The sequence below is a fragment of the Klebsiella sp. HMSC09D12 genome (assembly GCF_001808475.1).
GTDB classification, from domain to species: Bacteria; Pseudomonadota; Gammaproteobacteria; order Enterobacterales; family Enterobacteriaceae; genus Klebsiella; species Klebsiella oxytoca.
The window spans coordinates 117,374-215,689 of the sequence record NZ_KV793506.1; the positions used below are offsets into that span (position 1 = coordinate 117,374).

Annotated in this window: 77 protein-coding genes, 2 pseudogenes and 1 riboswitch (1 of these 80 running past the window's edge); of the genes and pseudogenes, 33 read left to right on the forward strand and 46 right to left on the reverse strand. The window is 57.6% G+C overall.

The window, feature by feature from the left end; genetic code table 11:
* From baeR to yegS, 6 genes and pseudogenes are all read left to right on the forward strand, one after another.
* Window positions 1–189, forward strand: the end of a protein-coding gene (baeR, locus tag HMPREF3178_RS25145) for an envelope stress response regulator BaeR (RefSeq protein WP_004103744.1). It extends 534 nt beyond the left edge of the window; only the last 189 of its 723 coding nucleotides appear in the window; the start codon falls outside the window, past its left edge; the stop codon is at window positions 187–189.
* 198 nt (window positions 190–387) lie between these two features.
* Window positions 388–1,587 (forward strand): PcfJ domain-containing protein, encoded by a 1,200-nt coding sequence (locus tag HMPREF3178_RS25150; RefSeq protein ID WP_024274471.1) that lies wholly within the window; start codon window positions 388–390, stop codon window positions 1,585–1,587.
* Window positions 1,587–2,303 (forward strand): DUF1266 domain-containing protein, encoded by a 717-nt coding sequence (locus tag HMPREF3178_RS25155; protein WP_004103748.1) that lies wholly within the window; start codon window positions 1,587–1,589, stop codon window positions 2,301–2,303. Before HMPREF3178_RS25150 ends, HMPREF3178_RS25155 begins: the two co-directional genes overlap by 1 nt.
* An 11-nt stretch (window positions 2,304–2,314) precedes the next feature.
* Window positions 2,315–4,423, forward strand: a pseudogene (locus HMPREF3178_RS25160) (DUF4034 domain-containing protein).
* A 115-nt stretch (window positions 4,424–4,538) separates the two neighbouring features.
* A complete protein-coding gene (gene yegQ, locus HMPREF3178_RS25165; RefSeq protein WP_004114016.1) occupies window positions 4,539–5,900 on the forward strand; it encodes a prephenate-dependent tRNA uridine(34) hydroxylase TrhP in 1,362 nt (453 codons plus the stop codon).
* A 243-nt stretch (window positions 5,901–6,143) separates the two neighbouring features.
* Window positions 6,144–7,037 (forward strand): lipid kinase YegS, encoded by an 894-nt coding sequence (yegS, locus tag HMPREF3178_RS25170; RefSeq protein ID WP_004103756.1) that lies wholly within the window; start codon window positions 6,144–6,146, stop codon window positions 7,035–7,037.
* Here yegS and HMPREF3178_RS25175 read toward each other — a convergent pair whose 3' ends face one another.
* The 12 genes from HMPREF3178_RS25175 to dalD all read right to left on the reverse strand — a co-directional run bounded on the left by HMPREF3178_RS25175 (window position 7,038) and on the right by dalD (window position 20,369).
* Window positions 7,038–7,508 carry a hypothetical protein gene (locus HMPREF3178_RS25175; RefSeq protein WP_004103758.1) on the reverse strand — a complete coding sequence of 157 codons (471 nt, stop codon included), beginning with the start codon at window positions 7,506–7,508 and terminating at the stop codon, window positions 7,038–7,040.
* Window positions 7,495–8,304, reverse strand: a complete 810-nt coding sequence (locus tag HMPREF3178_RS25180; RefSeq protein ID WP_004103760.1) for a winged helix-turn-helix domain-containing protein — start codon at window positions 8,302–8,304, stop codon at window positions 7,495–7,497. The genes HMPREF3178_RS25175 and HMPREF3178_RS25180 overlap by 14 nt, the downstream gene beginning before the upstream one ends.
* Window positions 8,305–8,721: 417 nt before the next feature.
* Window positions 8,722–9,495, reverse strand: a complete 774-nt coding sequence (locus HMPREF3178_RS25185) for an ABC transporter ATP-binding protein (RefSeq protein ID WP_004103762.1) — start codon at window positions 9,493–9,495, stop codon at window positions 8,722–8,724.
* Window positions 9,496–9,505: 10 nt separating this feature from the next.
* A complete protein-coding gene (locus tag HMPREF3178_RS25190; protein ID WP_004103764.1) occupies window positions 9,506–10,369 on the reverse strand; it encodes an ABC transporter ATP-binding protein in 864 nt (287 codons plus the stop codon).
* On the reverse strand, window positions 10,341–11,246 hold the full coding sequence (locus tag HMPREF3178_RS25195) for an ABC transporter permease (RefSeq protein WP_070585566.1): 906 nt from the start codon (window positions 11,244–11,246) through the stop codon (window positions 10,341–10,343). The genes HMPREF3178_RS25190 and HMPREF3178_RS25195 overlap by 29 nt, the downstream gene beginning before the upstream one ends.
* Window positions 11,243–12,280, reverse strand: a complete 1,038-nt coding sequence (locus HMPREF3178_RS25200) for an ABC transporter permease (RefSeq protein WP_004114020.1) — start codon at window positions 12,278–12,280, stop codon at window positions 11,243–11,245. The genes HMPREF3178_RS25195 and HMPREF3178_RS25200 overlap by 4 nt, the downstream gene beginning before the upstream one ends.
* Complete coding sequence (locus tag HMPREF3178_RS25205) at window positions 12,277–13,899, reverse strand: ABC transporter substrate-binding protein (RefSeq protein ID WP_064396263.1); 1,623 nt, start codon at window positions 13,897–13,899, stop codon at window positions 12,277–12,279. The genes HMPREF3178_RS25200 and HMPREF3178_RS25205 overlap by 4 nt, the downstream gene beginning before the upstream one ends.
* Window positions 13,900–14,018: 119 nt before the next feature.
* Complete coding sequence (locus HMPREF3178_RS25210; protein ID WP_032728516.1) at window positions 14,019–15,173, reverse strand: mandelate racemase family protein; 1,155 nt, start codon at window positions 15,171–15,173, stop codon at window positions 14,019–14,021.
* Window positions 15,174–15,470: 297 nt separating this feature from the next.
* Window positions 15,471–16,133 carry a hexitol phosphatase HxpB gene (hxpB, locus tag HMPREF3178_RS25215; protein ID WP_032728518.1) on the reverse strand — a complete coding sequence of 221 codons (663 nt, stop codon included), beginning with the start codon at window positions 16,131–16,133 and terminating at the stop codon, window positions 15,471–15,473.
* A gap of 48 nt (window positions 16,134–16,181) precedes the next feature.
* Window positions 16,182–17,459 carry a D-arabinitol transporter gene (dalT, locus tag HMPREF3178_RS25220; protein ID WP_004103784.1) on the reverse strand — a complete coding sequence of 426 codons (1,278 nt, stop codon included), beginning with the start codon at window positions 17,457–17,459 and terminating at the stop codon, window positions 16,182–16,184.
* A gap of 69 nt (window positions 17,460–17,528) precedes the next feature.
* Window positions 17,529–18,992, reverse strand: coding sequence for a xylulokinase (xylB, locus tag HMPREF3178_RS25225; RefSeq protein WP_004114032.1), 1,464 nt, complete (start codon window positions 18,990–18,992; stop codon window positions 17,529–17,531).
* Between the two features lie 9 nt (window positions 18,993–19,001).
* Entirely contained in the window at window positions 19,002–20,369 is a 1,368-nt protein-coding gene (gene dalD, locus HMPREF3178_RS25230; RefSeq protein WP_004103787.1) for a D-arabinitol 4-dehydrogenase, read from the reverse strand.
* Between the two features lie 206 nt (window positions 20,370–20,575).
* Here dalD and HMPREF3178_RS25235 point away from each other — a divergent pair, with 206 nt between their 5' ends.
* Window positions 20,576–21,517, forward strand: a complete 942-nt coding sequence (locus HMPREF3178_RS25235) for a sugar-binding transcriptional regulator (RefSeq protein ID WP_004103788.1) — start codon at window positions 20,576–20,578, stop codon at window positions 21,515–21,517.
* A 22-nt stretch (window positions 21,518–21,539) separates the two neighbouring features.
* Here HMPREF3178_RS25235 and HMPREF3178_RS25240 read toward each other — a convergent pair whose 3' ends face one another.
* Complete coding sequence (locus HMPREF3178_RS25240; RefSeq protein WP_004103789.1) at window positions 21,540–22,541, reverse strand: LacI family DNA-binding transcriptional regulator; 1,002 nt, start codon at window positions 22,539–22,541, stop codon at window positions 21,540–21,542.
* 257 nt (window positions 22,542–22,798) lie between these two features.
* On the opposite strand from HMPREF3178_RS25240, the gene HMPREF3178_RS25245 reads away from it, so the two are divergent.
* Window positions 22,799–23,548, forward strand: a complete 750-nt coding sequence (locus HMPREF3178_RS25245) for an SDR family oxidoreductase (protein WP_004103790.1) — start codon at window positions 22,799–22,801, stop codon at window positions 23,546–23,548.
* A 30-nt stretch (window positions 23,549–23,578) separates the two neighbouring features.
* Window positions 23,579–25,186 carry an FGGY-family carbohydrate kinase gene (locus HMPREF3178_RS25250; RefSeq protein ID WP_004103791.1) on the forward strand — a complete coding sequence of 536 codons (1,608 nt, stop codon included), beginning with the start codon at window positions 23,579–23,581 and terminating at the stop codon, window positions 25,184–25,186.
* 186 nt (window positions 25,187–25,372) lie between these two features.
* On the opposite strand, the gene fbaB is transcribed toward HMPREF3178_RS25250, so the two are convergent.
* The 4 genes from fbaB to HMPREF3178_RS25270 all read right to left on the reverse strand — a co-directional run bounded on the left by fbaB (window position 25,373) and on the right by HMPREF3178_RS25270 (window position 29,560).
* Window positions 25,373–26,425 (reverse strand): class I fructose-bisphosphate aldolase, encoded by a 1,053-nt coding sequence (fbaB, locus tag HMPREF3178_RS25255; protein ID WP_004103793.1) that lies wholly within the window; start codon window positions 26,423–26,425, stop codon window positions 25,373–25,375.
* A 148-nt stretch (window positions 26,426–26,573) separates the two neighbouring features.
* The gene (thiD, locus tag HMPREF3178_RS25260) at window positions 26,574–27,374 is read right to left on the reverse strand and encodes a bifunctional hydroxymethylpyrimidine kinase/phosphomethylpyrimidine kinase (RefSeq protein WP_032745155.1); all 801 of its coding nucleotides are present in this window, start codon (window positions 27,372–27,374) and stop codon (window positions 26,574–26,576) included.
* Window positions 27,371–28,144, reverse strand: a complete 774-nt coding sequence (thiM, locus tag HMPREF3178_RS25265; RefSeq protein ID WP_024274477.1) for a hydroxyethylthiazole kinase — start codon at window positions 28,142–28,144, stop codon at window positions 27,371–27,373. The genes thiD and thiM overlap by 4 nt, the downstream gene beginning before the upstream one ends.
* A 34-nt stretch (window positions 28,145–28,178) precedes the next feature.
* Window positions 28,179–28,275, reverse strand: a riboswitch (TPP riboswitch).
* Window positions 28,276–28,633: 358 nt separating this feature from the next.
* Window positions 28,634–29,560 (reverse strand): LysR family transcriptional regulator, encoded by a 927-nt coding sequence (locus HMPREF3178_RS25270; RefSeq protein ID WP_162098338.1) that lies wholly within the window; start codon window positions 29,558–29,560, stop codon window positions 28,634–28,636.
* Window positions 29,561–29,680: 120 nt separating this feature from the next.
* Between HMPREF3178_RS25270 and HMPREF3178_RS25275 the strand changes: the two genes are divergently transcribed.
* Both HMPREF3178_RS25275 and HMPREF3178_RS25280 read left to right on the forward strand, forming a co-directional pair.
* Window positions 29,681–31,492 (forward strand): adenine deaminase, encoded by a 1,812-nt coding sequence (locus HMPREF3178_RS25275; RefSeq protein ID WP_023321314.1) that lies wholly within the window; start codon window positions 29,681–29,683, stop codon window positions 31,490–31,492.
* A 2-nt stretch (window positions 31,493–31,494) separates the two neighbouring features.
* On the forward strand, window positions 31,495–32,838 hold the full coding sequence (locus HMPREF3178_RS25280) for an NCS2 family permease (protein ID WP_004103803.1): 1,344 nt from the start codon (window positions 31,495–31,497) through the stop codon (window positions 32,836–32,838).
* A gap of 174 nt (window positions 32,839–33,012) precedes the next feature.
* On the opposite strand, the gene HMPREF3178_RS25285 is transcribed toward HMPREF3178_RS25280, so the two are convergent.
* Window positions 33,013–33,933 (reverse strand): LysR family transcriptional regulator, encoded by a 921-nt coding sequence (locus HMPREF3178_RS25285; protein WP_070585569.1) that lies wholly within the window; start codon window positions 33,931–33,933, stop codon window positions 33,013–33,015.
* 169 nt (window positions 33,934–34,102) lie between these two features.
* Between HMPREF3178_RS25285 and HMPREF3178_RS25290 the strand changes: the two genes are divergently transcribed.
* Window positions 34,103–34,420, forward strand: coding sequence for an RcnB family protein (locus tag HMPREF3178_RS25290; RefSeq protein ID WP_004103807.1), 318 nt, complete (start codon window positions 34,103–34,105; stop codon window positions 34,418–34,420).
* Between the two features lie 59 nt (window positions 34,421–34,479).
* Here the strand turns inward: HMPREF3178_RS25290 and HMPREF3178_RS25295 are convergent, their stop codons facing one another.
* Entirely contained in the window at window positions 34,480–34,809 is a 330-nt protein-coding gene (locus tag HMPREF3178_RS25295; protein WP_004114049.1) for a hypothetical protein, read from the reverse strand.
* A 351-nt stretch (window positions 34,810–35,160) separates the two neighbouring features.
* Entirely contained in the window at window positions 35,161–36,270 is a 1,110-nt protein-coding gene (gene apbC / locus HMPREF3178_RS25300) for an iron-sulfur cluster carrier protein ApbC (protein WP_004103811.1), read from the reverse strand.
* 151 nt (window positions 36,271–36,421) lie between these two features.
* On the opposite strand from apbC, the gene metG reads away from it, so the two are divergent.
* The 9 genes from metG to HMPREF3178_RS25345 all read left to right on the forward strand — a co-directional run bounded on the left by metG (window position 36,422) and on the right by HMPREF3178_RS25345 (window position 56,912).
* Window positions 36,422–38,455 (forward strand): methionine--tRNA ligase, encoded by a 2,034-nt coding sequence (gene metG / locus HMPREF3178_RS25305; protein ID WP_016809243.1) that lies wholly within the window; start codon window positions 36,422–36,424, stop codon window positions 38,453–38,455.
* A gap of 136 nt (window positions 38,456–38,591) precedes the next feature.
* Window positions 38,592–42,329, forward strand: coding sequence for a WGR and DUF4132 domain-containing protein (locus HMPREF3178_RS25310; protein WP_064356040.1), 3,738 nt, complete (start codon window positions 38,592–38,594; stop codon window positions 42,327–42,329).
* A gap of 12 nt (window positions 42,330–42,341) precedes the next feature.
* The gene (locus HMPREF3178_RS25315; protein WP_070585571.1) at window positions 42,342–46,079 is read left to right on the forward strand and encodes a WGR and DUF4132 domain-containing protein; all 3,738 of its coding nucleotides are present in this window, start codon (window positions 42,342–42,344) and stop codon (window positions 46,077–46,079) included.
* A 14-nt stretch (window positions 46,080–46,093) separates the two neighbouring features.
* The gene (locus tag HMPREF3178_RS25320; protein ID WP_070585573.1) at window positions 46,094–49,684 is read left to right on the forward strand and encodes a DUF4132 domain-containing protein; all 3,591 of its coding nucleotides are present in this window, start codon (window positions 46,094–46,096) and stop codon (window positions 49,682–49,684) included.
* Between the two features lie 230 nt (window positions 49,685–49,914).
* Window positions 49,915–51,003, forward strand: a complete 1,089-nt coding sequence (locus HMPREF3178_RS25325) for an ATP-binding protein (protein ID WP_070585575.1) — start codon at window positions 49,915–49,917, stop codon at window positions 51,001–51,003.
* A gap of 10 nt (window positions 51,004–51,013) precedes the next feature.
* Window positions 51,014–53,299, forward strand: a complete 2,286-nt coding sequence (locus HMPREF3178_RS25330; protein WP_070585576.1) for a DUF5682 family protein — start codon at window positions 51,014–51,016, stop codon at window positions 53,297–53,299.
* The gene (locus tag HMPREF3178_RS25335) at window positions 53,299–54,435 is read left to right on the forward strand and encodes a vWA domain-containing protein (RefSeq protein ID WP_049594107.1); all 1,137 of its coding nucleotides are present in this window, start codon (window positions 53,299–53,301) and stop codon (window positions 54,433–54,435) included. Before HMPREF3178_RS25330 ends, HMPREF3178_RS25335 begins: the two co-directional genes overlap by 1 nt.
* On the forward strand, window positions 54,432–56,438 hold the full coding sequence (locus HMPREF3178_RS25340) for an SWIM zinc finger family protein (RefSeq protein WP_070585578.1): 2,007 nt from the start codon (window positions 54,432–54,434) through the stop codon (window positions 56,436–56,438). The genes HMPREF3178_RS25335 and HMPREF3178_RS25340 overlap by 4 nt, the downstream gene beginning before the upstream one ends.
* A gap of 12 nt (window positions 56,439–56,450) precedes the next feature.
* Window positions 56,451–56,912 carry a YehR family lipoprotein gene (locus HMPREF3178_RS25345; protein WP_004114062.1) on the forward strand — a complete coding sequence of 154 codons (462 nt, stop codon included), beginning with the start codon at window positions 56,451–56,453 and terminating at the stop codon, window positions 56,910–56,912.
* 124 nt (window positions 56,913–57,036) lie between these two features.
* On the opposite strand, the gene HMPREF3178_RS25350 is transcribed toward HMPREF3178_RS25345, so the two are convergent.
* From HMPREF3178_RS25350 to HMPREF3178_RS25360, 3 genes are read right to left on the reverse strand one after another with little or no spacing between them, the layout of a single operon-like run.
* The gene (locus HMPREF3178_RS25350) at window positions 57,037–57,504 is read right to left on the reverse strand and encodes a YehS family protein (protein WP_004103827.1); all 468 of its coding nucleotides are present in this window, start codon (window positions 57,502–57,504) and stop codon (window positions 57,037–57,039) included.
* 53 nt (window positions 57,505–57,557) lie between these two features.
* On the reverse strand, window positions 57,558–58,277 hold the full coding sequence (gene btsR, locus HMPREF3178_RS25355; protein ID WP_004103829.1) for a two-component system response regulator BtsR: 720 nt from the start codon (window positions 58,275–58,277) through the stop codon (window positions 57,558–57,560).
* On the reverse strand, window positions 58,271–59,959 hold the full coding sequence (locus HMPREF3178_RS25360) for a sensor histidine kinase (RefSeq protein WP_004103831.1): 1,689 nt from the start codon (window positions 59,957–59,959) through the stop codon (window positions 58,271–58,273). Before HMPREF3178_RS25360 ends, btsR begins: the two co-directional genes overlap by 7 nt.
* Window positions 59,960–60,169: 210 nt before the next feature.
* On the opposite strand from HMPREF3178_RS25360, the gene HMPREF3178_RS25365 reads away from it, so the two are divergent.
* Both HMPREF3178_RS25365 and HMPREF3178_RS30465 read left to right on the forward strand, forming a co-directional pair.
* Complete coding sequence (locus tag HMPREF3178_RS25365) at window positions 60,170–60,928, forward strand: MerR family transcriptional regulator (protein ID WP_070585580.1); 759 nt, start codon at window positions 60,170–60,172, stop codon at window positions 60,926–60,928.
* 158 nt (window positions 60,929–61,086) lie between these two features.
* Complete coding sequence (locus tag HMPREF3178_RS30465) at window positions 61,087–61,200, forward strand: protein YohO (RefSeq protein WP_004103838.1); 114 nt, start codon at window positions 61,087–61,089, stop codon at window positions 61,198–61,200.
* On the opposite strand, the gene HMPREF3178_RS25370 is transcribed toward HMPREF3178_RS30465, so the two are convergent.
* From HMPREF3178_RS25370 to bglX, 5 genes are all read right to left on the reverse strand, one after another.
* Window positions 61,175–61,912: an ABC transporter permease gene (locus HMPREF3178_RS25370; RefSeq protein ID WP_004103840.1), complete on the reverse strand. Its 738-nt coding sequence runs from the start codon at window positions 61,910–61,912 to the stop codon at window positions 61,175–61,177. The two genes, HMPREF3178_RS30465 and HMPREF3178_RS25370, sit on opposite strands and share 26 nt — an antisense overlap.
* Window positions 61,896–62,843, reverse strand: a complete 948-nt coding sequence (locus HMPREF3178_RS25375; protein WP_023321327.1) for an ABC transporter ATP-binding protein — start codon at window positions 62,841–62,843, stop codon at window positions 61,896–61,898. Before HMPREF3178_RS25375 ends, HMPREF3178_RS25370 begins: the two co-directional genes overlap by 17 nt.
* Complete coding sequence (locus tag HMPREF3178_RS25380) at window positions 62,836–63,993, reverse strand: ABC transporter permease (protein ID WP_064371113.1); 1,158 nt, start codon at window positions 63,991–63,993, stop codon at window positions 62,836–62,838. The genes HMPREF3178_RS25375 and HMPREF3178_RS25380 overlap by 8 nt, the downstream gene beginning before the upstream one ends.
* 7 nt (window positions 63,994–64,000) lie before the next feature.
* Window positions 64,001–64,918 carry a glycine betaine ABC transporter substrate-binding protein OsmF gene (locus tag HMPREF3178_RS25385; protein WP_004114076.1) on the reverse strand — a complete coding sequence of 306 codons (918 nt, stop codon included), beginning with the start codon at window positions 64,916–64,918 and terminating at the stop codon, window positions 64,001–64,003.
* Between the two features lie 166 nt (window positions 64,919–65,084).
* Window positions 65,085–67,382, reverse strand: coding sequence for a beta-glucosidase BglX (gene bglX, locus HMPREF3178_RS25390; protein ID WP_070585582.1), 2,298 nt, complete (start codon window positions 67,380–67,382; stop codon window positions 65,085–65,087).
* A gap of 194 nt (window positions 67,383–67,576) precedes the next feature.
* On the opposite strand from bglX, the gene dld reads away from it, so the two are divergent.
* Window positions 67,577–69,319: a D-lactate dehydrogenase gene (gene dld, locus HMPREF3178_RS25395; RefSeq protein ID WP_070585584.1), complete on the forward strand. Its 1,743-nt coding sequence runs from the start codon at window positions 67,577–67,579 to the stop codon at window positions 69,317–69,319.
* Window positions 69,320–69,412: 93 nt separating this feature from the next.
* On the forward strand, window positions 69,413–69,967 hold the full coding sequence (locus HMPREF3178_RS25400; protein WP_004103848.1) for a GNAT family N-acetyltransferase: 555 nt from the start codon (window positions 69,413–69,415) through the stop codon (window positions 69,965–69,967).
* 156 nt (window positions 69,968–70,123) lie between these two features.
* On the opposite strand, the gene pbpG is transcribed toward HMPREF3178_RS25400, so the two are convergent.
* The gene (gene pbpG / locus HMPREF3178_RS25405) at window positions 70,124–71,071 is read right to left on the reverse strand and encodes a D-alanyl-D-alanine endopeptidase (protein WP_004103849.1); all 948 of its coding nucleotides are present in this window, start codon (window positions 71,069–71,071) and stop codon (window positions 70,124–70,126) included.
* 173 nt (window positions 71,072–71,244) lie between these two features.
* Window positions 71,245–71,832, reverse strand: coding sequence for a Yip1 family protein (locus tag HMPREF3178_RS25410; protein ID WP_070585587.1), 588 nt, complete (start codon window positions 71,830–71,832; stop codon window positions 71,245–71,247).
* Window positions 71,833–71,987: 155 nt separating this feature from the next.
* Here HMPREF3178_RS25410 and HMPREF3178_RS25415 point away from each other — a divergent pair, with 155 nt between their 5' ends.
* Window positions 71,988–72,557, forward strand: coding sequence for a DedA family protein (locus HMPREF3178_RS25415; RefSeq protein ID WP_004103851.1), 570 nt, complete (start codon window positions 71,988–71,990; stop codon window positions 72,555–72,557).
* Window positions 72,558–72,661: 104 nt separating this feature from the next.
* Here the strand turns inward: HMPREF3178_RS25415 and mdtQ are convergent, their stop codons facing one another.
* Window positions 72,662–74,101 (reverse strand): multidrug resistance outer membrane protein MdtQ, encoded by a 1,440-nt coding sequence (gene mdtQ, locus HMPREF3178_RS25420; RefSeq protein ID WP_049592926.1) that lies wholly within the window; start codon window positions 74,099–74,101, stop codon window positions 72,662–72,664.
* 119 nt (window positions 74,102–74,220) lie between these two features.
* Between mdtQ and HMPREF3178_RS25425 the strand changes: the two genes are divergently transcribed.
* Window positions 74,221–74,955, forward strand: a complete 735-nt coding sequence (locus tag HMPREF3178_RS25425) for a class I SAM-dependent methyltransferase (protein WP_016809253.1) — start codon at window positions 74,221–74,223, stop codon at window positions 74,953–74,955.
* A gap of 63 nt (window positions 74,956–75,018) precedes the next feature.
* Here HMPREF3178_RS25425 and HMPREF3178_RS25430 read toward each other — a convergent pair whose 3' ends face one another.
* The 9 genes and pseudogenes from HMPREF3178_RS25430 to HMPREF3178_RS25470 all read right to left on the reverse strand — a co-directional run bounded on the left by HMPREF3178_RS25430 (window position 75,019) and on the right by HMPREF3178_RS25470 (window position 85,535).
* On the reverse strand, window positions 75,019–76,413 hold the full coding sequence (locus HMPREF3178_RS25430; RefSeq protein ID WP_004114081.1) for a glycoside hydrolase family 1 protein: 1,395 nt from the start codon (window positions 76,411–76,413) through the stop codon (window positions 75,019–75,021).
* Between the two features lie 17 nt (window positions 76,414–76,430).
* Window positions 76,431–78,402: pseudogene (gene bglF / locus HMPREF3178_RS25435) on the reverse strand (PTS beta-glucoside transporter subunit IIABC).
* 53 nt (window positions 78,403–78,455) lie between these two features.
* Window positions 78,456–79,289 (reverse strand): transcriptional antiterminator BglG, encoded by an 834-nt coding sequence (gene bglG, locus HMPREF3178_RS25440; protein ID WP_004103859.1) that lies wholly within the window; start codon window positions 79,287–79,289, stop codon window positions 78,456–78,458.
* 152 nt (window positions 79,290–79,441) lie between these two features.
* Window positions 79,442–80,380, reverse strand: coding sequence for a tRNA dihydrouridine(16) synthase DusC (gene dusC, locus HMPREF3178_RS25445; RefSeq protein WP_070585589.1), 939 nt, complete (start codon window positions 80,378–80,380; stop codon window positions 79,442–79,444).
* A gap of 170 nt (window positions 80,381–80,550) precedes the next feature.
* Entirely contained in the window at window positions 80,551–81,744 is a 1,194-nt protein-coding gene (locus HMPREF3178_RS25450) for a 3-hydroxybenzoate 6-monooxygenase (RefSeq protein ID WP_070585591.1), read from the reverse strand.
* Window positions 81,745–81,752: 8 nt separating this feature from the next.
* On the reverse strand, window positions 81,753–82,397 hold the full coding sequence (gene maiA, locus HMPREF3178_RS25455; protein WP_016809257.1) for a maleylacetoacetate isomerase: 645 nt from the start codon (window positions 82,395–82,397) through the stop codon (window positions 81,753–81,755).
* Window positions 82,398–82,405: 8 nt separating this feature from the next.
* On the reverse strand, window positions 82,406–83,104 hold the full coding sequence (locus HMPREF3178_RS25460) for a fumarylacetoacetate hydrolase family protein (protein WP_049591769.1): 699 nt from the start codon (window positions 83,102–83,104) through the stop codon (window positions 82,406–82,408).
* Between the two features lie 23 nt (window positions 83,105–83,127).
* The gene (gene gtdA, locus HMPREF3178_RS25465; RefSeq protein WP_004103869.1) at window positions 83,128–84,165 is read right to left on the reverse strand and encodes a gentisate 1,2-dioxygenase; all 1,038 of its coding nucleotides are present in this window, start codon (window positions 84,163–84,165) and stop codon (window positions 83,128–83,130) included.
* Window positions 84,166–84,176: 11 nt separating this feature from the next.
* Complete coding sequence (locus tag HMPREF3178_RS25470) at window positions 84,177–85,535, reverse strand: 3-hydroxybenzoate transporter MhbT (protein WP_004103871.1); 1,359 nt, start codon at window positions 85,533–85,535, stop codon at window positions 84,177–84,179.
* Between the two features lie 126 nt (window positions 85,536–85,661).
* Between HMPREF3178_RS25470 and HMPREF3178_RS25475 the strand changes: the two genes are divergently transcribed.
* The 5 genes from HMPREF3178_RS25475 to sanA all read left to right on the forward strand — a co-directional run bounded on the left by HMPREF3178_RS25475 (window position 85,662) and on the right by sanA (window position 89,644).
* Window positions 85,662–86,579 carry a LysR substrate-binding domain-containing protein gene (locus HMPREF3178_RS25475; RefSeq protein WP_004103873.1) on the forward strand — a complete coding sequence of 306 codons (918 nt, stop codon included), beginning with the start codon at window positions 85,662–85,664 and terminating at the stop codon, window positions 86,577–86,579.
* Between the two features lie 121 nt (window positions 86,580–86,700).
* Window positions 86,701–87,099, forward strand: a complete 399-nt coding sequence (locus tag HMPREF3178_RS25480; RefSeq protein WP_004103875.1) for a CidA/LrgA family protein — start codon at window positions 86,701–86,703, stop codon at window positions 87,097–87,099.
* A complete protein-coding gene (locus HMPREF3178_RS25485) occupies window positions 87,096–87,791 on the forward strand; it encodes a CidB/LrgB family autolysis modulator (protein ID WP_004103877.1) in 696 nt (231 codons plus the stop codon). Before HMPREF3178_RS25480 ends, HMPREF3178_RS25485 begins: the two co-directional genes overlap by 4 nt.
* A 127-nt stretch (window positions 87,792–87,918) precedes the next feature.
* Window positions 87,919–88,803, forward strand: coding sequence for a cytidine deaminase (gene cdd / locus HMPREF3178_RS25490; RefSeq protein WP_004103882.1), 885 nt, complete (start codon window positions 87,919–87,921; stop codon window positions 88,801–88,803).
* A 124-nt stretch (window positions 88,804–88,927) separates the two neighbouring features.
* On the forward strand, window positions 88,928–89,644 hold the full coding sequence (gene sanA / locus HMPREF3178_RS25495; RefSeq protein WP_004103884.1) for an outer membrane permeability protein SanA: 717 nt from the start codon (window positions 88,928–88,930) through the stop codon (window positions 89,642–89,644).
* 189 nt (window positions 89,645–89,833) lie between these two features.
* On the opposite strand, the gene mglC is transcribed toward sanA, so the two are convergent.
* The 6 genes from mglC to folE all read right to left on the reverse strand — a co-directional run bounded on the left by mglC (window position 89,834) and on the right by folE (window position 96,806).
* Window positions 89,834–90,844: a galactose/methyl galactoside ABC transporter permease MglC gene (mglC, locus tag HMPREF3178_RS25500; RefSeq protein ID WP_004103885.1), complete on the reverse strand. Its 1,011-nt coding sequence runs from the start codon at window positions 90,842–90,844 to the stop codon at window positions 89,834–89,836.
* Window positions 90,845–90,859: 15 nt separating this feature from the next.
* Window positions 90,860–92,380, reverse strand: coding sequence for a galactose/methyl galactoside ABC transporter ATP-binding protein MglA (gene mglA / locus HMPREF3178_RS25505; RefSeq protein WP_070585593.1), 1,521 nt, complete (start codon window positions 92,378–92,380; stop codon window positions 90,860–90,862).
* A gap of 118 nt (window positions 92,381–92,498) precedes the next feature.
* Window positions 92,499–93,497 carry a galactose/glucose ABC transporter substrate-binding protein MglB gene (gene mglB, locus HMPREF3178_RS25510; protein WP_004103888.1) on the reverse strand — a complete coding sequence of 333 codons (999 nt, stop codon included), beginning with the start codon at window positions 93,495–93,497 and terminating at the stop codon, window positions 92,499–92,501.
* 289 nt (window positions 93,498–93,786) lie between these two features.
* Window positions 93,787–94,809 (reverse strand): HTH-type transcriptional regulator GalS, encoded by a 1,023-nt coding sequence (gene galS / locus HMPREF3178_RS25515; protein ID WP_004103891.1) that lies wholly within the window; start codon window positions 94,807–94,809, stop codon window positions 93,787–93,789.
* Window positions 94,810–94,964: 155 nt separating this feature from the next.
* A complete protein-coding gene (gene yeiB, locus HMPREF3178_RS25520) occupies window positions 94,965–96,122 on the reverse strand; it encodes a DUF418 domain-containing protein YeiB (protein WP_004103893.1) in 1,158 nt (385 codons plus the stop codon).
* A gap of 15 nt (window positions 96,123–96,137) precedes the next feature.
* Window positions 96,138–96,806 (reverse strand): GTP cyclohydrolase I FolE, encoded by a 669-nt coding sequence (folE, locus tag HMPREF3178_RS25525; protein WP_004103895.1) that lies wholly within the window; start codon window positions 96,804–96,806, stop codon window positions 96,138–96,140.
* 366 nt (window positions 96,807–97,172) lie between these two features.
* Between folE and fghA the strand changes: the two genes are divergently transcribed.
* Window positions 97,173–98,009 carry an S-formylglutathione hydrolase gene (fghA, locus tag HMPREF3178_RS25530; protein ID WP_004103897.1) on the forward strand — a complete coding sequence of 279 codons (837 nt, stop codon included), beginning with the start codon at window positions 97,173–97,175 and terminating at the stop codon, window positions 98,007–98,009.
* The last annotated feature ends 307 nt before the right edge of the window (window positions 98,010–98,316 follow it).

Sequence of the window (98,316 nt, forward strand, 5' to 3'; positions counted from 1 at the left end):
GTCTTCTCCCGTGAACAGCTGCTCAATCATCTGTACGACGATTACCGCGTGGTCACCGATCGCACCATTGACAGCCATATCAAAAACCTGCGCCGCAAGCTGGAATCGCTGGACGCCGAGCAGTCGTTTATCCGCGCCGTTTACGGCGTTGGATATCGCTGGGAAGCCGACGCCTGCCGCCTGGCGTAACCGCACAGCCCCGGCTCAGCGCCGGGGCTGGCATTTTCTGTTATCCGCTCCCCCAAATAAGCCCCTCAGCGGCGCTTCAGGAAAAAACTGCGCCCTTCGGGTCATAATCTGAGAATACCGGCAATAATAAGAAATACGTCACCGGCATGATATATTGCAGGCGGATATTCTCTAATATTCAACTGCGCAAGGAATGTCATGAGTAATATTCATAGAAAATATAGTCCACGAAATATAATTAACGCTCCTGATGTAAAATCGGCCATTATTTCTCGCAGCGAACAGCGTGACGACGGTAGTAGTATTCAACGCTGGCTAAGCAACCATTTTTTTCGCTGGGCTATCGGTAATTTTCCCCACGTTTACCCCGTACGCTCCGCCGCCGATTATGCGGTTTACTTTGGCGCGGAGAAGGCGATCCCCGCGTGGTTGATATCCGGGCTGGGCGGCGGCGGCGCCTTTTACTATCTTAATCCACAGCATCCGCAGCTGCTGGCGACGGAAAGGGAGTTACTGGAGTTCCTGTCGCGGCTGGAAGGCACGCGGCTGGAAAGCAAACTTCAGCGCATTAACTGTTTCACCGTCCTGGACATGCGCGAGGCCGAGCACCAGAAAATGCAGCGCCTGCGCGAACGAGGCTGGTACCCCTCCAGCGACGACGCCATTAAGCCGCTGATGAAGGTCACTGCTGGGCAGTGGGTCGCCTTCGATGCCGCCAGCCCGGCCTTGCGTAGTGAAATGGCCTATGAATCCTGGCATATGCAGCACTGCGTCGGCCAGTTCGAGGATAAAGGGTCACTCTCCGGCGGCTACGGCGAGCACTACGCCCGGCAAATTGAACAAGGCGCATTTCGCCTTCTGAGCCTGCGCGACGAAAATAATATTCCCCACGTCACCCTGAGCCTGAGGATAAATAATGACAGCATGAGTATCGATCAAATTAAAGGTAAGCAGAACCAGCATCCTGTTAAAAAATATGCCGCCGACGTTTTGGCTTTATTACATTATCTGCAACCACGTCCCGAGCGCCACGCCGATTGTGAAGGTATGGGGATCGTCTATGAAGCGACGCCGCAATTTGCTGGCTGGAAATTTATCACCGATGTGGTTGATTTTGATTTTTTACTCAACGTTCTGCATAACAATTTTCATTTAATGACGCACTTCCCTCACCCACCGGTGGCGCTACAGTGGCTGCTTCTGCACAGCGCTCCGGAGGCATTGCGCTATCTTCGGACGATCGATCCCAACGTGGCGACCGCGGCGGAAATGCTGTTCCCACAGCATGAATGGCACCCTACGCTTGCCGGGAAAAACACCTGCAGCCAGCCTTTTGAAATTGAGAGCCTGACGCTACAAACCACGCGCTACCGACCCCACACCGGAGAGAGTCCTTGATGCTGCTGATAGCCTTGTTTACCACCGCTTATTACCTGCGCTTACGCGCCAAAAAAAAGAATAAACAGCTGGTTGCCGCCCGCATCGCCGAGGAAAAAGAAAAGGACCGTCTTAACGATCTGCGCCGCGATAGCCGAAGACGCCAGTGGGCGCTGGCGTTAGCCGATCTCCTCTCGCACCGCAATGGCCTGCCGACAAAAGGCGTACAGCTGGCGTTGAAACTTGATGATGACCAGCGCCGCCACCTGACGCAGCAGGTAAAAAAAGAACTGGGCTTGCATCAGCACCTCGACGGCGCGGCGTTACGCCAGCAGATCGCCGAGATCCTGCGCTGCTGGCCGGCGGGCATGGGCAACTCGCCGCGCACGTTTTACCACCACCTGGCGGCCCAGGGCCGGGTTCGCGACGCGCTGGCGTTCGACTGCATGCGCACCGCCTTTCTGACGCGCTGTATCGCCGGACTCGGCTGGTGCGACGAAAATCAGGCCTGGCTGGTTCTCCTGTTAAACGCCCAGCGGGCGCAGGATTGTTTTGCTTCGTGGGAAGATTACGCCACCGCCTACGTCCGCGCCCGCCGGGTACGGCTGGCATTAATGGATACGCCAACGGCGGTTGCCGGACGCGATGTGCAGGAGGTGGCCTGTTATCTGAAAGCCTCCTTCAGCCGCTGGAAAACGCTGCCGTGGAATGACTTCAAAATTTTCGACCCGGTTTAAAAGGAGTATATATGGAAAAGGATGACCCACTGCTCACCGCCATGTTTGAGATGTGCAACCGTAAAAATCCCCTCAATGACAGACAGCGCGAGTGGTCTATCGCGGATCTTCCCGGCCTGTTGCGCGAAGGATGTTATGACGAGCTCGAGGCGCGCTATAGCCGGGCGCTGGCGGAAAGCCTGACCAGCCGCGAGGCGGAAAAACGTTACTTCCTCGCCTGGACGCAGATGTGCAACCATTTTTACGATATGGATGCGCTGGTCGAGGCCGGGCCTGCTGGGTTAGCGCTGATCAAAAACTGGCAGCGCGCCCGCCCGCGCTCCAGCTATGCCTGGCTTGCTGAGGCCCAGTACTGGAACCACCGCGCGTGGCTCTATCGCAGCTACGGCTGGGCGCAGGATACCACCCGCGCCATGTGGATCTGCGCCAGCGCCTGCAATTAGCGGATGGTCATTGCCGCTCTCTACGCCATCGACCTCGAACCACGCCAGTGGATGGCGGCGTCCCTGACCAGCACTAACTCTAAGGTCTTCGGCCAGCCCGACTGGCTGGCTGAGTTCCTTGCCGGCGCTGAGGTTGCGGGACGACCGCTGATGCAGGAACTGGCTGAGTATCACCGCCGCTCACCGCAGGAAGTGGAGGCGCTGATGGCCTATTCCGGCCTGTCGTTTGCCGACGCGGTATGCCCGAATCTTCCGCGTCCGCAGGTACTGCCTGCGTGCGATGGCGACGCCGGGCAACGCTACTGGCTCGCCGTTTGTCTGGCGATTTTCCCGACGGCATTTTACGCGCTGGATGAGTATATTCCGTTTCGTATGCCGCGCTGGGGAGGATCGCATCAGGAGATCAGCGAATTTCTGGCATCACCGGTATGCGATCATCTTACCGCCGCCGAGCGGGAGCATCTGGAACTTTTAATCTGGTGGGATGACCATCGCGATCTGCGCATCAATGAAGTGGATTCACCGACCGAGCGGGAGCGTATTATCGCCAAAGCAGAAGAGATTGCCCGACGGGCGCACATGGCGCAGTCTCGCCACCATGCGCTGGAGTGGCTGCTGCTCTGCTATAGCGATTTAGACGATAAAGACGCGCTCTGGCTCACCCTGCAGCGTTCGGTCATGGAAAAAGTGAAGCTCAACAATTACTACACCGCGTGGGCGTTAAAGTTTGCGCTGCGCGATTTCTCGGACAGCGAGTGGATTTACAATTTCATCTGCCCGAATGCGCAACAAACCGAATACGGCGTGCCGAAAATCTATCGCGGCTACTTCCAGTACGCGGGGTTATTTGGCTTTGAAAAAGATGAAGCGCAGGGTGCCGTCTGGCTCGATAGCGTCGCCGACATTGAATACGACCATAACTGGCGGGCGGCGATAAAAGATTTTCGCTGGCTCGGTTACCCCGAATATCTCCTGCCTCTGGCCCACCTTGGCGCCCGGAGAAACATCCCCAGCGCGCTTAATCAGCTCGGGGTGGAATCTCATGCCAGAGATAACGGAGGCTTGTTGCCGTACGATCCCGCCATCGCCTTCGGTTACTGCCAGCAAGCGGCAGAGATTTTACGCCAGCACGTCGCGCAGCGCGACGCAGATAAGTATCGCTTGATCGCTAACGGCGGCGATGACGGCTATGAACAGGACCTGCAGGAGATCCATTTCCGCATGGCCAACTGCTGCGAACGTCTGATCAACCAGGCTCCGCCGGCGGAAAAGCGCGCTGCTTACGAAAAAAACCTTCTCGATAATCTCTATCTGGCCTCCCGCTATGGCGATAAGCGGGCCTGGGAACTCTTTCTGCTTAATATCGCCGGCGTAAAAGATTTAGCGCTGGCGCACTCACATTTGCAACAGGTGCAGGAAGCGGCAAATAAAGGTTCGCCGGAGGCCATGGTGGCGCTGTCGCAGCTGTACGGTAACAAACGGGATAAAGCGCTTTATAATATGAAACAGAGCGCGCGCTGGGCGCATTTTTTCATCACCTTGTACCCTGAACATGAATTATTCATGGATCTGGATGCTCTCCATTTCGATTCTTTCTGGAAACGCTGGCGCTTTGCCTGGTATACCTCACGTATCCCGGATTCCGAGCTGCCGGGGCAGGTCAACTCCATGGTGTAAGGTGGTTTACTCCCCTGCCCCACAGCGCTACAATGCCCGCCCTTAATGTGGGGGCACTCCCCAACTCGCCGCACCGGGTGCGGCGAATCTGACCTGTCATCAGAACGAGAAAATCATGTTTAAACCGGAACTCCTTTCCCCGGCGGGAACGCTGAAAAATATGCGTTACGCTTTCGCCTATGGCGCAGATGCCGTTTATGCGGGCCAACCCCGCTACTCCCTGCGCGTGCGTAACAACGAATTCAATCACGAAAATCTGCAGCTCGGCATTAACGAAGCCCACGCGTTGGGTAAAAAATTCTATGTGGTGGTTAACATTGCCCCGCATAACGCCAAGCTGAAAACGTTTATTCGCGATCTGAAGCCGGTGGTGGAAATGGGGCCGGATGCGCTGATCATGTCCGATCCGGGCTTAATTATGCTGGTGCGCGAACATTTTCCCGACATGGATATTCATCTGTCGGTGCAGGCCAACGCCGTGAACTGGGCGACAGTCAAGTTCTGGCAGCAAATGGGGCTGACCCGCGTCATTCTCTCCCGCGAGCTGTCGCTGGATGAAATCGCCGAAATTCGCAGCCAGGTGCCGGAGATGGAAATTGAAATCTTCGTTCACGGCGCGCTGTGCATGGCCTACTCTGGCCGCTGCCTGCTCTCGGGCTATATCAACAAACGCGATCCGAACCAGGGCACCTGCACCAATGCCTGCCGCTGGGAGTACAACGTGCAGGAAGGTAAAGAAGACGACGTCGGTAATATCGTGCATAAGCACGAACCGATCCCGGTGCAGAACGTCGAGCCGACGCTGGGCATCGGCGCGCCGACTGACCAGGTGTTTATGATTGAAGAGGCCAAACGTCCGGGCGAATACATGACCGCGTTTGAAGACGAACACGGCACCTATATCATGAACTCGAAAGATCTGCGCGCTATCGCTCACGTCGAGCGGCTGACCCAGATGGGCGTTCATTCGCTGAAAATCGAAGGCCGCACGAAATCACATTACTATTGTGCCCGTACCGCTCAGGTCTACCGCAAGGCCATTGACGACGCCGCCGCAGGCAAACCGTTCGATACTTCCCTGCTGGATACCCTGGAAAACCTCGCGCATCGCGGCTATACCGAAGGTTTTCTGCGTCGCCATACGCACGATGACTACCAGAACTATGAGCACGGCTACTCTGTTTCCGAACGCCAGCAGTTCGTCGGCGAATTTACCGGCGAGCGCAACGGCCAGCTGGCGGCGGTGGCGGTGAAAAATAAATTTTCCGTCGGCGACAGCCTTGAGCTGATGACCCCGCAGGGCAACGTCAACTTTACTCTCGAACATATGGAAAACGGCAAAGGCGAGCGAGTGTCGGTAGCGCCGGGCGACGGGCACACAGTATGGTTGCCTGTCCCGGAAGATATGGTGCTGCAATATGCTCTGCTGATGCGCAACTTTACTGGTCAGACAACCCGAAACCCGCACAGTAACTAGTTAATTTGGGTTATTTTTTCACGATGTAAAGATATTAGAAACGGATCACATACCGTTTCGTTCAAAGCAGATATCATCCATTTCGCTGAAAAACATAACCCATAAATGCTAGCTGTACCAGGAACCACCTCCTTAGCCTGCGTAATCTCCCTTACGCGGGCTTATTTTTTATCTCTCCCCCCGCCTTCGCTTTCTTCATGCGGTACACTTTATGCATTACTGAGCAATAAAGGTCCCCTGATAATGTCCACGTTTCCAGCCAGCTTACTGATTCTGAATGGCAAAGGCGCCAATGAACCGCAGCTACGCGAGGCGGTTAAACTGTTACGCGACGAAGGAATCGATATTCACGTCCGCGTCACCTGGGAAAAAGGCGATGCCGTTCGCTTTGTCGATGAAGCTCTGCAGCTGAATGTCGAAACGGTGATTGCCGGCGGCGGTGATGGCACCATCAATGAGGTGGCGACGGCGCTGGTCGAGCGCGACGGTAAAATGGCGCTGGGGATTTTGCCGCTGGGCACGGCGAACGACTTCGCCACCAGCGTCGGCATCCCGCAGGATCTGGCCAGCGCGCTGAAGCTGGCCATCGTTGGCCGCGAAGTGGCGATAGATATTGCGCGAGTTAACGATAAGACCGGTTTTATTAATATGGCCACCGGCGGTTTCGGCACCCGCATTACGACCGAAACCCCGGAGAAACTCAAGGCCGCGCTCGGCGGCGTCTCGTATTTGATCCACGGCCTGATGCGCATGGATACGCTCAAGCCGGACCGCTGCGAAATCCGCGGCGAGAACTTTCACTGGCATGGCGATGCGCTGGTCATCGGCATCGGCAACGGGCGTCAGGCCGGCGGCGGCCAGCAGCTGTGCCCGGAAGCATTAATCAACGACGGCCTGCTGCATCTGCGCATTTTCACCGGCGAAGAGCTGATCCCTGCGCTGTTCAGCACCCTGGCAAATCCGCAAACCTCGCCGAATATCATCGACGGCGTCTCATCGTGGTTTGAGATAACTGCCCCTCATGAGATGACGTTTAACCTCGACGGCGAACCGCTGACCGGTAAAACCTTCCGCATGGAGCTTTTACCGGCCGCGCTACGCTGCCGGCTTCCTCCCGACTGTCCGCTGCTACGTTGATCAGGTTTCGCAAAGCAAAGACGGCGCCCGGCTGGTATACAGCAGCCGGGTTCGTTGATTGAGCCGCTGAATATTAAGGTAAAACGGCACCTGCGGCTGCAGGAAAAACTTGGGCAGGATGTTGTTAATATGCTTCTCCTGCTCGGTTTCGCCGATGCTGGCAGAGACGGTTTCCGATCGCAGGAAGTAGTGCTGGCCGTCGCGGGTAAAGCTAAACCAGATGTTCTGGTTGATGGTAAACGATTCACCCTGCGGCGGCGTAATCTCTCCCCGGACAATCACCAGCCCACGGGTGCTATCAAATACGAAGCGTAATGAAATATCGCCCTGATAACCTGAGTTTAATAGCCGCATCTCACCGCTGCACTGGAAATGATTGCGCTGCCAGTATTGCCAGGATTTTATCGTCATACCGCTTAATACTCCGATAAATACGATAGCGATTAACCATTTAATTTCACGCCGGCGCATTGACTACCTCCTTAATGTAATATTTGGTGAGGCATTGATTATCACGCCATTGACTAAATGGCTGACGGCAGCGAATCACCGACACCCGCGCTTGCCCGGGATAAAGCGTCAAATAAATCCATGGATATTCTTCGCATTCAAATTTACTGCGCTTGATAAAATTGACATGACGAACATGGTCAACTACGTCATTATTGGCAAAGAAGTGACATTGTTGCGAAAATTTAGCAATTATGGGCGAATAACTTTGCAAATAAGATTCGAATTCTGTTTGCCACGCAACAAATCCACAAACCAGACAACTCAGCAGCGCCGCAAGCCCCCACAAAAGAGAGCGTCGCGGCCTTAACCGCTTTTTTTCGGGCAAACTCGCAGCTGCGACCTCCTTATGAACAGGCTCGTCAACGGGCGCTTGTGGCTCCTCCGCCGTCGGTGCCTTCTCTACATCGCGCGGCTGAGATTCCGTAACCGTTAATGTTGCATCCAGCCTGACGCCTACCCTCGGCACCGTAATAATAATATCCTCGTCTACCCCCAGCTCCTTAAATGCCCGACGTAACAGGGAAATATTCTGGTAAAAACCGTTGCTGGTTACCTGGGCGCCATGCTTTATCCACACTTCCTCAAAAAAGGTTTCGCGGGCAACAGTATTGCCATCATGCTGAATAAGCAGTAATAAACAGCGGCTGGCCGGCATATTTAAGGAAACCGTTTTCGTCTCGTCAGCAATAAGTATTAGAGCGCTACGCTGAGGAAAAAAGGCAATTCTTCCATTAATCGTATATATTTTTTCCATCCTGTTCTCTGAGAATAGTAATCACGTGGATGAGCGGCAGGGGGTACCCTACTATAAATAGGGTAATCCGCCATGACGTTGATGACATCTTAAGATTATTCGCAGGCGAGTTTACTCTATTACTCAGCAGATCTGGAGGCGTAATACGCAGTTTTTCCTTGTTATTAGCAAGGTTTAAATGAATTTACAGAACGGAATATTTTGTACTTCGAATTGAAATTGGCTATTTATTTCAAAAAAAATAATAAACACCAGTTATAATTCGTAAAACATGCATTCACACAACAGATACTTTCATTTTAGATCTAAACACCACATTTACATTAATAGACGATATTTATAACTATAACTACATATCGTTTCAAAGTTTTATCTATAAAATGGGCGCATTTCCCGCGAGACAATGCGCCATTAAGCTTAGTATGCTGCCACCTCGCGCGCCATTTCGCGCGTATATTGCCGACTGGCGTTGACCAGCATCTGCGTATAGGCCGTCCGCGCCTCGCCGCTGACCAGCGCATCGACCGTCAGGGTTTCAAGGATCTTCCCGTACTGCATCACCGCCACGGTCTGGCATAAATGGGCAATAACCCCGAGATCGTGGGTAACCATCAGGTAAGTGAGCTTAGCCTCCTGCTGCAATTCTGCCAGCAGATTGAGGATCTCCGCCTGCACCGACACATCCAGCGCCGACGTCGGCTCATCCAGCAGCAGTACCTGAGGCTCAAGAATCAGCGCTCTGGCTATCGCCACGCGCTGCCGCTGCCCGCCGGAGAGCTGATGCGGATAGCGCTCGCGAAAGGCACGGTTGAGGCCAACTTTGTCCAGCAGCGCATTGATCCGCCGGTCGCGGTCGTTGATACGATGGATCTGCAGCGGCTCTTCGAGGATATCGCCAATGGTGTGACGAGGATGCAGCGATCCGTAGGGGTCCTGAAATACCATTTGCACCTGACGGCAGCGCTTGCGGCTAATTTCATGCCCTAAGCGCTGACCATCGATGGCCAGCTCCCCCTGCCAGTGGGTAAACAGCCCCGCCAGGCATTTGAGCACCGTCGTTTTACCGGAACCGGACTCGCCTACCAGACCGTAGATCTCGCCGGGCTTAACGTGGAAACTGACGTCATACAGCACCTGGTTACGCTTCTCCCCCTCGCCAAACGCGAGGTTGAGATGTTGAACTTCAATCATCATCCGCTCCTTATTCCGTTAACCAGCTGGCCTGACGCTGCAGCACCGGCAGTATCGGGCGACGATGCTGCATATCCGGCAGCGAGTTAATCAATCCCTGAGTATAGGGATGACGGGCGTTATCGAGATCTTTAGCAGCGATGGACTCCACTACCCGTCCGGCGTACATCACCAGTACGCGGTCGCAGAAGCTGCGCACCAGGTTGATATCGTGGCTGATAAAAATCAGCCCCAGCCCGCGCGACTGAACCAGGTCATCCAGCAGGCCCAGCACCTGCAGGCGCACCGACACATCCAGCGCGGAGGTGGGCTCATCAGCAATGATCAGTTCCGGGTCGGTAATCAGCATCATGGCGATCATGATGCGCTGCCCCTGTCCGCCGGATATTTCATGCGGATAAAGCTGATAAACGCGCTCCGGCTGGCGAATACGCACCACCTCCAGCATCTCCAGCGCCCTGGCTTTCGCCTCATCTTTGCGCCCGGGATGATGAGTAAGCCAGGCCTCGGCGATTTGCTTACCCACGCAGACCACCGGATTAAGCGAATATTTCGGGTCCTGCATAATCATAGAGATACGTTTGCCGCGTACGCCGCGCATCTGCGCTTCGCTAAGATGCTGCAGATCGAGGTCGGCAAACTGCATCCGGCTGGCGCTGACGCGGGCCTTTTTCGGATGCAGCTGCAGCAGCGCGCGCCCAACGGTGGACTTACCCGAACCGGACTCGCCGACAATCGCCAGCTTTTCGCGCCCCAGCTGGAAGGAGACGCCGCGCACGGCATGGGTCACCGCGCTGCCGTTAACAAAGTCGACGCACAGATCGCGCACGTCGAGCAGCGGAGCATTATTCACTGCGGGGATCGAGGATGTCACGTAGGCCATCTCCTAAGAAGTTGAACGCTAAGCTGTTGATCAGAATCGCCAGCCCCGGAATTGTTACGACCCACCAGCACTCCATCATATAAGTGCGCCCGCTGGAGATCATCGCTCCCCACTCCGGCTCCGGCGGCTGCGCGCCGAGCCCGAGAAAGCCGAGACCGGCCGCGGTCAGAATGATCCCGGCCATATTCATGGTGATACGGATAATGACCGAGGGCAGACACAGCGGCACGATATGGCGCCAGAGGACGCGGGACGATGAAGCGCCCTGCAGACGCACGGCGGAGATAAAATCGGCCTGGCGCAGAGAGAGCGTTTCGGCGCGCGCCAGACGGGCTATCGGCGGCCAGGCGGTAAGCGTGATGGCGATAACCACATGCTCCAGCCCCGGCCCTAAGGCGGCGACAAACGCCAGCGCCAGAACCAGACTCGGGAAGGAGATAAAAATATCGGTGACGCGCATCAGCACCATATCGACTTTACCGCCGAAATAGCCGGCGCTGACGCCCAGCAGCAGCCCGAGCGGACCGACGGTCACCGAGACCAGCAGCACGATATAGAGCGTGATGCGCGAGCCGTACACCAGGCGACTAAAGATATCCCGGCCAAACTCATCGGTGCCGAACCAGTGCTGCGCATTCGGCGCGACCAGCGCGCTGTTCAGGTCCTGCACCAGCGGGTTATAAGGCGCAATCAGCGGCGCGAAAATCGCCACCACCAGCAGCAGAAAGATAATTCCTCCGCCGATGGCCGTTAGCGGGTTGCGCGCCATTTTGCCGATAAACCCGACGCCCCGCGCCGCCGCGCGTTGCAGCCGCTGACGGCCTTCGCCCGCACCGCCCGAAAGCGGCGAATCCAGAGAAACGGTCATGATTTTGTCCTCGGGTCAAAGAATTGATACAGCATGTCGGAGAGCAGGTTGAGCATCACGAAGATCACTCCCACCAGCAGCACGCAGCCCATCACCGCATTCATATCGCCCAGCAGCAGGCTACCGGTAAGATAGGAGCCGAAACCCGGCCATGAGAAGACGGTTTCAATCAGCACCGCGCCTTCCAGCAGCGCGCCGTAGGCCAGCGCCACCACCGTCAGCAGCTGCACGAGGATGTTACGAAACGCATGGTTCCAGATGACCTGACGCTCGGTCAGCCCTTTCACCCTCGCGGTAATAATGAACTCCTGCGACAGCTGGGCCAGCATAAAGCTGCGGGTCATACGGCTGATATAAGCCAGCGAGTGAAAACCCAGCAGCGAGGCGGGAAGAATCAGATGATTAATGGCGTTCCAGAACACCTGTCCGTTTCCTGCCAGCAGCGCATCAACGGTCATCAGGCCGGTACGGCGCGGCACAATGCCGTCCAGACCGAGGTCTACCCGCCCGGCGCCGCCCACCCAGCCGAGCCAGGCATAGAACACCAGCAGCCCCATCATTCCGACCCAGAAAATCGGCGTCGAGTAGCCCGCCAGGCTGATAATGCGTACCACATAATCGGAGACGCTATTGCGCCGCGCCGCCGCCAGCACGCCCAGCGGAATTCCGAGACCCGCGCCGACGAGAATCGCCATCGTCGCCAGCTCCATGGTGGCCGGGAAGACGCGGATAATATCGTCCACCACCGGTTTCCCGGTTAGCAGCGCATTGCCCAGATCGCCGTGCAGCAGGTTGACGAAATAGATGCCAAACTGGGTGGCCAGCGATTTATCAAACCCCAGCTGCTGGTAAACCTGCTGATAGGTACTCTGGTCAGCATCCGGACCGACGATCGCCAGCACCGGGTCGATAGGCATGACGCGGCCAATGGTAAAGGTCAGCAGCAGCAGGCCGAACAGCGTAATCACCACCTGCAGCAGCCGTTTGGATAAGCGCCGGCCGCGTGAGCCGGGCGCAAGGATTGCGGTACTCATCCTTTCTCTCCTTCGCGGACTTTATAGACGTCACGCAGAAAAGTGGTGGCGGAGGGGTGCGGCTGATACTCTCGTACCTCGTTGCGCACCACCACGGAATCGACCATCTGCGAAAGCGGAATTAAAGCCGGAACCAGCTGGTCGTAGCGCGCCTGGATGGCCTGGTAGTCAGCCACCTGTTTTTGCGGATCGCGTTCCAGCAGGGCCTGGTCAATCATCGTATTGAGCTGCGGGTCGTAAAAACCGGTACGCCAGCCCTGAAAGTTGGTCAGACGCGCCTCATCGCTGTTATCCGGGTTATAGACCAGCGCGCGCAGGCTGGAGTGCGGATGCGGCTCCATTCCGCTGCCGCCGCGTCCTACCAGCAGGTCAAATTTACGCTCGCGCATCGCGCCGTAGATCTGGTTACCGGTGCCGGTGATGATTTTGGCGTTAATCCCCGCCTGCATCAGCGTCGACTGCACGGCGATAGCGATGTTAAGAAATGGCTGATCGGAGAGGACCCGCAGCGTGGTATCAAAGCCGTTGGGATAACCCGCTTCCGCCAGCAGCTTTTTCGCCCGCGCCACGTCCAGCTTATAGCCAGGGTCAGGCAGCGTAGACGGCATGCCCGCCTTAATCGGTCGCTGGTGCAGCACGCCGTAGCCCGGCATCAGCGCTTTATTGATACCCTGGTAATCAATCAGATAGCGCACCGCTTCGCGCACTTTCGGTTGGGCGAAGTGCGCCTCTTTCATGCTCATCGCCACGTAGTACATGGTGCCGCGCTGCACCGCATCGACGGTCAGCTGCGGGTCGCTGCGCAGGGCGTTAATGTCGGAAACCGCCATATTGTTGGCAATATCGAGGTCGCCTTTTTCGATCATCAGACGCAGGGTTTGCGACTCCTGGAAATGGCGCAGCACCACGCGGCTCATTTTCGCCTCGCCGCGCCAGTAGTCAGGATTGCGCTTCATGCGCAGCACATCTTTTGCCTGCCAGGTTTCCAGCGTAAACGGCCCGGAACCGGCTTCATGGGTGGTCAGCCAGCGGTTACCCCAGTCGTTATCCTGCTGGTGGCTTTGCACCGTTTTACTGTCCAGCACCCCGAGGTTGCCCAGCGCCGCCAGCGAGTAAATCACCAGCTGCGGATCGTTATCTTTGGGTAACTCGATTTGCACCGTGAAGCGGTCCGGCGCGCTGACCTGGCTGTCGATATTTTTCTTACTGAAGCCATAGGATTTCCATACCGAGGCCTGAGCCAGGTTGAGGTGCAGGATGCGCCGCATTGACCACACCACGTCAGCGGCGGTCAGCGGGTTGCCGGAGTGAAACTTAACGTCGTCGCGCAGATGAAAGGTCAGGGTTTTGCCGTCGGGGCTGATATCCCAGGATTTCGCCAGCGCGGGCCTAACGTCGGTGAGCTGTTCAGGGTCAAGCTCCACCAGCGAGTCGTAGAGGTTGACCACGATACCCACCACTTCGTTACCGGTCATCGCCGCCGGGTCAAGGGTGAGCAGGTTATTCATATTCATGCCGATGATGAGCTGATCGGGCGGCGTTTTCGCCACCGCCGCCCCGCTTCCCATCGACACGGCGAGCGTGAATAAGCACGCTGCCAGTAGGGAGGTTTTTTTCATATCTCTGTTTGCCTGTACTGTAGGGTACATGTTGCCGGATGGCGGCATTTTCGCCTTATCCGGCCTACCGGGCCGCAGACCCGATAAGCGCAGCGCCATCGGGCATTTATTTTTTTGAATCAGTCGTGGCTAACGGTATTGGCTTCGATATACGCAAAATTGATGTCTTCGCCGAGGCCCGGACGTTGTGACAAATGCACAAATCCCTGGTCATCCATCGGGTCAACAATGCTATTGAGATAAGCCGCCGGTTCATCGTAGTCGAGGAACGGATGCAGCAGGCCGCGCTCGTACCAGCGGCAGTTGCGGATCGCGCCGACCACCGCCAGGCTTGCCGCGCCGTTGCCGTGGACTTCGCAATCCATGCCGAAAGATTCCGCCAGCGCCGCGACCTTCATGGTCGGGGTAATACCGCCCACGCCGTTAGCGCCGGCGCGCAGAATGTCGCAGGCTCCGGCTTTCACCCATTCGGCGCGCATGTGGTGCTTGCCGCCGAAGCTCTCCGGCCCGACGATGGGGATCGACAGGTTTTCCGCCAGCCACGCGTAGGAGGACATTGAATCCTCCTCCATCGGTTCTTCAAACCAGGCGAAATTGAGTTTTTCCAGCTCTTTGCCGATCCACAGCGCCTCGGCGCGGCTGTACCAGTGATAGCCGTCAATCATCAGGTCAATATCCGGCCCCACCGCTTCACGCACCGCCGCGCAGGCTTTAATGTCCATTTTGGGATTGGGCGCAAAAGAGATTGGCGGCATCCAGGTGTGCAGCTTGATGGCCTTGTAGCCGCGGGCGACCAGCTTTTCGGCAAAGGCGGCATACTCTTCCGGAGTCGACAGACCACCCGGCAGATCGTCGCCGCACATCGTGCTGCCGTAAGCCGGGACGGTGTCGCGATAGCCGCCGAGCAGCTTGTAAACCGGCATCTTAAGGCTGCGGCCTATCAGGTCCCACAGCGCCTGTTCAATAAACGACAGCGCGCGCTCCGTTAGCTGATGTGCACTACCGCGCTGCCAGTGGTTAAGATCCTGCCAGATACGCTCGCGGTTAAACGGGTCCTGCCCCACCAGCACTTTGCGGAAAAAAGTATTCACCACGAACGGGCGCACGACTTCCGGAGGCGCAAACGAAAAACCCTGCGCCCCATCATCAGCGGTGATGGTCAGCATCGCCATTTTAGCCATGCTTTCAGCCCCCGGATGGGAGTGCCCGGCGCTGTCGGAAACCCGACGTGTGGGATACTGGAAAACGGTGACATTCACAGATTCAATTTTCATGCTCAATCCTTATCACGGCCAAATCCGATCGATAGAAGCAAATCGGCAAAGTGGTTTCACATTATTGAAAATACGTTTCAATATCTAATCTAAGCACAATTACGTAGCAGTGCCTCGGACAAACACCGCTAAGCAAGGCAATAAATTTGGGCATTGGCACAACAAGACGTGACTGTTTTCACAAAAGATGAGTGAAATGTGAGGCGGATCGGCATGGAGAAAAAAGGGCGTGAGCGCAGAAGAGAGAGTGACCGACCGTGTACATCCCGGGATTTTCTGCGCTCACGAAAGCGTGAGTTATGCGACCGCCTCTGGCTCGGCGGTGAGGGCTTCCAGCAGTTCAGGCAGCGCCCGGTAGCGGCCAGCGGCGGCCTGAAAACGCGCGTGCTGGCTATCTTCGGCAATCACTATCGTGGCAATCCCCGCCGCCCGGGCCGCGCTAAAGCCGTTGAAGCTGTCTTCGATCACCAGGCAACGGCTGGCGTCGAGATTAAGCTTATCCAACGTCGTCAGATAAACCGCCGGATGCGGCTTGCCCTGCGCTTCATCATCCGCGCTGCAAATCACATCAAAATAGTGCCAGAGCGAGAGCTTGTTCAGCACGGCGGCGATAACCTGCCGGGACGAGGAGGTCGCGAGCGCAATTTTATAACCGGCATGGCGAAAATAGCGTAACGCCTCATGCACCCCGCGCATCGGCTCGCCTTCGGCGGCGATCAGGCCGGTAATACGCTGCAATATCGCGGCTTCAAGCCGCTGCGGAACAAGCTCAAGCTGGCAATGGCGGCACCAGGTGCGGGCAATTTCGTCGAGGCGTTTGCCTTTGGTCAGCGTTTCGCACTCCTCGACGCTCGCCGTTGCCCCCCACTGCGCGAGGGCGTCGATTTGCGCCTGCCGCCACAGGCTTTCGGAATCAATAATCACGCCATCCATGTCAAAAATCACTGCCTGAATACTCATCATTCACCTCATTAAGGCTGGCATGCCTGGCATGCCAGCCGCATCACCTTAAGAGAACTCCACCTGCTCGCTGGCCGGCGCTTCCTTGTGGGAAAATCCCGGCTGCTCGACGCGGATAAACGCACAGAGGAAAAAGGCCGCCACGTACAGCGCGGTATAGGCGATCACCACTCCGATGGTGCTGAAGAACGGCAGCAAAATCACCGCAATAGCCGGTGCGAGAAAGTTCGACATCCCCGCCGACAGGTTGTAGACCGAAATGGCCGCGCCTTTGTGCTTCGGCTCCAGCGCCGGGAAAACCGCCGCCAGCGGAACAAACGCGGCGACAAAGATCCCCAGGGCGATAGCCGGAAGCAGCGCCATCGCGAAGTTATGTCCGAAGTGCTGCGGAATGTAATAAAACGCCAGGCTGGAGACCGCCATACCGATGCAGCCGAACCAGCGCACCACCTTCATCCAGCCCAGTTTTTCGCCCAGAATGCCCCACAGCACGTTAGAGAAAATGGTGGTAAAGAAGAAGACCGCCCACACCTGCAGCCATTCTGAGGTGGTGAAGCCCAGCTCATCGACGAACATCATCGGCATAATCACCGCAAAGCCGAACAGCGAGAGCGTATTGATAATTCGCACCATGCTCGACAGCAGAATATTGCGGTTGGTATAGAGCAGCGTCGCCGCGCGGCCCAGTTCGGCAAACTTCTCGCGGGTGGTCAGGTTCTGCATATGGTGCGGCGTTTTAATATGGCGCAGGGAAGCCAGCGCAATGATGCCGCCGGTGACGCAGAAAGCGAGCGCCAGCCACAATGTCCCCAGCTCGCCGATATGCGGGATGGTAAAGCTCGGAATATAGCTGCCGAATACGCCGATGCCGATGGAATAGACCGCCCAGAACCAGCCGATCGCCGAGCTGGCGTTATCGCTTTTCACGTTGTGGATAATGGCGACGATAAACGAGTAAAGGAACAGCGGATACGCGAAGCCGCGGATGCCGTAGAAAATTAAGATCAGCGCATAGTTGGCATGACCGAGACCGAAGACCAGGAACAGCACGTGGAACACGCACCATAGCACAAAGCCAATCATCATGGTCTTCAGCGGCGTGATGATTTCCGCCACCACGCCGGAGATCCATGCCGACAGCGCGGCGGCCAGGCCGTAGAGGGTGAAGGCGAACGATGCCTGCGCCGGGGAGAACCCGAGCTCTTTAATGTAGTGCGACAGGAATGCCAGTTCAAAACCGTCGCCGGTCATAAACACGGCAATGGCGATGTATCCCCAGAGCAGGTTCAGGGGTAAACCGAGCCACTGTTTATTATTGATGGACATAATGACCTCGTTTTTAGGGTACAGGAGGCCGCTCCGGTCAGATCGCCGGAGCGGTTATGGTGATAAAAATTAGTGCTGCCGATAGTTCAGATCGTTTAAATACAGGGCCTTGAACTGCGCATAGCGCCGCATCAGGGTTTGATGGCGTACCGGGTCCGCACGCCAGGTCTGCCAGATCTCCGGTTTTTCACATACCGCGGTAATTGGTTTGCCCGCCGCCAGACAGGCCAGCCGCGCCGCGCCCAGCGCGCCGCCGGTCTCTCCGCCTTTGTGGGTCACCACCGGCATATCGAGGATATCGGCCAACAGCTGCGCCCAGAACGGGCTGCGGGCGCCGCCGCCAACCAGCGAACATTGTTCGATCTGCGTACCGCTCTCTTTCAACACCTGCAGACCATCGCTGATCCCAAAGCTCACCCCTTCCAGCACCGCATAGCCGAGCTGGGCGCGCAGGCTGGAGTGGGTCATGCCCCAGAACATGCCGCGCGCGTCAGGATCGTTGTGCGGCGTACGTTCGCCGGAGAGATAGGGTAAGAAGAACGGCGCATGGGCCTTTTCCTCTTCGCTAAGCTCGGCAATCTCCTCCAGCAGCGCCACTTCCGTGGTGCCGGTCAGGCGGCAGAACCACTGCAAACAGCTGGCGGCGCTGAGCATCACGCTCATCTGATGCCACAGATTCGGCAGAACGTGACAAAACGCATGGACCGCCGACTGCGGAGCCGGACGATAGGCGTCGGTTACCACAAACAGCACGCCGGAGGTACCGAGCGAAATAAACGCATCCCCCGGTGAAACCGCCCCGACGCCGATGGCGCTGACCGCGTTATCGCCACCGCCGCCGGCAACCGCTACCGAGGCATTCAGCCCCCAGCGTTCAGCCACCTGCGGGTCAAGGGTCGCGGAAACCTCGCAGCCTTCGACCAGCGTCGGCATCTGGCTGCGCGACAGGCCGCATTTATTCAGCAGCGAGTCGGACCAGTCGCGCTTCGCCACATCCAGCCACAGCGTCCCGGCGGCGTCGGACATATCGGAGACTTTCTTCCCGGTCATCCGGTAGCGCAGATAATCTTTCGGCAGCAGTACCGTGGCGGTGCGCTGAAAGTGTTCCGGCTCATGACGGCGTACCCACAGCAGCTTCGGTGCGGTAAAGCCGGGCATCGCCAGGTTTCCCGCCACCTGATGCAGCTCCGGCGCCATCTCCTCCAGCTCCGCACACTCCGCGGCGCAGCGGGTGTCGTTCCACAAGATTGCCGGGCGAATGACCTCCCCGCCGGCATCCAGCAGGACCGCGCCGTGCATCTGCCCGGAAAGGCCAATGGCCTTAATGGCTGGCCAGTGCTGGGCGCATTTTTCCCGCAGCGTGGTCATCAGATACTCTGTCGCCTCCCACCATGACTGCGGAGACTGTTCTGACCAGTGCGGGTGAGGCCGCTGAATGCTCAGCGGCGCGCTATGGCTGGCAATAACCTCATTGTTCTCATCAATGACCAGCGCTTTCACTTCCGATGTGCCGAGATCGATACCCAGATACATAGCCACCTCTTAGTTAATCAGCGTATAAACTGCCGCGACTTTTTCGCGCATCAGCGCGAGGAAATCGGCGTTTTCAGCGAGTTCGCCAAACAGCGCTTTATCGCGGGCATACAGCGCCAGCGGATCGCTGGCTTCGAACATCTGATGCACCGCCTGCGCGTCAAGAATGCCGTCCTGGTATTCATACGGCAGACTTCCCTTATGCCACTGTTCCATAAAGACGAAGAACAGCGCGGGCAGCATCGCGGTCGCTTCCGGGCGGGCGCCGCGCTGGTAGCACTCCTGCAGGGTTGGGGCGATCATCGCCGGAATTTTCGAGAAACCGTCGGCGGCAACGCGCTGGTTCGTGTCCTGGATATACGGGTTGGTAAAGCGCTTAAGCACCACGTCGCGATAGGTTGGTAAATCAATGCCGTTATCGCCAAGGCAGGGGATCACATCTTCCGTAACGTAGCGGTCGGCAATGGCGTAGATGAAATCCGTTAGCGTACTTTCATGAATATACTGCTGGCCGATTAACGTCCCCGCCCACGCAATGCAGCTATGCGACGAGTTCAGAATGCGAATTTTCGCCTCTTCATAAGGAATAACCGATGCAACCATCTCCACGCCAACCGCTTCCAGATTCGGGCGCTCATCGCGGAAATGGTTTTCCACCACCCACTGGATGAAGGTCTCACCCATCACCGGCGCGCTGTCGTCAATGCCGGTTTGCGCTTTGATGCGCGCGGGCAGGTCTGACGCCGGACGCGGAGTGATACGGTCGACCATGGTGTTCGGGCAGGTCGTGTTGGCGGCCATCCAGTCAATCACCGCCTGCTTGCCGGTTAGCTGCAGGAACTCAACCATGCCGTCGTGGAAGCGCTCGCCATTATGGCGCACGTTATCGCAGTTCAGCAGAGTCAGCGGCCCGGCGTTGTCCGCCATACGCTTTTCCAGGATCCGCGCGATAGTGCCGTAAATCGTTTTGCACTCCCCTGCCAGATCGGCCTGCAAGTCGGGGTTGCTGGTTTCCAGCTTATGACGGGTATTCAGGTAGTAGCCGCCTTCCGTCACGGTGAAGGCGATGACTTTGGTCTGCGGGTTTGCCCCTTCGTTAATCAGCGGCTTGAGCCCGGCCTGCCACGGCAGCAGTTTCTGAATTGAGGTGATCTCTTCATATTCACGTTCCCCTTCAGGGCTGACGGTTTCCAGCACGTAGCGCCCACCCTGAGCTGCCAGCGCCTGGACCACCTGCTCGGCGTCGTTGCGGATATTCCCCGCCGCAATGTGCCAGCGCTTATCTCCGGAAGCAATCAAACGATGCAGATACCACGCCTGATGGGCGCGATGAAAAGAACCCAGACCAATGTGAAGCCATGTGAATTGATTGTTCATGTTCTGCTCTCCTTGAGTTGATGGCGTCACTGTAAATGATCATTTGACCAAAATAAGAGCCACGGATCACAAAAGAACAATTACCCATTAAAATTACAATTGACCAGAAAAGAGCAAAAGCTTGCCAGTTTTACCAACCACGGCGAGAATGCGGTTATTCGCCGGGCGAAATTATCGCCGCGGCCAGAAACTTAGGGCAGGAAACCATGAGCAAAGAAGATGATATTCGGCTGGATCAAAAGGTCCGCGCCGCGTGGATGTACTACATTGCCGGGCAGAACCAGAGCGAGATCGCCAGCCAGCTTGGCACGTCGAGGCCGGTGGTACAGCGGCTGATCGCCGCCGCGAAAGAAGAAGGGATTGTGTCGATCGGGCTGCATCATCCGGTGGCCAACTGCCTCGATTATGCGCTGTTACTACAGGAAAAGTACCGGCTTATCGAGTGCAATATCGTGCCCGCCTTTAGTGAAGAAAGCACCCTGGATAGCGTCTCCTTCGGTTGCTATCAGCTGATGGCCCGCTACCTGCAGGACGATAAAGAGAAAATCATCGGTCTGGGTTCCGGCCTGACCCTGAAAAAAGCGCTGCAGCGTATCGATTTCGACAGTCAGAATACCCGCTGCGTCGCGCTGATCAGCGCCATGGACGCCGACGGCCAGTGCAACTATTACGATGATGTCCCGCTGCTGCTGACCAGCAAAATTAAGGCGAAGTACTATCAGTGGCCCGCGCCGCGCTACGCGCAGACGCAGGAAGAGTACGACATGTGGTGTACCAGCCGGCTGTTCCGCAGCGTCTCCGCCGTCGCCCGCCAGGCGGACGTTATTTTTGTCGGCATTGGGCCATTAGGCACCCAAAGCCCTATTTTTAAAGACGGCTTTATCAATCAGGCCCAGATGGATGAAGTGACGGCGCAAGGCGGTATCGGCGAGATTATGGGGCGCTTTATCGATGCCGAAGGCGGAGTGGTGGATAGCGAAATCAACAGAATGATCACCAGCTACGATATCCGCCAGAATCAGTGTCCGCGCATCGCGGTGGCATGCGGCGAGTACAAACGCCCGGCGATTCTGGCGGCGCTTAAAGGCGGCTGGATCAACGGTCTGGTGACCGACGAGCACACCGCCCGCTGGCTGCTGACGCGCTAAGGTCAAACAGCCAGATAGCGACTCAGCTGCTGCTCATCAGTAGCGGCGGAATTTCAATCCGCTGCTGGCCGGCATCGCCGGAGTCGATAATCGTAAACACCGCTTCCAGCATCGCCGGCACGTCCTGCTGCACCATGTCGATATCGTGCCCCAGCAGATAGACAAACGGGTCCCAGTCGAAGCAGCCCATCGGCGGCTGCTCGCTGCCGGTGAGTCCTGCCTGCGACAGCCAACGTACGACCCCCTCCAGCGATATCGTTGAGTTGACAAATATGCCCTGCAACGGAACCTTCGCGTTGCCAAACCGCTCCTGCAGGCAGGCTTCGACTTTGCCTTTCGAATAGCCGGGAGCCAGAATGTTCCCCTGCGGCACGCTCAGCCCCTGCTCGCGATGCGCGTCGTGGAAGCCGCGTAAACGTTCGCTGGTGTTATGGTCGCTGCTGCGCCCGCCAATGAACGTCAGCGGCGCCATCTCTCCCCGGCGGCGAGCGCTATTCGCCAGGATCTTATGGGTCAGCGCTTTCGCGCCGCCGTAGTTATCCGAAATCACCGACGGTGCGATAGTCCCCGGTAGATCGAGATTGACCGTTGGCACGCCCGCCTGCTGGCATAGAGCGGAAATTTTATCCGGATTGGTCGCCCCGGTCGCCACCACCCAGTCAACCTGCCAGGAGAGCATCGCTTTCACCGCTTCGAGCTCCAGCTCGGGGCTTCGGCGCGTACAGGTGATAATCGGCAGCAGGCCCCGTTCGCGAGCCATCTCCTCAAAGCGTTCGGCGACCGAACCGAAATAGCGGTTATCGTATTTGGGGATAATCATGCCGATGACGCGCGATTTTTTGCTGCGCAGCATGCTGGCCTGGCGGTTAATCGCGTAGCCCTGCTCCTCGGCAATCCGCGTCACCTTTTCGGCAAGCTTTGCGCTGATGCGGCGCTTTTTCCAGTTGCCGTTGAGGATAGCGCTCACCGCACTCGCCGAAACGCCGGAAAGTTCCGCCAGGTCGTAAATCGTGATTTTCTTCATTTTCCCAACTTGCGTCACAAAATCATTTCGCTGTTAATTTCCCCACTTGCTCAATCGATGAAGCTAGCGCAACATGAGCTTCATCGATTGAGCTTCCATTTTACTTTCCGAAGTATTAACGCATTCAGCATTAATATTCCAGAAAACCTGCAGAAATGACGCTCATATTCAATACCTTAACAAGTTTTCGTCTCTAACGTCGAACGCGATGCCCTCGCGCTCGACAGTGCCAACCAGACTCTGTAAAGGATTATAAAATGAACCACTGTGTCTCCTCTATGAATACTTCCCTTAGCGGTAAAGTTGCCGCTATTACCGGCGCGGCGTCCGGTATTGGCCTCGAATGCGCCAGAACCCTGCTGGGCGCCGGCGCAAAAGTGGTGCTTATCGACCGTGAAGGGGAAAAGCTCAATAAACTTGTTGCCGAACTCGGTGAAAACGCCTTCGCCCTGCAGGTTGACCTGATGCAGGCGGATCAGGTTGATAACCTTGTGCAGGGAATTTTGCAGCTCACCGGGCGTCTTGATATTTTCCACGCCAACGCCGGAGCTTATATCGGCGGACCGGTGGCCGAGGGCGATCCGGACGTCTGGGATCGCGTGCTGCATCTCAATACCAACGCCGCCTTCCGCTGCGTGCGTAGCGTCCTGCCGCATCTTATCGCGCAAAAGTCCGGGGACATTATCTTCACCAGCTCTATCGCGGGCGTGGTGCCGGTGATCTGGGAGCCTATCTATACCGCGTCGAAATTTGCTGTCCAGGCGTTTGTTCATACCACCCGTCGCCAGGTTTCACAGTACGGCGTGCGCGTCGGCGCCGTGCTGCCTGGCCCGGTAGTCACCGCCCTGCTGGATGACTGGCCGAAAGCCAAAATGGACGAAGCGCTGGCCAACGGCAGCCTGATGCAACCGATCGAAGTGGCCGAGTCGGTGCTGTTTATGGTGACGCGGTCGAAAAACGTCACCGTACGCGACATTGTGATCCTGCCGAACAGCGTGGATCTCTGACCGTTCAACCAGACTGTGTGAGAGGATATTATGCAAAGCGATACGCAACATATTATTGGCGTCGATGTTGGCTCAGGCAGCGTTCGCGCCGGCGTGTTCGACCTGCGTGGCGAACTTCTTGCCCACGCAACCCGGGAAATTACCCTGTTTCGCAGCGCCGGAAGCGTGGTCGAACAGTCAAGCCGCGAGATCTGGCAGGCGGTGTGCTACTGCATTAAAACGGCGGTGGCCAGCGCCGGGGTCCCTCCATCGTCGATTGCCGGGATCGGCTTCGATGCCACCTGCTCGCTGGTAGTGATTGGCGATAACGACGCGCCGCTGGCGGTCGGGCCTTCGGAAGATGCGGACCGTAACATTATTGTCTGGATGGATCATCGCGCCACCGGCCAGGCGGAAAAGATTAACGCCACGGGCCACGCGGTGCTGCAATACGTTGGCGGCAAAATCTCGCCGGAGATGGAAACGCCGAAAATTCTCTGGCTGAAGGAGAACCGCCCGCACATTTATCAGCAGGCGCGCCACTTCTTCGACCTCGCCGATTATCTCACCTGGCGCTCGACCGGCGATTTAGCCCGCTCAGTCTGTACTGTGACCTGTAAATGGACCTACCTGGCGCATGAACAACGCTGGGATGCCAGCTACTTCCGCCAGATTGGCCTCGAAGAGCTGGCGGATGAAGATTTTGTCCGCATCGGCCAGCGGATTGTCGATCCGGGAACCCCCTGCGGCGACGGCCTTTGCGCCACGGCGGCAGAGGAGATGGGGCTGCCGATCGGTACGCCGGTAGCGGTCGGTATGATTGACGCCCACGCGGGCGGCATCGGCACCGTCGGCGTGCTTAACGGCGCGGTTAACAATATGGCCTACGTCTTCGGTACCTCCTCCTGCACCATGACCACTACTCAGGAAGCGGTATTCGTGCCCGGCGTCTGGGGGCCGTATTACTCGGCGATGGTGCCAGGGTTCTGGCTGAGTGAAGGTGGTCAGAGCGCGGCCGGAGCGGCCATCGACCAGCTGCTGAGCTTCCACCCCGCCGCCGCAGAAGCTAAGTCGCTGGCCAAAGCGCGCGGCGTCCCGCTACCGGTTTATCTTGCCGATAGCGTGCTGGCGAAGGTAGATAATCCGTCAGCGGCGGTCAAACTTGCCGACGGCCTGCACGTGGTGCCCGAGTTTTTAGGTAACCGGGCGCCGCTGGCCGATCCGCAGGCGAAAGCGATTATCGCCGGGCTGGGGATGGAGCGGGATCTGGACAATCTGATGGCGCTCTACGTCGCCGGATTGTGCGGCATCGGCTACGGTCTGCGGCAGATTATTGACGCCCAGAAGGCGTGCGGCATCCGCAGCGAGAATATCGTCATCAGCGGCGGGGCCGGTCAGCATCCGCTGGTGCGCCAGCTGCTGGCAGACGCCTGCGGAGTGAACGTGGTGAGTACCGAATCCAGTGAACCAGTGCTATTAGGTTCGGCGATTCTTGGCGCGGTGGCCGGTCATATCGCGCCTTCCCTGCCAGAAGCGATGAAGCAGTTTACCCGGGTGGATAAAACCTACCGCTGCGTAGAACAATTTAGCGCCGATCATCAGCGGCGCTATGAGGCGTATAAAATGCTACAGCACACGGCGCGGCTGATTCGCGAGTAAGCAGGAACCCGGAAGCGGCGCTTGACGCGCCTGTCCGGGCTAGCGGCCCGCAGATAGCTGTGAACCCGCACCCTGCTCTCGATGGGGCCTCCGGGCCGCAGACGGCGGTGAGCCGGTAGCCCGGCCAGGCGTAGCGCCGCCGGGGAAGGCAGACGACGCTGTTGCTTTACAGGGTTATATAGCCTGTTAAGCGATGGTGACTTTGCCGTCCAGATAAACATCCTGTACGGCATTGATCAGCTTCACGCCGTCAGCCATTGATTTTTTAAACGCTTTACGGCCCAGAATCAGCCCCATGCCGCCCGCGCGCTTATTGATAACCGCGGTGCGCACGGCGTCGGACAGATCGGTTTCCCCGCCCGCCGCGCCGCCGGAGTTAATCAGCCCGGCGCGGCCCATATAGCAGTTCGCCAGCTGGTAACGCACCAGGTCGATCGGATTATCGCTGGTGAGCTTGCTATAAACCCGGTCATCGGTATAGCCGAAGTTCACCGCTTTATAGCCGCCGTTGTTTTCCGCCATTTTCTGCTTCACGATATCCGCGCCGATGGTCGCCGCCAGGTGGTTGGCCTGACCGGTTAAGTCAGCGGAAACGTGGTAGTCGACGCCATCTTTCTTAAACGCCGAATTACGCAAATAGGCCCACAGCACGGTCACCAGGCCAAGCTCGTGCGCGCGCTCAAAAGCGGCGGAAATCTCTTCGATTTGCCGACGGGACTGTTCGGAACCGAAATAGATCGTCGCCCCGACCGCCACGGCCCCCATATTGAACGCCTGCTCGACGCTGGCATACAGCGTCTGGTCATATTCGGTCGGGTAGCTCAGCGTTTCGTTATGGTTCAGCTTGACCAGGAAGGGAATGCGGTGCGCATAGCGGCGCGACACCGAGGCCAGCACGCCATAGGTGGAGGCCACGCAGTTACAACCGGCCTCAATGGCCAGTTCGACGATATTTTTCGGATCAAAGTACAGCGGGTTGGCGGCAAAAGAGGCGCCAGCAGAATGCTCTACGCCCTGGTCGACCGGCAGGATCGACAGATAGCCGGTTCCCGCCAGGCGGCCGGTGTTATACAGGGTTTGCATATTACGCAGCACCGCCGGCGGACGGTTGTTATCAACCATCACCCGATCGACGTAATCCGCCCCCGGTAAATAGAGCTGGTCGGCTGGAATTGTCATACAGCGGTGCTGTAAAAGCGTGTCGGCATCTTTGCCAAGCAACTGCGTAATATCAGTCATAGCTATCTCCCGTAAGTGCCGGTCGAAACCGGCATGCGTTTTCCCAACCCAATTATTTTGGGCAGGTTAAGCCTGGTACCGACTCAGCAGATTTTCCAGCCGGGAGCCTATTTTTTCAGCATAGTCTGCTGACCCGTTGTCTTGCCGTTTACCACCAGGCGTGAAAATGGTGTACCGGGCCGATGCCGTGTCCCACTTCCAGCGAATCCGCCTGCGCCAGCGCCGCCGAGAGCCAGCCCTTAGCTTCCGCCACGGTTCGCCCCCAATCCTCGTAACGCGGACGCAGGGCCGCCAGCGCCGCCGATAGCGTACAGCCGGTACCGTGGGTATTTTTAGTCTGGACTCTCGGCGCGGTAAAACGCCGCTCCTCTTCGCGGGTAAACAGCCAGTCCGGGCTTTCCGCATCATCGAGATGGCCGCCTTTCATTAATACCGCTCCACAGCCCATGCCCAGCAGCGCTCTGCCCTGCTCCAGCATCTCCTGTTCCGTTCTGGCATGCGGCGCATCCAGCAGCGCCGCCGCTTCCGGCAGGTTCGGAGTGATCAGCGAGACCTGCGGCAGCAGGCGCTGGCGCAGCGTTTCCACCGCCGACGCCGAGAGCAGCGGATCGCCGCTTTTCGCCAACATGACCGTATCCAGCACCACATTTTTAATCTGATAACGCGCCAGCCGTTCCGCCACCGCTTCAACGATATCAGTTTCCGCCAGCATCCCGATTTTGGTGGTATCGATGCGCACATCGCTGAAGACGGAATCGAGCTGCGCGGCGACAAAATCAGGCTCTATACGATAAACCGACTGGACGCCACGGGTGTTTTGCGCCACCAGCGCGGTGATGACCGAGCAGCCGTATGCCCCCAGCGCCGAGAAGGTTTTGAGATCCGCCTGGATCCCCGCACCGCCGCTCGGGTCAGTGCCGGCGATGGTTAGCGCATTAATTCGTTTCACAGATCGCCTCCCGCATAGAGCGCATCGAGGAAGGCGGGAGTAAAGCTGCCGGGGCCGCCCTGCTGCGCCGCTTTCCCCCCCGCGAGCTTCATCAGCCCGCAGGCCGCGGCCACGTTCTCCAGCCGATCGCCGGGCATCGCCGCAGCGGCGGCAACCACCGCCGACAGCGCGCAGCCGGTGCCGACCACCCGGGTCATCAGCGGATCGCCGCCGGTGACCATGCGAATGCGCTGGCCGTCGGTGACGTAATCAACCTCCCCGGTCACCGCGACCACGGTATTCAGCTGGCGGGCTAACGCCTGGGCTGCGGGCAGCGCTGCGGCGGCGGTATCGGTCGTATCGACGCCGCGCCCGCCGCCGCTCATTCCGGCCAGCGCCATGATTTCCGACGCATTACCGCGAACGGCGGCAGGCTGCAGCGCCAGCAGCTCCAGACAAAATTCTGTCCGTAAGGTCAGCGCGCCGACCGCTACCGGGTCCAGCGTCCAGGGTTTGCCCGCCTGCGTTGCGCTACGCGCCGCCGCGCGCATCGCCTCCGCACGCTCAACGGTCAGCGTGCCGACATTAATCAGCAGCGCATCGGCAATGGCGGCAAACTGGCTGGCTTCGTCCGGATCGATAACCATCGCCGGCGATGCGCCAATCGCTAACAGGACGTTGGCGGTAAAGGTCTGCACCACGTCGTTGGTCATGCAGTGAACAAGGGGAGAATGGCGGTGAAAAAGGTGCCGCAGATGGGCAATATGCGCGGGGTTCAGCAGGTCAGACATCGTTTGCTCCCGCCAGGCGATGAAGAAGCGACGACCCTGCGGTCTCTGACTTCCCTACGCTGGCATTATCCAGATCAGGTGGTACGGGTTTTTCTCAGCTTTCACAAGGAAGGGCACCCCGAGTCATTGAGAGATAAAAACGTTCTCAGCGGGCAGGTTACGGTAAGTCGCCGGACAACGCAAGCTGGCCCGGCTCGGCAAGATTTGTTCCAACATGCATGGGGAAGGACTATCCCCGCTCGCGCGGGGAACTCTCTGTCTGAGATTTTCCAGGGCCTGGCGCGCCCGGTTTATCCCCGCTCGCGCGGGGAACTCTCTAAATGTATCCTATTGTTTTATATCAACTTTATTCGCACGGAATAATCTACTGACATTTCTGCAACAAATTAATTTTTTAAAGAGGCATAACCCTTTGATTTTAAAGGGTACAAAAACTATTTCGTTGCCTCTCTCGCATTTCACCACAAGCCTTAGAGAGAGCAACGCCCGCTATAGATTCACTTCCCGCAGCGAACTCAGTAATAGTGCAAAACATTCCTCGATCAGCGGCGGCAGAGGCTGCGGTCCGCGCATCAGCGCCACGGTTCGCGTCAGCGCGGGCTGCTGAAGCTGCGCCACCTTTAACGCCGGATCCTGAAGGTGGGTAGTATAAAGCTCAGGCAGAATCGCCACCGCCAGCCGCGAGCGCACCAGGCCGTAAAGCGTCTCGATATAGTCAACCTGATAACGCGTATTCAGCGTGAGGCGATGGCTCTCGGCCAGCGCGCCGACCAGACGCTGAATATTGCCCTTTGAAAACACCGCGATATCGCGCCCCGCGAGCAGCTTCCACGGCAGATGCGGCTGCCCGGCCAGCGGATCGTCGCCGTGCAGCACCGCCACAAACGGATCTTCGCGCAGAGGATAAACCTGCAGCTCAGGCGGTAACGAACTGTCTATTGCGCCAACGGCAAAATCTATCTTTCCCGACTGCAGCTCGCAAAACAGGGCGTCGTTGGTCTGATCGTGAAACTCCACCCTCAGGCGCGGAAACGCCTGGGCCAGCGTTTGCGGCAGCAGCGGAAATAGCAGCGAACTCACCGAAGGCACTAAGCCAATACGCACCGTTCCGTCGCCGCCGGCTTCGACTATCTGCTGCATATCCTGAAAAGCCAGCTGCGCCACGCTCAACACTCGCCGGGCGTGGGGCAAAATCGCCGCCCCCAGCTCGGTTAAGGTCACCGCCGAAGCGGTACGGTTGACCAGCTTGCCGCCGAGCACCGTCTCGATTTGCCGCAGCGCGCTGCTTAGCGCCGGCTGGCTGATAGCCAGCCGGTTAGCGGTGTCGGTGAAGTGACGCAGCTGGGCCAGGGTCACAAAGTACTGAATCTGCTTGAGAGAGAGCGCGGGCAGCCGCTGCCAGGGTTCGGTCATCATGTTTTCGTCAACGGTGAGCATGCAGAATAACCCGAAGTTATCGGGCGATAAATTTATTCATCTGGGCAAACGTTTGCTCTGCCCCTAGAGTATCCCCATTATCCTTGTGCCGGAGTTGTTATGTCCAGCAGTGCTGAAACCCGCCGCCGCGCCGTCCAGGCCGCGCGCGGAGAATCCCCGTTCGATTTATTATTAACCGACGCGCAGATTGTCGACATGGCCACCGGAGAAATCCGCGAGGCCGACGTCGGGATCGTCGGTGAAACGATCGCCAGCGTGCATCCGCGCGGCAGCCGCTCCGATGCCCTCGAACGCCGCTCGCTGGCGGGATGTTTCCTGTCGCCGGGGCTGATGGATACGCACGTTCACCTTGAAAGCTCTCACCTGCCGCCTGAACGCTATGCCGAAATCGTGCTGGCTCAAGGCACCACGGCAGTATTCTGGGACCCGCACGAGCTGGCCAACGTACTGGGCGTCGAAGGCGTGCGCTACGCGGTCGCTGCCAGCCGCCATCTGCCGCTGCAGGTGATGGTTGCGGCGCCTTCCAGCGTGCCGTCGACGCCGGGACTGGAGATGTCCGGCGCCGATTTCGCCGGCGCGGAGATGGAAACCATGCTGGCCTGGCCGGAAGTCTGCGGCGTTGCTGAAGTAATGGATATGCACGGCGTGCTGCACGGCAGCGAGCGGATGCAGGAGATCGTTCAGGCCGGGTTGAACAGCGGCAAGCTGATCGAAGGCCACGCGCGCGGTTTGAGCGGCGCGGATCTGCAAGCCTATCTTGCCGCCGGGGTCACCTCCGATCATGAGCTCACCTCGGCGGCCGATGCGCTGGAAAAACTGCGCGCCGGGCTGACTATCGAAATTCGCGGCTCGCACCCTTACCTGCTGCCGGATATCGTTAACGCGCTGAAAACGCTGCCGCATCTCTCCTCGCAAATCACCGTCTGCACCGACGATGTGCCGCCGGATATGCTGCTGGAAAAAGGCGGCATTATCGCCCTGCTCAACCTGCTGATTGAGCACGGACTGCCGGCTACCGACGTCCTGCGCTTCGCCACCTTAAACGCGGCGATCCGTCTGCAGCGTAACGATTTGGGGCTGATTGCTGCCGGACGCCGCGCCGATCTGGTGGTTTTCGATTCTTTATCCCGACTCAACGCGCAGGAAGTTTACGTCGCCGGTAAGCTGATTGCCCGCGATGGCGCCCTGCTTCAACCCATTCCGTCGGCGGCGGGCGTTACCCCGCCGCGCGATACCCTGCAGATGCTGCCGCTCAGCCCTGACGATTTTATCCTCCGCGTTGGTGCCATTCGCCACGGCGTCGCCCGTCTTAGGCATATTCGCGGCGCGCGCTTTACCCAGTGGGGAGAAGCTGAGGTGCAGGTCCGCGATGGCCGGGTGCAAATCCCGGAAGGATTTAGCCTGATTTGGGTTAAGCACCGCCACGGTCGTCACCAGGCGACGCCGCAAATTGCGCTGCTGGAAGGCTGGGGCGAACTGCGCGGCGCCATCGCCACCAGCTACTCTCACGATTCTCACAACCTGGTCGTGCTCGGACGCGATGCCGACGAGATGGCGCTGGCGGCGAACCGCCTGATCGAATCCGGCGGCGGCATGGCGCTGTCGCAGCAGGGAAAAATCCTTGCCCACGTGGCGATGCCGATCGCCGGGATGCTTTCTGACTTACCCGCCCCGGAGCTGGCCAGAGAGTTCCGCCAGCTTCGCGACCTGAGCGCGGAAGTCGCCGACTGGGAGCCGCCCTATCGCGTGTTTAAGGCTATCGAGGGTACCTGCCTTGCCTGTAACGCCGGGCCGCATTTAACAGATTTAGGTTTGACCGACGGCAGCACCCGCCAGATAGTCGAGCCGCTGATAGACTGCCGGGAAATCCCGGAACACACAGAACACAACAATAAACATCAGGGAGCCTGAGCATGGCCGACAATACCCTTAACTCATCCGCGCAGGGAAGCTGGCTGGAGCGCCGTTTTGCCTTGTATTCCCGCGGCAGCACGCTGCGCACCGAATGCCTCGCGGGCATCACCGGTTTTCTCGCCGCCGCCTATCTACTGGTGGTTATCCCCGGCCTGCTGGCGGTGGGCGGGATGGATAAAGGCGCGGCAACCACCGGCACGATTCTGGTGTTCGTCGGCGGCACGCTGCTGATGGCGTTTTATGCCAACCTGCCGTTTATCGTCGGGCCGGGCATCGGCGGTTCGGTGCTGGTCGGCGTCACGCTGGCGGGCAGCGAAGGCATTGGCTGGCAGATCGGGCTTGGTATCGCCTGCTGGTCGGGGATTCTGTTTTTCCTGCTGACCAAATTCGGCCTGCGTGAAGTGGTAACCCGTTCGGTGCCGCAGTCGATCAAGCTCGGTCTGACGGCGTCCATTGGGCTGTTCGTCGCGGTATTGGGCTTCCGTAACGCCGGACTGGTGCTGGCTAACGCCAAAACCAACGCCCTGATGCTCGGGGATTTCCTTTCGCCGGGGGCGCTGGTTGCGCTCTGCGGGCTGTTTCTGGCCATTGCCCTGCAGGCAAGAAAAATCCCCGGCTCGATTCTGTGGGCGATTCTCTTTGCAACCCTGGTCGGTATTCCGATGGGCGTTACCAGACTCCCGGGCAGTTTTATCGATATGCCGCATTCGCTGACGCCGGTGCTGGGGCAAATCGATATGCTGGGCGCGCTGAATATCGCCTTTCTGCCGTTCCTGTTCGTCTTTTTCGCCTCAGAGTTCTTTTCCACGATGGGCACCACTCTGGCCGTGGGCGGCGAAGCGGGTCTGCTGGATGAAGAAGGCAATATGCCGCATATCAATCGCCCGTTTATGGTCGACTCGATCGCTGCGGCTATAGGTCCCTGGCTGGGTATTCCGGCGGCGACCGCGCTGATTGAATCCTCGGCGGCAGCGGAAGCCGGCGGTAAAACCGGGTTAACCGCGCTATCGGCGGCGGTAATGTTTCTCCTGATGCTGCTGTTTACGCCGGTGGCGCTGATGATCCCGAAAGAGGCGACCGCACCTGCGCTGATCCTCATCGGCCTGAATATGTTCAGCGGCCTGCGCAAAGTGGATCTGGCAAACTTCACCGACGGCCTGCCGGTGCTGATGATGGTAATGATTACGCTGATTGCCAATAGCTTCGGTACCGGGATTGCCGGCGGGCTGCTGTTTTATGTCGTGATCAAAACCATCGCCGGCAAATGGCGGGAAATCCCCATCGGCCTGTGGATCCTTGCGATTCCGCTGGTCTACTACTTTGCCACGCTGGTGAAGCATTAAGCTACGCGCCGATCATTCTCCCGGAGGCGGCGCTGACGCGCCTTGTCCGGGCTACCGGCCCGCAGATTGCTGTGAACTCGTAGCCCGGTCAGCGCAGCGCCACCGGGGAAAAGCCACGCCGATGCTTCACCCCGACACCGTTCCCGGAGGCGGCGCTGGCGCGCCTTATCCGGGCTACCGGCCCGCAGAGAGCGCGCTGGAATTAAGCGCTTCGCACGCCTCTTTCACCGCCTCATACAGCAGCCGTACCGCAGGCGAAAGCTGTTTGCGGTGCGGGCAAATCATATTCAGCGGCACCACGTCGCCCTGGTAGTGCGGCAGCAGCACCTGGAGTCGCCCTGCACGAATATCGTCGCCGACGTCGAGTTCAGATTTGTACGCAATCCCCTCACCGGCAATCGCCAGGCGGCGAATCACCTCCGCATCATCGCTCACGATAGTGCCGGAAACCTGCACGTGGTGTACTTTCTCTTCCCGGCTCAACGGCCAGCGGTCAAACGCCCTGCCGCGCAGCACGTAGGTGAGCGCATTATGTCGCGCCAGCTCTTCCAGCGTTTGCGGCTCGCCGTTTTCAGCTATCCAGCCGGGCGAAGCCACCAGCACTCGTCGGTTATCGGGCGCGACGGGCAGGGAGATAAACGAAGCATCGTCGTTATCGCCGTAGCGAAAGGCCACGTCCACCGGATCTTTAAACACGTCGGTCCGATGATCGGAAAACAGGATCCGCAGACGCAGCGCAGGATGACGCTGGCGAAAGCCGCGAAAAACGCGCAGAAGCAGGTTGCGCCCGAGATCGGACGGCACGGCAATTTGTAACGTACCGCGAACTTCGTCATCCGGCGTGCGGATTTTTTGCAGCCCGGCGTGCAGCGTATCGAGCATCTGCGTGGCGTAGGGCAGCCAGGCCTCGCCTTCCGGCGTCAGGCGCAGGCTCCGCGTTGAACGGGCAAAAAGACGAATATTCAACGTCGTTTCCAGACGCTTGATCGCCGCACTAACCTGCGCCGGCTGCAGCCCGGCCTCTCGCGCCGCATCGCTGAAGCTGCTTAGCGCCGCAGCGCGGACAAACAGAGCCAGATCTTCCAGCCTTAACATAGACACTCCCGAACCCGGATTATTCTCAAAACTGGCGCAACCAGGCGAAAAACATCGTTGCCTCACCGTTTGCTTACACTTTTAACGAAACCAACGCTTGCCATTTCCTTGAGGTATCAGGAATCATACGAGGCTGCGATTGAGTGTCCAGGATAATAATGAGGAAACTATGCGTAAAACAAAAATGATGCTTCTGGGCGTACTGTTGGCATGCACCAGCGGAGCGTGGGCGGCGACCGGCGACGGCATTCAGAAATATGAGCTGGACGGAGTGACCGCAGACTTTAAACAATTCCACATCGGCGATACCGTTCCGCCGCTGTACCTGACGCCAGAATACAATATCAAACAGTGGCAGCAGCGCAATCTGCCGGCGCCGGATGCCGGCACGCGTTGGACCTACATGGGCGGGAGCTACGTCCTGATTACCGAAACCGAGGGGAAAATCCTCAAAATCTACGATGGCGAAATTTTCTATCATCGCTAAAAACGAAACGCCAGCGGACAAATTCTGCCGCTGGCATATCTTTTATCGTTGCTAAAGCGCTATTCGTTAAAGCGGTTTTGTTTGTGCATAAACTCCTCGACGGCAATATAGGCAGCGACCTGTTCGTAGAGCATTAAAATACTGAGTATCAGATCCCCGCCGCTGCGCAGTAAATCATCCGGCGCAGTGCGACTTTTATCATCCGATAAAAAAACTATTTGTTCATAAATTTCACAATATTCGCCATAAGCGCCAATCGGAAGGTCAGCCAGCGGGATATTTTCCTGACAATAACGCAGCGCGTCAGCGGCTTTCTCCGGCAGCGTGCGCGAATGCATAAAGATGACCAGAAGTTCCCGCAACTTAACGATTAGAGCAATATTATTCATCATGCACTCCGGAAATGTAGTACGGCGATATTTTCCTTCCATCGTTTTTATTGACGTATGACTGATGACTACCACATTCCGCCAAATAATAAAGCCAAATAAAATTCCTTTCGGCGAATTAAAATAGGTCACTGCTATGCTAATTAAGCTCGCACAAGCGCGGAGGGAAAACAATGTTAAGAGTATGTTTTGTTGATTAATCTCAACATCAGCAAATGTGAATAAAAATAAGTAATATTTAACACCACTATCATTCGCGCAGTGATTATTTTAGCGAAAGAAAACGGCGTTCGGCGGAGGTAAAAAAACCGCACGGCGCTTTGCGCCGCACGGTTCAGGATAGTGAGTGGACTATACCGCGCGGAAGGCGATCTCACCGGGGATAACTTCCCCCTGCCAGTACAGCTGCGCCGCGACGCGGTCTGCCAGCTGACGATAGGTCTCGGTAAATTCGCTTTCCGGACGCGCCACTACCGTCGGGGTCCCTTTGTCGAGGTCTTCGCGCAGAGTGATGTGCAGCGGCAGCTGGCCCAGCAGCTGGGTGTGGTATTTCTCCGCCAGCTTTTGCGCGCCGCCGGTACCGAAGATAGGCTCGTGGTGCCCGCAGTTGCTGCAAATATGCATGCTCATGTTTTCCACGATACCCAGCACCGGTACCTCGACTTTTTCAAACATCACGATGCCTTTTTTGGCGTCGATCAGGGCAATATCCTGCGGCGTGGTCACCACTACCGCGCCGGTAACCGGGATATTTTGCGCCAGCGTCAGCTGAATATCACCGGTACCCGGCGGCATATCCAGCACCAGATAATCGAGATCCGGCCACAGGGTTTCCTGCAGCATCTGCATCAGCGCCTTGCTGGCCATCGGCCCGCGCCACACCATAGCGTTATCGTCGGTCACCAGATAACCGATGGAGTTGGTGGCAAGACCGAACTTCATAATCGGCGCCATATGGGTCCCATCTGGCGAGGTCGGACGCTGATCTTCCGCGCCGAGCATGGTCGGAATCGACGGGCCGTAAATATCGGCATCCAGAATGCCGACTTTCGCCCCTTCCGCCGCCAGCGCCAGCGCCAGGTTGACCGCCGTCGATGATTTACCCACCCCGCCCTTACCGGAGCTGATAGCGATAATATTTTTCACGCCGTTGATACCGGGCTGATTTTTTACCCGCTGAAGCGTGGCGATGCTGTGCGTCAGCTTCCAGTCGATAGCTTTGGCACCGGTAATGCGCAGCAGCTCGGCGCTGCACTGCTCCTTCAGAGCTTCAAAGGCGCTGTTCCAGACGAACGGCATCTGAATTTCAATATGCACGGTTTCGTCCAGCCAGGCGACGTGATGCAGCGCCTTCAGCGTAGTGAGGTTATGTTTCAGGGTTGGGTGCTGGAAATTAGCCAGGGTCCCGGCGACCATCGCGCGTAGACGTTCGGGGGATTTGGCCTGGGATTGCGAACTCATCCCGACTCCTTTGTTATTGTGAGTTGAATCTTGTGCGTTAAGTTTACCTTAAAGGGAATAATTCCCCCACCATAAGCTTTGGGCTTACCAAATTATTGCCTTTGCGGTAACATCAAACCCCCTTTTTACAATAGAAGATGTAATGCCCACTATGACTCAAGTCGCGAAGAAAATACTGGTAACGTGCGCACTGCCGTACGCAAACGGCTCAATCCACCTCGGCCACATGCTGGAGCACATCCAGGCTGATGTCTGGGTCCGTTACCAGCGAATGCGCGGCCACGAAGTCAACTTCATCTGCGCCGACGACGCCCACGGAACCCCGATCATGCTGAAAGCGCAGCAGCTCGGTATCACCCCGGAACAGATGATTGGCGAAATGAGTCAGGAGCATCAGACCGATTTTGCTGGCTTCGACATCAGCTACGACAACTATCACTCCACGCACAGCGACGAAAACCGCGAGTTGTCGGAGCTTATCTATACGCGTCTGAAAGAGAACGGTTTTATCAAAAACCGCACAATCTCCCAGCTCTACGATCCGGAAAAAGGCATGTTCCTGCCGGACCGTTTTGTGAAAGGCACCTGTCCGAAGTGTAAATCACCGGATCAATACGGCGATAACTGCGAAGTATGCGGCGCGACCTACAGCCCAACCGAGCTTATTGAACCGAAATCGGTCGTCTCCGGCGCGACGCCGGTGATGCGCGAGTCCGAACACTTCTTCTTCGACCTGCCGTCGTTCAGCGAAATGCTGCAGGCGTGGACCCGCAGCGGCGCGCTGCAGGAGCAGGTAGCGAATAAAATGCAGGAGTGGTTTGAGTCCGGCCTGCAGCAGTGGGATATTTCCCGCGATGCGCCGTACTTCGGCTTTGAAATCCCGAACGCGCCGGGTAAATATTTCTACGTCTGGCTGGACGCGCCGATCGGCTACATGGGTTCCTTTAAGAACCTGTGCGACAAGCGCGGCGACGCCGCCAGCTTCGATGAGTACTGGAAGAAAGACTCCACCGCCGAGCTGTATCATTTTATCGGTAAAGACATCGTTTACTTCCACAGCCTGTTCTGGCCGGCCATGCTGGAGGGCAGCAACTTCCGCAAACCAACCAATCTGTTCGTTCACGGCTACGTGACGGTCAACGGCGCGAAGATGTCCAAGTCGCGCGGAACCTTTATTAAGGCCAGCACCTGGCTGAACCACTTTGACGCCGACAGCCTGCGCTACTACTACACCGCCAAGCTCTCTTCGCGTATCGATGATATCGATCTGAACCTGGAAGATTTCGTGCAGCGCGTTAATGCCGATATCGTCAACAAAGTGGTGAACCTCGCCTCGCGCAACGCCGGTTTTATCAATAAGCGTTTCGACGGCATGCTGTCCGCCGAGTTGGCCGATCCGGCGCTGTACAAAACCTTCACCGATGCCGCAGCAAGCATTGGCGAAGCGTGGGATAGCCGCGAGTTCGGTAAAGCCATCCGTGAAATCATGGCGCTGGCCGACGTGGCGAACCGCTACGTTGACGAGCAGGCGCCGTGGGTGGTTGCCAAACAGGAAGGCCGCGATGCCGATCTGCAGGCCATCTGCACCATGGGCCTGAATATGTTCCGCGTGCTGATGACCTGGCTCAAGCCGGTTCTGCCGCAGCTGGCCGCCCGCGCCGAAGCGTTCCTCAACAGCGAACTGAGCTGGGAGGCCATTCAGCAGCCGCTGCTCGGTCACAAGGTTAACGCCTTTAAAGCGCTGTATAACCGCATCGAAATGAAGCAGGTGGAAGCGCTGGTCGAAGCGTCGAAAGAAGAAGTGAAAGCGCTGTCAGCGCCGGTCACCGGACCGCTGGCGGACGATCCGATTCAGGACACCATCACCTTTGACGATTTCGCCAAAGTCGATATGCGCATCGCGCTGATTGAAAACGCCGAGTTCGTGGACGGTTCCGACAAGCTGCTGCGCCTGACGCTGGATCTCGGCGGCGAGAAGCGCAACGTCTTCTCCGGCATCCGCTCCGCCTACCCGGATCCGCAGGCGCTGATTGGCCGCCTGACGGTTATGGTCGCCAACCTGGCGCCGCGTAAAATGCGCTTCGGCATCTCGGAAGGCATGGTGATGGCCGCAGGCCCTGGCGGGAAAGATATCTTCCTGTTAAGCCCGGACAGCGGCGCCCAGCCAGGCCAGCAGGTCAAGTAATACCGCATAAAGCGCTGCTCCGGCAGCGCTTTTTTTATAAATTCTGAAAATCGCATTCTTGTCGTCCTCCCCCTCTGTGTTCTTAGTAATAACTGCTAGCATAAAATCCAAACTGGATAAAAACACAGGGAAGAAAATGAAATCTTTTATTTATCAGGACGAAAAATCACATAAATTCTGGGCGGTGGAGCAGCAAGATAACGAGCTGCATCTGAGCTGGGGCAAGGTCGGCACCAGCGGCCAGAGCCAGATTAAAACCTTTGCCGATAGCGCCACTGCTGCAAAAGCCAAACAGAAACTGATTGGTGAGAAGACAAGAAAAGGCTACGCAGAAAATACCGCGGCGGAAAAAAGCCCGCCCCAGGCTGTCGCTAGCCAATCTAATAACCGACCCTGGCTCGCTGATGATGCCCATATACCGCTAACAGAGGAGATCGGCTGGTTTGCTTTCCCTCACCGTAACCGTTCCAGACCGTTTAATACCACACCGGACGGCAATCAGATTTGGCAACGCATTACCAGGAATGATAAAGCCGAATTCAGGCCATCCGACTATCATTTCACGTCACCGGCCTGGGAACAGGCCTACGCTGAACTACACCAACGGATTAAGCATAATCAATCCACCGGAAGCCTGCTTTCCGAAGCGGCTCTTCTCGGGCAAATGGGCTATTATTCTGGTGATTTAATCGACCTCTTTGTGACGCAATACGGGCTTGAAACCACGGTTGAGATCGCCTGTCATACCCTACAAGTGGCATGCAAGTACGATGATGATCTTAAGAAAATTGTCGTACGTAGCGACTTTCCTGTTAACGAAACAGAATATCTGCCCGACTGGCTCCCGCGCTTGTGTCATCATCTTTCATTAGCGCCAGAGGAAGAGTGGCTACGCTGTGTCAAAAAACTGATTGCTGCTATTCCTGAGCTTTCTCCCGCTATGCAGCCGTTTGTCGCACTGATGTTGCCAGAGCGTCCGGATATCGCCAATGAGATAGCATTACGTTTCGCCGCAGAAGAGATTCCGGCAATGGCGTGGTTGAAAATGGTTGTCAATGCCCCTTCTGCACTGATTACGCTAGAAAAATATCCGTTGCCTCCACTTTACTCTCACTTTCTCCCCTATGTTGCCACATTGATAGCCAACCAAGGCATGATCGGGGTAAGTCAACTCGTCAACGATTTGGACGAAAAGGAAGCAAGCACCCAATTACCTGAGCTTGAAGCTACTGACTATTTCACTAAGTGGTTAGCTAAAACGAACCATCCGGATGCGCTTAAGATATTAATTCTTGGTGCCGGCAACAAAAATAAGCGCCTGGGATATTTAAGTAAGGCCAGTCAAAAATATCCTCATGCAGCCATTGCCGCTTATGCGTCGCTGCTGACGAGCTATGAAGATCCGATCTGGCGCAAAGCGCTAACGGTACTCATCAGCGCTGAACCAGCTCGGGTAGAGCAAGTTCTGCCATGGATTGACGCACACGCCGCAGAAACGTTAACCGCGACGCGGCCGCATAGCGACTCATCAGCAGAATATGCCAGCCCGGAGACCCTACCAGAAATACTGGTATCCCCGCCGTGGCTAAAGCAAAATCAAAAAAGCGCATCACCAGTATTCAAACTATCCATACTCCCCGTCACTTCTACGCTAAGCCTGACGCCGGCAATAACGGAAGAGCTAACTGGCTACGATTACAGTGATTACCACTGCCAATTCAGGTACGCGGACCTGCCGCCATTTGAAAGCTATCATTGGGAAAAAGTGACGGAGCCTTTCACCCCGGAACAAAACTTTCTGTGGCGTCTGGGGTTTGAAAAGTGGCAACAGTTAACCCCTGGCACATCGCAAAAAGTCCCCATTCCGCAAAGCGCCGTCACAGCCCTGCAATGTGCAGACTATGCCACCTTGATAAATGAGTTCCATCAGTATACGGGTAAGCAGTATTCGCAATGGAAGCTGTATCTGCTGGCCTGGATGCCGCGCGAGCAAGCATTAGCCCTGCTGGATGCTCTGGCTGATGAACCTCACAAAGGCGAAGAGGGGATCTTACCCATTTTTGGCATCGATGCCCTGCCGATATTTGTCCGTTATCTTAAACACGATCGCCAGTCGCTGTGGCCGTTTACCCCCTATTGCGGCACAACCGATTTGGCACTGCCGATGGCACAAAACTTCAGCCGCAAAAAAACGCTGCGCGAAGACGCCCGAAGCTGGTTACTTGAGTATCCCGAACATGCCATTGCCGGGTTATTGCCCGTAGCGCTAGGAAAAGCGTGCAAAGACAGGGACGACGCTCAACAAGCTTTGCGATTACTGGCCGAAAATAATCACCGTTCTCTGATAACCCAAATAGCACAGCGCTATCAACAACCGGAGATTATCGCTGCACTGGGAGCCTTTCTCGACGCAGGAGACTTTCACGATTTCCCGACGAAAATTCAGCCTTTGCCTGAATTTTATCAATTTGCACTGTGGCGCAGACCACAGCTCAAAAGCTCGGGGTTGCCGTTGCCGGATAACGCCATGCGTTACCTCGGCGATATGTTGAATTTCCCACGCGAAGTGAAACTTTACGCCGGACTGAATACCGTAAAAAGCATCTGCACTCCAACATCTCTGGCTAACTTTGCCTGGGATCTTTTTAACGCCTGGATTGAAGCCGGAGGCCCTTCAAAAGCGAACTGGGCCTTCACAACATTAGCCTTTTTCGGTAATGACGATACCGCGCGAGCGCTGACGCCGCTCATCCGTGCCTGGCCTGGAGAATCACAACATCAACGCGCAGCGCTTGGGTTGGACATTCTGGCAGAAATCGGCAGCGACATCGCTTTGATGTTGCTAAACGGCATTGCGAAAAAAATCAAATTTGCGGCGCTACAGGAGAATGCACAGAACAAAATCAAGCAAATTGCCGAACAGCGTGAACTGACCATTGCCGAGCTGGAAGACCGCCTCGCCCCGGATCTCGGACTGGACGACAACGGCACTCTGGTTCTCGACTTCGGCCCCCGCCGCTTTACAGTCAGCTTCGATGAAGCTCTGAAACCCTTTGTGTGCGATGAAAGCGGTCGCCGCCTGAAAGATTTGCCGAAGCCCGGCAAAAGCGACGATGAACCGCGGGCTGCGGAGGCCGTCAGTCGTTACAGACAGTTGAAAAAAGACGTCCGCACGGTAGCCAGCCAGCAGATCATGCGGCTTGAATCAGCGATGTGCCTGCGCCGCCGCTGGACCGCCGAACAGTTCCGCCTGTTCCTCGTCGACCATCCGCTGGTGCGCCATCTCACCCGTCGCCTGATCTGGGGAGTCTATAGCCAGGAAAACGTCCTGCTGGCCTGCTTCCGCGTCGCCGAAGATAACAGCTACAGCGATGCAGAAGATAACCTGTTCAGCCTGCCTGAAGGGCAAATCGGCCTTCCGCACGTGCTGGAAATCTCCGCGGAAGACGCCGCCGCCTTCGGCCAGCTGTATGCCGACTATGAACTACTGCCGCCGTTCCGCCAGCTCGATCGCAACCACTATCGCCTGACGGAAAGCGAAAACCGGGCCACAGAATTAACGCGCTGGCGCGGACGCCAGCGCCAGGCCGGGCGCATCGTCGGACTGGAGCGCAAAGGCTGGCAGCGAATAGAAGATGGCGGCAGCATCTGCGGCATGTTCAAACCCGCCGCCAGCGGCGACATGGTGCTGGAAGTGGAACCTTTTTCGCTGCTGTATGGAGAAACCACCTACGACGAACTCATCCCGTTCGAGACAGTGAAAATCGTTACCAAAGGCGATATTGACTACGGCAAACCGACCTTTGCTTTCGCAACGCTCGACGCTATCGCCGCCAGCGAACTGATTAACGATATCGAATCGCTATTCGATTAAAAGGATTTAACCATGAAAACGTTTATTTATCAGGATGAAAAATCACATAAGTTCTGGGCGGTTGAGCAGCAGGATAACGAACTGCATCTGAGCTGGGGGAAGGTGGGTACCAGCGGCCAGAACCAGATTAAAACCTTTGCCGACGCGGCAGCGGCCAGTAAGGCCGGGCAGAAGCTGATCAATGAAAAAAACCGCAAAGGCTACGTTGAGCAAGGCGAAACCACGCCGTCTGCGGCAGCCAGCCTGCCGGAGGAACCGGCATCTACCCCAGCTGCGCCGCCGCCCGCATGCGCCACCGTACCTGCAGACATAGATCGTCCGTGGCTGGCGGACGATGCCGAACTGGCTTTGTCAGATGAGCTGCTGCAAGATGTGCTCCCTTCACGCCGCTTTCCCGGTCCACCGATCGCCGCGCCTGCAGATAGCGAACTGATGAGTCTCGGCAAAGAGATCCACCAGCAGTCCGGGAAAGCCGTGACCTTTGACTATGCCGACTGTTCCGCCTACTGGCAGCAAACCATCAACGAAGCCCTTAGCGATGGCCCGCTCTCCCCTGCTGCGCTGGCGGTGCAGCTCGCCCTCGCCACGCGTCGCGGCTGGCGCAGCAGCGACAATGCCGACCTGATGGACGAAATTGTTTACGTCTACGGACTGGAATACGCCGTCGAGACGTTTATTGCCCTGCAGCACATTACTTTTGATTACAATTACCAGACCCTGCAGGTGACCTTCCTTTCAGAACCCACCAGCGCGCGCGGGCCCGGGATGCTCGACGTGCGCCTGCGCGCGCATCTGGCTAAGGCCGATGAACCGCTCTGGCAGCGCTGCGTGAATAAACTGATCGCCGCGCTGGCGGATATGCCCATCGGGCAGCAGCCGCTGGTGGCGCTATTGCTGCCCGATCGCCCGGATATCGTCCACGAAATCGCCCGCCGGGTGCTGGCGCATAAAACTATCAGAACGGCGGAATGGCTGAAGGTGGTGGTTCGCGACCCGCAGCTCGTCAAAGCGCTGGAGCCTTATCGGGCGGAGAACCTGTTTAACGACTACTACCACGGCAGCGTCTGGAACGCGACGGTGATGCGCGAGCAGGGCGTTGCCGGCATCGCCCGCTTCGCACCCTACGTTCATGACGATCTGTGCGGTAAGCTGGTCAGCCAAATTAACCATCCGCAGGCGCTGAGCCAGCTAATCCTCGCAAGCGAGCAGGGTAAGCGTTGTCACGAACGGATGACCCAGGCCAGCGCGCGCTTCCCGCACGCCGCGCTGGCGGCGCTGGCTGAACTGCTGACGCAGAAAGAAGAGAAACGCTGGCGCATTATGCTGATGACCCTGCTCAGCGGGCAGCCGGGGCTGGTCGGAGAAATTGTGCCGTGGCTCTCTGCACAGGCCGCGACGCTACTGGAAGCCTGCCAGCAGCAGTTAAGCCAGCAGGCCGAGTGCGCCCGCGACGATATGCTCCCGCCGGTGCTGGTGACCCCACCCTGGGCGGCGAAAAAGAAAAAATCCCCCATTGCACAGCTGAATCTGCCGCCGCTCCCATTAGAGCCGGTCTGTATGCTGACGGAAGAGGCAAGCAAACAGCTTCTCGAACAGCGTAGCTGGTATGCCCGCCTGGTCGATAATGGCAAAGAAAAAGATGAAAAGGAGCTCCTGTCCTGCTTAGGTTTCCACAGCTGGAACAGGAGCCAAAATCGCTATGAAGATGTCTCCGATGCCGCTATCGATGCCTGGCAACGACAAGATTATCCGGCGCTGATTGCGGAATTTAAGAATACCCATACCTATCGCCAGGAAGAGTGGAAGCTGTACATGCTCGCCGCCCTGCCCGCCGGACGGGCGCTCCAGGCCTGGAACGCGCTCAGCCAGGAGCCCCACACCGGCGCAGACTTTGTGATGGCGCACCTGCGTCTCGCCGGCTTGCCGGGCTTTATCCACTCCTTCTCACGCTATCCGCAGGAAAACCTGTCGGTTGCGATCTGGTTTGCCGCCAGCGAACTGGCCCCCATCATCGCCCGCGCTTTTAACAAGCTTAAATCGCTGCGTGAAGGCGCGCGCGAATGGCTGCTGGCCTATCCTGAACATGCGATTACCGGCCTGCTGCCCGCCGCCCTCGGCAAAGCGGGCGAAGCGCAGGACAGTGCGCGCCTGGCGATACGTATGCTGGTGGATAACGGCCATCAGCCGCTGCTTGAAGAGGTCGCCCGGCGCTACAATCAGCCGGCGGTAACGGAGGCCGTTACCGCCCTGCTCGCCCTCGATCCGCTGGATAACCATCCGACCAAAATTCCGCCGCTGCCCGCATTTTACCAGCCTGCGCTGTGGACGCGTCCGCTGCTGCGGGAAAATGGCCTGGCTCTGCCGGATGGCCCCATAAAAGCGCTCGGCGAAATGCTGCGCTTCCCGTCAGAGGAGGGGATTTATCCCGGCCTGCAGCAGGTTAAAGATCTCTGTACTGCCGAATCACTTGCCGCCTTTGCCTGGGATCTGTTCAGCGCCTGGCAAACCGCCGGAGCGCCATCGAAAGAGAGCTGGGCGTTTACCGCGCTCGGGATTTTCGGCAACGATGATACCGCCCGGGCCCTGACGCCGCTGATCCGCGCCTGGCCCGGCGAATCTCAGCATAAGCGCGCCACCGTCGGATTAGATATTCTCGCCGCCATCGGCACGGATATCGCCCTGATGCAGCTTAACGGCATCGCCCAGAAGCTAAAATTCAAAGCCCTGCAGGAACGCGCCAGAGAGAAAATCGGCAATATCGCTGAAAGCCGCGGGCTGACCGTGGAAGAACTGGAAGACCGCCTGGCGCCCGATCTGGGTCTGAATGAGGATGGTAAGCTCACCCTCGATTTTGGCCCACGGCGCTTTATCGTGAGCTTTGATGAAGCGCTCAAGCCGTACGTCCGGGATGAAAACGGCAGCCGTCTGAAAGATCTGCCGAAGCCGAATAAAAGCGACGATAACGCGCTCGCCGCCGAGGCTGTCAATCGCTACAAGGCCCTGAAAAAAGATGCCCGCACGATTGCCGCCCAGCAAATCGCGCGGATGGAGTCGGCCATGTGCCAGCGCCGCCGCTGGACGCCGGAGAACTTCCGCCTGTTCCTGGTCAACCATCCGCTGGTACGCCATCTCACCCGTCGCCTGGTATGGGGCGTATACGGTGAGGACAACCGCCTGCAGGCCTGTTTCCGCGTGGCGGAAGACAACAGCTACAGCAATGCCGATGACGATCTCTTTCCTCTGCCGGACGGCGACATTCGTATCGGCCTTCCGCATCTGCTGGAAATGACGCCGCAGGATGCCGCCGCTTTTGGTCAGCTATTTGCCGATTACGAACTGCTGCCGCCGTTCCGTCAGCTCGACCGCAACTGCTACACACTAACACCTGCCGAGCTTGCAGCCACTGAGCTGACCCGCTGGGCCGGACGCAAGTGCCCGAGCGGCCGGGTCATCGGGCTGGCCAACAAAGGCTGGCTACGCGGCGAGCCGCAGGACGCTGGCTGGATCGGCTGGATGCTAAAACCGCTGGGACAGCGGGCGCTGGTAATGGAAATAGACGAAGGCTTCGCCGTGGGCATGCTGCCGGATGAGCTCAGCACCGAGCAGCTATTAAGCAAAGTCTGGCTGTACGCCGGAAATGCCCGGCAGTACGGCTGGGGCGGCAACGCTCCGCAGCAGGCTCGATTTTCGGAGCTGGATAAAGTCGCCCTCAGCGAACTGATCAACGATATTGAAGGGCTATTTGAATAGAACAAGGAACGTTTATGCACAACGCACTAACCCCACCCTGGCTGGCGGATGACGCGCAGCTGGAGCTGACCTTTAAAAAAGGTAAGACGCCGTTAAGCCATCGCCGCTGGCCGGGCGAGCCGGTGCCGCTGGTCAAAGTGGAACGACTTCAACGGCTGGCGAACGATATTGCCTCCCGCAGTCAGCCCCTCGCCTGGGAGGCTGAACAATGTACTGCTGAGTGGCAACAGGCGATTGCGCAGGCGATGCGCTGCGTGGGCGAGGCCAGAGCGGCAATGCCCGCCCGCGCGCTGGCGGTGCTGACTCGTCTGGCTGAAGAGGATAGCCCGGCGCTTTTGGATGAAATCGTCCAGCTGCACGGCGTCGAGTACGCGACCGAGGTGGTGATTGCCCGGCAGAATATCGCGGCGGGCCATAGTAAATACCCGCCGCGCAAATGGGTGTTCAGTCATCCGCAGAAAGAGAACGTTTACGGCCTCCACTCTGAAACCTATAGCGAGTTCGATCTACGTCTGCGCAAACATCTGTCGCTGGCGGAAGAGGTCGTCTGGCAACGCTGCGCCGAAAAGCTTATTGCCGGCCTGGTCGAAACGCCGTTTTATCGCCAGCCGTTTATCGCCCTGCTGCTGCCGGAAAGGCCGGATATCGCCAATCAAATAGCCGGACGTTGCATTGACAACTCCTGGCGGTCGTCAAAAGAGTGGCTTAAAGCCGTCGCCACCGACCCCGCCGTGCTGGCGAAGCTTGAGGAAACCTGGTCGAGTGATATTTTTACCGATCGCCAGGACAGCGATGGCTATTTTGCAAACCGCTACGGCTATGTCGCTTGCGCCGCGCTTTTGCGTGAACAGGGGCTGGCGGCAGTCGCCAGGCTGGCGATTTACGCGCATAAAGACGACTGCGGTAGCCTGCTGGCGCAAATCAACCATCCGCAGGTTATTCGCCTGCTGCTGCTGGTGGCGGATAAAAACAAGCCCAGCCAGCTGCGCGTGGCAAAATATGCCAGACAATTTCCCGCCTCGACGCTGGCGGCGCTGGCAGAGCTGCTGGCGCTACCGGAGCCGCCCGCGCGTCCGGGCTATCCGCATATTGAAGCGAAAAAGCTCCCGCAGCAGCAGAAAAAACGCGCAGAGGGCTGGCGAATGCTGCTCCGGACGCTGCTGAATACGCATCCGCCGCTGGCCGAACAGGTTAGTCCCTGGCTAAGCGCGCAGGCGCGGGAACTTCTGGCGACGTTCCAACAATCGCTGCCTGCAGGCGTCACGGTGGCCGTCGATAACCCCGGCCTGCCGGAAATTCTGCTCTCGCCGCCGTGGCGCAGTAAAAAGAAAAAAGCCGCCGCGCCGCGTTTTGCGCTATCGCCGCTGAAGCTTGCGCCGCAGGAGTACTGGCAGCCTGGAGAGCGGGAGGCGCTGGCCGCCGGCAAACCGGCCTGCTTTTTCAACGATCTTCCGCTGCGGGAACGCATTCGCCGCAAAGGAGGGATCGTATTACGGGAGCTGGGTTTTGAGGACATGTATTACCTGTTCCATCAATACACGCTGAACGGACAACAAATTCATTTTGAGCCGCAGTATCATCGCTACAGTGAGAAGCCGGTGTGGAACGAAGCTGCCATGCAGGCATTGCATCATGGTGATTGCAATATCTTACTGCAAGCCTGGCAAAGCCATTTGACGGCGGGCTACAAGCCGAATGACTGCTGGAACCTCTATTTGCTGGCCCAGCTGCCTCGCGAACGGGTCATCACCCTCTGGCAGCGCATTAATGAAGAAAATTTCAAATTTGTCGGCGCTGAATACCTGTTGAGCATCCTCGGGACTGACGCCCTGCCCGGCCTGCTGCTGGCGCTCCGGCATCGGCCAAAAGTGATCTTTCCGCTGCTGATGCATCTCGGCGCAACGGAGCTGGCGCTGCCGGTGGCCCGCGTCTGGCGGCGCTTTCAGGCGCAGAGCCATCTCGCCCGCCAGTGGCTACTGCAATGGCCGGAACACGCCGCCGCCGCGTTAATTCCGCTGGCGTTCGATAAAGCAGGCGATAGCCGCGAAGCGGCCATTAACGCCCTGCGTCTGCTGTATCAGGAAGGCCATCACGCGCAGCTGCAAACGGTGGCGCAACGCTGGCACGAACCGAGGCTATGGCCAGCGCTGGAGCAGTTGCTGACGCAAGATCCGCTGGATAATTATCCGGCCCGCACGCCGAAAGCGCCGGATTTCTGGCAGCCCGCGCTCTGGCGCAGGCCGCGGCTTCTCAGCAACGACCAGCCGCTGACCGACGATGCGCTGGAAATTCTCGGCGATATGCTGCGCTTCGCCCAGGGCGGCCACTTTTACTGCGGGCTGGATTTAGTCAAAGCCGCCTGTCAGCCTCAATCGCTGGCCGCTTTCGCCTGGGATCTCTTCAAAGCCTGGCAGAATGCCGGTGCGCCCGGCAAAGAGAACTGGGCTTTTCAGACGCTGGGGATCTTTGGCGATGAGAGTACGGTGCGTGATTTAACCCAACTTATTCTCGCCTGGCCGCAGGAAGGGAAATCTGCCCGCGCCGCCAGCGGCCTGCATCTTCTGACCCGCATCGGCAGCGATATGTCGCTGCTGCAGCTGGACCATATTTCGCAACGGGCAAAATCCCGCCCGCTGCGCGAGAGCGCGGAACGTTGTCTGCAAGAGATTGCCGAAGCGCGCGATTTGAGCGAAGAGCAGCTGCAGGATCGGCTTACGCCGACGCTGGGGCTGGATAATCCCGGTGCGCTGACCTTTGATTTCGGTACCCGCAGCTTTAGCGTGCGCTTTGATGAAAATCTGCAGCCGGTAATTTATGACCAGCAGGGAGCGCGGCAAAAGAGCCTCCCGCGCCTGCGCGCCGAAGATGACCAGACAAAAGCCGCGGAAGCGCTGCTCCGGCTGAAAGGATTGAAAAAAGATGCCGCTCGCGTGGCGAAACGCCTGCTACCGCATCTGGAAAATGCCCTGCGGCTGGCGCGGCGCTGGACGCGCGCGGAGTTTCAGTCGCTGTTCGTCGACCACCCGCTGACCCACAATGTGACCCGCCGCCTGGTATGGGGAGTATACGCCGCTAATGAGCCTCGTCGCCTGCTCGCCGCTTTTCGCATCGCGGCCGAGGGAGAGTTCTGCGACGGCCAGGATGAGCCCATCACGCTGCCGGAAGATGCACTATTCGGCATCGTTCATCCGCTGGAAATGGACGACCTGACGCGGGCGGCGTTTGAACAACTCTTTGCCGATTACCAGCTATTGCCGCCGTTCCGTCAGCTGACCCGCCATACTCTCCTGCTGCTGCCGGAAGAAACTTCAGTCAGCAAGCTAACGCGCTGGCAGGGAAGGTCGACGACCTGCGGGCAGCTGCTGGGCATCCGCGGCCGGGGCTGGTGGCAAGGTAGCGAAAGCTATTTCTGTTACGATGTTGCTCAGCATCGGCTGATACTGGAAATCACGCCGGGATTTGTTCACTACAGCATAGACGCTAAAGCTCCTCAGCAGTTTGGCGCGATAACGCTCTATTACGGCGAACAACCCGTTGCGTTTTCCCGGCTCGATCCTCAGGATCTCAGCGAAGCGCTAAGCACAATAGAGATTATTTCCCGCTAGTGCGACAAACGAGGTGAGTCAATTAGCAACAATATTCGACTCACCGCATGAGTCGAATATTGGCTTTTTAGCCCCACGAACCTAATGTGCCTTTTTAACTACAAGATACGCAGGAAGATGTTGCGTTAAATATAATCCGATATATCAAGCTCAGAAATAAAGCACCTCACGCAATCTGCTGCGCATAAATAAGGTCTAACGATTACCGCTGTCTCTTTAAGGAAGAAACGATGATACAACAGGAAAAACATCTTCAGCGCCCCCCAGCCGCCGTGCTCTACGCCGATGAACTCGCGCGGCTGCAACAGAATGACCCTTTCCCCTGCCCGCCCGGCTGGCAGTTAAGCCTGCCTGCGGCGCGCGCGTTTATCCTCGGCGATAGCGCTCGCGACATCAGCCGTAAAGTGGTTATCAGCCCCGCCGCCGTCGAGCGGATGCTGGTCACGCTGGCGACCGGACGCGGCCTGATGTTGGTCGGTGAGCCGGGCACGGCAAAATCGCTGCTCTCAGAGCTGCTGGCCACCGCCGTCTGCGGCGATGCCGGGCTCACCATTCAGGGCGGCGCGTCGATTACCGAAGATCAAATCAAGTACGCCTGGAACTATGCGCTGTTGATCAACCAGGGACCCTCGACCCAGGCGCTGGTGCCCGCCCCGCTGTATCAAGGCATGCGCGACGGGAAAATCGTCCGCTTCGAAGAGATAACCCGCACGCCGCTGGAGGTTCAGGACTGCCTGCTGGGGATGCTTTCCGACCGGGTAATGGCGATCCCGGAGCTAAGCGGTGAGGATAGCCTGCTCTATGCCCGCGTCGGGTTTAATATCATTGCGACCGCCAATACCCGCGATCGCGGGGTCAACGAAATGAGCGCGGCGCTTAAACGTCGCTTCGACTTCGAAACCGTCTTTCCAATCATGGATTTTCAGCAGGAGCTGGTGCTGGTGGCTAACGCGTCGGCACGCCTGCTGGCGCATAGCGGCATTCCGCATAAAGTGCCCGATGCCGTACTGGAACTGCTGGTCCAGACCTTCCGCGATCTGCGCGCCGAGGGCGGAAAGAAAACCTCAATGGATACTCTCAACGCAATTATGTCCACCGCCGAAGCGGTTAACGTCGCCCATGCCGTCGGCGTGCGTGCCTGGTTTCTGGCCGCTCGCGCCGGAGAGCCCGCCGACCTGGTAGACTGCATCGCCGGTACAATTGTCAAAGATAACGAGGACGACCGCGCCCGCCTGCGCCGCTATTTTGAGCAGCGCGTCGGTACGCATAAAGAAGCCCACTGGCAGGCCTATTATCAGGCCCGCCACCGCCTGCCGTGAGGGAACACGCATGCCAGAGCAGCCGTTAATTATCGGCGTTCGACACCACAGCCCGGCCTGCGCCAGGCTGGTAAAAGAACGCATCGAACAAACGCGTCCGCGCTACGTTCTGATTGAAGGTCCGGTGGACTTTAATCAGCGCCTGGATGAGCTGTTTTTACCCCATCAATTGCCCATCGCCATCTACAGCTACTGCCAGTCTCAGGAGGGCGGCGCGGCGGGACGCGGTGCCTGGACGCCGTTTGCCGAATTCTCCCCCGAGTGGCAGGCGCTGCTGAGCGCCCGGGCGACGGGCGCGCATATTCGCTTTATCGATTTACCGGTCTGGGCGCAAAGAGAGGATGACAGCGATGCCTCTGACGCTCGCCGCGTCGATGACCAGCAGCGTCTGTTTGTCGCCAGCGGAATGGAGAATACCGACGCGCTGTGGGACCATCTGTTCGAAGATGAAACCCAGCGCGCCGGTCTGGAGCAGGCGCTGAAAACGTACTTTATCCAGCTGCGCGGCGATAGCAGCGGCGGAGAAAACAGCCGGCAGCGGGAAGCCTGGATGGCCCGCTGGGTGGCATGGGCCATGCAGCAAAATGACGGCCCGGTCGTGGTGGTCTGCGGCGGCTGGCACGCCCCGGCGCTGGCAGCCCTGTGGCGGAATTGCCGGGCGCCAGCGCAGGAACCTGAATCCCCGCCGCCACCGACGCCCGACGCCGTCACCGGCTGCTACCTCACCCCCTACAGCGAAAAGCGGCTGGACGTTCTGGCGGGCTATCTTTCCGGGATGCCGGCGCCGGTCTGGCAAAATTGGTGCTGGCAGTTGGGCCTGCGTCAGGCCGGGGAACGGCTGCTGAAAACTATCCTCGCCCGCCTGCGCCAGCATCGCCTTCCCGCCTCAACGGCCGATTTCGCTGCCGCCCACCTGCGCGCAATGGCGCTGGCGCAGATACGCGGCCATACCCAGCCGCTGCGCTGCGACTGGCTTGACGCGCTGGCGGGCTCGTTAATCAAAGAAGCGCTCAATGCCCCGCTACCGTGGAGCTATCGCGGCGTGATTCATCCGCAAACCGATCCGATTCTGCTGACCATCGTGGATGCGCTGGCGGGAGCCGGTTTCGGCAAGCTCGCTCAGGGAACGCCGCTGCCGCCGCTGCCGCAGGACGTCGATCGCGAGCTGGCGCGCGTCGGGATCGCCATACCGGCAAACCTGAACATCAATCGCTATACGCCCGAGGGATTAGCAAAAAGTCAGGTCTTACACCGGTTGGCCATCCTCGACATTCCCGGTTTCCAGCAGCAAACGGGCAGCGCGGTGACGCTTTCCGGCGATGGCGAAGAGCGCTGGCGACTGTTTCCAACCCTGGAGCAGCACGCGGTCCTGATCGAGACCTCCCGCTACGGCGCTTCCCTGGCGGAGGCCGCGCGCCAGCGGCTGGAAGCGGCTATTCTGGCCTCCGGGGGGATCAAAAGCCTGGCCGCCAGCCTGAATCAGGCCGCGCTGGCGGGGCTCTCCACATTCAGCCAGCAGATGCTGGAACAGCTGGCGCAGCTAATTGCCGAAGAGAGCCAGTTTGCCGAAATGGGGCCAGCGCTGGAGGTGCTTTACGCCCTCTGGCAGCAAGATGAGAGCAGCGGTATGCAAAACGCCGCGGTGCTGGAAATCACGCTTTGCGCGGCGCTTGACCGGACGCTGTGGCTTTGCGAATCCAGCGGCGTTGCCGACGAGCAGCAGTTTCACGCCCATCTGCATAGCTGGCGCACCCTGTGCCACATCCTGCGCGATCTCCACAGCGGCAGCGTTTTACCGGGAGTTTCGCTCAGCGCCGCCCTGGCGCTGCTTGAACGGCGAATTCACGCCGCAGATGCCGCACCGCTCGACCGCGGCGCGGCGCTCGGCGCGCTGATTCGCCTTGAGCATCCCGCGGCGACCGCTGAAGCAGCGATGACCCTGCTGACGCAGCTCTCTCCGCAGCGTCTGGGAGAGGCGGTCCACGGTATGCTGGCGCTGGCGCGCCATCAGCTCGCCTGTCAGCCCGCTTTTATCACGGGATTCAGCGCGCTGCTCGCCCGGCTGGCGGACGATGAGTTTATTCTCGCGCTGCCGGATCTGCGGGCGGCGATGGCGTGGCTGCCGCCTCGGGAACGCGGCGAGCTGGCCCGCCAGGTGCTTGATCACTATCACATGTCCATGCTACCGACCTCTGCGCTACAGGCGCCGGTTGCCTGCTCGCCGGAGCAGTTACTCTATCATCAGCAGCTGGAACAGCAGGCGCTGGCCGCGCTACGCCATTGGGGAGTACGCTAATGAACAGGTTATCCGATATTCTGGCAACCCAGGAGCTCCAGCGCTGGCGGCTGATTCTGGGCGAGGCCGCCGAAAACAGCCTCGGCGGCCTCGATGAGCATGCCCGTCAGGTAGACCATGCGCTGGAGTGGCTCTACGGCCGCGATCCGGAGCGACTACGGCGAGGCGAGCGCCAGGGTGGACTGGAGGATTCCAGCCTGACGACGCCGGAATGGATCAACGCTATCCACTCGCTTTTTCCGCAGCCGGTTATCGAGCGGCTGGAGAGCGATGCGGTACTGCGCTACGGCATCGATGAGGTGGTGACCAATCTGGAAGTGCTTGAACGTATCGAGCCTTCCGAAAGCCTGCTGCGAGCGGTACTGCATACTAAACATCTGATGAATCCAGACGTGCTGAACGCCGCCCGCAAGCTGGTGCGCCAGGTGGTAGAGCAAATTATGGCCCGGCTGGCGACAGAGGTGCGCCAGGCTTTTTCCGGCGCGCGCGATCGGCGCCGCCCCTCGCGTATCCCGCTGGCGCGCAACTTCGACTTCAAGAATACCCTGCGCGCCAACCTCAAGCACTGGGACCCGCAGCGCAGCAAGCTGTACATTGAATCGCCTAAGTTTATCAGCCGTATTAAACGCCACAGCGAAAAATGGCAGCTGATTTTGCTGGTCGATCAGAGCGGTTCGATGGTGGATTCCGTTATCCATTCGGCGGTTATGGCGGCCTGCTTATGGCAGCTGCCCGGCATTCGTACGCACCTCGTGGCGTTTGATACCAGCGTGGTGGATCTCACGGACGACGTTGCCGACCCGGTAGAGCTGCTGCTGAAAGTTCAGCTCGGCGGCGGGACCAATATCGCCCAGGCCGTTGAATATGCGCGACAGCTGATTGAACAACCGCAAAAAAGCGTCATCGTGCTGGTGAGCGACTTTTTCGAAGGCGGGGCGAACTCGCTACTGATTAATCAGGTCAAGCTGAGCGTGCAAAGCGGCGCTAAAGTCCTCGGGCTGGCGGCGTTAGACAGTTCGGCATCCCCCTGTTATGACCACGATATGGCCCAGGCGCTGGTTAACGTCGGGGCGCAAATCGCCGCCATGACGCCCGGCGAACTGGCCTCCTGGCTGGCGGAGAATTTACAATCATGATGCCTTTACGCCCCGAATTACTGGAACTCACCCCGCAGGCGCTCATGGCGCTAAGCAACGCCGGATTCGTAAAACGCAGCCAGAAAGAGCTGGATAACGGCAATATCCCCGAGCTTGCGCAGGATGAAGACGGCACCCTGACCGCCGTATTTCACGACGGCACCCGCACCCGGCTGGCAAAAGGCCAGGCGCTCAAAGAATCCAGCTGTACCTGCGGCGCCAGCGGCATGTGTCGTCATCGCGTGATGCTGATCCTCAGCTACCAGCGCGCCAATACCGGTGATGAGCGTCCCGAAGGGGAACCGGAGAGCGGCGAACGCTGGCATCCGGGACTGTGGCAAGCGGAGCTGGCCGCTCTCCCCGAGTCCGTTCTGAAGCGGGCGCAGCAGCTGGCGGATAAAGGCGTCGCGGTGGAGCTATTCTGCCGACCTAACGAAACGCCTTCGGCAAAGCTGCCGATGAGCGATGTGCGTTTTTATTCCCGCAGCAGCATCCGTTTTGCCCGCTGCGACTGCGTCGACGGCTCGCTGTGCGAACACGTGGCGCTGGCGGTTCAGGCTTTTACCGATGCCGAAGCCCAGCAGCCTGGCTTTACGCACCTGGTCTGGCAAACGCGCAGCCGCAAGGCCGCCGCCCGCGGAGGGCCCTTTGATACCCCTGACGGCGAGGCCTGTCGACAAAGCCTCCGCCAGCTCAGCCAACTGCTGTGGCAAAGCGGCGTCAGCCAGCCGCCTATTGGCTTCGAGGCTGCGTTCACCCGGGCGCAGCGCGCGGCGCAGACGGTAAACTGGCGCTGGGTCGTCGGCGCACTTGCTCAGCTTCGCGAAGGCGTCGAGGCCCTTCAGCAGCGCGCCAGCCATTACCATCCTGAACAGCTTCTCAGCCAGCTGGCAGGACTTAACGCCCGCCTTGAGAGCGCCGACAGAATGGCGCAGCTTGCCGATGCCGACCAGACGCCGCCCCTGCCGTGGCGCACCGTGGTGGGCCAGGGTATCGCCGGCGAAGCGCAGCTCGATCATTTGCGACTTATCTCCCTGGGAATGCGCAGCTGGCAGGATAATCACCGCTACGGTTTACGCATCTGGTTTAGCGACCCGGATACCGGCAGCATTATGCATCTGTCGCGCAGCTGGCCGCTGGCGGAACGGGCGCAAAGCCCGCTGTGGCAGCGCCGCCTGTTTAGCTTCCAGGCCGGCGCGCTGGCGGGCGGGCAGATAATTACTCAATCAGCGAGCCGCAACGCCAGCGGCGAACTGCTGCTGAGCGCGCGCCACCGCCTGAGCAGCAACATTCCGCTCAGTGAAGAGGCCTGGCTTTTGCTCAGCGCGCCGCTGCGCCAGCCGGGGGTTGCGGCGCTGCGTGAGTATCTGCGCCAGCGCCCTCCGGCGTGGGTGCGTCCGCTTAATCAGGTGGATAATCTGTTTATTTTGCCGGTGGATGCCTGTCTTGCCGTCGGATGGGACGCCGCCCGGCAAACGCTGGATGCGCAGGTTCTCAGCGGCGAAGGGCAAGACAACGTTTTGCAGCTGTCCCTTCCCGCCGCCGCCAGCGCGCCCTATGCCGTTGAGCGAATGGCGGCGCTGCTCAGCCAGGCGGACGATCCGGTAGTGATGGTGTCCGGGATGGTCACCTTTAGCCGCGGGCAGCTTAGCCTGGAGCCGCTGGTAATGATGACCCGCACCCGCGGCTGGGCGCTGAACGCGGAACCGCTTCCCGTTGGGCCACTGCCTGCCGGCGATATCCTGCCGCCGCGGTCGCTGGCCCTGACGCTGTTGCAGCGCACCCGGGCGCTGCTGATCCAGATTATGCACAACGGCCTGCGCTATCAGCAAAAGGGCCTTTTTCGCGAAGCGATGACGCTGAGCGACGATTTAACCAACGGCGGATTTAATCATCTCGCGCGCCTGCTCCACCAGTTGGCCGAGCGCGAAACGGCGACTTCCGAGGATACGCTCAGCGCTATCGCCCAACTCTGTATACAATTAGAGATGATGATTGATTAACAAGGAATGATAATGAAATTTAACCGCAGGATTACCGCCGCTCTGGGCGCAACGTTAATGATGGCCGCGCTCGTCGGCTGCGATAACAACAAAGATGAGATCAAGACGTTTCACAACACGATGAACGGCGTAGACCTGACCTACACCTATCACTACAAAGACGATGTCGTTACCCGCCAGGACGCGGAGAATACTATTCCCTATACATCACTCGGGGTGAGTAACGAAGAGCAGGCGCGCAAGATCATCGATCCTATCGGCGTGGCCTACAGCAAAATCAAAGGCGTCACCCACAGCGTCGACTATAAAGAGAGCGCCGCGCAGGAACACCTCTCCATCGACTTTAATCAGGCTAAAATCAGCGAGCTGTGTCAATTACCCGGGGCCAGCTTTACAGACTGTTCGCAAAAGTTTATTTCGCTGAGCGAGTCGGAAAAAATGTTGAAATCACAGGGATTTAAAGAAGTGAAATAACCCAGACTGGTGCGGAGAACTCCCGGCTTACGCTACGCTTAGCCGGGCTACCCCGGTCAGGCTACAGGGCCATACATTCGGGGAGCCCGGCTCTGGCGTTAACGCCGCAAGCCGGGGAGGCATATCAGGATTTCGCGTGTTCGCGCTCGGTCAGCCCGCGCAGGAAGTAGCGCAGAAACTGGTCGCCGCATTCGCGGAAGTTTTTATGCTCCGGGGCGCGCATCATGGCGGTGATTTCCGGCATCGAGACGCGGAATTTCTGCTGAGTGAGGATAGCGAGAATGTCATCCGTCTTCAGGGAAAAGGCAATACGCAGTTTTTTCAGCACGATATTATTATTCACCCGGCGTTCGACCGCCAGCGGCGGCGCCGACGCATCTTTACCGCGTTTGTCGTAAATCAGGCCGTTGAGAAAATTCGACAGCACGACATCCGGGCAGCGCACAAACCCCTCTTCGTCTTCTTTTTTCAGCCAGGGTACCAGCTGTTCGGCGCTGACCGGCGCATCCGCTAGCGCAAAAATACGTACCAGGCCGCTGTTATTGGTTTTCAGGGTGTAGCGCAGGCTACGGAGAATATCGTTACTGATCATATTGCCTTCATGATGAAAAATTCTGCCGCACAGTTTATCACGATTCCGCCGTTTTACAGACCAATCGCCTCTTTCAGGCTTTTCAGATAGCGGCGGCTCACCGGCACCGTTTGCCCGGCACGCATCAGCAGCTCCGCCTGGCCGTTTTCCTCAAAGCGGATCTCCTTGAGATGGGACATGTTAACCAGGTACTGGCGATGGCAGCGCAGCAGCGGCGTTCGGCTCTCAAGGGTGCGTAAGGTGAGCTCGGTAAAACCCTCCTTTCCTTCGCGGTCGGTCACGTAAATCCCGCTCATCCGGCTGCTGACGAAGGCCACGTCTTCCATCTGCAGTAGCCAGATGCGGCTGTGGCCGGTGCAGGGAATATATTTTAGCGCCTGCTGGGTATCGTCGAGGGCGGTCATATCCTGCAGGCTGCGCTCCTGGCGCAGTCGAGCCAGCGTTTTTTCCAGCCTGGCGGACTCTATTGGCTTCAGCAAATAATCAAACGCGTGCTCTTCAAAGGCTTTCACCGCGTACTCGTCAAATGCGGTGAGAAAGACGATATAGGGCCGATGCTCCGGGTCAAGCATGCCAACCATCTCAAGACCGCTGATACGCGGCATCTGGATATCCAGAAACAGCACGTCCGGGTGCAGCTTGTGTACCGCGCCAATCGCCTCTACGGCATTTCCGCATTCGCCCACGATCTCGATATCCGGCTGGGTCTCCAGCAAAATACGCAGGTTTTCACGCGCCAGCGGCTCGTCGTCGACAATTAATACTTTTAACATGCGTTTTCCTCCAGAGGCAGTCTCAGCGTGACGCGGGTAAAACATTCCGGCTCGCAGGTGACGGTGATCCCGCAATCGGCGCCGAAGCGCGCCCGCAGACGGCGATCAACCAGATTCATGCCCAGTCCGCTGGCGCTGGGTTTGTCCTGATATAACCCGGCGTTATCTTCAATATCCAGCTGCAGCCAGCGCTGGTACTGGCTGGCGCGAATGGTGATTTCCCCCACCCCAAGGTGCTGCGAAGTCCCGTGCTTAATGGCGTTTTCGACTATCGGCTGTAGGGTAAAAGCCGGCAGTTGATGCTGGGCCAGCGCTTCCGGCACCAGCATGTGGATCTGTAGGTTGGCCTGAAAGCGCGCTTTCTCAATCTGCAAATAGGCGTTTACATGTTCGATCTCATCCGCCAGGGTCACGATCTCCGCTGGCCGTTTCAGGTTTTTGCGGAAAAAGGTCGACAGATACTGCACCAGTTGCCCCGCCTGGTCGCTATCGCGGCGAATCACCGCTTTCAGGGTATTCAGCGCGTTGAACAGGAAGTGCGGATTCACCTGGGCGTGCAGCAGCTTGATTTCCGACTGCGTTAGCAACGCCTTTTGCCGCTCATACTGTCCGGCCAGGATCTGCGCGGATAACAGCTGGGCAATCCCCTCCCCCAGCGTGCGGTTGATGGAGCTGAACAGGCGGTTTTTCGCTTCATAAAGTTTTATCGTGCCAATCACCCGCTGATTCTCGCCGCGCAGCGGAATAACCAGCGTGGAGCCCAGCTTACAGTTAGGATGAATCGAGCAGCGGTAGGGCACCTCGTTACCGTCGGCATAGACCACCTCGCCGGTATCGATCGCCTTTTGGGTATAGAGCGAAGAAATAGGCTTACCGGGCAGATGGTGATCGTCACCGATCCCGGTAAACGCCAGCAGCTTGTCGCGATCGGTGATCGCCACCGCGCCGATATCCAGCTCCTGGATCAGTACCTGCGCGACCTTCATGCTGTTCTCTTCGTTAAACCCCTGGCGCAGGATCCCCTCCGTCGACGCCGCCACCTTCAGCGCGGTGGCCGAGAAAGCCGAGGTATATTTTTCAAACATCGCCCGCTTATCCAGCAGGATACGCATAAACAGCGCCGCCCCGACGGTATTAGTCACCATCATGGGGGCAGCGATGCTTTGTACCAGATGCAGGGCATCTTCGAACGGGCGAGCGATCAGCAAAATGATCAACATCTGCACCATTTCAGCAAAAAAGGTAATCGCACCGGCCGTGAGCGGGCTGAAGACTTTATCCGGTCGCCCGCGTTTAACCAGAATGCTGTGCACCAGCCCGCCGAGCAGTCCTTCAACGATGGTGGAAACCATACAGCTCAGCGCGGTCATGCCGCCCAGCGAGTAGCGATGAAGGCCGCCGGTCAGTCCCACCAGGCCGCCGACCACCGGCCCGCCCAGCAGGCCGCCCATCACCGCGCCGATGGCTCGCGTATTGGCGATCGAATCTTCGATATGCAGGCCAAAGTAGGTGCCGAGGATGCAGAAAATAGAGAAGGTTACGTAGCACAAGAGCTTATGCGGCAAACGGACGGTGACCTGCATTAACGGGATGAACAGACGCGTTTTGCTCATCAGCCACGCGATGACCAAAAACACGCACATCTGCTGAAGCAGCAGCAACACCAGATCAAACTCGTACATACCCGCAGACCACACTTCATTTGAAAGCGCGTAACATACACTGCTTGCTTATAACTTTCTTTGAAGCAATACATGAAAATGATAATTCATGTTCAGGATCACACTTCTTAGCGCCTCGACGATCCGTTTTTGTACAAAAAACAGACAAACCTCCCCGCTTCGGCAAACAGCTTCTACAGTTAATAGAGGAGAACACAGCGGGAGGAGAAAATGGCGCTTTATACAATTGGCGAAGTTGCCCAGCTTTGCGATATCAATCCCGTGACGTTACGCGCCTGGCAGCGGCGCTACGGATTACTGAAACCTCAGCGTACCGACGGCGGCCACCGCCTGTTTAATGAATATGAGATAGACCGTATTCGCGAAATCAAACGCTGGATTGACTCCGGCGTGCAGGTCGGGAAAGTGAAAACGCTGCTGATGGATAATGAGCAGGAGAGGGTCGACGGCTGGCGCGATCGGCAGGAAATGCTGCTCGGCTATCTGCAAAACGGAAGTTATCATCGCCTGCGGATGTGGCTGAAGGAGCGTAACCACACCGACTCTGCGCAAACCCTGGTGAAGCACCTGGTTAACCCCTTACGCCAGCGCCTGCTCAGCCCGCAGCCAACGTTGCTGGCAATGCGGGGCATCCTGGACGGCATTCTGATTAATCATATCGCCCGATGCCTGTCCTCGACGGCAAAATATCCCGGCGACCATGCGCTGATTATGGGCTGGAATGTGAACGATATCACCCGGCTATGGCTGGAGGGCTGGATAGCCAGCGAACAGGGCTGGCGGGTGGATATTCTCGCCCATTCGCTGAACCAGATCCGACCGGAGCTTTTCCCCGACAGTACGCTAATGGTCTGGTGCGGAGAGGCGCCCTGTAGCGCCCAGGTGAATCAAATGCGTCAATGGGAGCAGCAGGGCCAGATTATCTGGCTGAATCACACCACCGCAACGTCTCCCGGAGGCGGCGCCTGAGGCGCCTGCCCGGGCTACCGGCCCGCAGACGGTGATGAACCGTAGCCCGGCTAAGCGCAGCGCAAGCCGGGAGGGCTGTCGTAGCTAAACCGCAATTAATGTTTCATTAACACCTGCGCTTCACCGTATAATCCTTGCGTTAACATCAGGAGCCTATTATGAAGCCAGCGAAAATTGCGGTTATTACTCTGTTCTTATTTATGGCCATCAGCGGCATCGGCGGCGTGATGCTGGCTGGCTATTCATTTATTGTTCGCGGCGGTGTCGGCTGATTAGCCGGGTCAGCCGTTCAAAGCCGCGATCGACGATAATCGCTGCCAGCGCCACCAGCAGCGCCCCCTGAATGACATAAGCGGTATTAAATCCGCTCAGGCCGATAACAATCGGCGTGCCGAGCGTATTCGCGCCGACGGTTGACGCAATGGTCGCCGTCCCCATATTCACGATGGTCGAGGTACGAATGCCAGCGAGCATCACCGGCGCCGCCAGCGGCAGCTCCACCTTTATCAATCTCTGCCAGCCGGTCATTCCCATCCCCTGAGCGATAGATAATACGCCGGACGGTACCGCCCCCAATCCCGCCAGCGTACCCTGTAAAACCGGCAATATGCCGTACAGCGCCAGCGCGATCAGCGCGGGCTGCCAGCCGAATCCCATCACCGGAACCGCAATCGCCAGCACCGCAACCGGTGGAAACGTCTGTCCCATCGCGGCGATCGTCTCTACCAGGGGGCGAAACTCATGGCCGGAAGGCCGGGTGACCGCAATCCCTGCCCCGACGCCCACCACCGTAGCCGCGAGGCTGGAGAGTGCCACCAGCCAACAGTGCGCCAGGGTCAGCGAAATAAAACTCTCCTGCTGATAAACCGGGCGCGGCAGCTCGGGAAACAGCGCGCTGAATAGCGGCGCGCTGTAGGGCAACGCCAGCAGCAGCGCGACAAACATTGCGCTCAGCCACAGCAGCGGATCACGTAGCACCTTCACGCCGGGCCTCCTCGCGCAGCAGGTCGGCAAAATGCAACGTCCCGCAGGACTCTCCCCGCTCATCCACTACCGGCAATACCTCGCAGCGATGAGCAATAAACTGCGATAGCGCCTCGCGCAGGGTCATCGCCACGTTTAACGCATCTCCCGCCAGGCGCTCATCGCGGCGCAGATAATCACTCACGCCGCGCAGCGACAGCAGGCGCACGCCCAGTTCGCTGCGGCCAAAGAAGGTCTGCACAAAGGTATTTTTTGGCTCCAGCAACATCTGCAGCGGCTCGCCCTGCTGCACTACTTCGCCGCCGTCCATCAACACCAGATGATCCGCCAGCCGCAGCGCCTCATCGATATCGTGGGTCACCAGCACAATCGTGCGTCCCAGCAGGCGATGAATGCGGATCATCTCCTGTTGCAGAGCTTCCCGCGTCACCGGATCGAGCGCGCCAAAGGGTTCGTCCATGAGCAACACCTGCGGATTCGCCGCCAGCGCGCGCGCCACGCCGACGCGCTGCTGCTGGCCGCCGGAAAGCTGATGGGGATAACGTTCGCGCAGCACCGGCTCGAGCCCCAGCAAGGCCATCAATTCATCAACCCGCGCCTGCGTTTTTTGCCGCGACCACTTTTGCAGCTGCGGAACGGTGGCAATGTTTTGCGCCACCGTCCAGTGGGGAAACAAACCGATGGACTGGATGGCGTAGCCCATTCTGCGGCGCAGTTCGAGCACCGGCTGCTGGCGGATATCCTGCCCGGCGAAACGGATCGTCCCGCTATCATGCTCCACCAGGCGATTGATCATCTTCAGCGTGGTCGATTTCCCCGAACCTGAGGTGCCAATCAGCACCGAAAATGCCCCCTCGCGCAGATGCAGATTGAGGTTTTTCACCGCAGGCTGTCCGGCAAAGGCTTTATTGACGCCGTCGAACTCAATCACGGACCTCTCCTTTGAGTAATGCGCCCCACAGCGCGAATAGCGCATCCACCACCACCGCCAGCGCGATGGTCGGGATCACCCCAAGCAGCACCAGATCCAGCGCGCTGCTGAGTAGCCCCTGGAAAACCAGCGCGCCAAAGCCGCCTGCGCCAATCAGCGCTGCGACGACCGCCATACCGACGGTTTGTACGCTAACCACCCGCAGGCTGCGCAACAATACGGGCAATGCCAGCGGCAGCTGTACCTGACGAAACCGCTGTCCGCCGCTCATCCCCATCGCCACCGCGCTCTCCAGCGCTTCACGCGGAACCTGCTGCAGGCCGACCGTCACCCCGCGTACCAGCGGCAACAGCGCATACAGCACCAGCGCAATCAGCGCAGGCGTAATGCCGGTTCCGGAAACGCCGAGCTGGGCAAGCGAAGGAAACTGGCGCGCCAGCCCCGCCAGCGGCGCAATAAGCAGGCCGAACAGCGCCACGGAGGGAACGGTCTGAATCACATTGAGAACCGCAAAAACCGGCGATTGCCAGCGTGGGAAGCGCCAGAGCCAAACGCCAATGGGCAGCCCAATCAGCAGCCCCGGCAGCAGGGTACCGAGCAGCAGAGTCACATGCTGCGACAGCGCATCGTCAAACACTTCCCGGCGATTGAAATACTCTTTCAGCAGAGAGAGTTCATCGAGGCTCCCCAGTCCCAGCAGCAGCGCGGGCAGCAGCCAGATTTGCGCATTGAGCAACCAGCGCCACAGGGCACGGGAAGTCAGACGGCGAACGGCATCGCTGGCGATAAGCAGACAGAGCGCCAGCGCCAGCCACAGGCCGCTGCCCGGCGAGGTACGGGCCAGCGACGAACCGTTCTGCGCCAGCTGCCCCGCCGCCCCGCCGGCCCCCCAAAGCAGCGCAGGCAGCAGCAGATCCGCCAGCAGGAAGATGACCAGCAGCGGGAAGCGCCCCGGCCGCCAGCACAGCAGCGCGATTAACAGCGCCGCCCCCGCCTGCACGCCCGCCAGCCATGGCCAGACCTGCCATAGCCAACGGCCCTCGCCGGATAACAGCCGGTTAGGCGCATAATTGATAAACGGCAGCGCCATCGCCAGCAGCAGTAATAATGCCAGCAGCAGCGCAACGCGGTTACAGCAACGAATCGTCACGCGAACTCTACTTCAGCAGCCCTTTTTGTTGCAGATAGTCGGCGGCGACTTTCTTCGCATCCAGGCCCTCTACCGCAATACTGGCGTTCAGCTTTTGCAGGGTCTTTTCATCCAGGCTGGCAAAGACCGGCTGTAGCCAGTCGGCTATCTGCGGGTATTCTTTCAGCACCGCTTCACGCACGACCGGGGCCGGGGCGTAAATTGGCTGCACGCCCTTCGGGTCGCTCAGGGTTTGCAGGCCCAGCGCGGCGACCGGGCCATCGGTGCCGTAGGCCATCGCCGCATTTACGCCGGAGGTCTGCTGCGCCGCCGCTTTAATGGTGACCGCCGTATCGCCGCCCGCCAGCGACAGCAGCTGGTTCTGTTTGAGCGTAAAGTCGTAGGCTTTTTCAAATGCCGGCAGCGCGTCCGGCCGTTCAATAAATTCCGCCGAAGCGGCCAGCTTAAAGTCACCGCCCTTTTGCAGATAGCCGGCAAGGTCGCTTAACGAGGCGAGGTTATTTTTTTCCGCCAGATCCTGACGAACGGCGATGGTCCAGGTATTGTTGGCCGGAGCCGGGGTAAGCCACACGAGCTTATTCTTTTCCGCGTCCAGCTTTTTGACTTTCTCGTAGCCCTGCTGCGCGTTTTTCCACGCCGGGTCGTTCTCCGCTTTAAAGAAGAAGGCGCCGTTACCGGTATATTCCGGATAGATATCCAGTTCACCGGCGGTTATCGCTCCGCGCACCACCGGCGTGGTGCCGAGCTGGATTTTATTGACGGTTTTCACTCCGTGGCTTTCCAGCACCTGCAAAATAATATTGCCGAGCAGCGCCCCTTCGGTATCGATTTTTGAGCCGACTTTAACCGGCTCCGCCGCCTGCAGCGGCAGACTTATCAGGGCCGCCAGCGCCAGCGTGCCGGACCACATACTTGCCTTTATCATTCTCGCGTCCCTCTTTAATTTGCGCTCCATTAACAGGAGCTTAAGCAAAAAGCGTAGTTCATTTGGGGCGGAGCGGAAAAAGAAAAGGCCGATAAATCGGCCTTTGGGATAAGGAATGCGTGTTCCCGTGCGGCGGCCACAGCCTTACCCGGGCGACAAAGCGCAATTACAGCAGTTCGAACTCGCCCTGCTTCACGCGGGCGGAATCGACGCCGATAAAGACGTTGAATTTGCCCGGCTCGGCGTCGTACTTCATCTGCTGGTTCCAGAACTTCAGCGCCTCAATGTCAATCGGGAAGCTGACGGTTTGCGTCTCACCCGGCTTGAGGGTCACCTTCTTAAAGCCGCGCAGCATTTTCACCGGCCGGCTCAGGGAAGCGGTGACGTCCTGCAGATAAAGCTGAATCACCGTCGCCCCTTCACGCTTGCCGGTATTGGTCACCTGCACGCTGGCGGTTACGCTGCCGTCGCGCTGCAAGGTCGGCGCCGACATTTTCACATCGGAAACGCTAAAGGTGGTATAGCTCAGGCCGTAGCCAAAGGGATAGAGCGGGCCGTTGGCCTCGTCAAAGTAGCGCGAGGTGTACTTGTTCGGCTTATCTGCATTGTACGGGCGACCGGTATTGAGATGGCTGTAGTAGGTTGGGATCTGTCCGACCGAACGCGGGAAGGACATCGGCAGTTTGCCCGACGGGTTGTAGTCGCCGAACAGCACGTCGGCAATGGCGTTGCCGCCTTCGGTACCGGCGAACCAGGTTTCGAGTATCGCATCGGCCTGCTGATCCTCTTTCACCAGCGCCAGCGGACGGCCGTTCATCAGCACCAGCACCAGCGGTTTACCGGTCGCTTTCAGCGCGCTAATGAGGGCGCGCTGGCTCTGCGGCAGGGTGATGTCGGTGCGGCTGGAGGCTTCATGCGCCATACCCTGCGCTTCACCCGCCACGGCAACCACCACGTCGGACTGCTTCGCCGCCGCCACCGCTTCATCAATCATCTCCTGCGGCGAGCGTGGATCAACCTGCACCGCTTTCTCGTACAGATTAAGGAAGTCGACGATACCTTTATCATCAGTGACGTTGGCGCCTTTGGCATAGATGATTTTGCCCTGATCGCCCAGCGCCTTTTGCATTCCGGCCAGCACGGTGACCGACTGATCGGCCACGCCCGCCGCTGACCAGCTGCCCATCATGTCGCGCTTGCTGTCGGCCAGCGCGCCGATTACCGCGATAGTGCCCGATTTTTTCAGCGGCAGCGTGTCGAGACGGTTTTTCAGCAACACCAGGCTTTCGCGCGCCACTTCACGCGCTTCTTTACGATGCAGACGGCTTTCGGCGTTGGTATCCTGCGGATCGGAATCTTTCGGCCCCAGGTGGCTATAGGGATCGTTAAACAGCCCCATATCGTATTTGACGTTCAGCACGTGGCGGGTCGCGTCATCAAGCTCCGCCATCGTCACCTTGCCGGACTTCACCAGCCCGGGCAGATACTTACTGTAGTATTCATCGCTCATGCTCATGTTGATGCCTGACTTCAGCGCCACGCGCACCGCGTCTTCCGGGTCCGCGGCCACGCCGTGTTTGATCAACTCCTTTATGGCCCCATGGTCGGACACGGTGATGCCTTTGAAGCCCCACTGGTCGCGCAGCACGTCCTTCAGCAGCCAGGAATCCGAGGTTGCCGGAGTACCGTTAAGCGAGTTGAGCGCGACCATTACCGCGCCGCTGCCTGCGTCCAGCCCCGCTTTATACGGCGGCATATAGTCGTTAAACAGGCGCTGCGGGCTCATATCGACGGTGTTGTACTCTTTGCCGCCTTCGACCGCGCCGTAGGCGGCAAAGTGCTTAACGCTGGTCATCACCGAGTAGCGGTCCGCCGGGCTTTTGCCCTGCATGGATTTCACCATCTCTTCCCCCATGATGGTGGTGAGATAAGTGTCTTCGCCAAAGCCTTCCGAGGCGCGGCCCCAGCGCGGGTCGCGGGAGACGTCGACCATCGGCGCCCAGGTCATGTTCAGGCCATCGTCGGCCGCTTCGTAAGCTGAAATCCGCCCGACGGTATTCACCGCATCGAGGTTGAAAGAGGAAGCCAGGCCAAGAGATATCGGAAATACCGTGCGCTGGCCGTGCAGCACGTCAAAAGCGAAAAATAGCGGGATTTTCAGGCGGCTGAGCGCCATCACCTGATCCTGCATAGCGCGGATATCATGGCGGGTCACGGTGTTAAAAATCGCCCCTACCTGCCCCTCTTTTATCATTTCGCGGATGGCTTCTTTCGGGTTATCCGGACCGACGCTAATCAAGCGCAGCTGACCGATTTTTTCGTCCACCGTCATTTTCGTCAGCAGTTCGGTCACAAACGCATCCCGCGCCTGCGGCGTTAAGGGATGATTGCCGAACAATTCATCCGCCAGCGCGGGTTGCAGCGCCAGGCTCACAGCGACGCCTACAGTACAAAGCCATTTCATTTTTATCCCTCATTGTTCCAGTCGGCCAGATCGGCGAAAAGATAGCAAAAATCGAAGTCTGCCATAAACATAAACGAGACGCCTGAAGAAAGCGCGCGTTGTTCTCTGATTTTTCGAAACATTGATGCATCAAATTGTCATACAAAGGGCTATTCTTATTTTTGATAATTTTGTACCGCCACAAGGAGTGGAACATGTCATCTGCAACAACTCATAACAACGCTTTTCTGGCTGAACTCGCTCGCCTGGTTGGCTCCTCCCATCTGTTGACCGACCCGGCCAAAACTCAGCGCTATCGCAAAGGCTTCCGCTCCGGCCAGGGGGAAGCGCTGGCGGTGGTCTTTCCCGGCACGCTGCTGGAACTGTGGCGCGTGCTGAACGCCTGCGTCAACGCCGATAAAATCATTCTGATGCAGGCGGCAAATACCGGCCTGACCGAAGGCTCAACGCCGAACGGCAATGATTACGATCGCGACATCGTCATTATCAGCACCCTGCGCCTGGATAAACTGCACCTGCTGGATAAAGGCGAACAGGTACTGGCTTATCCCGGCACAACGCTCTATTCGCTGGAAAAAGCGCTGAAGCCGCGGGGTCGCGAACCGCACTCCGTCATTGGCTCATCCTGCATCGGGGCATCGGTGGTCGGCGGGATCTGCAACAACTCCGGCGGCTCGCTGGTACAGCGTGGCCCGGCGTATACCGAAATGTCGCTGTACGCGCAAATTGATGAAAACGGCAAGCTGACGCTGGTGAACCACCTCGGCATCGACCTCGGCACCACGCCGGAGCAGATCCTCAGCCGCCTCGACGACGAGCGGGTTAAAGATGAAGATGTCCGCCACGATGGCCGCCACGCTCACGATCATGATTACGTCACCCGCGTGCGCGACGTGAATGCCGATACCCCGGCGCGCTACAACGCCGACCCGGACCGCCTGTTTGAATCCTCGGGTTGCGCCGGCAAGCTGGCGGTGTTCGCCGTGCGCCTCGATACTTTCCCGGCGGAAAAACGCCAGCAGGTGTTCTACATCGGCACCAACCGGCCGGAAGTGCTGACCGAAATTCGCCGCCATATTCTCGCCGAATTCAGCCATCTGCCGGTTGCGGGCGAGTACATGCACCGCGATATTTACGACATCGCCGAGCAGTACGGGAAAGATACCTTCCTGATGATCGACAAGCTCGGCACCGATAAAATGCCGTTCTTCTTTACTATGAAGGGCCGCACCGACGCGATGCTTGAGAAAGTCTCTCTGTTTAAGCCGCACTTCACCGACCGCTTTATGCAGAAGCTGGGTCACGTCTTCCCGGCGCACCTGCCGGAGCGAATGAAAACCTGGCGCGATAAATATGAACACCATCTGCTGCTGAAAATGGCGGGCGATGGCATCGAAGAAGCCCAGGCATGGCTTGGAGAGTATTTCCAGAATGCCGAAGGGGATTTCTTCGTCTGCACCGCGGAAGAAGGCAGCAAAGCCTTCCTGCACCGTTTTGCCGCTGCGGGTGCGGCGATCCGCTATCAGGCGGTTCACGCCGATGAGGTGGAAGATATTCTGGCGCTGGATATCGCCCTGCGCCGTAACGATACCGAATGGTTTGAGCATCTTCCCGCTGATATTGACAGCCAGCTGGTGCATAAGCTCTATTACGGCCACTTTATGTGTCACGTTTTCCATCAGGATTACATCGTGAAAAAAGGCGTCGATGCCCACGAACTGAAGGAGAAAATGCTGGTGCTGCTGAAGGAGCGCGGCGCTCAGTATCCCGCCGAGCATAACGTCGGCCATCTCTATGAGGCGCCGGAAAGCTTAAAACGTTTCTATCGTGAGAACGATCCAACCAACAGTATGAACCCGGGGATCGGCAAAACCAGCAAGCAAAAATACTGGGGAGAAACGCCGGATAACGCGGCAAGCACTACCGACCCGCAATAATCCCCACGAGGGGCTGTTCAGCCGCGGGGCTTCTGTATTACGCTGCACGCCGGAGAAATCTCCTCTCCGGCAAACCCGCTTAAGGAACCCAACATGTCCGCAGTGGATAAATTACACGACGCTGACTTAGAGATCCGCGAGGCGCTGCCCGATGACGCCCACGCCATCGCCGCGCTGTACGTCTGGCACGTGCTCAATGGACGCGCCTCTTTTGAAGAGATCCCGCCGACCGTCGACGAGATGCGCAAGCGTATTAAAACCGTGCGCGATAGCGGGCTGCCGTGGCTGGTTGCCCTGTGGCGCGGAACCATCGTCGGCTACTGCTACGCCACGTTTTATCGCCCTCGCCCGGCCTACCGCTACACTCTCGAAGAGTCCATTTACGTGGAGGCGGGAATGGGCGGACGCGGCATCGGCAGCGCGCTGCTCTCCCGGTTAATAGAGAAATGCGAACAGGGACCGTGGCGACAGATGTTGGCCATTATCGGCGACGGCCACAGTAACGCCGCGTCGATTGCGATTCATAAAAAGTTCGGTTTTAGCGTGGCGGGCCAGCTGCGCAGCGTTGGTTATAAGATGGGCGACTGGCGCGACACCTTGATTATGCAGCGCCCGCTCGGCGATGGCGACTGGACGCTGCCGGAGTAACCCCTCGGGGTCGCGGGTAAGCGGTAGCCCGGACAGACGCGCCAGCGCTGCCTCCGGGAAAATCCCCCGGCTCGCACTGCGCTTAGCCAGGCTACGGTTCAGCGCGGTTCTGTAGCCCGGATAAGGCGTTTACGCCGTAATCCGGGGAAATGGGGGTTAATCGTTCTGCGCGGTCTGCGCGCCGCCTTTCAGCATCGCATCGGCCATCTGCGCTTCGCGCTGTTTTTTATAGCTGAGCGCGGAAGCCGGAACCGGCATCACCTTCCCGGTTTCAATCCACGTTCTCAGACGGCTGGCATCGGCAAAGTGGGTATATTTGCCAAAAGCATCCATCACCACCAGCGCTACCGGGCGCTGATTAATCACCGTACGCATAATCAGGCAGTGGCCCGCAGCATTAGTAAAACCGGTTTTGGTCAGCTGAATATTCCAGTTATCACGATAGACCAGATGATTGGTGTTACGGAACGGCAGCGTGTAGGCGGGATGGGCGAAAGTCGCCATATCTTCCTTCGTGGTGCTCAGCTGGCCAATCAGCGGATACTGCTCGCTGGCGATCAGCAGCTTAGTCAGATCGCGCGCGGTGGAAACGTTATGAATCGACAGGCCAGTGGGCTCAACGTAACGGGTGCGGGTCATTCCCAGCGCCTGCGCTTTGGCGTTCATCGCGCGAATAAAGGCGTTATAGCCGCCGGGATAATGGTGCGCCAGGCTGGCGGCGGCGCGGTTTTCCGACGACATGAGCGCCAGCAGCAGCATATTGCGGCGGCTGATTTGGCTGTTCAGGCGAACGCGTGAATAGATCCCTTTCATTTCAGGCGTCTGGCTGATATCAACGGTCAGCATCTCATCAAGCGGCAGATGGGCATCCAGCACCACCATCGCGGTCATCACTTTAGTGATCGACGCCATCGGACGAACCAGATCCGGCTGGCTGGCATAAATGATCTTTTTGCTGGCAAGGTCGACGATCATCGCGCTGCCGGACGCAATATCCGGCTGGGAAGCGGACACCGCCGCGGGGGATTTAGCCATCGCCTGGGGCGCAAAAGGCACAGCCAGCAGCAACGTCAGGCTGAGCAAAGAAACTCGAAATTTGGTCATCGTGAACATTCTGAAAAGTATTTTTGCACGTTATGAACGTACGCCGCGGCGCTGGGGATAACACCGCTGGCAAAAATCATCATACCCTGTCAGAACGCGCGCTGGCTAATAAGAATCGTGAACAAATGCTGCATTGCCGACATAAAAAACTATTTATGCCGGCAATGAGTTAATCAGAAGAGTCGATAGCCGTAGCCCCAGAGGATCACGGTGATGGCGAGCAGCACTTCCAGCACCAGCACGCCAATCGCCAGGGTCGAGCTGGCGAAACTTAGCCCCTCTTCTTTATTGATGCCAAGGAAAGTCGGGATCCCGAGATACAGCAGATAGCCGGTATAGAGCAGCGCGACGGTTCCCACCAGCGCGCACAGCCACACCAGCGGATAGAGCGCCACGATCCCGCTCAGGAATAGCGGCGTGGCGACATAGCCGGCGAAAACCATACAGCGTTTAAGGGAAGGCCGCTGCGGATAGCTTCGTGCCATCCACCAGATAACCCGCCCCATCACCGCGACCCCGGCGAGCATCACGGCATAAAACAGCATCGCCAGCGCCAGGCCGGTCATCAGCGACAGTTTTATCACCGTGCCGTCGCCGAAGTTCCAGCCCAGCTGCGTGGTGCCGATAAAGGCGCAGATAACCGGAACCGCTGCCATAACCAGCACATGATGCGTGTAGTGATGCGAAACGGTTTCGTTTTCGCTTTTAATAACGCTCATCTCTTGATTAGGATGCGAGAAGAGCCCCCAGACATGGTTCATAGCGTCCCCCTTGTCACGGCGTGGTACAGCACTGATCCAAGTATAATTCACCTTGTAGATTATTTTGTGTACAGCAAGAAAAATGCGCTTCCCCGGCATTTTTATCATCAGGGTGTATGATTAAGGGACTGACGTTTTATGGAGTTTATCTTTATATGGATATCAATAACCTGATTACCCAGTACGGCTACGCGGCGCTGGTCATTGGCAGCATGGCGGAAGGCGAAACCATCACGCTGCTCGGCGGCGTGGCGGCACATCAGGGATTATTGAAGTTCTGGCTGGTGGTTATCTCGGTCGCCCTCGGGGGAATGATTGGCGATCAATTGCTTTATTTGCTCGGCAGACGCTTTGGCGGACGCATCCTGCGCCGGTTTTCCCGGCAGAAGAAGCGGATCCAGAAAGCCCAGCGCATGATCCAGCGTCGCCCCTACCTGTTTGTCATCGGCACCCGCTTTATGTACGGCTTCCGGGTTATCGGCCCGCTGCTGATTGGCGCCAGTCGACTGCCACCGAAGGTGTTTCTGCCGCTGAATATTCTCGGCGCGATTATCTGGGCGTTAATTTTTACCACGCTCGGCTATCTCGGCGGCGAAGCGATAGGCCCGTGGCTGCACCATCTGGACGCGCATTTGAAACACTGGATCTGGCTGATTCTGGCGGTGGTGCTGGTGGTTGCGGCGCACTGGTGGCTAAAGCGCCGCGAGGCAAAGAAGAAAGAGTGATGAGAGTGCCCGGATGGCGGCATCAACACCTTATCCGGGCGACAGACCCACAGACCATGCGATCTGCAGCCCGGCTAAGCGCAGCGCAAGACGGGGAAACCGAACTACTTCGCCGCCTGATGATACCCGCCGCCCAGCGCGGAGGTTAGCTGGATGCTGGCATCAAGCCACTGGCCGCGCAGACGCAGAGCGGTAATGCGCTCCTGCAAAGCGGGCAGCTTCGCCAGGCTGACGCGCGAACCGGAAATAATCCCGGCATTCATCCGCGCCTGCGCCAGAGCGACCATCCGCAGAGCATCCTTTTCAACCTGCTGCTGCTGCTGATTTTTCGCCATCAGCGTCTCAACCTGGCTGGCGGTTTTCGCCACCTGATTAACCGCATCGACCACCGCTTTGTTGTACTTCGCTATCGACAGGCCATTTTGCGCGCTGGCGATATCCAGATTCGCGTTCAGCCGACCGCTATCAAAGATCGGCAGGGTCAGCCCGGCAGTGACGCCCATCTGCTGGGCAGAGTGGCGGAACAGATCGCTGAGATGCAGAGCATCCTGTTGCAGGAAGGCCATCAGGTTGATATCCGGATAAAACGCGGCTTTCGCGGCATCAATTTCGCTTAAGGAGGCTTCGATATACCAGTGGGCGACCTGCAGATCAGGACGTCGCGCCAGCAGCTCATAGCCCAGCTCATTGGGCATTTGCGCGCTGACGGCAGGCAAATCCGCCGGATGCAGATTCAGCGCCTGGCTCTGATTGTTGGTCAGCGCCATCAGCCGCGCTTCAATCTCTTTCATACTGCCGGCAACGTCGGCAAGATGCTGATCGGTTTTACTGACGTTAATGTCGTTCTCCGCCCCTTCGGCCGAGTTGGTGATCCCACGTTGATACAGCGCAGTATCCACGGTAACGACGTTATTCTGTTCGCGCTTCATCTGCGTCAGCACGTTTTTAATGGCCGCCTCGGTCTGCCACTGCCAGTAAAGACGGGCGACGCTGCTGGCCAGCAGTTCACGGGTCTGGGCTTCTTCAGCGACCTGAGCTTTGACTTCACCGATTCGCGCTTGTAACAGCGCGCGGTTTTTACCCCACAGATCCAGGTCCCATCCGGCGGTCAGCCCGAAGGTACCGTTGGTGTACCACGGCCCGGTATTGCCGTCGGTATCGGTGGCAAACGGTCCCATCAGCCCCTCGGAAGACATTTTCTGCCGTTCAATATCGGCGGAAAAATCCAGATTCGGTCCCAGGGTGGATTGCGACATCCGCGCCTGCGCTTCCGCCAGTTTGATGCGCTGCCCGGCAATCTGCATGTCCGGCGCATTGGCTAAGGCACGCTGAATCAGGCTATTGAGCTGAGGGTCATGATAATCCTGCCACCAGTTGCTTTGCGGCCAGCCGTTTTTCACGGCGGCGGGCAGTTCCATTGCGATGTGGGATGCCGGGGTTTGCTGCTGGAGCGGATTGCCAATATCGTGCGATGGCGCGCAGCCCGCCAGCGCGATGGCCAGTGGCAGGCCAGCCAACGCGCGTTTGCTCAAAGTCAGGTTCATGAAATCGGTCAGGTGATTAAATAAGGTCGGGTATATTAAGCTAATTGCATCATAGCCGTTTAGTAAAGCGTGTGCCGTAACTATTAGCAGGCTAAAAATAAACTTCTCATGGAGTGAAAATGAGTCAGAACATCTATGACGATCCCGCTTTTTTTGCCGGATACGCCACCCTCGACCGTTCAGTTAAGGGGCTGGAAGGCGCGCCTGAGTGGCCAACCATACAGCAAATGCTTCCGCCGTTATCCGGTTTACGCGTCGTCGATCTTGGCTGCGGCTACGGCTGGTTTTGCCGCTGGGCCCGCGATCGGGGCGCCGCGCAGGTCGAGGGACTGGATCTCTCCAGCCGGATGCTGGAGCGCGCCCGCGAAATGACCCGCGGCGAAGGTATCCGCTACCGCTGTGAAAACCTGGAGAACCTGACCCTGCCCGCAAATAGCTGCGAGCTGGTCTATAGCTCGCTGGCGCTACACTATCTGCCCGATGTGGCGCCGCTGTTCGCTACCGTTTACCAGGCGCTGACGCCCGGCGGTACGCTGCTGTTCTCCGCCGAGCATCCCATCTATACCGCCCCGCCGCAGCAGAGCTGGCTGGAAGATGAGAACGGACAGAAGCGCTGGCCGGTGAGCCACTACCAGCAGGAGGGCGAACGTATCAGCAACTGGTTTGCCGACGGGGTGAAGAAGCAGCACCGCAAGCTGTCCACCTGGATAAACCTGCTGGTGGCCGCCGGTTTTATCATCGAGCATCTGGATGAATGGGGGCCAACGGCGGAGCAGATTGCCGCCCAGCCAGCGCTGGATGAAGAAAAAGAGCGGCCGATGATTTTTCTGCTGCGCGCGCGCAAGCCGGCGTAATACGCAAAATGGCCCGGAGGTTATCCGGGCCATATGGATGATGTTACTTTCGTGCTCAGGGCATTACTCTTTTAAGCTGCCGCCGTTAGTGGCAATCACCTCTTTATACCACCAGAAGCTCTTCTTGCGGCTGCGCGCCAGGGTGCCGTTGCCTTCATCATCGCGATCGACGTAGATAAAGCCATAGCGTTTGGACATCTCCGCTTTCGAAGCACTCACCAGATCGATAGGTCCCCAGCTGGTGTAGCCCATCACCTCAACGCCGTCTTCAATTGCCTCACGAACCTGCACCAGATGGTCGTTAAGGTAGCTGATCCGGTAATCGTCGTTGATGCTGCCGTCAGCTTCCACTTTATCTTTCGCGCCGAGGCCGTTTTCCACGATAAACAGCGGCTTCTGATAGCGATCCCACAGCACGTTCAGCAGCGTGCGCAGACCGAGCGGGTCAATCTGCCAGCCCCACTCCGAACTTGCCAGATGCGGGTTTGGCACCATGCTGAGAATATTGCCGCGCGATTTTTTGTTCAGCTCTTCGTCGGCGGTCACGCAGCCGGTCATATAGTAGCTAAAAGAGATAAAATCGACGGTCTCTCTCAGGGCTTCGCGATCGGCATCGGTGATCTCAAGGCTAATGCCGTTGTCGCGGAAATAGCGCAGCATATAGCCCGGATAAGCGCCGCGGCACTGGACATCGCCAAAGAACTGCCAGCTGCGGTTCTGCTGCAGCGTTTCAAAAATATCGTCCGGTTTGCAGCTCAGCGGATACATCAGGCCGCCGAGCAGCATATTGCCGATTTTTCCCTCAGGCACGATGTCATGGCAGGCTTTAACCGCCAGCGCGCTCGCCACCAGCTGATGGTGAATGGCCTGGTAGACGTCCGCTTTGCTGCTGTCAGCCGGCAGACCAACGCCGGTCATCGGCGCGTGCAGGGACATATTGATTTCATTGAAGGTCAGCCATAGTTTGACCTTCGTCTTGTAGCGCTCAAACACCGTGCGGGCATAGCGTTCGAAGAAGCCAATCACTTTGCGATTGCCCCAGCCGCCGTAGTTTTTCACCAGCGCCCACGGCATCTCATAGTGCGACAGCGTCACCAGCGGAGTGATATTATGCTTCGCCATTTCGTCAAACAACTTGTCGTAAAAGGCCAGTCCGGCTTCGTTGGGCTGCGTTTCGTCGCCCTCAGGGAAAATACGCGCCCAGGCAATCGATACGCGCAGGCAGTTAAAACCCATTTCGGCAAAGAGGCTGATATCTTCCGGGTAACGATGATAGAAATCGATGGCGACGTCTTTTATGCCGCTATCGCCAGGTACGCGTTCTACCACATCGCCAAATACGCCGCGCGGTTGGACGTCAGAAGTGGTTAATCCTTTCCCCTCTTCCAGATAAGCGCCTTCGACCTGGTTTGCCGCGGTCGCGCCGCCCCATAAAAACGCCTGTGGGAATGTCTTCATTCATCTCTCTCCTGTGATTAACGGCTTACGGACAACAGCGGCTGACCGGCATCCACCGCGCTGGCGGAAACAATGTCGAGAGCACGGTAATCGTCGCTGTTGCTGATAATAATGGGCGTCGCCAGATCGTAACCGGCGTTCAGAATCGCCTGACGGTCAAACTCCAGCAGCAGATCGCCCGCTTTAATTTTGTCGCCCTCTTTAACATGGGCGGTGAACGGCGCGCCATCGAGCTTGACGGTGTCGATGCCCACATGGATAAGCAGTTCAATTCCGCTATCGCTCAGCAGGCCGATAGCATGTTTCGTCTGGAAAATCGAGGCGACTTCCCCCGAGAACGGCGCAATAACTTTGCCTACTGAAGGGATAATCGCCACACCCTGGCCAAGTAAACCGCTGGCGAAGGTGCTATCTGGAACCTGATCGAGCGCCAGCACGCTGCCGGTCATCGGCGCCAGAATATCGTTTTCCGAGGCCGGGGCCACGACAACGGCCGCCTGTTCGGCGGCGCTGCGCGGCAGCCCGGCGACTAACGTGAGCACGCAGGCGATGATTAATGCGCTAATCGTTCCCAGCGCGCCGCCCCACACCGTAGCGTCAATGCCCTGCGGCGGGATCATCTGCGCCAGGGTGAAAATGTTACCGAAACCGAAAGAATAAACGTGGCTGTCGCTGAAGCCGACAATCGCGCCGCCGATAGCGCCAGCGACGCAGCCGAAGATAAAGGGACGGCGGAGCGGCAAATTCAGCCCATAAATCGCCGGCTCGGTCACGCCGAAGATCCCGGCGGATACCGCCGAGCCCGCCAGCACTTTTTGCCGGGCATCGCGAGTGCGCAGGAAAATCCCCAGCGCGGCGCCAACCTGACCCATTACCGCCGGCAACAGCATCGGCATCATCGAATCATGGCCAAGCACGGTAAGGTTGTTAATCATCAACGGTATCAGGCCCCAATGTAAACCGAAGATGACGCACACCTGCCACAGCGCGCCCATCGCCGCCCCGGCAAGCCAGGGCGCAACCTGATAGATAAGCAGATAGCCATTGGCCAGCTGCTGGCTCAGCCAGGTCGCAACCGGGCCGATAATCAGAAACGTGAGCGGGACAACCACGGCCAGGCAAATCGCCGGGGTAAAGAAGTTCTTCATCGACGAGGGCAGTATTGCGTTGCTCCGCCGCTCAATCCAGCAGCTCACCCACGAGGCGAGGATAATCGGGATGACCGACGAGCTGTAATTGATAAAGGTCACCGGAATGCCAAGGAAATATTCCGCCGCGGCGTCAGGCGCCATACTGGCTTCGAAAGATTGAATCATCAGCGGATGAGTTAACGCGCCGCCGATCACCATCGTAATAAAGGCGTTACCGCCAAATTTCTTGCCGGCGGTGTAGCCGAGAAATAACGGGAAAAAGAAGAACAGCGCATCGCTGGCGGCAAACCAGATTTTATAGGTCGCCTGTTGCGTCGTTAACCAGCCGCAAACGACAGCCAGCGCCAGCAGTCCTTTGAGGATCCCCGAGGCCGCCAGGACGCCGATAAACGGGGTGAAAATACCGGAAACCACGTCGATAATCTGGCCGATAATCGACACTTTTTCGCCCTTCACCGCAACCGGCTCACTGTCGTCCGTCAGGCCGGCTTCGCTGCGCACCGCCAGCCAGACATCATGTACGTGGTTACCGATGACCACCTGAAACTGGCCGCCGCTTTCCACCACCATGATGACGCCAGGATTCGCCTTCAGTCCTTCGGCATCCGCCTTCTTGCTATCTTTAAGCTTAAAACGCAGCCGCGTTGCGCAGTGAACCAGACTCACAATATTCTCTTTGCCGCCTACCCGGCTAAGAATATCCTGCGCGAGTGCTTTATATTCCATGCTGTTTTTCCTTACTTCCGCTGCCCGCAGGCATCGTTAACTGAGTATTAAAAATAAAAAAACCCGAGAACAACGCCGTGTAAGCGTTGCGCTCAGGTTTTGCCTGCATAATGCAGTAACAATCCAGTTGTAGAGTGGGAGCCTGGCGCCAGGCCCGATCGGCGCTTAGCGTCCCTCTTTTCTCACCCGTTCAATATGAATGGCGAGAAACATAATTTCTTCCGTCGTCAGCGGCCGCTGGTAGCTCTTTTGCAGGTGCCGGGCGACGGTTTCCGCACACTTCCACGCTTTTGGGTAGTTATCCTTTACCGCGCTGTGCAGCGTCACATCATCATCTTCGACCACCGTTCGCGTCAGCATACGCTGGGCGAAAAACTTAAGATGCGTAACGAAACGCTGGTAGCTCAGCGACTCTTCGTCGTAGTTAAGGGTCAGCTGATATTTCACCAGCTGCAGAATCTCCTGCATGACCCGGGTAACGTGCATCACCTCCGGCATTTCGCTGTTGAGCTGCGCCGTCACCAGATGCAGGGCAATAAACCCCGCCTCATCTTCGGCCAGTTCAACGCCAAGCCGTTTGGCGATAATCGCCCGCGCTTCCTGCCCTAACTCAAACTCCTTAGGATACAGCCGTTTTATTTCCCACAGCAGCACATTACGAATGGCGAGGCCCTTCTTCTGCCGCTCGATCGCAAAGTGGCAGTGATCGGTCAGGGTAATGTACAAGCTGTCCTGTAACTTACCGAGACGACCGCGCGCCAGATCGATAATCCGATCGCAGGTGGTCATCACTTCTAACGGTATCTGACTGAGTAATTCGCCTAAACGACCAATCAGTTCATCGCTCTGCAGCGCGAAGACTTTTTCAATTTTACTTTCATCAAGAGAGTCACCAACGCGTTTTTGGAAGGCAAGTCCTCGGCCCATGACCACCTGTTCGCGCTGCTGCTCATCGACAACCACCACTACATTATTATTAAGTACTTTGGCGATTTGCATATGAACCCCAAAAACAAAAAAACCTGACCCCGACAGATGCCAGGAAATCAGGTTTTGCCTGCCGGAGCAGTAACAATCGGTAGTGAGTATTTCACTGTCCGCCGGGTAATCTCAATGGGACAAGCAAAAAAATGTGATGCAGGTCAGATAGTTTAGCTACGCCAGTCGTTAATCGTGCGCGCAATACTGGTTGAATCCTGTAGAGTGCGCACCGCGCTGAACAGATCAGAAGCTTCGAGGTATTCTTTACGCAAATAGCTCAACCACTGTTTGATACGCGCGACGTGATAAAGGCCGGTATCGCCCTGCTTTTCCAGACGGGTATATTTTTGCAGCAGCCCGACGACCTGGGGCCAGGGCATACGCGGTTCGTTATATTTTATTACCCGGCTTAAGTTCGGCACGTTCAGCGCGCCGCGGCCAATCATTACCGAGTCGCAGCCAGTCGCGGCCAGGCAATCCTGAGCGCTTTGCCAGTCCCAGATTTCACCGTTGGCCACCACCGGGATAGTCAGGCGCTGACGGATTTCGCCAATAGCCTGCCAGTCAATGCGCTCCGCTTTATAGCCATCCTCTTTGGTGCGGCCGTGAACCACCAGCTCGCTGGCCCCCGCCTGCTGGACCGCATCGGCTATTTCAAATCGCCGTTCGCCGCTGTCCCAGCCAAGCCGAACTTTTACCGTGACCGGTAGTTCGTCGGGAACCGCCTCGCGCATCGCTTTCGCGCCGCGATAGATAAGCTCGGGATCTTTGAGCAGCGTTGCCCCGCCGCCGCTGCCGTTCACCAGCTTTGACGGGCAGCCGCAGTTCAGGTCAACCCCCCAGGAACCGAGTTCGACCGCGCGAGCGGCGTTTTCCGCCAGCCACTGCGGATACTGCCCGAGCAGCTGCACGCGCACGCGGGTGCCGGAGGGCGTCAGGCTTTTGTTATGCAGTTCCGGGCACAGTTTGTAGAACGATTTTACCGGCAGGAGCTGATCCACCACGCGCAAGAACTCGGTGATGCAGAGATCGTAATCATTGACTTCGGTCAGCAGCTCGCGCACCAGCGAATCGAGCACGCCTTCCATCGGCGCCAGTAGTACACGCATATTGTTTATCATTGCCCGAAAAAAAAGAGGCGCTATGGTAGCGCCTCTGGATGCGGGTTGAAAGGGGTGAATATCGGTTTTACCGGCGGCGCTGCTGCTTCCCGGCTTGCGCTGCGCTTAGCCGGGCGACAAGGTCGCCTCTGTCTGCGGGCCGGGAAATGCACGGCCGCTTAACGTGGTTGCAGGCAGTTATCCTCTTTCCAGCCGTACAGCCACTCAATGCCGCGATAAAACTCGCTCTGGGTTTTGCCTTTCCACAGCAGATTGCGCACCTGGCGCTCAACCCCGGCAGCGTGATAGACCCGCCCCATTTCACGCGTCGACCAGACGATCCGCGCGGTACGCGGAATACGCACCGATTCATACAGCGCGAAAGCGCGGGCGGCGTCGCCGTCGCACTGGGCCAGCGCTTTACCCAGGGTCACCGCATCTTCCAGCGCCATACAGGCCCCCTGCGCCATATACTGCGCCACCGGATGCGCGGCATCACCGACCAGCGTAATACGATCGTTGCCCCATTTTTCTACCGGCTCGCGATCGGCGGTGGACCAGCGGCGCCAGGAGGTCGGTTTATCGAGCATCTGCCGGGGACGCGGGTGGATACCTTTAAAGTAGGAGAGCACCTCTTCTTTACTGCCGTCGCGCACGCCCCACTCTTCCTGCTGCCGACTATGGAAGGTCACCACCAGGTTGTACTGCTTACCGCCGCGCAGCGGATAATGCACCAGGTGGCAGTGCGGACCCGCCCACAGTACCGGCGCATTGATGCGTAAATCGTCCGGCATATCGGCGGCATCGACGACCGCGCGATAGACCACGTGGCCGGTTACCCGCGGCGAATCGCCCAGCAGGCTTTGGCGCACCACCGATTTACCGCCGTCGCAGCCGATCAGAATATCCGCCGTCCAGCTATTGCCTTTATCATCAAACACCGTCACGTCATCGGCGGTCTGGCGGATATCCACTACCTGCGTCGAAGTACGATACTCGACGGCCGGATGGGTCAGCGCCGCCTCCCAGACGGTGGCATGGATATCCACCCGGTGGATCACCGCATACGGCCCGCCAAAATGGTCGCGGAACGCCTGTCCTGTCTCAATGTGCACGACCTCTTCGCCGTTTATCGCATCCATCATGGTGATATGGTCGGTAAAGACCGCCCGCTGACGGGCGACTTCGCCGACGCCGAGGCTGTCCAGCGCCGAGAACGCGTTTGGGCCAAGCTGGATCCCGGCGCCAATTTCGCCGATTTCATGCGCCTTTTCCAGCAGCATCACCTTGATACCCTGGCGCACCAGCGAAAGCGCCGTGGCTGCCCCGCCAATACCGCCGCCGACAATGATTGCTCGCATCACTTTTGCCATGTTGCCTCCTAAGCCGGGATCTTATCTTGTTGGTTTTCCGGCGCGGCGGCGATAAACGCCGGCAGCCGGGTACAGGCGTCATAAACCGCCTGGCAGCGTGGATAGTGGCTGAGATCGCAGCCCATCCTCAGCGCGTTGGCCCACTGCGGCACCAGACAGCAGTCCGCCAGGGTGGGGGCATCGCCCACGCAAAAATCGCCGGATTTCGCGTGGCGCAATAGCTGTTCAACGGCGCTGAACCCCTGCTGGATCCAGTGCGCATACCAGCGTTTTTTCTCCTCTTCACTCACCTTAAGCTCGTCGCCAAGGTAGCGTAAAACGCGCATGTTATTAATGGGATGAATATCGCAGGCGATGGCGTATACGATCTCCAGCACCCGCATGCGCGCGCTGTCTTCCTCAGGCAGCAGCAGCGGCTGCGGATAGTGCCGATCCAGCCAGTCCGCTATCGCCAGCGACTGGCCGAGAGATTCACCTTCGTCGGTAATGAGCGTCGGCACCAGGCCGACCGGGTTCAGCCGCCGGTACTCCAGCGCATTCTGCTGGCCGATGCGGATATTGACGCCCACGCTCTGGTAGTCGATGCCTTTCAGCGCCAGCGCGATGCGCACGCGGTAAGAGGCAGAGCTATTAAAAAAACTGTACAGCTTCATCATTCACCTCACACCACGCGCACGGCGATTGGCGTCAGTCCATCTACGTTTCCGGTGATAACATCGCCTTTCACCACCGCGCCAACGCCTTCTGGAGTCCCGGTAAAAATCAGGTCACCGGGCTGCAGCTCAAAGAAGCCGGAAAGATAGCTGATAGTTTCATTAACCGACCAGATCAGGTGGCGAATATCGCTGCGCTGATGATCTTCCCCATTCACCTGCAGCCAAATTCCCGCCTCGTTGACGTCAACCGTATCCGCTTTGTGCAGCGGCGCTATCGGCGCGGAGAGATCGAAGGCTTTGCCAATTTCCCAGGGACGGCCCATCTGGCGCATCTCCATCTGGCGATCGCGGCGGGTCATATCCAGACCGGTGGCATAGCCCCAGATATACTCATGGGCCTGCTCCAGCGGGATATCGCTTCCCCGTTTGCCAATCGCCACCACCAGCTCAATTTCATAGTGATAGTTGTCGGTTTGCGCGGGATACGGCAGGTTCAGCGTCTCTCCCGCAGCGACGGGCACCACCGCATCGGCAGGCTTGCAGAAGAAAAACGGTGGTTCGCGATCCGGATCAAAGCCCATTTCACGCGCGTGAGCGGCGTAGTTGCGGCCCACGCAGTAAACGCGGCGTACCGGAAACTGCTCATCGCTGCCGACAACCGGAACGCTAATTGGGGTCTGGGGAGCAAAAACGTATTGAGTCATGATGGAGTCCTTATTCGTATTTTTTAATAACGCGCTTCGCGGAACAGGCCGAGCGCTTCCTGCACGGGACGGTCCGAAAAGCTGAATAACACGGTATCTTCGGCGGAGATAAAAGAGACGGCGTGCCAGGTGGGCACCACGAAGATATCCTTTGCCTGGAAAGAAAATGTCTGCTCGCCGATAGTCACCTGGCCGCTGCCCTCTACCACGTGATAGATGGTGCTATCGGTGGTTTTTGCCGCTCGCGAGGTAAACCCTTTCGGCAGCAGCTGGAGAAAGGCGCCCATCGATGGCATCGGGTAGCCGCCGGTGACCGGGTTGACGTAACGCATCTTATAGCCGTCCCACTCGTCGGCATCGCCCATACGCGTCAGATCGTGCAGCGCTTCGCGGCTGCGGTCGTAGCGATAGTTAAAGATGGGCGAAGAGTTACCGACCTGATGGCGCAGCGGCAGCATATTGGCGGCGTAGCGCGGCAGATAATCCCCCTCTTTGCGGGTCACCGGCTGCTGATCCTCCGGATAGTCTTCCGCGAAACCGCAGCCCAGATAGTTCACCAGCGGCAGATCGAGGCCATCCACCCAGACAACCGGCTCATTGCCCTGGTTGCCGTGGTCGTGCCAGCGCCACTGGGGCGTCAGAATAAAGTCACCGGCCCGCATTTGCGTGCGTTCGCCATCGACGGCGGTAAATGCCCCTTCACCTTCAACCACAAAGCGCAGCGCCGACTGGTTATGACGGTGGCTCGGCGCCACTTCTCCGGGCATGATCAGCTGTAAACCGGCATACAGCGATGAAGTAATCGATGACTGTCCGCGCAGCGCCGGGTTCTCCAGCACCAGTACGCGGCGTATCGCCTCTTTCGCGCCAATCAGCTCGCCGCTTTTCAGCAGCAGCGGACGAATCTCCTGATAGTTCCAGTAAGCCGGCGCACAGGTAGGGTTCGGCGTTTTCGGGACCAGATGGTGCAGCGATTCCCAAAGCGGCGTCAGGTTTTGCCCGGAAATATGCTGATAGTAGTTCTGACGATCGTTGTTAATTTCCATGGAAGATTGGGACATGAGCATTCTCCTTATTTATTCACGATGCCCGCAGAAGGCAGCGCGGCAGGTACAGATGTTGGGTTGCGAACGGCAAGCGTCAGCAGGACAAGCATCACGGCGCTAACCACAGCCGGTACTGCGATAACAAAAAACAGGGTGTCAAAAGAGAAATTCATCGCCATCATCACGCCGCCGGAGAGCGAACCAACAATGGCTCCGCAGCGGCCAATCGCGTTTGACCAGCTCACGCCGGTCGCGCGGCTTTGGGTGGGATACAGCGTCGCGGTCAGAGCATTCAGCCCCACCTGCGAGCCGCTGATGCCGATACCGGTGCCGAAAATCGCCAGCGCCATCAGCCACAGACCGTTCTCGCTCAGGCCAATCATGACGATACAGACCGACCCCAGGGCGTAACTCAGCGCCAGCACCCGGAAAGGGTTGAAACGGTCCATCAGCACACCGAGCAGCAGTGCGCCAAAGGTCCCGCCAATCTGGAAGGCCGCAGTCACCCAGGAAGCATGCTGTAAATCAATTCCACGATGGTTAAGCAGCGTCGGCATCCAGCTGGAGAGGAGATAGATAATCAGCAGGCTCATAAAGAACACGACCCACAACATCAAGGTGATGGGCAGCTGACGCCCGGCAAATAGCTGGCGGATGCTGCCTTTCGCGCCGGCGGCAGGCTCATCAAGCCAGAAATGGGTATCGGTATAGCGTTCGCCGGTTATCGCGCCAACGGTTTTGGCAATCATCGCTTGTGGCAGCTGACGACGGATCTGCCAGCGCGGAGATTCGGGAAGCAGCGGGATTAGCGCCGCCGCCAGCATCAGCGGTAGCACGCCCCCCAGCACCAGGATACCGGGCCAGCCAATCAGCGGCACCAGCTGCGCGCTGACCACGCCGCCGAATGCCGAGCCGAGGGTGAATCCACAGAACATCAGGGTCACCAGCGCCCCGCGCCGCCGGGCAGGCAGATATTCCGAAGTCATCGTAATGGTGTTAGGCATCGCGCCGCCCAATCCCAGCCCCGTCAGGAAGCGCAGGATCACCAGCGTCTCCAGGTCAGGGGAAAACGCGGAAAGCAGGCTAAACAGGCCGAATAGCGCGACGCAGAACTCGATGACCCGTTTACGGCCAAAGCGGTCGGAGAGCGGACCGCAGAGCAGCGCCCCGGCGGTTAAGCCCAGCAATCCTGCGCCAAATAACGGCGCGAGATCGCCTGCGGTTAATTGCCAGTGGTGACGAATATCCGGGGCGATAAAACCAATTGCCGCAGTATCGAAACCGTCGAGCATGACCACCAGGAAACAGCAGATAATCACGCGCCATTGCCGGGCGCCGACCGGCGCGGCATTAAGCAGTTTCTGTAGTTCGAGTCGTTGAGTCATCGTTATGCCTCAGTGCAGGTAGGGGAAGATGTTGTATTTATTTCTTTTATGTTGCGAGTTTGTAACCCAGGCAATGAAATGTACAATGGTATTTCGGGCATAGACATAACCTGGAGGTTATCGCTGATGGCAGGCTGGACGCAGAAACTGAAGCTGCACCATTTACAGATGCTGGTCGCGCTGGGGGAACAAGGCAACCTCACGCAAGTGGCTAAAATGATGAATATTACTCAGCCGGCGCTCTCCAAATGGCTGAGCCAGTTTGAAGATGAAGTCGGCATGCCCCTGTTTGAACGTCACAGCAAAGGCCTGCGCCCGACAGAAGGCGGAAAGCTGCTGCTTCAACACGCCCAGCGGCTGATTAACGATATGTCGCGTTCGCAGTATGAAATCGAGCGTTTCAAACAGGGCGGACAGGTGGGGAGTCTGATGATCGGCTGTTCACCGGTGGCCACCGACTGCGTTTCGCAGGCGATCCTCGAACTGCTTAAAGAGATGCCGACCCTGCATCTTAATATCGAAGAGAAAGTCATGACGCCGCTGCTTAACGATCTGCTCGCCGGGGTGATTGATGTCGTGGTCGGGCGAGTCGGTGGGCGGGCGCTGGAGCTGCCGCTGAGCTACCGGGTGCTCTACACCGAGCCGGTCTGCTTTGTCGCCCGCCCCGATCATCCTCTGGCGCAAAAATCGCAGTTAAGCTGGGCTGACCTCTCTCCGTGGCGCTGGATTGTCTGGCCCACCGGCACACCGATTCGCCTGAGCATCGACAACGCGCTGGTGGATAACGGCGTCATGCTGCCGGAGAACACCATTGAGTCCGCCTCGATGAACGTCACCAGCAACCTGTTACAGAGTAGCGATATGGTGTCGATACTCTCACTGCGCCTGGCGCAGCGTTATGCGGCCCAGCACCAGCTGGCGATTCTTAATTTGCCGCGCATTGAACAAAAAGGTAGCGTTGGGGTTTTCTGGCGAAAAAGTGAAGCGCCGTCGCTGGCGTTGAGCCGATTTCTGCACTGTCTGTCGCTGCAATCGACACACTGATAGCCGTCCGTTTTGCTGTTCCCCGTCTCTATTGCAGGTATGCGTAGAATTCATGATGTGATCGGTAGCACATTTTTGGCTTTAATTGTATGATGAATGCGGTTCATCAAGGGTTATTACCATGAGTAAATCACTGATTATTGTCTGGCAGTATGTGCGCGCTTTCGTGCTGATCTACGCCTGCTTGTATGCGGGCATTTTTCTCTCTTCACTCCTGCCGATCGCCATTCCCGGCAGTATTATTGGCATGCTGATTTTGTTCTTTCTCCTGGCGCTGCAGATCCTGCCGCCGCAGTGGGTTAACCCCGGCTGCAATATCCTGATTCGCTATATGGCGCTGCTATTTGTGCCTATCGGCGTGGGCGTTATGCAGTATTGGGATTTACTCCGCGCGCAGTTTGGCCCGGTAGTGGTTTCCTGCGCGATAAGCACGCTGGTGGTTTTTTTAGTAGTCAGCTGGAGCTCACACTTGGTTCACGGCGAGCGCAAAGTGGTTGGTCAAAAAGGAAGTGAAAAATGATCCATGAAATCTGGTGGTCGCTGCCGCTAACCCTTATCGTCTTTTTCCTCGCCCGCATGCTGGCGGCGCGATTCAAGTTTCCGCTGCTTAATCCGTTACTGGTGGCCATGGTGGTGCTGATCCCCTTTTTGTTGATCACCGGCATCTCCTACGAGCGCTATTTTCAGGGCAGCAAAATTCTTAACGATTTGCTGCAGCCGGCGGTGGTTGCGCTGGCCTTTCCTTTATATGAGCAGCTACACCAAATCCGCGCTCGCTGGAAATCAATCATCACTATCTGCTTTATCGGCAGCGTGGTGGCGATGGTCACCGGTACCACCGTTGCCTTACTGATGGGCGCAACGCCGCAGATTGCCGCCTCTATTCTGCCGAAATCGGTCACGACCCCGATTGCGATGGCGGTGAGCAGCAGCATTGGCGGCATTCCGGCGATCAGCGCGGTATGCGTTATTTTTGTCGGCATTCTCGGCGCGGTCTTCGGCCATACGCTGTTGAATGTGATGCGCATTCGTACCAAAGCTTCGCGCGGCTTATCGATGGGTACCGCCTCACACGCACTGGGTACCGCCCGTTGCGCTGAACTCGACTATCAGGAGGGCGCGTTCAGTTCGCTGGCGCTGGTACTTTGCGGGATTATTACCTCGCTGGTTGCCCCGTTTTTGTTTCCGCTGATCCTGGCAATAGCCGGATAGTTGTGATTTGAGTCACAATTTAAAATGCAACGAGATAGAATTACATTAACAATGAGATGTTAATCACATATGTCGGCTATAAGCACCCGTACACTAGATTCCCATTACATTGTTATGAGGCAACGCCATGCACCCACGTTTTCAAGCTGTTCTTCCCCAACTGGCGGCGGACCTGCAAGCGGCCATCGCCCCGATGCTGGCCGACCCGCATTTTCCGGCCCTGCTCAATGCAGATCAGGTCGCTGCGCTGCAAAGCGCGACGGGGCTGGACGAAGACGCGCTGGCCTTTGCTCTGCTGCCGCTGGCGGCGGCCTGTGCGCGTACCGACCTCTCCCACTTTAACGTCGGCGCCATTGCCCGCGGCATCAGCGGTACCTGGTACTTCGGCGGCAATATGGAATTCCTCGGCGCCACCATGCAGCAGACCGTGCACGCTGAGCAAAGCGCCATCAGCCATGCCTGGCTGCGCGGCGAAAAATCCCTGCTGGCGATTACCGTGAACTACACCCCCTGCGGCCACTGTCGTCAGTTTATGAACGAACTGAACAGCGGACTAGCGCTGCGCATCCATCTTCCGGGCCGCGAAGCCCATTCGCTGCAGCACTATTTACCGGACGCTTTCGGCCCGAAAGATCTGAATATCAAAACCCTGCTGATGGATGAACAGAACCACGGCTTCCCGCTCAGCGGCGATGCGCTGGCCCAGGCGGCGATTCAGGCAGCCAACCGCTGCCATATGCCGTACAGCCATTCGCCCTCCGGCGTCGCGCTGGAGCTGAAAGACGGGACTATTTTCACCGGTAGCTATGCAGAAAACGCCGCCTATAACCCGACGCTACCGCCGCTGCAGGGCGCGCTGAATCTGCTGAGCCTCAATGGTTACGATTACCCGGATATCCAGCGCGCTGTTCTTGCCGAGAAGGCCGACGCGGCGCTCATCCAGTGGGACGCAACCGCCGCGACGCTGAAGGCGCTGGGCTGTCATAACATCGATCGCGTCCTGTTAGGTTAGTCACATTCTGCGGGCCAAACGGCCCGCATTGTTGAAAATCCCCGCAATTAAACGACGGTTTCTTGCGCTTGCCCGGCGGGTAAAGTAGCCTGAAGCTTCCCTCGTCCACTATTGAGCCCGGTTCATGTTAAAGCGTGCGTTATACAGCCTGTTAGTCCTGTTCGGCTTGCTGCTGTTAACCGTGCTGGGGCTTGACCGCTGGATGAGCTGGAAGACCTCTCCTTATATCTACGATGAGCTACAGGACCTGCCCTATCGTCAGGTCGGCGTGGTACTCGGCACCGCTAAGTACTATCGTACCGGCGTCATCAACCAATATTATCGCTACCGAATTCAGGGCGCGCTGAACGCCTACAACAGCGGTAAGGTGAACTATCTGCTGCTCAGCGGCGATAACGCGCTGCAGAGCTATAACGAACCGATGACCATGCGCCGCGATTTAATTAAAGCTGGCGTCGATCCGGCGGATATCGTGCTGGACTATGCGGGTTTCCGTACCCTTGATTCGATTGTTCGCACCCGTAAAGTCTTCGACACGAATGATTTTATTATCATTACCCAACGCTTCCACTGCGAGCGGGCGCTGTTTATTGCCCTGCATATGGGTATTCAGGCGCAGTGCTACGCGGTGCCGTCGCCGAAGGATATGTGGAGCGTGCGCCTGCGCGAGTTTGGTGCTCGTTTCGGCGCGCTGGCCGATCTCTATATTTTTAAACGCGAACCGCGATTCCTGGGTCCGCTCATCCCGATCCCCGCGCTGCAGGAAGTCCCGGACGGCGCCCAGTCCTACCCGGCGGTCACGCCGCAGCAGCTGATGGATCTGCAGAAAAAAGAGAAGTGAAGCCGCCATAAGCGAACGTGAAAACTGGCGTCTTACCGAGCGGGAATACTTTTCTGATTACGCGAGTGAATATCGGGATACTGAGGATATATACCCTACCTGATTCAGGTTGCAGGAAGGCGGCAAATTATCATTCCGAAAAAGCAAAAGGCAGACGCCTGAACTGACGCCTGCCTTCATTCACTAATCTTATTTCTTACGCGCGTACTTCAGTGAATCCAGCGCCACGGCGAAAATAATAATGGCCCCTTTGATAATGTACTGCCAGTACGGGTTGACGCCGATATAGGTCAGACCGTAGTTAATGACGGTGAAGATAATCACCCCGGTCACCACGCCGAACACGGTGCCGACGCCGCCGCTGAACGAGACTCCGCCGACCACGCACGCGGCAATCGCATCCAGTTCATACATAAAGCCGAGGTTGTTGGTCGCCGACCCGATGCGCCCCGCCTCCAGCAGCCCGCCGAACGCGTAGAACACGCCGGAGAGCGCGTAAATCATCAGCAGGTTCAGCGCGACGTTCACCCCGGAGACCTTCGCTGCTTCCGGGTTGCCGCCGATAGCAAAGATGTTTTTACCAAAGCGGGTCTTGTTCCACAGGATCCACACGAAGAAAACGGCAATCAGCGCGTAGAAAGTGATATACGACAGACGGAACGAGCCCAGCGCTACGAACCCTTGGGCAAATTGCGAAAAGTGACTATCAAAGCCGGAAATCGGCGACGCGCCAACGAAGTCGTAATACAGCGAGTTAATACCGTAAACGATGATCATCGTACCGAGGGTGGTGATAAATGGCGTCACGTTCAGGTAGGCAATAATAATACCGTTGATAAGCCCAATCACCGCGCCGATCGCACAAACCAGCAGGATAACCAGCGGAATCGGCATCGTGGCCATTTCCGGGAACACTTTGTTGGCGTTGTCCACCGCCTGTAGCATCGTGGCGGCGATAACCGCCGCCAGGCCGACCTGACGCCCGGCCGAAAGGTCGGTCCCCTGAGTGACGATAAGCCCGGCAACCCCGAGCGCGATGATAATACGCACCGAGGACTGGGTCAGAATATTACTTAAATTCAGCAAACTTAAGAAAGTCGGGTCCTGGAAAATAATGATGGCCAGCAATACTAAAAGAACGACGTAAATCCCACCCTCTTTCAACCAGGTGAGAAAACTCTTTTTATTTAACGCACTCATGAGAAGCCCCTGATCTTAAAGGTGCAACGACGCAAGACGGAGAATTTCGTTTTGCGTGGTAGTTTTAGTCTCAACAATTCCGGCAACAAGACCATTGCTCATCACCAGAATACGGTCGGTAATACCCAGCAGCTCCTGCATCTCGGAGGAGATAATAATGATGCCTTTATCTTTTTTGGCCAGTTCGGCGATCAGCTGATAAATTTCGAACTTGGCGCCAACGTCAATGCCGCGCGTCGGTTCATCGAGCATCAGAATTTCCGGCTGAGTTAATAGCCAGCGACCAATAATCACTTTTTGCTGGTTACCACCGGATAACGAACCAATTTGCGTATGCTGCCCCGGTGTTTTCACGCGCATTGAATCGATGACCCATTGGGTATCGCTTTTCATGCGTGAATTATCCAGCAAGCCGACCTTATTTTTGTACTTCTTAATATTGGAGATCAGCGAGTTAAAACCGATATCCAGATACGCATAAATCCCCGTCGAGCGACGCTCTTCGGTCACCAGCGCAAAACCATGGTTGATGGCTTCATTGGCGTTATGGTTATTAATCTTCTTACCGTGCAGCTTGATTGTCCCGCCGGACTTCTCGCGAATACCAAATAACGTCTCGACGATATCGGTACGTTTCGCCCCTACCAGCCCGGCGATACCGAGGATTTCGCCTTTGTGCAGGTCGAACGAGACATCGCGGATTGACGGCTGACGCAGCGAGGTTAAATTACGCACCTCAAGAATTATCTCGCCCGGCTTATTTTCCCGGGTCGGGAAGCGCTGAGTGAGGGAACGGCCCACCATCATCGCGATAATCTTATCCATATCCAGCCCTTCCAGCGGCTGGGTGGCGATCCACTGGCCGTCGCGCAGAACGGTAATTTCATCGCATAGCTGGAAGATCTCTTCCATTTTGTGGGAAATGTAGACAATGCCGCAGCCGCGCTCTTTCAGCTTGCGGATAATGGTAAACAGATGATTGACCTCTTTTTCGGTTAACGAAGACGTCGGCTCATCCATAATCACAATTTTGGCGTTATAGGAAAATGCCTTCGCAATTTCAATCATCTGCATTTGCGATACCGATAGCGTCCCGACGCGAGCGCGTGGGTCGATATCAATATCCAGCTCGTCAAAAATCGCTTTGGTATCACCATACATTTTGTCCTGATCGACAAACATACCTTTGGTGGGATAACGCCCCAGCCACATGTTGTCCATCACCGAACGTTGCAATACCAGGTTTAATTCCTGATGAACCATTGAAATACCGTTTTCCAGGGCCTCTTTTGCCGAATGGAAATCGATCTCTTGTCCCTGAAAAAGAATACTGCCGGAATCTTTTTGATAGATCCCAAAAAGGCATTTTAATAATGTTGATTTGCCCGCACCGTTCTCCCCCATTAATGCATGAATAGAGTGGGGACGAACCTTGAGGTTCACATTATCGAGAGCCTTGACGCCAGGAAACGATTTGTTGATGTTGGTCATTTCCAACAAATATTCGCCTGACCGTTCGCTATTATTGCTGACCATAGTTATACCTGGCTGCGTGCATGCATACCCCAGCCGTCGAATTAACGACGGGCCGGGACGGATTCGGTATCAGGAATAATCGGGCGTACAGCGCGTACGCCCGCGGCTTATTAAGCTGTTACTTACCGATAAACTCGCTCAGATTATCTTTATCAACGCCCACGTACGGTACGCGGACAATCTTATTATCAATTTTCCAGTTAGTACCGGCAGCCGGTTCTTTACCATCGGCGAGATTTTTCGCCAGATCGAAGGTCGCTTTCGCCTGGTTGTTAGCATCGTTCAGTACGGTTCCCGCCATGGCGCCGGATTTCACCAGCGCTAAGGCTTCAGGCAGAGCATCGACGCCGAATACCGGGATGCTGCTCTTATTGTGCGCTTTCAGCGCTTCTACCGCGCCCATGGCCATCGCGTCGTTATTGGCGATAACGACTTCAATTTTGTTCGCGTTCGGGCCGGAGAGCCAGGCATCCATCTTATCCTTCGCCTGCGCGGTATCCCACATGGCGGTATCTAACGCCAGCTGCTGGGTTTTCAGCCCTTTATCATTCAGCTCTTTAATCACGTAGGTGGTGCGCGCCTCGGCATCCGGATGGCCCGGCTCGCCTTTCAGCAGGACAAACTGAATCTGGCCATCTTTATTCAGGTCCCAGTTCGGGTTCGCTTTCCAGTGCTTGGCAATCAGATCGCCCTGAATTACGCCGGACTCTTTAGAATCAGTCCCGACGTAGTATGCTTTATCGTAGCTATCCAGCGCCTTGCGGGAAGGTTCTTTGTTAAAGAATACCACCGGCACATTCTGGCCACGGGCTTTATCGATTACCGTACCCGCCGCTGCGGGGTCAACCAGGTTAATCGCCAGCGCCTTCACCCCTTTTGCCAGCAGGACGTCAATCTGATCGTTCTGTTTGGACTGGTCGTTCTGCGAGTCATTCATCAGCAGCTGAACATCCGGCGCTGATTTACCGTCTTTTTCGATTGCCTTACGCACTACCGACATAAAGTTGTCGTCGTATTTATAAATCGTCACGCCGATACGCGTATCTGCGGCGTGAGCGGCGGCGCCGAATAACATGCTAGCCATTACAGCAGACAGGGTTAACACCTTCTTATTCATGGAATCTCCGGTTTTATTATGCAGGGTCTTTGGAGTGAAAACGGCTGGCGAGTGTTACATTGATGTTACCGCACAGCGACATTCACGACTGTAATTCTGTCTTCCGTGTAGGGTAACGCTCCTGAAAAACGGCTTAATTAATCGTTTAACCGCCGATTACTGTTGTAAAAGTGATTAATCACCGTGACATAGTATGTTCAGACTTGTAAACGCAGCAATCATAGTCAGCTTAATGTTAACAAACTGTGAAATCACTCACATATTGAAAGCGGTTACATCAGCCAGATAATTAGTTAGTGATCGGCCCCACAATTTGCCTCTGCGCTACCGAATGTCGACGCACCAGCGTCGGCATAAAGCAGTGGCTGGCTTCGCGATCCAGCTTCCCAGCAGCCCCCTGCAGCGCCAGCTCTGTCGCCAGTTTTGCCATCGACATGATCGGGTAGCGCACCGTGGTCAACTGCGGGTCGGTGTAGCGCGAAATGGGAATATCATCAAAACCAATCAGTGAAAGGTGCTGCGGCACGGCAATACCGTTATCTTTAAGCGTCGTTAGCGCCCCGGCCGCCATGCTGTCGTTATAGGCAAAGATCGCGGTCAGGCCGAGGTTACGCCCCAGCAGCTCTACCATCGCCGCCTCCCCGCCCTGCATATCCGGCGAACCTGAGCCTATCCAGCCGTCGGGAGCGATAATGCCCTGCTCATGTAACGCCCTGCTCCACCCTTCCCGACGTAAATCATCATCTTCAATACCGTGATTAGAAGAGAGGTAGCCGATGCGCTGGTGGCCATGATTGAGCAGCATGCGGGTCGCCATCAGCGCGCCGCTGACGTTATCCAGCCCGACGCAGCGGTGGGCGTATCCCGGCACGATGCGGTTGATCAGCACCATTCCCGGCATGTGCTCCATAAAATCCCCCAGCTCCGCATCGCTCAACGCTTTGGAGTGAACGATCAGCGCCGAACAGCGCTGGCGAATCAGTACTTCAATGGCGTTACGCTCTTTTTCCGCTTCATGATAGCTATTGCCGATAAGCACATATTTTTGATGCTGCTGGGCGACGGTATCTACCGCTTTGACCAGCGCGCCAAAAAAGGCGTCCGACACGTCCATCACGACCACGCCGATGGTATCGCTGACCTGGGTCGCCAGCGCCTGCGCGTTGGCGTTGGGCCGATAGCCCAGCAGCGTTACCGCCTTCATTACCGCTTCTCGCGTATCCGGGCTCACCAGCGCGCTGTTATTCAGCACGCGCGAAACCGTAGCCACGGAAACCCCCGCCTGACGGGCGACATCACGAATGGTGATCATGCTCACCGACCTTTAGGGAATTGCAGTACGTCACACTCACCTCCTGTGTTCAGCAAGGTGGCTATTCTGGCAGCGACGCGCCGCACGCTACGTGAGTGAAGTCACAGGGATGGAAACGGTTACATCCATTTTGTTAATGATTGTGATCCAGATCGTTATCTGGATGTATCTTTTAATGATGTCCCTGACGCACGCAGGGTTAATTGACGCCATAGCCACTCAACGGGACCCTGACGAAAATGACGTAGCCAAAGCCACGAAAAGAGAAGATTAATCGCCCACACGGCCGGTACGAAGGACAGCAGCTGTAGGCGGTCGTACTTCATAAACAGGCCGAACCGGTAAAACAGAGTGGTGCAAATCAGGGTTTGCAGCAGATAGTTGCTCAACGCCGTGCGCCCGACGCAGGCAATGGCCCCCACCAGACGAAATTTCGCCAGCTGCGGCCAGAAGCCCCAGGCCAGCGCCGCGTAGCCGATAGTCTGCAGCGGCGCGCCCAGCTCGCGCGGCGCCTGTAGCAGAAATGCGCACCAGCGAGGATCCCAACCGAGATGCCACTGGGCGAAAATAGAGGGTAAATTAACCGCCATGCCGCCAGCGATGAGCAGCGCGCCGGTGCGCCGGTAGTGGCGAAGACTGAACTGCCCTTTCAGCCAGCCGCTGCGCATCAGCGCGGCCCCCATCAGCATCATCCCGGCCAGCTGCCAGCCGTATTGCGCGCCCAGCGCCAGCAGGTTATCCGACAGCATATCCGCACGATTACTCACCGCTTCAAAGCCGCCTTTCAGCTTCCAGTACTGTTCGTACTGTAAATTCGCCGCGTCCGGCACCCACGAACGATTAGGCGAATTGCCGGAGATTAATCCCAGCAATAGCAGTACCGCCACGCCGATGACATACAGCACCACGCCGGTATTAAATAGCGATTTAACATCGTGAGCGTCGCGTATCATCCGCCAGCCCACCAGACCTACCAGCGCATAGGCCAGCAAAATATCGCCGTCCCAGAAAAAGAGACCGTGGATAAAGCCCAGCAGCGCCAGTAGCGTCAGGCGCGACTGGATCCAGCGCTTGCCGCGCGGCAGCAAAAGCTGAAGCCCGGCGCCAAACAACAGGGCGAACAGAGTCAGGAATTTGACCTGCGCCAGCAGATCGAGAATCGCCCAGGTCCAGGCGTCGCTATCGGAGATGCTCCCGGACCACGCCGGGTTAAGGTAGGCGGCCTTCGGTAAACCGAAGGCGCTGATATTCAGTAGCAGGATACCGAGGATGGCGACGCCACGGACGAAGTCCAGCGTGACATTTCTCTCCATGTACCCTGCTCCGTTTTAGTTGTGGTGACGTACGGCGCGCAGGAACTCCTGGCGAGTATTCTGGCTGGATTTAAACAGGCCGCCCAGCGATGTGGTGGTGGTGGCGCTGGTTGCATCGCGAATACCGCGCGCTTTTACGCAGTAGTGAACCGCATCGATGGAAACCGCGACGTTGCTGGTTCCCAGCAGGGTCTGCAGCGCGGTAAGGATCTGCTGCGTCAGTCGCTCCTGCACCTGCGGGCGCTGGGAGAAGAACTGCACGATACGGTTGATTTTAGACAGACCAATCACCGAATCTTTCGGGATATAGGCCACCGTCGCTTTACCATCAATCGTAACAAAGTGGTGTTCGCAGGTGCTGGTCAGGGTGATATCACGCACGGTGACCATTTCATCAACCTGCATCTTGTTTTCGATGACGGTGATTTTAGGGAACCGGGCGTAGTCCAGGCCGGAGAAAATCTCATCGACGTACATTTTGGCGATGCGATGCGGAGTCTCCATCAGGCTGTCATCACTTAGATCAAGGTTTAACAGCTGCATAATCTCGGTCATGTGTCCGGCGATCAGACGCTTGCGAGTTTCATTATCAATTTCTTGCACTGGCGGACGCAGCGGCGTCTCCAGCCCACGAGCGACCAGCGCTTCATGAACGAGTATGGCTTCTTTACTCAGTGATGACATTTTTATTCTCCTGCAGGTGTGGCGCTCTTTGCTCTTCTGAGGGCAAAGTTTGTATTCATTGTGCGTGAGGTGACGCACAGAATCCAGTAGCCGCATCGATAATTGTTGAAATTGGCGTCACCTTTCGTTCCACGCTGCCAGACCAGCGCACTACGATGCGTCACGCAACGCCCTGCTCACCTTGCCGCAACCAACTCAATCGCCGCCGATAGCGCGATTCCGGCGCTACGACAACGTCAGCATGTTGGTTAAAAGTTGCATTAATGATGCAATACGTTCCGAAAAGGAGGAAGTGAAAGTTACTCACCAGCGCATGAAATATCTGTATTATGGAAAATTACGCCTGAGACACTTAAGGAGCCCTGCATGGAACTGCTCGAAGAGCACCGCTGTTTTGAAGGTCGGCAGCAACGCTGGCGGCACGACTCCGCCACGCTGAACTGCGCAATGACCTTCAGCATCTTTCTCCCCCCCGAGACCGCAGACGCGCCGCCGCCGGTTGTCTACTGGCTCTCCGGCCTGACCTGCAACGATGAAAACTTCACCACCAAAGCGGGCGCTCAGCGCATCGCCGCCGAGCTCGGCATTGCGCTGGTGATGCCGGACACCAGTCCGCGCGGTGATAACGTTGCCGACGATAGCGCTTACGATCTGGGCAAAGGCGCGGGCTTTTATCTCAATGCCACCCAGGCGCCGTGGTCAGCACATTTCCGCATGTACGATTACCTTCGCGACGAGCTGCCGCAGCTGATTGCCCGCGAGTTTACGCTCAGCGATCGCTGCGCCATCAGCGGGCATTCCATGGGCGGCCACGGTGCGCTGGTGATGGCGCTGAAAAATCCGGGCCGCTTCGTCAGCGTATCCGCCTTTGCGCCTATCGTTAACCCGACCCAGGTTCCCTGGGGCAAAAAAGCCTTTACCGCCTATCTGGGAGCGAATGAAGCAGACTGGCAGGCCTGGGACAGCTGCGCGTTAATGCAGGCCAGCAGCGAGTCAGATGCGATCCCAACCCTGATTGACCAGGGCGATAACGATGCATTCCTCGCCGAACAGCTGCAGCCGGCGGTGCTGGCGGAAACCGCGCGTCAGAAAAGCTGGCCGTTAACGCTACGTATTCAGCCCGGGTACGATCACAGCTACTACTTTATCGCCTCATTTATTGAGGACCACCTGCGTTTCCATGCCCGGCACCTCTTCTCCTGATCCTTCAATGCGTCGTGAAGCCCCTTCCCGGCGCATTGATACGCAAAATGCCTCAGCATCCAATAGTCATAAAAACTAATAAATACAGAGAGATAGTGTATTTTCCGTCGTCGGGGGTATGATTTTTGGCGGCGCTTGAGGCTTTCGCCTCAGGGCAGGATTGAGTTTTACCGTTGTGCTGAGGCAGAAAGAAGAAAGCCCCGAAGGTAATGTAATCACCCACGAGGCTATCTGCATGCTTAGACAACATCAGGTTAGTCTCTTACCCGCCGAAAGGCAAGGAGATGTATGGGTCCACCACATATTG

Excerpts from the sequence above, each read along its gene's own strand:
- HMPREF3178_RS25150 (WP_024274471.1), top strand. The coding sequence starts at position 388 with ATGAGTAATATTCATAGAAAATATAGTCCACGAAATATAATTAACGCT.
- HMPREF3178_RS25155 (WP_004103748.1), top strand. The coding sequence starts at position 1,587 with ATGCTGCTGATAGCCTTGTTTACCACCGCTTATTACCTGCGCTTACGC.
- yegQ (WP_004114016.1), top strand. The coding sequence starts at position 4,539 with ATGTTTAAACCGGAACTCCTTTCCCCGGCGGGAACGCTGAAAAATATG.
- yegS (WP_004103756.1), top strand. The coding sequence starts at position 6,144 with ATGTCCACGTTTCCAGCCAGCTTACTGATTCTGAATGGCAAAGGCGCC.
- HMPREF3178_RS25175 (WP_004103758.1), bottom strand. The coding sequence starts at position 7,508 with ATGCGCCGGCGTGAAATTAAATGGTTAATCGCTATCGTATTTATCGGA.
- HMPREF3178_RS25180 (WP_004103760.1), bottom strand. The coding sequence starts at position 8,304 with ATGGAAAAAATATATACGATTAATGGAAGAATTGCCTTTTTTCCTCAG.
- HMPREF3178_RS25185 (WP_004103762.1), bottom strand. The coding sequence starts at position 9,495 with ATGATTGAAGTTCAACATCTCAACCTCGCGTTTGGCGAGGGGGAGAAG.
- HMPREF3178_RS25195 (WP_070585566.1), bottom strand. The coding sequence starts at position 11,246 with ATGACCGTTTCTCTGGATTCGCCGCTTTCGGGCGGTGCGGGCGAAGGC.
- HMPREF3178_RS25200 (WP_004114020.1), bottom strand. The coding sequence starts at position 12,280 with ATGAGTACCGCAATCCTTGCGCCCGGCTCACGCGGCCGGCGCTTATCC.
- HMPREF3178_RS25205 (WP_064396263.1), bottom strand. The coding sequence starts at position 13,899 with ATGAAAAAAACCTCCCTACTGGCAGCGTGCTTATTCACGCTCGCCGTG.
- HMPREF3178_RS25210 (WP_032728516.1), bottom strand. The coding sequence starts at position 15,173 with ATGAAAATTGAATCTGTGAATGTCACCGTTTTCCAGTATCCCACACGT.
- hxpB (WP_032728518.1), bottom strand. The coding sequence starts at position 16,133 with ATGAGTATTCAGGCAGTGATTTTTGACATGGATGGCGTGATTATTGAT.
- dalT (WP_004103784.1), bottom strand. The coding sequence starts at position 17,459 with ATGTCCATCAATAATAAACAGTGGCTCGGTTTACCCCTGAACCTGCTC.
- xylB (WP_004114032.1), bottom strand. The coding sequence starts at position 18,992 with ATGTATCTGGGTATCGATCTCGGCACATCGGAAGTGAAAGCGCTGGTC.
- dalD (WP_004103787.1), bottom strand. The coding sequence starts at position 20,369 with ATGAACAATCAATTCACATGGCTTCACATTGGTCTGGGTTCTTTTCAT.
- HMPREF3178_RS25235 (WP_004103788.1), top strand. The coding sequence starts at position 20,576 with ATGAGCAAAGAAGATGATATTCGGCTGGATCAAAAGGTCCGCGCCGCG.
- HMPREF3178_RS25240 (WP_004103789.1), bottom strand. The coding sequence starts at position 22,541 with ATGAAGAAAATCACGATTTACGACCTGGCGGAACTTTCCGGCGTTTCG.
- HMPREF3178_RS25245 (WP_004103790.1), top strand. The coding sequence starts at position 22,799 with ATGAACCACTGTGTCTCCTCTATGAATACTTCCCTTAGCGGTAAAGTT.
- HMPREF3178_RS25250 (WP_004103791.1), top strand. The coding sequence starts at position 23,579 with ATGCAAAGCGATACGCAACATATTATTGGCGTCGATGTTGGCTCAGGC.
- fbaB (WP_004103793.1), bottom strand. The coding sequence starts at position 26,425 with ATGACTGATATTACGCAGTTGCTTGGCAAAGATGCCGACACGCTTTTA.
- thiM (WP_024274477.1), bottom strand. The coding sequence starts at position 28,144 with ATGTCTGACCTGCTGAACCCCGCGCATATTGCCCATCTGCGGCACCTT.
- HMPREF3178_RS25270 (WP_162098338.1), bottom strand. The coding sequence starts at position 29,560 with ATGATGACCGAACCCTGGCAGCGGCTGCCCGCGCTCTCTCTCAAGCAG.
- HMPREF3178_RS25275 (WP_023321314.1), top strand. The coding sequence starts at position 29,681 with ATGTCCAGCAGTGCTGAAACCCGCCGCCGCGCCGTCCAGGCCGCGCGC.
- HMPREF3178_RS25280 (WP_004103803.1), top strand. The coding sequence starts at position 31,495 with ATGGCCGACAATACCCTTAACTCATCCGCGCAGGGAAGCTGGCTGGAG.
- HMPREF3178_RS25285 (WP_070585569.1), bottom strand. The coding sequence starts at position 33,933 with ATGTTAAGGCTGGAAGATCTGGCTCTGTTTGTCCGCGCTGCGGCGCTA.
- HMPREF3178_RS25290 (WP_004103807.1), top strand. The coding sequence starts at position 34,103 with ATGCGTAAAACAAAAATGATGCTTCTGGGCGTACTGTTGGCATGCACC.
- HMPREF3178_RS25295 (WP_004114049.1), bottom strand. The coding sequence starts at position 34,809 with ATGAATAATATTGCTCTAATCGTTAAGTTGCGGGAACTTCTGGTCATC.
- apbC (WP_004103811.1), bottom strand. The coding sequence starts at position 36,270 with ATGAGTTCGCAATCCCAGGCCAAATCCCCCGAACGTCTACGCGCGATG.
- metG (WP_016809243.1), top strand. The coding sequence starts at position 36,422 with ATGACTCAAGTCGCGAAGAAAATACTGGTAACGTGCGCACTGCCGTAC.
- HMPREF3178_RS25310 (WP_064356040.1), top strand. The coding sequence starts at position 38,592 with ATGAAATCTTTTATTTATCAGGACGAAAAATCACATAAATTCTGGGCG.
- HMPREF3178_RS25315 (WP_070585571.1), top strand. The coding sequence starts at position 42,342 with ATGAAAACGTTTATTTATCAGGATGAAAAATCACATAAGTTCTGGGCG.
- HMPREF3178_RS25320 (WP_070585573.1), top strand. The coding sequence starts at position 46,094 with ATGCACAACGCACTAACCCCACCCTGGCTGGCGGATGACGCGCAGCTG.
- HMPREF3178_RS25325 (WP_070585575.1), top strand. The coding sequence starts at position 49,915 with ATGATACAACAGGAAAAACATCTTCAGCGCCCCCCAGCCGCCGTGCTC.
- HMPREF3178_RS25330 (WP_070585576.1), top strand. The coding sequence starts at position 51,014 with ATGCCAGAGCAGCCGTTAATTATCGGCGTTCGACACCACAGCCCGGCC.
- HMPREF3178_RS25335 (WP_049594107.1), top strand. The coding sequence starts at position 53,299 with ATGAACAGGTTATCCGATATTCTGGCAACCCAGGAGCTCCAGCGCTGG.
- HMPREF3178_RS25340 (WP_070585578.1), top strand. The coding sequence starts at position 54,432 with ATGATGCCTTTACGCCCCGAATTACTGGAACTCACCCCGCAGGCGCTC.
- HMPREF3178_RS25345 (WP_004114062.1), top strand. The coding sequence starts at position 56,451 with ATGAAATTTAACCGCAGGATTACCGCCGCTCTGGGCGCAACGTTAATG.
- HMPREF3178_RS25350 (WP_004103827.1), bottom strand. The coding sequence starts at position 57,504 with ATGATCAGTAACGATATTCTCCGTAGCCTGCGCTACACCCTGAAAACC.
- btsR (WP_004103829.1), bottom strand. The coding sequence starts at position 58,277 with ATGTTAAAAGTATTAATTGTCGACGACGAGCCGCTGGCGCGTGAAAAC.
- HMPREF3178_RS25360 (WP_004103831.1), bottom strand. The coding sequence starts at position 59,959 with ATGTACGAGTTTGATCTGGTGTTGCTGCTGCTTCAGCAGATGTGCGTG.
- HMPREF3178_RS25365 (WP_070585580.1), top strand. The coding sequence starts at position 60,170 with ATGGCGCTTTATACAATTGGCGAAGTTGCCCAGCTTTGCGATATCAAT.
- HMPREF3178_RS30465 (WP_004103838.1), top strand. The coding sequence starts at position 61,087 with ATGAAGCCAGCGAAAATTGCGGTTATTACTCTGTTCTTATTTATGGCC.
- HMPREF3178_RS25385 (WP_004114076.1), bottom strand. The coding sequence starts at position 64,918 with ATGATAAAGGCAAGTATGTGGTCCGGCACGCTGGCGCTGGCGGCCCTG.
- bglX (WP_070585582.1), bottom strand. The coding sequence starts at position 67,382 with ATGAAATGGCTTTGTACTGTAGGCGTCGCTGTGAGCCTGGCGCTGCAA.
- dld (WP_070585584.1), top strand. The coding sequence starts at position 67,577 with ATGTCATCTGCAACAACTCATAACAACGCTTTTCTGGCTGAACTCGCT.
- HMPREF3178_RS25400 (WP_004103848.1), top strand. The coding sequence starts at position 69,413 with ATGTCCGCAGTGGATAAATTACACGACGCTGACTTAGAGATCCGCGAG.
- pbpG (WP_004103849.1), bottom strand. The coding sequence starts at position 71,071 with ATGACCAAATTTCGAGTTTCTTTGCTCAGCCTGACGTTGCTGCTGGCT.
- HMPREF3178_RS25410 (WP_070585587.1), bottom strand. The coding sequence starts at position 71,832 with ATGAACCATGTCTGGGGGCTCTTCTCGCATCCTAATCAAGAGATGAGC.
- HMPREF3178_RS25415 (WP_004103851.1), top strand. The coding sequence starts at position 71,988 with ATGGATATCAATAACCTGATTACCCAGTACGGCTACGCGGCGCTGGTC.
- mdtQ (WP_049592926.1), bottom strand. The coding sequence starts at position 74,101 with ATGAACCTGACTTTGAGCAAACGCGCGTTGGCTGGCCTGCCACTGGCC.
- HMPREF3178_RS25425 (WP_016809253.1), top strand. The coding sequence starts at position 74,221 with ATGAGTCAGAACATCTATGACGATCCCGCTTTTTTTGCCGGATACGCC.
- HMPREF3178_RS25430 (WP_004114081.1), bottom strand. The coding sequence starts at position 76,413 with ATGAAGACATTCCCACAGGCGTTTTTATGGGGCGGCGCGACCGCGGCA.
- bglG (WP_004103859.1), bottom strand. The coding sequence starts at position 79,289 with ATGCAAATCGCCAAAGTACTTAATAATAATGTAGTGGTGGTTGTCGAT.
- dusC (WP_070585589.1), bottom strand. The coding sequence starts at position 80,380 with ATGCGTGTACTACTGGCGCCGATGGAAGGCGTGCTCGATTCGCTGGTG.
- HMPREF3178_RS25450 (WP_070585591.1), bottom strand. The coding sequence starts at position 81,744 with ATGGCAAAAGTGATGCGAGCAATCATTGTCGGCGGCGGTATTGGCGGG.
- maiA (WP_016809257.1), bottom strand. The coding sequence starts at position 82,397 with ATGAAGCTGTACAGTTTTTTTAATAGCTCTGCCTCTTACCGCGTGCGC.
- HMPREF3178_RS25460 (WP_049591769.1), bottom strand. The coding sequence starts at position 83,104 with ATGACTCAATACGTTTTTGCTCCCCAGACCCCAATTAGCGTTCCGGTT.
- gtdA (WP_004103869.1), bottom strand. The coding sequence starts at position 84,165 with ATGTCCCAATCTTCCATGGAAATTAACAACGATCGTCAGAACTACTAT.
- HMPREF3178_RS25470 (WP_004103871.1), bottom strand. The coding sequence starts at position 85,535 with ATGACTCAACGACTCGAACTACAGAAACTGCTTAATGCCGCGCCGGTC.
- HMPREF3178_RS25475 (WP_004103873.1), top strand. The coding sequence starts at position 85,662 with ATGGCAGGCTGGACGCAGAAACTGAAGCTGCACCATTTACAGATGCTG.
- HMPREF3178_RS25480 (WP_004103875.1), top strand. The coding sequence starts at position 86,701 with ATGAGTAAATCACTGATTATTGTCTGGCAGTATGTGCGCGCTTTCGTG.
- HMPREF3178_RS25485 (WP_004103877.1), top strand. The coding sequence starts at position 87,096 with ATGATCCATGAAATCTGGTGGTCGCTGCCGCTAACCCTTATCGTCTTT.
- cdd (WP_004103882.1), top strand. The coding sequence starts at position 87,919 with ATGCACCCACGTTTTCAAGCTGTTCTTCCCCAACTGGCGGCGGACCTG.
- sanA (WP_004103884.1), top strand. The coding sequence starts at position 88,928 with ATGTTAAAGCGTGCGTTATACAGCCTGTTAGTCCTGTTCGGCTTGCTG.
- mglC (WP_004103885.1), bottom strand. The coding sequence starts at position 90,844 with ATGAGTGCGTTAAATAAAAAGAGTTTTCTCACCTGGTTGAAAGAGGGT.
- mglA (WP_070585593.1), bottom strand. The coding sequence starts at position 92,380 with ATGGTCAGCAATAATAGCGAACGGTCAGGCGAATATTTGTTGGAAATG.
- mglB (WP_004103888.1), bottom strand. The coding sequence starts at position 93,497 with ATGAATAAGAAGGTGTTAACCCTGTCTGCTGTAATGGCTAGCATGTTA.
- galS (WP_004103891.1), bottom strand. The coding sequence starts at position 94,809 with ATGATCACCATTCGTGATGTCGCCCGTCAGGCGGGGGTTTCCGTGGCT.
- yeiB (WP_004103893.1), bottom strand. The coding sequence starts at position 96,122 with ATGGAGAGAAATGTCACGCTGGACTTCGTCCGTGGCGTCGCCATCCTC.
- folE (WP_004103895.1), bottom strand. The coding sequence starts at position 96,806 with ATGTCATCACTGAGTAAAGAAGCCATACTCGTTCATGAAGCGCTGGTC.
- fghA (WP_004103897.1), top strand. The coding sequence starts at position 97,173 with ATGGAACTGCTCGAAGAGCACCGCTGTTTTGAAGGTCGGCAGCAACGC.